Origin of the sequence: Ensifer sp. ENS06, assembly GCF_014852205.1 — a bacterium.
Taxonomy (GTDB): domain Bacteria; phylum Pseudomonadota; class Alphaproteobacteria; order Rhizobiales; family Rhizobiaceae; genus Ensifer; species Ensifer adhaerens.
Window position 1 is genome coordinate 112,271 of the sequence record NZ_JACVBC010000002.1, and the last position, 112,202, is coordinate 224,472.

Below are 112,202 nucleotides of genomic sequence, written 5' to 3' on the forward strand. Positions count from 1 at the left end.
GACTGCGGAAGAACTGGACAAGGCACTCTCGGCCAGCGGCCCGATGATGAAATCGACCGGCGCACGGCATCCGGGCGCGACCCGCATCAAGTTCGGCGGCTCGATCACCTACGTCAGCCGCAACGGACGCTGCGCCGTCGGCTCGGCCCGCGTCACTCTCAACACGCGCATCATTCTGCCCAAATGGAAGTACCGCCGCCAGGCCGGACGTGACCTCGCCCTCGTGTGGGACACTCTGTCGAGTGACATCAAACGCCACGAGGAGCGCCACGCGGAAATCGCCCGCAATCACGCGCGGCGGATGGAGAAGATGTTCCTGGCGTTGAAGCCGCAGGACACGTGCGAAGAGATGCAGGAAAGCGTTGCCCGCGTCAGCGCAACCGCGATAGAGGCGCATGACAAGGATCAGGCTCGCTTCGACCGCACCGAAGCCGCCAACTTCGACAAGCGCATGATCCGTCTTCTGCAATACAGGCTGGAGACGCTGAAGAAAGCGCAACAGTAGATAGCAAAGCCGGAACCCCGAAGAAGAGCCTGACTATAGTCACGGCTCGGGCCATTTCAGCGGCAATACCCACAGTATTTTATTGGTGAAATATAACGATGGCTGCCGGCCGGCGACTCATCTATATTCAAACCAATGAGAGAGGGGCCGGGACAAAGACTAGCCCCACAAATTGAATAGGTTATGCGCGACGCGATTGCGGCGCGAAAAGCTTAGATGTTGCCTTTACTTTGAATTGCGCAACGTTGTTCACTTGAAAAGAAAAAGAAGAAGCGAACAGCGGAGCCGGAACGGGTTCTCCTGGCGTGTCTTGGTGCAGCAGATGTTCCCTCCCTCATCTGTATGCGATGCGCCCTCCTCGCCTCGCTTGTCCAACGACCGGCGAGGCGCTTTTTTTGTGCGGAGGTCTGAAGGAAGGGGCGTGGGACGCAGGCGTTAGGCCTGGCGCTCCGGCACGTGCACGACGAGACCGTCGAGCGCATCGCTCATCTTGATCTGACAGGAAAGCCGCGACGTCGGGCGGACGTCGTAGGCAAAGTCCAGCATGTCTTCTTCCATGGCTTCCGGAGCGCCGACGGTCTGAGCCCAGGCATCGTCGACATAGACATGACAGGTTGCACAGGCGCAGGCTCCGCCGCATTCCGCTTCGATGCCGGGAACCGAATTGCGAACGGCGTTTTCCATGACCGTCGAGCCGTTCTCGACATCAAGTTCGTGGCGCGCGCCATCAAAGGCAACGATCGTAAGTTTTGTCATGTCTCTTTCCGGAATGAACTGGTGGATTGGCCGGGCGCAAGGCCTGTTGAGAAAAGAACCCCGCGGGCGCAAATTCAGGGAAAGTTCTTCCAACAAATCGGCCGGCCAGTCAACAACGGCCGTCATTCTGTGCGTCGCCGCAGATCGCGTCGGTAGCAATGGCTGCCGGCACGGCGCCCTCTATGCGAGGTGCGGGCATCGTGCGACAGACAGGGGTCGGTTAGGCCCCCTGTCTGCTCGGGAGCCGCTAGCGGCAGAGCTTCAGAATGAAGAGCTCGGCTTCGAGCACGGCCGATGCGAGTTGGTCGCAGAGCGAAGATTCGGCCGGATTGTGTTCGATCGCGCCGGCAACGCTTGCAACGTCGACGGCACCAACCGCAAGGGCTGCGCCCTTTAGCCGGTGGGCTGCCTGGGCACGGGGCGTGCCCTCGCCTTCGGCGATTTCCTTCAAGACCTGGCGCGCTTGGCGCGCAAAGAGTTGCAGCACTTCGATTTCGAGCGCCTTGTCACCCATCGTCTGGACGGCGAGGTGAGCAAAGTCGATCGGCTTTTTGCCTGACGCAGAAGAGTTTCCCGGACTATCCGGGGCTTCAAAGGCAATCCTGAGGGCCGCCATGAGCCAATTTCCCTATTGTTTGTTTGATGTTGGCCTGTTTCCGGCATCGCTTCATCGGGAGCGGTGCCGCCGCCCGCACTGTTCAGACTTCCATCTTTGGCGGGCTCCGGCACCTATTGGCTCAAATCCGGGCGCAATATAGGCAGTATTTTGGGAAAATGGTTAACGTCCGTTAAACTCTCTGATTTCCTTATCTTTTCCGGCTTTTAGACCTGCATCGCATTAAGATTTCATTAGGATTTTAATCAACCCCAAGCGCTCTTAATTGTAAGAACCCAGCTAATGTGTCACTACGATACGCTTAGGAACGGACCCGCGTACGAAAATGGCAACCGTTCCGGTGGATAAGCTCGACGCGTGGTCCCATTCGGCCACAAATGCGACTATCCGTCGAGGCAATGCAGTGGGTGATCAGTAGGGTATTGCGTAGATCCGATGCGCGTATCTTGCCGTCACCGCCCATGAGGAAGAGACCCTGCCCGCTAACGGGCCAGAGGCGCTTTCCGTTCTGGGCAAAAGGTAATGAGGCGTATCCCTATGGCGACGAAAAAGAGCAATGAGTCGATCGACGAAAAGGCGTTCCAGGCTCTGGAAGCTGCCCTGAAGATTGATTTCGACGAGCTTGCATCGAGCCCGAATGACAAGACTTCCTTGGATGATCCGGAGGAAAATGTGTCTCAGCCCACCAATCAGGCGGCGACGCCCGATCAGAATAAGAAAGCACGGCCCCAGCCGGAACAGTCCCGCGGGGCACGTGCTGCAGAAGCGGCCAAGACGCTCGCTCCGGAACCTGCGCCCAAGTCCCCGTCCCTTTCCGCTGCCAACGACGATGGTCGCCGTTCGCCGGCTGCGATGCTGCGTGCGCTCGACGTGCGCTCCAATCGCGCCGCGATCCGCGTTGCTGCGCTGGTGTCCGTCATCTGGGCGGTTGCCGGCCTCGGTGTCGCCAACCTTCTTTACGGGCCGCAGATCTGGCAGATCCGTTCGCTGAGCGACCTTGCCGCCACCCCTGGCGCCGTCGGCGTCGCCATCGGCATCGTGCTGCCGATCATGCTTTTCTTCTCCTTTGCCATCATGATCGCCCGCGCGCAGGAACTGCGCAACGCCGCGCGCTCGATGGCGGAAGTCGCCCTGCGCCTTGCTGAGCCGGAAACGGCTGCTGCCGATCGCGTCATGACGGTCGGCCAGGCCGTCCGTCGCGAAGTCTCGGCGATGAACGAAGGCATCGAACGCACGATCGCCCGCGCCACCGAACTCGAAACGCTGGTTCATTCCGAGGTCAACGCGCTCGAACGCAGCTACAGCGAAAACGAACTGCGCGTGCGCACGCTGGTGCAGGAACTCGGGCTTGAGCGCGAAGCCATCATCGGCCATTCGGAGCGTATCCGTTCGGCCATCTCCGGTGCGCATGGCAAGCTGAAGGACGACCTGGAACAGGCGAGCGAAGACATTGCTTCGCGCATTGCAATCTCGGGCGAAGCCTTTGCCTCGCTGATCGACACCCGCGCGGCTGCCCTTAGCGAGAAGTCGGACGGCGCCTTGCAGTCGATCGGCAGCATGCTGACGACCCGCACCGATGCGCTGCTTTCGGGCCTGACCGCTGCCGGCCTCGGTCTCAGCACCGAATTTGACACCCGGCTTGACCAGCTCAGCGACACGCTGACGAAGCGCGGCGAAGACCTGCTCAGCCAGTTCGTAACGCGCGCCTCCTCGCTTGACGCCAGCACCGAGAAGCTGAATGCGGCGCTCAACGAACGCGCCCGCCAGCTCAACGAAACACTGATCGCCCGCACCCGCGACCTCAACGAAAGCCTGAGCGTCGGCCAGCACGCCATCACCGGTGGCCTCGACCACGTGCTCGCCTCGCTCAACGCCACGCTCGACGAAAAGGGCGCGAGCTTCCGCCAGAGCCTGCGCTCCAGCGCCGACGACGCGATCATGGACCTCGACCTTCGCGGCGGCTTCTTTGAAGAAAAGCTGCAGACGACCGTCGGCCAGCTCGCAACCGCCTTCGACGAGCGGTTCCACGAGTTTGCCTCCGCCTTCGACAAGCGTGCGAGCCTGCTCGACACCAAGCTCATGGAAAGCCTGCACCGCATCAACGAGACCGTCTCCGGCGGTTCGGAAGCGATCGGCGGCGCGCTCGACAGCAGCATCGAGAAGATCGGCTCGGCGCTTTCCGACCAGTCGCTGACGCTTGCGACCACGCTCGGCGCGACCCAGGACTTCATCGAAGAGACGATTGCGAGCCGTACCACGGAACTCGGCAACATGATCGGCGATGCGCACACCCGCATCGACAGCGTGCTCTCCGAAAAGACCAGCGGCCTCATGGGTGCCCTCACCCAGGCACAGGACCGCATCGAAAACGGCTTCGGCCAGCGTGCGGACGCACTTTCGAGCGCACTGACGACGAGCGAACAGCGCCTGACCGAAGGTCTCGACAGCCGTACCGCTGCCTTCGTCGACGGCCTGCAGGCCGCGCACGCCCGCATCGAGCAGACCCTGCACGGCTCGACCGACGAGATCACCAGCGCGATCGCTGCCAGCCAGCACCGCCTCGACAACACCCTGTCGGAACGCACGCTCGCGCTTTCGACGATCCTCTCCATGGGCGCGGACTCGATCGACACCGCCGTCAGCGGCACGGCCGACCGGCTGGAGCGCGTTCTTTCCGAACGCGGCGAAGCGATCTCCGACGCGCTCACCAACCAGACGACGGCGCTTGACGGCGTACTCGCCGAGCGCGCCGCCGCCATCACCTCGACGATGTCGTCGCGCGCCAACGAGATGGCCAATACGCTGAGCCGTCACGCCGAAGACGTGGCCGACAGCCTGACCTTCCGGGCAACCGCCGTCGCCGAAACCATGACCGACCGCGTCGGTGATATCGAGCAGAAGCTCTCCGAGAGCGTCAACACGATCGCCGAAAACCTCGGCGGCCGCGTCAGCCTGATCTCCGATACGCTCACCCAGACGAGTGCCCGCATCGCCGAGGATCTGAGCGGCCGTGTCAGCAAGATCTCCGATACGCTGACCGAGACCAGCGCGCACATCGCCGATGCGCTGACGGCGCGCACCACCGAAGCGACCGCGTCGCTTGCCGGCAAGGCAGCGGAAATCGAGGAGACGCTGAGCGGCCGCGCCGAGCACCTGCGCGATACGCTCTCGTCCACGCACGAACAGATCCGCGTCACGCTCGACGACCGCATCAACGCCATCAACCTTGCCGTCGGCCAGGGCCGCGAGCAGCTCGAAGGCATGCTTGCCGATCAGTCGACCGCGATCGCCACGACGCTCGCCACCAGCGCCGGCATGCTGGAAATGTCGCTCGAAGAGCGCCAGTCGGCACTCGCCGGCGCAATCGACCGCAGCGGCGAAGTGCTCGACAGCCGTATGCGCTCGACCACGGGCCATATTGCCGAGCGCCTGGCCGAAACCGCCAACCAGATCAGCCTGGCGGCCGACAGCCTCACCAACCGCGTTGACCTGTCGATCAACGGCCTCAACGATCGCCTTGACGATACCGGCATGCGCGTTGAAACCAGCCTCGGCGCACTCGAAGAGCGCATGCGCGAGAGCGCCGGCAACATCAGCTCGATCGTCGACGAAACCGGCATGCATCTCGAGACCCGCGTTGGCGTCCTCGAAGACCGTATTCGTGGCACCGTCGGCAACGTCGGCGCCGTGGTCGACGACACCGGCGCACGGATCGAGAGCAATCTCGGTGCCCTCGAAAACCGCATTCGCGGCAGCGTCACCAATGTCGGCTCCGTCGTTGATGATGCGGCGGCCCGTGTCGAAGGTGGCCTCAGCGCGCTCGAAGACCGTATCCGTGGCAGCGTCAGCGGCGTCAACGCGATCGTCGGCGAGACCGGTGCACTGATCGAAAACAGCCTCGGCGTCCTTCAGGACCGCATCCGCGGCAGCGTCAACGACGTCAACACCCTGGTCGACGATACCGGCCTGCGCCTAGAAGTCAGCCTCAGCTCGCTGGAAGATCGGGTTCGCGACAGCGTCGGCAGCGTCAACCAGATCGTCGACGGCGCCGGACAGCGCATCGCCGACAGCCTTGGTGAGCGCGCTGGCGACATCGACCGCATGAGCGAAGTTGCGGCAACCCGGATCACCGGCGCCATCGAGTCCGGTGCGGAACGCATCGCCGAACGCCTCGGCACCATGGATCGTGCCCTCAACATCGGCCTTGATAACGTCAACCGCACGATCGAGGGCAAGGCGGCCGTTCTGGTCACCAGCCTGCGCGGCGCCGTTCACGAGGCAACGCAGGATATCGACGCTGAAGCCAATCGCCTGGAAGGCAAGACGTCCGACATCGTCGCCAATCTGCGCAGCGCAGTCGGCGGCGTGGCTGAGGACTTCGATGCCGAAGCCGTGCGCCTGGAAGACAAGGCAGCCGGTCTCGCAAACACGCTCCGCAGCGCCGTTGGCGATGTCGCGCAGGAACTCGACGCAGAAACGCTGCGCATGGAAGACAAGGCTGCCGGCCTCGTCAACACGCTTCGTAGCGCCGTTGGCGACGTCGCCCAGGAACTCGACGCAGAGGCACTGCGCATGGAAGACAAGGCCGCCGGCCTTGTGAACAGCCTGCGCGGCGCCATCAGCGGTGCAGCTCAGGAAATCGACGCGGAAGCTGTCCGCTCGGCCGGGCTGCTGTCGAAGGCAGGCGACGATTTCGCCTCCGCACTTGCTGCTCGCCAGGCAGACTTCGCCAACACGATCGACCAGACGGCAGCCGCCACCGCCGCGCGCCACGCCGAGCTTGCCAACTCGATCGAGCAGAAGGCGGCAGCGACCGCTGCACGTCATGCCGAGCTTGCCCGCTCGATCGCCGACGCGGCCGACACCGCAAGCGCACGGCTGGCCGCAACGCACAGCCAGATCGCCAACCACGCCGACAACATCCACCAGGGCCTCAGCAATACGGAGAAGGCGCTGGAAGCCCGTGGCGAAGCAATCCGCACCACGCTCGACGAGCGCACCCGCGAACTCAACTCGATGCTCGCCGGCCGCTCGATGGAGCTGTCGCGCCTGATCGACGAGCAGGCACGCCCTGTCATCGACCAGTATGCCGCCACCGGCCGCGAGGCAGCCGAGCGCATCGCTGCCGTGACACAGGAAAGCGCCGACCGCCTGCGTGCGGAAAACGCCGCCCTCGTCAACGCCATCGCCGAGCGCACGGGCGAGACGCTGAACGCGATCTCCTACCGCGCCGAAGAGACGGCAAAGGCGATGAAGATGGTCGAAAACCGTCTGCAGTCGACCGCCCTTGGCCTGATCGACCAGCTCGCCAACAACAATGCCGCCATTGCCACGGTCATCGACCAGGCGAGCAGCAACCTCGGCGAAATGGACCAGCGTCTGGAATCGACGATCGCCCGCGTGTCGGAATCGACCCGTCAGGCCTCCGACATGCTGTCGACCTCCACCCGCCTCATCGAAGGCAAGGTCGACAAGCTCTCCGATATCTCCGCCTCGACCCTGTCGCAGATCGGCGGCATTGTCGGCCGGTTCGAAGACCACTCGCGCGTTCTCGGCCAGGCCTCCGACCTGCTCGGCGCGGCCCAGTCGAACCTCGTCAGCACGCTCGAGGAACGCCAGGATGCGCTTCGCACCCTGTCGGTCGGCCTCGTCCAGCGCTCGGAAGAGATCGAACGCACGATGCGTGCGCTCGAAGGCTTCGTCGACGGCGCCTTCCAGCGGGCCGAAGAACGCTCGGGCCACGTTGCCGGAAACCTGCGCAGCGGCATCCAGCAGTCCTTCGCCGATGTCGGTCGCCTGCTGACGAGCGCCGAACAGCGCGCGGCGGAAGCTGCTGAATCGATGCGCAACACGCTCGCCCAGGCCGGTGACGAAGCCGGCGCCTCGGTCGAGCAGGTCTTCAGCCGTGCCGAAGAGCGTTCGCGCCAGATCGCCAACACGCTTCGCTCGGGCGTCGAGACCTCGTTTGCCGACGTCAACAAGACGCTCTCCTCCGTCGAAGGCCGTGCGCTCGGCGCATCGGAAGCCCTTCGCCAGGCGATCGCCAAGGTCGGTGAAGATGCCGGTGCCTCGATCGAGGGTGCCTTTGCCAATGCCGAGGAGCGCTCCAAGGAAGTCGCCTCGCGTCTGCGCGGCAGCGTTGCGGCCTCGGTGTCCGACATCGAGCGCATGCTTGCCGAAAGCGGCAAGAAGTCCGATGGCGTCGCAGACCAGCTGCGTGACGTCGTTCGCGTCGCAATCGACGAGGCGATCGGCCGCTTCAGCGGCGCGACTGACGAAATCCGTCGCTCGGCTGGCGAGATCCGCAAGGAACTCGACATGACCCGCGAAGAGCTGAAGCGCGGCGCCTTCGACCTGCCGGAAGAAGCCAAGGAAAATGCGGCCGTCATGCGTCGTGCCGTCGGCGAGCAGATCAAGGCGCTGCAGGAATTGTCCGACATCATCGGCAAGTCCTCGACGCAGCTCGAAGTGGCCCAGCCGCTGCGCCAGCAGCCGGCCGCCGCTCCGGTCGCCCGTCCGGTGCAGCAGCAGGCAGCCCCGCAGCCGCAACCGGTCGCACAGCCGCAGCCCCAGCAAGTGGCACAGCAGCCGGTGGCACAGCAGCCGGTAGCGCAGCAACCCGTCATCGAGCAGCCGCGCCGTCAGGAACCGGCGCCGGCGCTGCGCGGCAGCCTCGGTATCGAGCAGCCCGCCGTTCGCCAGCCGGCGCCGACGCAGGCTGTGAGCAACGAGGTCGCCGAAGGTGGTGGCTGGATGCGTGACCTGCTCCGTGCGGCGTCCCGTGAAGAGGCACCCTCGCCCGCGCCGCAGCGTCCGGCCGAGGCTCAGCCGACGGCACGGGCCGGCGACAGCCGCAACCCGCGCCACGTGGTTGAATCGCTGAACTCGCTTTCGGTCGATATCGCCCGCGCCATCGATCATGATGCGTCGGTCGATCTGTGGCGCCGCTACCAGCGTGGCGAGCGCGACGTCTTTACGCGTCGCCTCTACACGCTGAAGGGCCAGCAGACCTTCGACGAGATCAAGCGCAAGTACGACCGCGAGCCGGAATTCCGCACGGCTGTCGACCGCTACATCGCAGATTTCGAAAAGCTGCTCGCCGATGTCGCCCGCAACGACCCGGACAAGCGCATCACCCAGACCTACCTGACGTCGGATACCGGCAAGGTCTATACGATGCTCGCCCACGCCGCCGGTCGCTTCAGCTAAGCGAGCCCGGATAGAAACAATCAAAACGGCCCCGTCTTGCGACGGGGCCGTTTTCGTTTGCAGGGATATCAGAGAAGAAAAGCGACGGATCACTTCCGCTAAGATACTGGCGATCCCTTATGATGCAGAGCGCTCCTTAAGGCGCTCCCGGCACGCGTACGACCGGACTCTGCCCCTTGTCGCAAGTTCGAGCCACTACCCGCTAATCACGGCTGCGCGAACGGGATTTGGGTTCGTAGGCGGGTGTCGTGAACAACGGGCTGTCGACATGCTTTAGCCGCGCCTGGCGACGCGTGCTGACTGGACCGGCTCAACGCAGTGGCGAACAGCCGCCGACATCGGCGGGCTTGACCCGGCCCGCCTGCAGATCCTTCAGGTAAGGCTTGTTCGGGTCCGGTCCGCCGAGCGCGCCGTCGTAGGTCGCACGGTCGATCTTGAGCATGCGGCCGCTTGCGGTGAAGCTCACCATCTCCTTCTTGTTGACATAGGCAGAAGCGACGTTCAGCCGGCAAAAGAACGTCTTCTCTCCGTTGCCGACCACCCAGCCCCAGGCGCCGGACTTGCCCCTGGAGAGCTTGCCGGTGGCGTAGCCTTGCTTGGTGAGCGTCGCGTAACTCTCGGCCTGTGCAATACCGGGAACAAAGGCAAGGGCTACCGCCGCGACCGCCGCCAGGCGCTTGAAAGAAATAGACATCGAGATTCAACCCCCTTGAAGAAACAATAACGCAGCCTTCTAGGCGGGCGCCAACGGTCGATGCAACCATAACATGCGGTCGTCCTTAACGTGCATCCGGACGGCCAGACACTCAGCCAGCCAGACAGGTGGCAGTCGCAGGAATGGATGTTGACATCATCGCGCTCTGCATCTGAAGTTCGTCCGATGGATAGGGAACTGCCTTGCACGACACAGCCGATTGAAATCTGCGATTGGTCCTCCGATTGGGCGGAGCGGTTTGCCACCAAGGCGAAGACGATCCGCCAGGTTTTGGGCGATCATGCCTTGCGTATCGACCATATCGGCTCCACCGCAATCCGTGGTCTGGCTGCCAAGCCGATCATCGATGTTCAGATTTCCGTTGCCGATCTGGAGTCCCTCGACGTGCTGGCGGAAAAAATGGCGGTGATCGGCTACCTGTGGCGGCCGCAGAATACCGATCTGACGAAACGCTACTTTCGTGAGCGCCCTGGCGACGAACGCACACACATCCACGTGCGCCGAGCGGGAAGCTGGCAGGAACAATGGTCGCTGCTGTTTCGCGACTACATGCGTGCCCATGCCGAGGAACACGGCCCATACGTCGAGCTGAAGCGGGCATTGGCAAGCCGACATCGCCACGACCGGGCAGCCTATACCGAGGGCAAGTCGGAACACTTGTGGCAGGTCATTCGACGCGCGGATCGGTGGGCTGCGGCAAGCGGCTGGAGACCAGGTCCTTCCGATGCGTAGGAGCTGCGGATCGACAGGCCGGTCTTCCGCTGCCCCGGCACAGCCTTAATCCGAGATCGGTGCGGTGGCCAATGATCGGCCGAATACGGTAGCGGCTGTCTGCATCGCAAGCCTGTCCTGCGAGCGACTGGTCTTTAGCCGCCTGCCCTTCGCCAAAGGAATGCGTGAAGCATCGCGAACTTGCTGCAGGTCCGGCCAAATTCCTCGCCCAAGGTCAACGGTGTCGGGATGCACGGTGGCAAACGAAAAAGGCCCCGGACGAACCGGGGCCTTTTTCGTTGGGTCTTGGTCGTACCGGCCTGAGCCGGAGCTGATCAATGTTCCTTGTTGGCGTAGACCGACTTCTTGGTGAGGTACACCAGGCCGGTGAAGATCAGCAGGAACACCATGACCATGAAGCCGGTGCGCTTGCGCTCTTCGAGGTGCGGCTCGGCGGCCCACATCAGGAACGCCGAAACGTCCTTAGCGTACTGGTCGACCGTCTGCGGCGTGCCATCGTCATAGGTGACCTGGTCGGCGGAGATCGGCTGAGCCATCGCCAGCGCGGCAGCGTTGGCGAAGTACGGGTTGTAGTGCGTGCCTTCAGCCACTTCGACGCCCTGCGGCGGATCCTGGTAGCCGGTCAGCAGCGCGTGGATGTAGTCCGGGCCGCCTTCCTGGTAGGGCCAGAACATGTCGAAGATGAACTGCGGGAAGCCGCGCTCGATGCCGCGAGCCTTGGCGATCAGCGAGAAGTCCGGCGGAGCTGCACCGTTGTTCGATGCGGCAGCCGCTTCCTTGTTCGCGTAAGGCGACGGGAAGTGGTCGGAGGCGACAGCCTTGCGGGTGAACATCTCGCCGTCGGCGTTCGGGCCGTCCTGAACTTCGTAGTTCGCCGCAAAGGCCTTTACCTGGCCTTCCGAATAGCCCAGGCCTTCCAGCGTGCGGAAGGACACCAGGTTCATCGAGTGGCAGGCAGAACAGACTTCGGCGTAGACCTTCAGGCCGCGCTGAAGCTGACCCTTGTCGTAGTGACCGAAGGGACCGGCAAAGCTCCAGTCCTGCTGTTCCGGCTTGTGGATCGGATAGTGGGGCGTACCGCCGCCATGCTCCTCGCCGCCCTTCGCCTCTTCGGCAACAGCCGTACCGAGACCGAGACCAGCGACGACAGCGAGTGACAGAATGCCTGTAACAAGCTTTTTCATTGTTGTGGGTTCCTTATCAATCGCTGTTCTGATCAGGCGCGCGCGGCAGCCGGCTGCGCCTTGGCATTCTGCTTTTCCAGCACCGCTTCGGTGATGGAGTTCGGAATGCGCTTCGGCGTCTCGATCAGACCGAGGACCGGCAAGATGACGAGGAAGAAGCCGAAGTAGTACAGCGTGCCGATCTGCGACATCACGACGTACAGGCCTTCCGCCGGACGCGAGCCGAGCCAGCCGAGCAGGATGGCGTTGGCCACGAAGACCCAGAAGAACAGCTTGTACCACGGACGGTAGACGGCCGAGCGGACCTTGGACGTGTCGAGCCAGGGCAGGAAGAACAGGATGATGATCGAGCCGAACATCACCAGAACGCCGCCGAGCTTGGAGTCGATCGGGCCGACATTGAAGGTGATGGCGCGCAGCATCGCGTAGAACGGCAGGTAGTACCATTCCGGAACGATGTGAGCGGGCGTCTTCAGCGCGTCAGCCGGAATGTAGTTGTCCGGGTGGCCGAGGAAGTTCGGCTGGTAGAAGACGAACCAGGCATAGATGATCAGGAAGACGGAAACGCCGAGTGCATCCTTCAGCGTCGCATAGGGCGTGAAGGGCACGGTATCGGTCTTGGACTTGACTTCAACGCCGGTCGGGTTGGTCTGACCTGTTACGTGCAGGGCCCAGATGTGCAGGACGACGACGCCGGCGATCATGAAGGGCAGCAGGTAGTGCAGCGAGAAGAAGCGGTTCAGCGTCGGCTGATCAACGGCGAAGCCGCCGAGCAGGAACTGCTGGATCCACTCACCCACCAGCGGGAAGGCGGTGAAGAAGCCGGTGATAACGGTCGCGCCCCAGAAGGACATCTGACCCCAGGGCAGAACGTAGCCCATGAAGCCGGTCGCCATCATCAGGAGGTAGATGACCACGCCGAGGATCCAGAGGATTTCGCGCGGAGCCTTGTACGAGCCGTAGTAGAGACCACGGGCGATGTGCAGGTAGACGGCGATGAAGAAGAAGGATGCGCCGTTGGCGTGCATGTAGCGCAGCAGCCAGCCGTGATTGACGTCGCGCATGATCTTCTCGACCGAGTTGAAGGCGACGGTCGTTTCAGCGGCGTAGTGCATGGCCAGCACGATACCGGTCAGGATCTGGACGATCAGCATGACCGAGAGCATGGCACCGAAGGTGTAGGCGTAGTTCAGGTTCCGGGGAACCGGGTAGCTGATGAAGCTATCGTGAACGAGACGCGGCAACGGCAGACGGGAATCAACCCATTTCTCAATGCCAGTCGTCGGCGTGTAGGTTGAATGTTCAGCACTCATTATCAGTAGTCCCCTCAACCGATCTTGATAACTGTGTCGGATACGAACGAGAAGGTCGGCACGTGAAGGTTCTCCGGCGCCGGACCCTTACGGATGCGGCCGGCCGTATCGTAGTGCGAACCGTGGCAGGGACAGAACCAGCCACCGAAATCACCGGCCTGGCCAAGCGGCACGCAACCGAGATGGGTGCAGGAACCGATCATGACGATCCAGTTTTCCTTGCCTTCGCCGGCGGAACGATCGAGGTCGCTCGCGGAAGCGTCGGCCGGAAGGTTGGCGTTGCGCGCAACCTGGTCCTTAAGCTCGTCCAGCTTGACGGCCTTTGCCTCCTCGACTTCCTTCTCCGTACGGTTGCGGATGAAAATCGGCTTGCCGCGCCATTTCGCCGTCAGCGACATACCGGGCTGAAGGCTCGATACGTCAACCTCGATCGAGGCGAGCGCGAGCGTCGATGCGTCCGGACGCATCTGGTCGATGAACGGCCAGGCGACGGCACCGGCGCCGACGACGCCTGCCATACCGGTAGCCAGATAAAGGAAGTCGCGGCGAGTGGGCTCGCCCAAGGCCTCGCTTGAAGTGTCGTGTTCGCTCACGGCTAAACCATCCTCTCACGCAATATTGCGGAAACCGCATCCGCCCCCGGCGAAATTCCTGCCCCTTGCGGTTTGATCCAGGTCAAGGAACCACGCCCTATTCATAGTGCTGTCGCCCCGTCGCCTTGCGGTTGCAAATGCGACATCGGCACAGAATCCGAAAAGAATCGGCGCGCGCACAGCACGCAGAATCCCCGTCAATCCGGCGCGTTCTATGCTTGATCGCAAATTATGTCCAGCCTTGACAAGGGCATGTGGGCAGATTGTCGCGGGGAAAAGCGCGGCCAATTGGCACAAGGACTTGACGGCCATCAGTTGGGCGGAATTTGCGCCCGCCGGATGGGCTTGAAGGCGTCCTTAGAGCGCCCTACTCCGCCGCCTCTTCCCGGGCGAGAAATCCGCCGGACTGGCGTGTCCAGAGCCCGGCGTAAAGCCCGCCGCGGGCGACAAGTTCGGCGTGCGTTCCCTGTTCGACGATCCGCCCCTTGTCCATTACCACCAGCCGGTCGAGCGCGGCGATCGTCGACAGCCGGTGCGCGATCGCGAGCACCGTCTTGCCCTGCATCAGGCGGTCGAGATTGGACTGGATCGCCGCTTCGACTTCGGAATCGAGCGCCGAGGTCGCCTCGTCGAGCACGAGGATCGGCGCATCCTTCAGCATCACCCGGGCGATCGCGATGCGCTGCCGCTGTCCGCCCGAAAGCTTGACGCCGCGCTCGCCCACATGGGCGTCGAGCCCCTTGTGGCCGCGCTGGTCCTGAAGGTCGGCGATGAAGTCGTAGGCTTCGGCTTTCCGCGCCGCAGCGATCAGTTGCTCCTCGTTCGCGTCGGGACGGCCGAAGAGGATGTTGTCGCGGATCGAGCGGTGCAGAAGTGAAGTATCCTGGCTGACCATGCCGACCTGGGCGCGCAGCGACTCTTGCCTGACGGATGCGATATCCTGGCCGTCGATCAGGATGCGCCCGCTTTCAAGATCGTAGAAGCGCAGCAGGAGGTTGACGAGCGTCGACTTGCCGGCGCCCGAGCGACCGACGATGCCCACCTTCTCGCCCGGGCGCACCACAAGCGAGAAATCGTCGATGACGCGGTCGCCCTTGCCGTAGTGGAAGCGGACGTGCTCGAAGCGGATTTCCGGCTTGCTCACGGCCAGTTCCGTCGCGTCGGGCCGATCGACGAGACCGATCGGCTGAGAGACCAGTTCGGCCGAGTTCTGGATCGTGCCGATGTTGCGCATGATCGAGTTGAACTGCGTCATCATGCGGCCAAGCAGCATGTTGAGCCGGAGCACCAGTGCCAGCGTGAAGGCGACCGCGCCGGAACTGATCGAGCCTGCGAGCCAGAGATGGATGGCGTAGACCGCGATCGCCGTGATCATCAAGCCGGAAAGCAGTGCCAGCGAGGCGCGCACGGCCGTCAAGAGCCGCGTGAACGGGATGACCGCGCGCTGGAACCGGTCGAAGCCGCCGCGGATATAGCGGTCGTTCTCCTCGTCGCGCCCGAAGAGCTTCAATGTCTGGATGTTGGAATAGGCATCGACCATGCGACCGTTCAGCATCGACGCCATTTCGGCGGTATCGCGGGCGTGCTTGCGGATGCGTGGAACGAAAAAGCGCGCCAGCACCAGGAAGACGACGATCCAGAAGCCGACCATCGCGGCCAGACGCCAGTCGAGCTGCGCCACCAGCGCCATGGTGGACGCCGTGTAGATGACGATGAACCAGACGACCTGCAGCAGCGAGACGAGCAGGTCGCTCGTTGCCTGCGCGCCGGCCCAGACCTTGGTGACGATGCGGCCGGAAAAGTCGTTCTGGAAGAAGGTCAGCGACTGCCGGGCGACGTGCACGTAGGATTGCCAACGCACCAGGTTCAAAAAGCCTGTCGTGATCGCCTGTTCTTCGACGAGCGCCGCCAACGACACCGCGATGAAACGGAAGACCATGACCGTCAGGAGCATGAACAGAAGCTCCGGGCCATTGGCGGCGATCAACCCGCTCCAGCCAGCTTCCGGCTTCACGGTGTCGAGCAGATCGACGAGCCGCCCGACGAAGTAGAAAAGACCCGCCTCCAGCATGGCGACGAGGCCGCCCAAGACGGCCATAGCGATGAACGGTCCCTTGGCCTGTCTGGCGTAGAACCAGGCAAACCCCCAGAGCGATTTCGGCGGCTGCAGGCGCTCGCGCGGTGCGAAGGGCTTGATCCAGTTCTCGAAGAGGCTGACGATGGCGCTGAGCATGGTTCCGATATAGGCGGTTCGGCAGGAACAGCAATCGGTTTCGACACAATTGCAGATTACAAATGCGTAACATCTAACAAAGAGGCCCGCCGCTCTTTCGAACGGCGGGCCTCAGGTTGCTTACTCTGCGGCCTCTTCCTTCTCGACGTCGTCGGCGATGAAGCCACCCGACTGGCGAGACCAGAGGTCGGCGTAGAGACCGCCATGGGCAACGAGCTCGGCATGCGAGCCGGTCTCGACGATGCGGCCGGCCTCGAGGATCACCAGCCGGTCCATCTCCGTCAGCGTCGACAGGCGGTGGGCGATCGCGATCACCGTCTTGCCGGCCATCAGCGCGAACAGGTTCTCCTGGATCGCCTGTTCGACTTCGGAATCGAGCGCCGAGGTCGCCTCGTCGAGGATCAGGATCGGCGCGTCCTTCAAGAACACGCGCGCGATCGCGATACGCTGGCGCTGGCCGCCGGAGAGCTTGACGCCGCGTTCCCCGACCTGCGCGTCCAGGCCCTTGCGGCCCTGGTTATCCTCGAGCCCCTGGACGAAGTCCCAGGCGTTCGCCTTCTTGGCCGCCGCAATGATCGCCTCGTCGTCCGCTTCCGGATGGCCATAGGCGATGTTGTCGCGAATGGAGCGGTGCAAGAGCGAGGTGTCTTGCGTCACGACGCCGATCTGCGAGCGCAGGCTGTCCTGCGTGACGGTGGAGATATCCTTGCCGTCGATCCGGATCGCACCGTCCTCCAGGTCGTAGAAGCGCAACAGCAGGTTCATCAGCGTCGTCTTGCCCGCACCCGAGCGACCGACGAGGCCGATCTTCTCACCCGGCTTGATATCGAGCGACAGGTGATCGATGACACCCTTGGCCTTGCCGTAGTGGAAGCGGATGTTGTCGAAGGCAATCGCCCCCTTGTCCGCTGTCAGCGCCTTGGCGTCCGGCTCGTCGACGATGTCGTGCGCCTTGGTCATCATGCCGATGCCGTCATAGACCGTGCCGATATTCTCGAACAGCGCCGAGACTTCCCACATGATCCACTGCGACATGCCGTTGATGCGCATCGCAAGGCCGACGGCGATCGCGATCGCGCCGACGGAGATCGCACTCGTCAGCCACAGATGGATGCCAAGCGCTGCGATCGCAAAGAGCGCGATACTGTTGTTGGCATAGACCAGCACGTGGAACAGCGTCACCTTGCGCATCTGGCGATGCACGGTGTCGAGGAAGCCGTCCATGCCGTCGCGCGCATAGCCTTCCTCGCGGCCGGCATGCGAGAACAGCTTGACCGTACCGATATTGGTGTAGCTGTCGACGATCCGGCCGGTCATCATCGAGCGCGCGTCCGCCTGCTCCTTGGAGATCTTCTGCAGCCGCGGCACAAAATAGCTGACGATGCAGATGTAGATTGCCAGCCAGATGCCGAGCGGGATCACCAGCCGCCAGTCGGCGGTGGCGACGACGGCGAGCATCGTGACGAAGTAGCTGACGACATAGACGAAGACGTCGAGGATCTTCATCACGGTTTCGCGCACGGCTAGTGACGTCTGCATGACTTTCGTTGCCACGCGTCCGGCGAACTCGTTGGCAAAGAAGGTCATGCTCTGGCGCAGCAGGTAGCGGTGCATCTGCCAGCGGGCGATCATCGGATAGTTGCCGAGCAGCACCTGATGCATGATCAGCGAATCGATCGCCACGAGGCCCGGCAGGCCGATGAGGACGAGCGCACCCATCCAGAACAGCCGTCCGCTTTCGGCGGCGAGGAAGCTCTCGCGGTCGGCGCTCGACAGCCAGTCCACCATGTTGCCGAGGAACTGGAACAGCGCCACTTCGCCAATGGCGATCAGCGCCGTACAGACGGACATGATGATGAGCCACGGCGCAGCCGGCTTGGAGTAGTGCCAGCAGAAGCCGAACAGAGTCTTCGGCGGAACCGTCGGCTCCTCCGGCGGATAGGGATTGAGGCGGGATTCAAACCAGCCAAACATAACATTGCTCCTTCAGAGTATTTTGAAGGAAAGCGGGATTTCGCCCCGCATTCTTATGATGAAAAAGTCAGTCCGGAAATGCAGCCCGCAAAGGGCTTCGTCTTCCGGAGTCCCGGAAGCGCGTCGATCTCGGTTAAAAGATAGGTCGCGGAACCGGTCAGGCCAAACGGTGGCCCACTACTCCAGGAAGGCGTGTCAACATCAATACATTCATGTTTGCCTCCGTCGGTTCGCGTTGAAGAGGTCCGATCTCTACCCTTATTCGCGCTCGCATGCCAGATTGTCGCAGGCACTTTCTTGCCCAATTTTTCATCGCTCCGACCGCTGTTGCCGTTTCGGCACAGATTAGCGCAGGCAATATGAGCGACCTCAAAAGCAAGCAGCGCCGGATGTTTCGCAGCGGAGAACAAGGATGATCGCTTCATCGGACGCGCCTCCTGACCTTCAAGGTGTCGGCTTTCTCCTGCGGCGCCCCCGCGAGGGTGACGCAGACGCGCGCCTGAGGCTCGGCCGCCATCCGGATATCTACCGGATGTTCGGTTCGGGCAGGTCGTTTCCCGGCCTCTTCGGCCACGGTGAAGCGGCCGCCTGGGTAACGCGCATCGCCGAACATCCGGCCGCCTGGATCATCGATCAGGACGGCCTCGTCGGCGAAGTGCGGCTCGACAACATTAACCGCGCCGATCGCCGCGCGAACTTCGCCATCGGCATTTTCGATCCGGATCGCCTTGGCAAGGGTCTTGGCACGGCGGTCATCAAGCGGGTATTGGCCTATGCCTTCGACGAACTTGCCCTTCATCGGGTCTCGCTGAGGGTCCTCGCCTTCAACGAGCGGGCGATTGCGGCCTATCTCAAGTCCGGTTTCTCGATCGAGGGCCGCGAACGCGAATCGGCGCTGATCGACGGTGAGTGGCACGACGACATCATGATGGGCATCCTGGCTGCGGATTTCGATACGCGGCGCAACGCCCCCGGAAACGAGTAACCTGACGTGAGCAATCTGCGCATCGCCCTCTACCAGCCCGATATTCCCGGCAATACCGGCACGATCCTGCGCATGGCCGCCTGTCTCGGGCTTTCGGTCGATGTGATCGAGCCGGCCGGCTTCGACCTCTCCGACCGAAACCTGAAGCGCGCCGGCATGGACTACATCGCGTCGGTGGCGCTCACTCGTCACGTCAACTGGGAGCGCTTCGAAGAGTGGCGCTCGGCGAGCGGACGTCGGCTGGTGCTCGCCTCCACCAAGGCTGCCCTGCCCTATACGCGCTATGATTTCCGCCCAGACGACATCCTGCTTTTCGGGCGGGAAAGCGCCGGCGTGCCCGATCACGTGCACGAGCGCGCCGATGGCCGCATCCTCATTCCGATGGCCGACGGCCAGCGCTCGCTGAACATCGCGATCTCCGCCGCGATGATTGCGGGCGAAGCGATCCGGCAGGTTTCGCCGATTTGATACCGTCTCCATAGCCGTCTCCTTGGCGGCAGGCCGAGCCTTTGAGGGCCCGGCCGAGAGCCCTCGTCTTCAACGTTACGCCGCGACTTCGTTGTAAGGTTTGCTCTTGCGCGCCTGCTTCAGCACCCGCGCCCACCAGGTCAGGCGATCCATCATCAAAAACAGCGGCGCGCGGAGCTCCTCCGGTTTATAGAGGTTGCCGGCAGCATCGAACTTCGACCACGCCTTCGGGAAGGCCACGCCGTCGCGCAGTGTCACCGTGTGCAACTCTCCAAACACCTGGCGCAATTGCTCGACCGCGCGAATGCCGCCCGAGGCGCCGCCGTAAGAGACGAAGGCGACCGGCTTTGCGTGCCAGGGCTCGTAGACAGAGTCGATCAGTTCCTTCAGCGCCGCCGGGTAGCCGTGGTTGTATTCGGGCGTAACGACGATGAAGGCATCCGCCTCGGCGATCTTGCGCTCCAGCCATTCGCCGGGATTGACCGCCGCGCCAAGGCCGCGCGACATTCTGAGCCGCGCCGGGTCGATGATCGTCAGGGAGAAGGTGTCGGAAGCCGATAGTTCCCGGATCAGCCAATTGGCGACCGTGTCGCAGAAGCGACCCTGCCGCGCGCTGCCATAGATCACGGCGAGGGTCATTTTCTCAGTCATGGGGATCAAGCTCCTGTTGTCTCAGTCATGGAGCCAATGCTATAAAACCTCAAGATTAGTTGAGGTCAATAGCCGTTATGACGATTGTGAAACAAAGCGAATTGCGCCGCGAACTGACCGTGGGCGAAGTGGCGGAGCGCAGCGGCGTCGCCGTCTCCACCCTGCATTTCTACGAGGCCAAGGGGCTGATCCGCAGCAACCGCACCCGCGGCAACCAGCGCCGCTATCCGCGCGGCGTGCTCAGGCGCGTCGCCGTCATCAAGGTGGCGCAGCGCACCGGCATTCCATTGTCGGAGATCCAGGACGCTTTGTCGGTTTTGCCGGACGATCGTCCGCTGACGGTCGAGGATTGGGGCAGATTGTCCGAAAACTGGCGCGAACAGCTGAACGAACGCATCGCCAGCCTGATGGCGTTGCGCGACCATCTGACGAGCTGCATCGGCTGCGGCTGCCTGTCGCTGCGCGAATGTCCTCTGCGCAATCCGCACGACGTGCTGTCGATGGAAGGCGCCGGCCCAAGGCTCATGGATGAAGACAGCCACCCTTGAGCGGCCGCCACGACCAAAGGTGCCTACGCATGGTCATTGTGCGGAAAAGAAGATGAAGTCAGAACTAAGAGGCCGAGTTGCGATAGTCCTTCCTCTTCTCGCTCTCATCCTGTTCTCATGGTTCTATTATCTTGACGATCGCGCATGCGCCGCAGGGGATCAGCAATGCGCCGTCAATACATTCCTGGCGCTTGCCCTGGGGACCGTGATACTCGGGCTGGTAGCCATCATTAATCTATTGATTCTTCTCGGAAAAACTCTGATTTATGTTCAGGATCGAAATCGAGGTTGAGCGCTGTGCTACCTTGGCTCGCAGGGAATCTGGCGCGTTTGTTGACGTGACCGGTGATCTCAGAAAAAGCGGCAGGGGCGATGGATCAATCCGCGGTCGGCAGGCGGCGCATCGTAAACTCGATCTCGTCGCCCTCGAGCTGGCGCCAGCTTTCCACCTCGGTCCAGTAGGCGGCCTTCGGCCAGGTGTCGAACCATTCCCGCGCTTTTGCACGGGCAGCACTGCGGTCGAGCCGAAAGGTTTCCCGCACGAAAAGGCCGTCGCCTCGTGTCGGATTTTCCCGGCGATGCCGGGCGATCTGCCGCCGCAATCCATCGAGCGGCGGGCCTGCAGGTATTCTTGCCATGGGCTATACCTCTGGATTGTAAGATAGTGAGGCAAGCCTGCCTTTGCCAGAGCTTTGTGTAGGCGGGTTTCGCCGAGGCCAAGGACACGCCGCGACCGAGTGGCCGAAGCGCTGGACCGCCGTTGCCATCAGCGCCAAAGTGTGAACTGTGGCGACTTCAATCGAATCGGCGGCATCTCATCGGGAAATCCCGCCAACAGGACGTAATTTCATGGAACGACCGCAGCTACCCCAGGGGCTCCCCGCAGACATCGAAGACAAGAAGGCGGAGGCGCGTGCATGGTTCGAAGGGCTGCGCGACACCATCTGCGCCGCCTTCGAGGCGGTGGAGGATGAGCTGACCGGGCCGCTTTCCGACCGTCCCCCCGGGCGCTTCGTTGCCAAGGACTGGAGCCGTGAGGATGGCAAGGGCGGCGGTGGCCGCATGTCGATGATGGAAGGCCGCGTCTTCGAAAAGGTCGGCGTGCACACCTCGACCGTTTACGGCGAGTTCTCGCCCGAATTCCGCAGCCAGATCCCGGGTGCAGCCGAAGATCCCCGTTTCTGGGCTTCGGGCATTTCGCTGATCGCGCATCCGGTCAATCCCAACGTGCCGGCCGTTCACATGAACACCCGCATGGTGGTGACGACCAGCAACTGGTTCGGCGGCGGCGCCGACCTCACTCCGGTGCTCGATCGCCGTCGCGTCATGACGGATCCCGACACGCAGCTCTTCCACCGCGCGATGGAGATCACTTGCGGGCGCCATGCGGTCGCCGACCATGCCAAGTTCAAGAAGTGGTGTGACGACTACTTCTTCCTGCCCCATCGCAAAGAGGCGCGCGGAACCGGTGGCATCTTCTACGACTGGCTGCATTCCTCGGAAGAGCAAGGCGGCTGGGACGCCGATTTCGCCTTCACCCGTGATGTCGGCAAGGCGTTCGCCATCGTCTATCCGAAGATCGTGCGCACCAATTTCAATGCGCCCTGGACCGAAAACGACCGCGACGAACAGCTGGTGCGCCGCGGCCGCTATGTCGAGTTCAACCTGCTCTACGATCGCGGCACCATCTTCGGCCTGAAGACCGGCGGCAATGTCGAGTCGATCCTGTCGTCCCTGCCCCCGGTGGTCCGCTGGCCGTAATCTCGCCGGCAGTCCACAAAATGAGAGAAGCGCTCCACCGCGCAGACGCGCTTCTCTCCGGACCATTCACAGCGTGTCCGAACCTATGAGTGGCTCACTGACCACGGTCGTTCCGAACGAAGGTCTTTGGACCTTCCCTGACGTCATTTGCAGATCCGCACCTTCTTCCAGAAGACCTTACCGTCGGCGCCATAAGCCCGTTCGGTTTTGACGACGCAGCTCGGTTTGCAGCCGTAGCTATAGTTCGCGGCCTTCGCCGGCATGGCCAAGGCAAGTGCCATCGTCGTCGCCAGAGCCATGGCGAAGCAAGAACTGCGCATTTTGTATATCCCCGTGTAATCCGACCGCGACGGAGCCGCCCGTCGCCTGAAACGAGCCATCGCACGGATCAGTCCCACCCCGCTGTTTCGAATGAAACAGGCGAACAAAGCCCGCTATCAGGCGTTTCACCTTCGTCGAGCGAGGTGAAAACAATGATCTTCAAGAAACGGACATTTTACGGAGATGAACCGGAGCGGCAGGTGGCCGATCACCCGGCCGAACTGGAGCGCGGCGTCGCCCATCTCCTGGCGGTCACGCCCGGCCTCGATGCAGCCGATGTCACTGTTACCGCCAAAGGCAACACCATTGTGCTTGCCGGTTTCGTGGCGACCGAAGGCGAAGTTTTCCGCGCCGAAGAGGCGGCAAAACAGGTGCAAGGCGTCGCGGAAGTGATCAACCGGATCGAGACGGTCACCGCAAGATAGAAGCGTCCTCGGTTCCTCAGATGGAGCCGAGCGTCCAGCTGACGATTTCTGCCGAAACATTGGCGAAGGCCTGATCCATGGCCTTGATGAAGGCCGTGTTGCCCGTGCCCCTGACCGCGGCCGTGGCGTGAAACGCCTTTTGCGCCAGCACCGTGCCGTTGCGATCGTTGAGGATCTTGGCGAAGATTTCGACATTGGCCGTGTCGGCGCCCTCGGTCGAAATCTCGAAGGCGCGGATTTCGGTGATGACCTGGTAGTCGATCGCCAGGCCCTGGCCGGGCTTGCCGACGCCGCCGATCTTGCCCGTGTCCTCGAAGGCCTGCACGAGCTTCGCCTGTACCAGCTTCGGCAGGCGGTCGCTCCACTGAGCCTTGGCGAGATATTGCAGTTCCGCGCCTGAGAGACGGATGACGACCTGATCGCTGTCGAGCGCCTTCAGAGCCGTCGGCTCCGGCACGAGGATCTGCTTGCCGGTCGATGCGCGACCTTCGACGGCCGGCCTTGCCGAAAGACTGTAGGTGTCGTTGACCGCTTTGGTACCGCAGCCAGCAAGTCCTGCTGCCAGCATGATCATCAGGGCGGAGCGCCACGCTCCCGCTACTCGCACGCCCACCAGCCCTGGAAAACTCATACTGCCGTTACCTTTGTCCCACACAACTTCGGCGCATTCCGTATCGAAACACACCACCCGGCCCCACGCCGGCTGTGCCCACCGACTCAGCGTCGGGTGCGGCCATCATATTGCTTTACCGTCTCGCCGCCAAAGAGAAGGCGTTGCGGATCCTTGTCGAACGTCGAGATCGTGTTCTCGAGGCTCTGCACCGTGCGGCGCGTATCGGTGACGAGCGCCTCGACGTCGCGCAGCCCCGAATTCGAGAAGCGCTTGAGGTTCTCCGCAATCGGGCCGATCTGGGCGTTCAGATTGTCCGCCATCTTGCGGAACGAGGCGAGCGTCGCGCGGGCGTCAGCCGAAAGCGACGGCGCGTCCGCATCGCCGAGGAAACCGTCGACCTTGACGAGAATGCTGTCGACCCGGTTGGCCGAAGCGTTGAGCTTGCTTGCCAGCTGCGTGACGTCGGTGATCGTGCGGTCGATGTCCTGCTGGCGCGCCGTGATCTTGTCGGCGAACTGCGAGATGTTGGCCACCGTCTTGCGGGCGTCGGCCGTCGCCGCCGTGATGTCGTTGACAACGAGCTCCACCTTCTGCTTGTCGACCGAGGCCACCAGCGTATCGACCCGCTCCAGCGTCTTCTGGGCGTTCTTGCCGAATTGCTCGTAGGTTTCAACCGTGCGCCGGAAGGCAGCGATGGTTTCGGAAACGCCGCTCGAGGCAGCCTTCAGGTCGGTGCTGATCTGCTCGACGTTCGAGACAATCTGATCGATCTTCTTCGGATCCACCGATTTCACCAGAGTTTCGGCAGATTCCAGAGTCGAATCGAGCTTCTTGGACGCAGCACTCACCGAACCGGAGAGTTCCGTCACGCTCTTCAGGAAGTCATCGATCGCGCCGGAATTGTTCGCGAGCGCATTCGAAAACGTCTCGGCATTACCGATTGTCTTGGTCAGCGGACCGCGCACGTCGGTGACGAAGCCCTGGATGTCGGTGATGGCGCTGTTGGCGCGGTCCATAATCTGGTCGGCCGTCGCGAGTAGGCTGGTGACGCTCGACTGGTCCGCAAGGATACGCGCCTGCGTACCCTTCTCGATCGCGGTCTTCAGGATGTTTTCGTCGCCCTTGTGGCCACCGCTGAGTTCGATATAGGCCGCACCGGTCAGGCCTTGCACTTCCAGCGTCGCCTTGGTCGACTTGAGCACCGGCGCGTCGACCGAAACCTCGGTCAGCGCGATCGAATAACGCGGATCGTTGGCATCGATCGCGAGGTTGCGAACCGTGCCGACGGGAATGCCGTTGAAGCGCACTGGAGAGCCGACCGAAAGGCCGTTGGCCGACCCCGGAATGTTGACCACGAGCTCGACCATCTCGCCGCTACGGCCATACTGCGACATCCAGTAGACGAAGCCGAATGCGGCTGCGACCACGAACACCGTGAAGAAACCGACAATGGCGTAGTTCGCTTTCGTTTCCATTCGTACCGACTACCTTCGTGGCCGCTTCACCGGCTCTACCTCCGATCTCGACGCCTGGGCATCAAAATCGGCTTCTCAAGATTCATTGATCGTTCCGCACGATCGATCGTGCCCGCTTGCCACGGAAATAGGACTGCACCCACGGATCGTCGCAGGCCAGCATGTCTTCCACCGTGCCTTCGACCAGGACCTTCTTCTTCCCGAGAACCGCGATGCGGTCGCAGACCGAAAAGAGGCTGTCGAGGTCGTGAGTCACCATATACACGGTCAATCCCAGCGTGTCGCGCAGCTTGGCGATCAACTCGTCGAACTCCGCCGCCCCGATCGGATCGAGCCCCGAGGTCGGCTCGTCGAGGAAGACCAGGTCCGGATCGAGCGCCAGCGCGCGCGCAAGTGCGGCGCGCTTGATCATGCCGCCCGAAAGCTCCGACGGGTACTTTTCCGCCGCCTCCGGCGCAAGGCCGACCAGCTCGATCTTCACCCGCGCCAGCTCGTCCATGAGGCTCTGCGGCAGGTCGAGATATTCGCGCATGGGCACCTGGATGTTCTCGCGCACCGTCAGCGCCGAAAACAGCGCTCCGTGCTGGAAGAGAACGCCAAGACGCATGTCGAGCGCGATGCGTTCGCCCTCGGTGATGTTGTCGTAGTCCGCGCCGAGGATTTCGATCTTGCCGGACCGCTTCGCAAGCAACCTCAGAACCGTGCGCATCAGCACCGACTTGCCGGTGCCGGACGCTCCGACGAAGCCGAGGATTTCGCCGCGGTAGATCTCGAGGTTCAGCTTGTCGAGCACGATGTTGGAGCCGAAACCGACCGTCAGGTCGCGAACGGAAAGCACGGCCTCGCGCCCGTTCGCCTCGGTCGGCTGGTACCCCTCGTGACTCTTTTCGATTGGGTTCACGCTGTTCTCCGCATCAGAAATCAATGGCCGCGTAGAACATGGCGAAGAGCCCGTCGATCAGGATCACGACGAAGATCGACTTGACCACTGAAGACGTCACGTGGCGGCCGAGCGACTCCGCGCTGCCGCCAACCTTCAAGCCCTCGACGGCTGCCACGACCCCGATGATGAGCGCCATGAACGGCGCCTTGATCATGCCGGCGGCGATCGACGAAAAATCGATGGCTTCCTGCAATCGGGCAAGGAAGGTTGGAATCGTGATGCCGGAATAGCCCCAGGCAACGAGCGCCGCACCGACGAGCGCCGCGAAGTTTGCGATGATCGTCAAGAGCGGCAGCGCGACGGTCAGCGCCACGAGGCGCGGAAATACGAGTACGCCGACCGGGCTCAACCCCATCACCTTCAGCGCATCCACCTCTTCACGCATCTTCATCGAGCCGATTTCGGCGGTGATCGCGCTGCCGGAGCGGCCAGCGATCATGATCGCGGTCAGCAGCACCCCGATTTCACGGAGCTGCAGGATGCCGACGAGATCGACGACGAAGACCTCGGCGCCGAAATAGCGCAGCTGGAACGCGCCCTGCTGGGCGATGATGGCGCCGATCAGGAACGACATCAGCGTGATGATCGGCACGGCTTTCACGCCCATGCGGTCGATCTGGTGGACGATCGCCGCCGGCGAGACGCCGCTGTGCCGTCCAAGCTTAAGCTGGGCGCCGCGCACCGCGGACCCCAGGATGTACATCGCAGCGACGATATCTTCCCACGTCGCCGCCATGACCTCGCCGACCGGGGCGAAGATGCGCTGAAACAGCGGCAGCCGTTCGCCGTTCTTTTCCGGTGAGCGCAGCTCAGCCGGCAGGGCGTCGATCAGCTCGACATAGCGCTGTCCGCCTTCGGCGAAATGAACGTTGTCGCGCGACGGGCCGACGACACGGGTCATGAAGCGGCGGATGATCCAGGCGCCTGCGGTATCCATCGCCGTCACGCCGGACAGATCGAACCGCGCGGCCCCGTCGCCCTTGCGCGCAAGGCCGTCGAGCTTTGCCGCCATCGCTTCGGCCGTCTCGTGCCGCCAGGTGCCGGTGAAGACATAGCTTCGCCCGCCGCCACTCTCGGACAGCGCGACATCGGCGGTCATCTTGCGGGCGGCTTGCGACACGTGTCTTCTGTTATCCCGATTTGCCTCTGCAAAACTCGTCCAATCTCGATAGATTTGAGGACAAGATTGTGCAGCAGACCTAAAGTGTTACCACGACTGTTGCGCGTCCGACCGGAGGCAACGGCTGTGTAAAGATTCGTAAATCCTTCCACCGTCATAACGGCTCGCACCTTTGCTGTCACCCGAACGTTGCGGCGCTATGACGCCGGGCCAACAGATTACCTGCCGGAGACGCTTTCATGTCACTTTCCCTCGATGCCACCGTGGAACATTTCCCGATTGCGGGCACGTTTACGATCTCGCGCGGCTCCAAGACGACGGCAAGCGTCGTCACTTGCCGCATCGCAGACGATGTCCATACGGGCTCCGGCGAATGCGTTCCCTACGGCCGCTACGGCGAGACAATCGACACGGTGCTCGCCGAAATCGCCGCCATCCGCCACCACATCGAGGCCGGGCTCAGCCGCGCCGACCTGCAGCGCGAGATGAAGCCGGGTGCTGCCCGCAACGCCGTCGATTGCGCGCTGTGGGATCTGGAAGCAAAGCAGAAAAACAAGTCGGCCCATGTTCTTGCCGGCATTTCTTCACCGGAAGCATTGACCACGGCCTATACGCTTTCGCTTGCCGAGCCCGACGCGATGCGCGAGCAGGCCGCCAAATATGCCCACCGCGCGCTCCTCAAGGTCAAGGTCGGCACGTCGGATGATGCTGCCCGCATCCGTGCGGTGCGCGCCGGCGCACCGGAAAGCCGCATCATCCTCGACGCCAACGAGGGCTGGACGCCCGAAACGCTTGCCTATCACTTTGCGATCTGCGCCGAGGAACGGATCGACCTGATCGAGCAACCGCTTCCCGCTGGCCGCGACGAGGCGTTGGCAACGATCGCCCGTCCCGTTCCGATCTGCGCTGATGAAAGCGTGCACGCGACCGGCGACCTCGCTGCTCTCGTCGGGCGTTACGACGCCGTCAACATCAAGCTCGACAAGACCGGCGGCCTGACCGAGGCACTGCGCATGCGCGATGAGGCGGTCTCGCTCGGGCTCAAGGTCATGGTCGGCTGCATGGTCGGCAGTTCGCTCGCGATGGCGCCGGCGATCCTGGTGGCTCAAGGCGCGGATTTCGTCGATCTCGACGGGCCGCTGCTGCTGGCGCAGGATCGCGAGCCCGGCCTGCGCTACGAGGCGTCGCTTGTCTTCCCGCCGGAGCCGCGCCTCTGGGGTTGAAGATACCAGGCAGCGACGGCAAAGCAGCAGCCGGCAAAGGCGACGACCGACATTGAATAGAAGCCGTTCACCCCGTACCAGGCGTAGAAATAGCCGGACAGGAACGTGAAGATCGCGGTGAAGATACCGGTATAGAAGAAGTAGAGCCCCTGCGCCGACGCTTCCTGTGATTCCACCACCCGCTCGACCAGCTTGTGCTGCATGCCGGTGTGCATGATCGCATAGGTGAAGGCGTGGAAGCACTGCAGGATGAAATAGCCGCTGAAGCCGAGATCCATCGGGAAGATGATCCAGCGCACCACGGCGAGAAAGCAGCCGGACAGGATCATCACCCAGACGCTGAAACGGCGGCTGATCGCCTTGGCGAAGATGAACATCGTCACTTCCGCCGCGACGCCCGCGCTCCAGAGCAGGCCGATCTCGGTACCGCTGTAGCCGATGTGCTGCCAATAGATCGCCGAGAAGGCAAAGAGCATCGCGTGGCTGGCGTTGACCAGCGTCACCCCGATCAGCAGCAACTGCAGGTCGAGCTGCCGCAGCGACTTCGGCGGCGGCTCCGTCAATGCCGTGATCGGTGACGGCCGCCGCGGCTTGCCGACTCGTGGCGCGGCATAGGCCATGATGATCGTCAGGCCGAAGCCGATCGCCATCGCCGGCAGCACCATGTCGCTGCCGAAGATGCCCACCATCCAGCCGCCGAGCATCGTCGCGCCGATGAAGGCGACCGAGCCCCAGAGCCGCATATGGGCGTAGTCGAAGCCCCAGCGCCGCACGCCTGAAAGCGCGATCGCCTCGACGATCGGCACATAGGGAGAATAGACGGCCGACTGCAGCGTATAGATCAGCAGCACCGGCCAGAATTCGCGGAAATAGAACAGAACCACGGCCGTTGCGAGCGACAGGAAACCGGACCAGATCAGGACGATCGCCCGCTCGCCGAGCCTATCGGCAATGACGCCGGCGATCGGCGCCGTGATGACGCGCACGAACATCGGCAACGCCAGAACGACGCCGATCTCGAAGTCGCTCATCGACAGCGTGCTCAGCCACATCGGGAAATATGGCATCGCGAAGCCGTTGACGATCAGCGGCGCACAGAAGAGCAAAGCAATGCGAAGCGCAAAATGGCGCGGCGGAGGGCCCACATAGGCGGGCGCTTGGAAGGGAATCATCGTCTGACCTGATGGCTGTGCCCAATCTCTAGCACGAGCCGGGCGCCCCTCGCCATAACCTAGTTTTCGCGACAGTAATATCGCTGCGCCGCGAAGGTCAGGCCGCGCGCTGGGTCAGCAGTTGGGCGAGCAGTTTGTCCGCTTCACCAGAGGCTTCGCCTTCGCTGGCGCCACCGCGCATCTGGTGCCAGGTGATCAGTTCCATCGTGCCGTCGTGGTGCTCGGCAATCGCCGTGCAGCTTTCCACCCAGTCGCCGGTGTTGATGTAGCGGATGTCGCCGATCTCCTCGATGACAGCATGGTGGATATGACCACAGATCACGCCCTGCGCATCGTGACGGCGCGCCTCCTCGGCGACCACCTTCTGGAACTCGCCGATGAAGTTGACGGCGTGCTTGACCTGAAGCTTCGCCCAGGACGAGAACGACCAATAGGGCATGCCGAGACGTCGGCGGACCGCAGCAAGCCCGATATTGATGGCGATCGCCGTGTCGTAGGCCCAATCGCCGAGATAGGCGAGCACGCGGGCGTTGCGCACGACGACGTCGAATTCGTCGCCGTGCAGCACGAGATATTTACGGCCGTCGGCCCCCTCGTGCATGTAGCGTTGCGCCACCTCGATGCCGCCGAAATGCACGCCCGGAAAGTCGCGCAGGAATTCATCGTGATTACCGGGGATGTAAACGATGCGGGCGCCCTTGCGCGCCTTGCGCAGGAGCTTTTGCACCACGTCGTTGCAGTTCTGCGGCCAGTACCAGCTGCGCTTCAGCCGCCATCCGTCGACGATGTCGCCGACCAGAACGATCGTCTCCGCTTCATGATGCCGCAGGAAGTCGAGCAGGTAGTCGGTCTTGGCGGCCTTCGAGCCGAGATGGACGTCCGAGATGAACAACGTCCTGAGCTTTCGTACGGAGTTGTCTTGCTGCGCCGCCATCATGCGAGCCTCGTCTTCAGGTTATGCTTTCTGCCTTCGTGAAACCAGACTCGTGTTTCAGGAAGATGACATCAACATTGCGTCACCGGTTCCCCCGCGAAATCAACACTGCAAAACTGTACCTCGCTTCGAATTCATGCCAAAAGGCACGACCACGAATGAGGAATGTGAGAGCATGAATACGGGCGACAAGACGAAATCCCATACCGGTCCGGCCAGCGGCGACATCGACCAGCAGGCCCTTTTCTTCCACCGTTACCCACGCCCGGGAAAGCTCGAAATCCAGCCCACCAAGCCGCTTGGCAACCAGCGCGACCTGGCGCTTGCCTATTCGCCAGGGGTTGCAGCCCCCTGCATCGCCATTCGTGACAATCCGGAAACAGCCGCCGATTACACAGCGCGCGCCAACCTGGTCGCGGTCATCTCCAACGGCACGGCCGTCCTCGGTCTCGGCAATATCGGTCCGCTGGCTTCCAAGCCCGTCATGGAGGGCAAGGCCGTCCTCTTCAAGAAGTTTGCCGGCATCGACGTCTTCGACATCGAAATCGACGCGTCGAGCATCGAGCGCATGGTCGACGTAATCTCGGCGCTCGAGCCGACCTTCGGCGGCATCAACCTTGAAGACATCAAGGCGCCCGAATGTTTCGAGGTGGAGCGGCGCCTGCGTGAAAAGATGCAGATCCCGGTCTTCCACGACGACCAGCACGGAACCGCGATCATCGTCGCCGCCGCCATCCTCAACGGCCTCGAACTCGCCGGCAAGGACATCGCGACCGCCAAGATCGTCACCTCGGGCGCAGGTGCCGCCGCACTCGCCTGTCTCAACCTTCTCGTGACGCTCGGCGCCAAGCGCGAAAACATCTGGGTCCATGACCTCGAAGGCCTCGTCTACAAGGGCCGCGAGGTACTGATGGACGAATGGAAGTCCGTCTACGAGCAGGATAGCAGCAACCGCGTGCTTGCCGACAGCATCGGCGGCGCTGACGTCTTCCTCGGCCTTTCGGCCGCCGGCGTCCTGAAGCCGGAACTGCTGGCGCAGATGGCCGAAAAGCCGCTGATCATGGCGCTCGCCAATCCGACGCCGGAAATCATGCCGGAAGCCGCCCGCCAAGCCCGTCCGGACGCGATGATCTGCACCGGCCGCTCGGACTTCCCGAACCAGGTCAACAACGTTCTCTGCTTCCCGCATATCTTCCGCGGCGCGCTCGACTGCGGCGCAAGCACGATCAACGAAGAAATGAAGATGGCGGCCGTACGCGCCATCGCCGGTCTTGCCCGCGAAGAGCCTTCCGATGTTGCCGCCCGCGCCTATTCCGGCGAGACCCCGGTCTTCGGCCCGGACTACCTGATCCCCTCGCCGTTCGATCAGCGCCTTATCCTGCGTATCGCGCCGGCGGTTGCGAAGGCAGCCGAGGAAAGCGGCGTCGCCACCCGTCCGATCCAGGACTATGACGCCTATCTCGACAAGCTGAACCGCTTCGTCTTCCGCTCGGGCTTCATCATGAAGCCCGTCTTTGCCGCCGCCAAGAACGCCCAGAAGAACCGGGTTATCTTTGCCGAAGGCGAAGACGAACGCGTGCTGCGCGCCGCCCAGGTGTTGCTCGAAGAAGGCACGGCCCGCCCGATCCTGATCGGCCGTCCGCAGATCATCGAGACGCGCCTGCGTCGCTATGGCCTGCGCATCCGTCCGGATGTCGATTTCGAGGTGGTCAACCCCGAAGGCGATCCGCGCTACCGCGACTATGTCGAGGACTATTTTGCCCTCGTCGGCCGTCTCGGCGTCATCCCGGAAGCCGCCCGCACGATCGTGCGCACCAACACGACCGTCATCGGCGCGCTCTCGGTCAAGCGCGGCGAAGCCGATGCGTTGATCTGCGGCGTCGAAGGGCGCTACAGCAAGCACCTGCGCGACGTATCGCAGATCATCGGCAAGCGCGACGGCGTGCTCGATTTCTCGGCCTTGAGCCTGCTGATCTCGCAGCGCGGCGCAACTTTCTTCACCGACACCTATGTGAGCTACTGCCCGAGCGCCGAAGAGATCGCCCAGACGACGGTCATGGCGGCACAGGAAATCCGCCGCTTCGGCATCACCCCGCGCGCCGCCCTCGTCTCGCATTCGAACTTCGGTTCGCGCGATTCGGAGAGCGCCACCAAGATGCGCACGGCGCTGCAGCTCGTGCGGGAACTCGCGCCCGATCTCGAGGTCGACGGCGAAATGCACGGCGATGCGGCGATCTCGGAAGCGTTGCGCCAGCGCGTCATGCCGGACAGCAGCCTGTCGAGCGAAGCCAACCTGCTGGTCTTCCCCAATCTCGATGCCGCCAACATCACGCTCGGTGTCGTCAAGACCATGACCGACAGCCTGCATGTCGGCCCGATCCTGCTCGGCTCGGCGCTTCCCGCCCATATCCTGTCGCCGTCCGTCACCTCACGCGGCGTCGTCAACATGGCGGCTCTGGCGGTGGTCGAAGCCAGCCATCCGGGTTGAGATGGCAACGCGGAGATCGCCACCGGTCTTCGCTGCATTCGGGCGCCATGCCGGCGCCGGCAAAACCGTATCCGGATGTCGCGCCTGCTTCAGGCGCGGCATCGCTGGTTTTGCAGATCACCCGCGAATCAGCCCCTGTCACGCGGCCGATCGACGACTACAATCAAGGCGTGCACAATTGGTATTACACACCAATCGGGAAAGTTTGCGCTGGACAAAAGGTGAACCTCTAACCATGCTGGGGCCTCGGACGAGATTCGGTGTTGTGGCATGACTGAGCAGCAGGCTGTCCTCGACATGCTGGAAATCCTGGAATGTGGCGGCTGTGTCGAGCCCGCTCATTTCTTCACATTGATGCGTCGAACCTTCCGCATTGCCCATCTTCTCTATCTCGAAGCGGAGCCCTATGCGGACGAGCTCAAGGTTTGCCGGCTGCATCACACCTTCGGCGCCTACGCTGCCGAGATTTACCATGCCCGCAGCCTTCACCGGATCGATCCGATCCTGAAGCTGGCGCTTGGCGGCGTGCGGCCGGTGGAATGGACGATGGCGCGGCATCGCTTCCCGGAATGCGAACCGTTGTTCCAGGCAGCCCAGGAAATCGGCATATCCACTGAGGGCGTCGCCTTGCCATTGCCCTCGCCCGCCGGGCGCATGGCGTTGCTCGCAATCAACGTCAACATGACAGCCGGCGAATGGACGACCTATCGCCGCCATCACCTGCGCGATTTCCAGCTGGCCGCCAATCTCTTCCATGCCGCCATGCTGGAGCACGGCGCCATGGCCGGCAGCATTTCGACCCGAGAGATGCGGTTGACCGGCCGCGAGACCGAGGTCCTGACCTGGGCCGCCGCCGGCAAGAGCTATTGGGAAATCGCCACGATCCTCGGCATTTCCGAGCGCACCGTGCGCTTCTTCATGACCAATGCGCGACGCAAGCTGAATGTCGTTTCCAACACTCAGGCTGTGGCACAGGCCGTACGACACGCTCTGATACCCTCCGTTTGACACCCGACAATACGCCTCCACCGAAACCCCTCGAAATCTAGTGGCAAATATCGCGCATTTGAACTGTCGCTAGCGACAGTTACGCAACCGCCGCGAGCCTGACAGCATCGCCCCATCCCCAAACTCGGATGGAGAAAACGATGATCAGGATCCTGAACGGAAAGACCCGCGCACAACACCCGGCGGCCGTCGACGACATGTTCCGGTTGCGCAAGCGCGTCTTCCACGACTTCCTGAAATGGGACGTGCAGACCGAAGGCGACTGGGAAATCGACAACTACGACCAGGCAAACCCGCTCTACGTCCTGTCCTATGCGCCCGATACCGGCCGGCTGCGCGGCGCGCTTCGCCTCCTACCGACACTCGGCCCAAACATGCTGGACGATACCTTCCCGATCCTGCTTGGCGATAATCCGGAAATCCGCAGCGCTTCGGTCTGGGAATCCAGCCGCTTCTGCATCGAGCCCGAGATCTCGCAGGACCGCGCGTCGAACCAGGTGACGGTCGCGGCCGCCGAACTGATGTGCGGCGTCGGCGAGCTGGGCCTTGCTTCCGGCATCAGCCACATCGTCACGGTGACGGATGTGTTCCTGGAGCGCATGTTCCGGCGCATGGGATGCCCGGGCGAGCGTATCGCCGAACCGCATCGCATCGGCTCCGTTTTCGCGGTTGCCGTCGCCTGGGAAGTAACGCCGGATCTGCTCACGCGGATGAAGGCGGTCGCTGCCATCGAAGGTACCGTGCTCGAACGTCCGATGTCGCTGGAAACCGCCCGCGCCGCCTAAGCGCGTCAGTCGATCTGCGCTGTTAACGCAAACCGTCGCTTGTCGTTGCACGATCAACGACAAGCTCTATGATGGAGGCGAAACAGGAATGCCGCTGGCAGCCACCCGCAGAAGGTCGGCGCCGACCTGGCAACAGGAAGAGACTTTCGCCCGTGTTCACGCGCATGAAACACGTCGCTGCGGCCCTTGTGCCTCTGGTTATGATCGGTGCCGGTCCGTCACTGGCATCGACGGCCTGCGACCGACTGAACGCGCGGCTCGCGCAACTGCCTGACTACGTCGCCAGCAATGCCGATGCGCGCGACTACGCAAGCGCGATCTCGCGGCAGAATATCGAGCTGCGGCGGGCAAAGAACGACCGCCGCCGCGCGGGTTGCGGTGGCGGCAACGCCATTGGCTTCGACGGCGGCGACCCCGACACCTGCTACGGCCTCAACAGCCTGATCGCCGAGATGGAAGACAATCTGCGCATGCTGAAGTCCGAGCGCGAGCAGATCGTCGCCGGCGGCAGCGACGACAGCCGGCGCCGCATCCTCGCCGCGCTGGAGATCAACGGTTGCTATGGCGACCGCGAGGAGTTCGCAAGCGTGGAACCGGACGTGCCGGAAAGCCACCGCAACATCGTTGCCGACCTGCCGCCGGAAGACGCCTACGGCCCGATGCTCGGCCGCGGCGAAGACGGCTACGCGCCGCAGGAGCGCTACTATAGCGGCACGCTCAGAACCATGTGCGTGCGCACCTGCGACGGCGCCTTTTTCCCGGTTTCTTCAGATGCGACGCCGGCCGATTTCCCGCGCGACGAGCAGGCCTGTCGGGCGCGCTGCCCGGGGGCTGAGACCGAGCTCTATTTTCACGACCTCAACACGGAAGAGAGCGACAAGATGGTCTCGGCCGTGACCGGCCGTCCCTATACCGAAATGCCCAACGCCTTTGCCTATCGCACCCGCGCTGTCGGAAAACCCGGCCAGTGCGGCTGCCAGATACCCCAGACCGCCTCGACCACACCGAAGGCAAACGGAACGAAGATCGGTGACGACCAGTCGTCGATCATCGTCATCGAGACCAAGAAGCCGGAAGCGGCGAGCAATACCGCCAAGGCGCCGGCCGAAGAGCGGCCTTACGATCCGTCGAAGAACAAGGTTCGCGTCGTCGGCCCGACCTACCTGCCGCAGGAAGAAACCGCCATCGACCTCAAGCATCCGAAGGGACCGGCCTATCAGCCGGTCCAGAATTGATCGGACGAGGCCTTACGCCTTCTCCTTGCTGCGTCCCCATCCGTCTTCGAAAACCAGCTCGTCGAGCGGCAGGCGCTGGCGCCAGCCCTTCACGGCGAGTTCCGGCTGCTGATAGAGGCGATCGACATAGCCGAGGCAGAGCCAGGCAACGATCTCGATATGATCTGGGATGCCGAGAATCGCCTTGATCTCGGCCTCGTGGAAAATGCTCACCCAGCCGACGCCCACCCCTTCGGCCCGCGCCGCAAGCCAGAGGTTTTGCACGGCGCAGACGGTGGAATAGACGTCCATCTGCGGATTGTGGGTGCGCCCGAGTACGACGGCACCGCCGCGCGTGCGGTCGCAGGTGACACAGATGCTGAGCGGCGCCTTGCGGATGCCTTCCAGCTTCAGCGCACGGTACTTGGCCTGTTGTTCCGCCTCGAACATCAGCGCGGCCTCGTCATTGGCGCGGCGAAACGCATGCCAGACGCGCTCACGCGTTTCTTCCGCCCGCACCAGCACGAAGTTCCACGGCTGCATGAAGCCCACGGACGGGGCGCTGTGCGCAGCGGCCAGCAGGCGCAAGATCAGATCATCCGGCAATGGCGCGGGCAGGAATTCATCGCGCACGTCGCGACGTGTCTCGATGGCACGGTAGACGGCCTCCCGCTCTGGCAACGAAAAGGCGCCGGCAGCCGCAAGGCCGCCCTTCGGTTCAGTCAGCATCGTTCGATCCCCAACAATGCGAAAACCTCCCGCCGTCCACGCGGGGTTCGGTCTATCTCGCCAGGCCGGTCTTCTGACTTCGGTTCAACCGATCACCTCGCCTTCCCAGATCGCTTGAAGATCCAGTGGCAAAACCTTGAATCAATTCAAGGCTCTCTTAGACGCGATCGTCCCCGTCACAGCGTTGGGCACGTTCCGGAATGACACCGGATTCCCGATTCTCCCGCTTTCGCGGGCACCTGACGACGGCACTAAGTGCACAGCCGTTTGAGAAAGACAAGCGGCGCCAACCCGGCCGGGACATGGCACGCCACTTTCCGCCGGCTACTGTCGAGCTTAGTCGTTTACCTCCACCTCAAAGCGGAGCGACCGGATGTGGCGAACCGTCATAGGCGCCCCAGACCGACTGATCGAAGCAAATCACCGATCCGGTCATCAGCCCGGACTCGGCCGACGACAGATAGGCGCAGGCCCGCGCCACTTCGGCCGGATCGACGAGCCGACCGAAAGGCTGGCCGGCCGCCGCCTTTTCGAGCCAATCGGCCGCCGCGCCATGAAACTCGCGCTGGATGCGGTCTTCGCCTTCGGACGCCATCCAGCCGATATTCAGCCCGTTGACGCGAATGCGGTTGCGAAGAAGCGCATAAGCCGTGTTTTTGGTCAGCGTTTCGAGGGCGCCTTTCGACGAACAATAGGCGGCAATGAACGGCTGGCCGGCCATCGCCGACATAGAGCCGATGTTGACGATCGTGCCCTCGGTCTTCTCCCGCCGCATGATCTTCACCGCCTCCTGCATCAGGAAGAACGGCGCGCGCACATTGATCGCGAACATGCGGTCGAAGAGTTCGGGCGTGGTGTCGAGGATCGTGCCACGGTCGGTGATAGCTGCGGCGTTGACCAGCGCATCGACCCGGCCGAATTCCGCGTCGCAAGCGGCGACCACCTTGCGGGCGTCCTCTACTTTTTCAAGATCGGCCTCGACATAGACAACTTTCGCACCGCTTGACTTGCCGATCTGCTCGGCCTTCGCCCGCCCCTTGGCGGCGTTGCGGCCGCAGATGACGATGCCTTCAGCGCCGCGCTCGGCGAAAAGGCCAGCAATCGTCGCGCCCAGTCCCTGCGTACCACCGGTGACGATGGCGATCTTGCCTTGCAATTGTCCACTCATCGAATTCCTCCCTCGGAAATGATCGTTTGAAACGGCTGCGGCTCCCGGCTAAAACACACCGGGAGCCTGTCAAATTGTAACTCGCTCGTCAGCTCAGCTTGCGCTTCGCCTGCGCCTCCAGCACCGAGAGAAACTCTTGTTCGCCCGTCCCCGCAGTGAGCGCCTCGCGCATCAACTGCGCCTGCGTCTTCGGCGCCAACCCGCCGAGTGGCGGATCCCGGTCGAGATTGGTGGGGAACGAATAGCCTTCGGCACAGGAGGAGATCGCGTTGGCCGCTTCCGCCTGCGTCAGCGTCCCGCCCGCCAGCAAGGCCCGCAAGGCCGGATAGAGCGTCGCGCTCATGGTCAGTCGGTCAACGGTTTCCATTGCGCGACCGAAGGCCGAAGACACCTGCAGCAGGTTGGCCACGCGGCGGATATCCCGGGAGCGGTTGGTGCCGGCGGCATGGAAGAGCGCCGGGTTGAAGAAGACAACGTCGCCCTTTTCGAGCGGAAGCTGCACGTGGTGTGCGTCGAAATATGCGCGGAATTCCGGCCGGTTGAGCGCCAGATAGCCCGGCACATAGGTTTGGCTATAGGGCAAGAACAGCGTCGGTCCGCTTTCGAGCGGCATGTCGCAATGGGCAACCGCCCCCTGCAGCGTCAGCACCGGTGAAAGCCTGTGCACATGCGCCGGATACTGCTCGATCACGGCCGCGGTCTGGAAGCCGAGGTGATAATCCCGGTGCGCCGATTGCGCCGCACCGCCAGGATTGACGCGATTGACCTGCGCCGTCATCTGGTAGTTCGGCCCGAGCCAAGCCTCGCTGACGAGCGCTATGACGGCATTGCCGTAATAGGAGGCGAAATTCTCCGGCGCGTTCAGGCAGTGCTTTTCCAGCGAGTTCCAGATGCGGTCATTGGCGCCGGGTTTGGCGAAGTGATCGCCGCCGCCGCTGTTGCTTCGATGTTGCTCTTCGATGATGGCGTCAAAGACCCCGCTTGCGACGTCGATTGCTGTCGTATCGGCAAAGGCGCGCTTGAAGACCGCCACGCCAGGCCCGGTCGCCAGTACCTCGCAGATCTCCGCCAGAACAGAACGCCGCGCCTCGGCATCGCCGCACGCCGCAATCAGCGCGGCGCTGTCATAAATCAGGATATTCTTTTCGCAGCCGGAAGCATGGGGGTAGTCGGACAGGCTGGTTTGGCGTTCGACTTCCGCCCGGAACGATTCGAGATCGCAAGCCTCTTCGGTGAGCCAGACGCGGTCGATCCGCTGGCGCGCTTTGTTGTCGGTCTTCATCGCGTTTCCTCCTCTGGAACATCCTGATGAACACGACTATAGGCGGCGGCAAAACATGATATAGAGCAAGAATCCATCAAAAATCCATCAGGAGAGCAAGGCGATGGCCCATCCGTTTCTGGTCAAGGACATCGCCTTTCAGGCCGGGCTCAGCACCGCGACCGTCGATCGCGTGCTCAACGAGCGGCCGGGCGTGCGCCGCCAGACGGAGGCCCGGGTTCGCGCAGCCATCGAGGAATTGGAGAAGCAGCAGGCCGGCCTCGACATCCAGGGGCGCAAGTTTGCGATCGATATCGTCATGGAGTCGCCACAACGCTTCACCGATGCGGTGCGTCGCGCCTTCGAGAGCGAGGCGATGACCTTCGCGCCCACCGTCTTTCGCTGCCGGTTCCACTTCGCCGAGACGATGCGCCCGCAGGAGATCGTGCAACTGCTCGACCGAATCCGGCTGCGCGGGACCGACGGCCTGGTGTTGAAGGCGCCGGACGTGCCCGAGATCGTCGCCGCAGTCGCCCGTTTCGAGATGGGCGGTACGCCCGTCGTGACGCTGGTAACCGACCTGCCCCATTCTCAGCGGACGGCCTATGCCGGCGCCGACAACCGGGCGGCGGGCGAAACGGCCGCCTACCTCCTCGGGGAGCGCTTTTCCGGCGCGCCGGCAACTGTGCTGGTGACCCTTTCGAGCGGCCGCTTTCGTGGTGAGGAGGAACGCGAGATCGGCTTTCGCCGGGTGTTGCGCGAGCGCTATCCGGCAATCCGGATCGTCGAGATCAGCGAAGGCCACGGCCGCGACAGCGAAACCGGCCGCCTGGCTCACGCGGCGCTCTCGGCCAATCCCGATATCAACGCGGCCTATTCGATCGGTGGCGGCAACCGCTCCGTCCTTGCAGCCTTCGAGCGCCTCGAGCGTCACTGCGCGCTCTACATCGCCCATGATCTCGACGAGGACAATCTGGCGCTGTTGCGGGAACGGCGCATTCACTTCGTGCTGCATCACGACCTCAGGACCGATGCGCGCACCGCCTTTCGCACGATGATGCTGCGGCCCGGCGCCCAGGCGCCGGCAATCGGCCCGCAGCTTTCCGCCGTGGTGGTGATCACGCCCTACAATGTTCCGGAGTAACGCTGCTGCCGATCCGCGGGTAGCGTTCAGGCCGCCGACTGGCCGTCATTCTTCTCGGCCGGCAACACCATGTCGTCCGCCGTTTCGAAGCGGTTGCGGCCGCGCCGCTTGGCCAGATAGAGCGCTTCGTCCGCAGCCAGCAGCAACTGGCGTGCCGTCAGACCATGCCGCGGCGCAAAGGCGATGCCGGCGCTGCCGCCGACAACGAGCATTTGGCCCTCGAAAGCGACCGGCGTCTGCGCGTCGGCGATCAGGCCGGCCGTCAGGCTGCGGGCGTCGGCCTCGCTGCAATCGCCGAGAATGACCGCGAATTCGTCACCCCCAAGCCGCGCGACCGTGCCCTTCGGGCCAGCCCGGTTGCGAAAGCGCTCGGCCATGGCCACCAGCACGGCATCGCCGGCGGCGTGGCCGTGGCGATCGTTGACCTCCTTGAATTCATCGAGGTCGGCATAGACGAGCGTGAACGGATGCGTCGATGCCCGCAACAGGGCTGCCGCCAGCATGTCGTCGAAGCCGCTGCGGTTCATCAGCCCCGTCAGGCGATCGTGCTTGGCAAGATGCCGGTTCAGCGCCTCGCTCTGCTGCAGGGCGGCAAAGAGCGTCGAGAACCGCAGCGCCACGAAGGCCATCAGCAGTGCTGCGATGATCGCCATGATAATGACGCTCGGCAACAGCTCCGCGCGGACGAACCCACCGGGCGATTTCGGCACCCAGGCGGCCACGAGACAGGACGAATCGGAGCAGCGCCCGACAGACGCATAGGCACTGCCTGCAGGCCGCTCGTTGAGCGGAACAAAGGCCAGCCCGCGAATACCCAGCCGTGCCGCGATCTCGCGCGTCATTTTCGGCGTGACCGGCCGAACGGCGACCATGAGCACCGGATCGCGCCGTTCCGCCGGAACCACCAATGTCTCAGGGATGACCGCCTGCACCACGGCAACACTCATGCGCCCGCCGATCTCGCGCAGGTCCACCGCGTGGATGCCGGGCACGGCCGGCATCACGGACTGCGCATCCGGCGTCGTGACATCGAGATTGTAGGTGCCGTCGTTGTTCCTGAGCGCATTGTCGTAGCGGCGCTTGGCTTCGTCTACGAGATCGTCGACCTCGTCGAGCGGCACGCGGGCCACCTCTGCCGGAACCGATGCGCCGTCCTTGAGCGCCGTCGAAACGGTGCGGGCCGGATCCGTGAAGATGATCCAGGAGAAGCCGTAGTCTTCCCAAAGCCAGCCCGAAAGCTCGTCGGCGACGAAACTCTCGCTGACATGCCCCGTCGCCAGCTCCTCGTAGGTCTTGTCCCAGAAGGACACCTGCGCCTGGAACTGAACGACCGCATCCATCTGGTGGCGCAGCTCGTTTGCGACAAGCCGACGCTCGGCCGAAAGGCCGAAGCGATCGGCCTCGGTGACGGACCGGTCGAGGACATAGATGAGGCTTGCAATGATCAGGACCGCGACCAAGGTACAGGCGGCATGGATCGCCCAGACCGTCTTGTCCCGCTTTGCCTGCCGCAACGCCTTTTCCACCACGCCAGTCCCCCTCGTCCGTACCGGCCCTGCCGGGCATACTAGCACTTGTGGAGGTGCGATGCGCAACGATGGCAGCCGATACTGCCGGCACCCTAGCGACCAAAATCGAAGTTTGGCTTAAATAAGCTGGTGATAAAATACTTAACGATTTCAACCGGCTGAATCGCCCGACAATCAGCGGTCGCAGCGGGGATCAGGAGAACGCGGGCGACTGCCCGCGCCTCCCTCTGCGCATCCTATTGCGGCGCGGCCGCCGAAGCGCGCAGCAAGGCGACGATCTCGGCATTGCCTTGCTCCAGGGCAAGATCGCGTATCGACGGGCCGGCGGCGCCATCGCGCACGCGTGCATTCGCGCCCCTTTCGAGAAGCAGCCGCACCGTTCCTGCCTGCCCGTTGATCACGGCAAAGGCAAGCGGCGTCATCCAGTCGTGCTGTGGCTCCGGCCTGCCGCGCCCGCGGAACGTGCCGAACGGCGTTTCGATCAGATCCGGCTGCCGGTCGAGGATGTCGGCGAGGCGCGCGGCCACGCCAAAGGACGCAGCTGCGAAGATGTCGAGCGGCTGATCCTTCAGGAAAGTGACCATCGCGTCCTTGCCGTTGTATTTGGCCCAGCCGATCGGCGGTGCATGATGGTAGGGGTCGCGGGCCAAGGGATCGGCGCCGTGATCGAGCAGGCGCCTCGCCATCGCGACATGCCCATGCAGCGCCGCCTCGTGCAACGGCGTGCGCGAGGTCATGCGGTTGACGTCGAAGCCGAGCGAGAGCATCAGCGCCACGGCGTCATGCCGGTCCTCACCCGCCGCCTCGTGCAGAATGGCGGGGTGTGCAGCCTGGGTTCGAGCGACAAGTGTCGGATCCCTATCGACAAGTTCCCTCGCCTCGTCGGCCTTCACTTCCCCAACGGCACGGGCCAGCCGGTCGACATCCTCCAGCGGTGCTTCGGTCGCGCCGCGCGACACGAGGTATTGTGCCAGTGCCGGATCGCCGCCGAGCTCCGCCCATTGATAGGGCGTGCGCCCCTTGATCGGGCGATTGACGTCGGCGCCGTGCGCAACAAGCAGCCGGACGCGATCGGACATGCGTTTTTCCAGTGCCCAGGCAAGTTGATAGTCGAAGACGCGTTCGCCATTTTCGACCAGCCCGCCATCGTTGCGCACCAGCCAGTTGTTGCGGTCGTCGGCATTGAGGCCATGGTCGAGAAGCAGCTGGAGGCAGGAATTGTCCGGTTCGAACATCCGGTTGTAGAGCGCCTGGCTGTCATTGGCTCGGGCACCGGCATTAAGCAGCAGCCGCGCAAAGACAAGGCAATCCGGGTGCGGTGGCTGCCGCTCCGGTCCCGCCTCGCCCTCGCCGAAGACGCCGGTCAAAGCCGTGAAACGATACTGGCCGTCGTCGAGCCAGTAAACGTTCGGATCGGCCCCGCGCGCAATCAGGCGGGCGCCCGCCGGCAGCGACGAGCGGCCGGGAACGCGGGCATATGCGGCGTAGAGCAACGGCTCCCAGTCGAACGGACCGCCGCGCTTCTCTGCGAGTTTCGGGTCGCGATCGAGAAAGCGGTCGATCGCCGCGGCGTCGCCGAGCGCAGCGGCCACGTGAATGTTGTCCCCGGCAATCTCAGGATGGTCCTTGAGAAGGTCGAGTGCCTGAGCGAACCGCTCGGGATCGGCAGCGACGTCGCCGAAATAGGAGACTGTCGCCAGAGCGAGAAAGCGGTTTGCGACCTGTTCGGTCGACGGCGTGCCGGCCTCGGCTTTCTCCAGATGCCGCTTCAGCCGCGTCCAGCTGGCAAAGCCGAATTCGCGGGCAAGCACCAGCTGGGCATCCTGAAGGCCCATTGCGGTCGGTTCGGAGAAATAGGGAAGCGCCCGCTGCCTTGCACTGGCATCGCCAGCCTTGACGGCCTTCAAAAAGGCCTTGGCCTGCTTGCGGATCGCATCGAGGGTAATGTTCGCGGAAAGATCGCGCGTGATCATGAAAGACCTCCTTTCATTCACGTCCGGTATCCGCGCCCACAGACTGAAAAGAGGTGTGGCAACCAAGTTCAGTGAGACAGGTGGGCCTTGCCCTTCCCGCGGATCGGATGTGCCCTGCGAACGACCTCATCGCTAGCATGGCCTCGATATACTTGTCCAGCGCGGTCAGCTTTCCGGTCCGTAGCGGACGAAGGCGAAACGATCGCCTGCGGGCGCCCAGTTGGGAACGTTGATCGTTCCCTGCCCCCCGAAGAGCTCGAACAGGATGCGGGCATTGCCGCCGTCCAGGTCCATCAGCCTCAACCGGACATCGAGATCCCTCGGATGATCGAAGACGTCGCCGTCATAGGAAAGCACCAGCAGGTGCTTACCGTCAGGCGACGGATGCGGAAACCAGTCGCCATAGGGGCTGTCGGTGATGCGCGTGACGTCGCTGCCGTCCGGGCGGATCCGCCAGATCTGCATCTGGCCGGTACGGCTCGAGTTGAAATAGATCCATTCGCCGTCTGCCGACCAATCGGGCCCGTCGTTGCGGCCCTCCCCATGGGTGAGCCTTCGCTCCTCGCCGCCGTCGACGGAGATCGTATAGATGTCGAAGACCTGGTCGCGGATGCCGCAATAGGTCACCGTGTTCCCGTCGGGCGACCAGCCGTGCCAATAGGAAGGCAGGTTGCGGGTGACGAGCCGCGGCGTGCCGCCTTCGACCGGCAGCAGGTAGATCGCCGATTTCCCGAACTCGGTCTTGTCGCTGATCGCGATCGTGGTGCCATCCGGGGAGAGGCCGTGGTCGTTGTTGCAGAGCGTCGCAAAACCGGTATCGATCTCCACCGGTTCGGAACCATCAAGGCCAAGCCGATAGAGCCTGCCGTCACCGTTGATGATCAGATGTGAGCCGTCCCGCGACCAGTTCGGTGCCTCGACCAGCCGGTCCGTCTGCCAGACAACCCGCGTTTCACCTGTTGCGATGTCATGGATCTCGACGGAACTCCGCATGCTCTTCTCTCCCGGACGAGGCCGCTATTTCTTGTCTTCACCCGCCGGCAGGGTCGCCAGAACCTTGGAACAGACCGATTGCATCAGAACGGAATCGCGTCGGTCCCGCCAGGTGGTGACCAGACCCCAGGCCAGCAGGAGCAGGATGCAGATGAAGGCAACGCCGACGACGGTGAGGCTTCCGGTCGCAAGGCCATAGACCCCAAAGATCGCAGGCGTCGCGAAATAGCCGATCTGCGCCGAAAGCTGCCGGCCGGCGGAAACGTCGCTTGCCGACCACAGTCGCAGGAGCCGGATTTCCTCGTCCGTAAAATCTGGACGGCCCTGTCGGCCGTCCGTCTCTTCGGAGAGGATATCCATCGCCTAGCCCCGGTCGCGGAAGCGGTTGGTGATCGGGTAGCGGCGGTCGCGTCCGAAGTTCTTCTTGGTGATCTTGACGCCCGGCGCCGATTGCCGGCGCTTGTATTCGGCGATGTAGAGCAGATGCTCGACCCGGTGAACGGTCACCTCGTCATGGCCGCGGGCGACGATCTCGTCCGTCCCCATTTCCTTTTCCACCAGGCATTCGAGAATGTCGTCGAGCACCGGATAGGGCGGCAGCGAATCCTGGTCCGTCTGGTTGGGACGAAGCTCGGCCGAAGGCGCCTTGTCGATAATGTTCTGCGGAATGACGATGCCGGAAGGACCAAGCGCGCCCGGAGGAACCGTGGTATTGCGCCAGCTCGAGATGGCATAGACCTGCATCTTGTAGAGGTCCTTGATCGGGTTGAAGCCGCCGTTCATGTCGCCATAGAGCGTGGCATAGCCGACCGACATCTCCGACTTGTTGCCTGTCGTCACCACCATCGAGCCGAACTTGTTGGAGATCGCCATCAGGATCGTGCCGCGGGTGCGGCTCTGCAGGTTCTCCTCGGTGATGCCGGATTCCGTGCCTTCGAACGTATCGGAGAGTGCGCTGAGGAACCCTTCGACCGGCTCGGAGATCGGCACGATGTCGTAACGGCAGCCGAGGGCCTCGGCGCATTCCTTGGCGTCCTTCAGCGATTCCTGCGAGGTGTAGCGGTAGGGCAGCATGACCGTGCGCACCCGCTCCTCGCCGAGCGCATCGACGGCGAGCGCTGCGCAAATGGCGGAATCGATACCGCCGGAGAGGCCAAGCACGACATTCTTGAAGCCGTTCTTGTTCACATAGTCGCGGAAGCCGAGCATGCATGCGCGGTAATCCGCCTCCTCCCGCTCCGGCAGGCGCGACTTCAGGCCGTGCTCGCAATGCCAGCCGCTCTCGCCCTTCTTCCACTCCACGATCGAGATCGCCTCTTCGAACTGGCTCATCTGGAAGGCGAGCGACTTGTCGGTGTTGAAGGCGAAGCTGGCGCCGTCGAAGACCAGTTCGTCCTGGCCGCCGAGCTGGTTGGCATAGATCATCGGTAGGCCCGTCTCGATCACCTGCTTCAGCACGACCTGATGGCGCACGTCGACCTTGCCGCGATAATAGGGCGAACCATTCGGCGACAGCAGGATTTCAGCACCGCTTTCGGCCAGCGTCTCGCAGACGCCGAGATCGCCCCAGATGTCCTCGCAGATCGGAATGCCGATGCGCACACCGCGGAAATTGACCGGTCCCGGCATCTCGCCCGGATCGAAGACGCGCTTCTCGTCGAACTCGCCGTAGTTCGGCAGATCGACCTTGTCGCGAATCGCGATCACCTTGCCATCGTCGAGTACTGCCACGGCGTTATGTCGGCCGGTCTTCGACAGGCGCGGGAAGCCGATGATGACGCCCGGGCCGCCATCGGCCGTCTCGGCGGCCAGCTTTTCGACGGCCTGGAGGCAGGCCTTGAGAAAGGCCGGCTTCAGAACAAGGTCTTCCGGCGGATAGCCCGAAATGAACAGCTCCGTCAAAAGCAGGAGATCGGCGCCCTGTCGCGCCGCATCGGCGCGCGCCTCACGCGCCTTGGCCAGGTTTCCGGCGATGTCGCCCACGGTCGGATTGAGCTGGGCAACGGCGATACGAAGGAGCGAGGGGGCGTTTTTATGGGCGGTCATGAGCGGGCCTGTCGGTCTGTCCTGAACGATTGCATCTGACTTTCGCAATGTTCTTTAGCGCAATCTGCGGAAAAATACCCACAGCCAATCGCAGCCACGCGAAAAAAACCGAAAACTTCTGTTTTTCCCGGTCCTTATACTGGGCCGTTCGTGCGGCTTCACGCCACGAAAAGCCACCCTCCATTCCCGTTGAGAAACCATTCATCCCCTGTTCAAAATGACGGGCGTATGACAGTTACACGACGCATTTATGAAATTGGAGAATATGTTGGCCAGTATCGATTCCGCTGTCGCGCGAGGCTCACGTGTCTATGCCGACCGACCCGGCTTCGCCGCACGGCACGCCAAGACGCTCGCTTCCACGCGCAGCGCCCTGTTCTCCCTGTTCGTTGCAACTGCCCTTGTCTTCGCCGTTGAACTGATCGTCCGTCAGTCGCTGACCGACACCCTTTCCTATGTCCTCGACCCGACGCGCCCGGCGCTGACGACCATCGGCATATTCTTTCTCATTCTGCTCGCTGTCGACGGTATTTTCGGCCGCGAGCACAAGTCCGCCGTGGTGATCGCGCCGCTGGCACTTCTTCCGGCCGTCATCTGCCAGCAGAAGCAGGTGTTCCTGTCCGATCCGCTCTATCCGACCGACTTCCTGTTCGGCCGCCAGATCATGGAGCTGATGCCCGTGCTGGTGAAGGACCGTCCGTGGACGGCGGTCGGCATCGCCGTCGGCCTGGTTGCCACCGTCGTCGCCATCGCCCTCCTGTTGCGCTTTGCCTGGCGGACCTTCCCGAAGCTGACGACCCGCGAGCGTGTCGCCCGCCTGGCCTTCGCGCTGCCGCTGCTCGTCGCCTTCTGGAACATCATGGATTACAACCAGTTCTCCTGGATCCGTGATCGCCTGAAGGTCATCCCGATCATGTGGGACCAGACCGAGAACTATAAGCACAACGGCTTTGCGCTCGCCTTTGCGATCAACCTGCCGATGGCCAATGTCAGCGCGCCCGCCGGCTACATGGCCGACGCGATCGACCGCATTCCGGTGAAGCCGCTTCCCGCCGGCACCTCGCACCGCGGCAAGCCCGATGTCATCGTGCTGATGAGCGAATCCTTCTGGGATCCGACCCGCCTGCCGAACGTCAAGCTGTCGCCCGACCCGATGCCGACGATCCGCGAAATGCAGTCGGGCAACGTCTTCTCGCCGGAGTTCGGCGGCATGACCGCCAACGTCGAGTTCGAGGCGCTGACCGGCTTCTCCAACGCGTTCCTGCCTTACGGCAGCATCCCGTACCAGCAGTACATCCGCAATCCGATCCCGTCGCTTGCCACTTTCTTCCGTGGCGAAGGCTACGTCTCGCGCGCCATCCATCCGTTCCAGAGTTGGTTCTGGAACCGCACCGCCGTCTACAAGGCCTTCGGTTTCGACATGTTCAAGTCGGAAGAGAACATGCCACCGATGCAGAAGCGCGGCATCTTCGCCTCGGACGACTCGCTGACCAACGAGATCATCCGCCAGGCCGACGCGATGGACGACCCGTTCTTCTTCTTCGCCGTCACACTCCAGGGCCATGGCCCCTATGAGGCCAACCGCTACGCCAACAACACCATCAAGGTCGAAGGCGACCTGCCCGAGGCCGACCGCCAGGTGCTTGCCACCTACGCGCAGGGCATCAAGGAGGCTGACGACAGCCTGAAGAAGCTGATGGACTGGGCCAAAAACCGCGATCGCGAAACGGTTATCGTGCTTTTTGGCGACCATCTGCCGCCGCTTAACACCGTCTATACCAGCACCGGTTTCATGAAGGGTGTGACGGCGGAGCGCAAAGGTTCGAAGGAGCAGATGAAGGCGCAGCATGAAACGCCGCTCGTCGTCTGGTCGAACAAGACTGGCCCGAAGAAGAACGTCGGCACCATCAGCCCGGCCTTCCTCTCCTATCAGATCCTCAAGCAGTCCGGTTACGAGCACCCCTACTACACCGGCTTCCTCGGCAAGGTGTATGACCAGTACCGCGTTGTCGACCGCTACATGCTGATCCGCAAGAATGGCAAGGAAGTCGCCGAGTGGTCGCGCCAGCCGAAGGTGCCGGCACTCCTGCGTGACTACCGCTTCCTGCAGCACGACATGATGTTCGGCGACCGCTTCTCGACCGACCGGTTCTTCAAGTCACACGCTGATCTCTTCGCCAGCGTCGAAACCCACTGATCGAAGACCGGAGCGGCCAGCAACCGCTCCGGTCCTTGCGGCATTTTCGCGTACCGCCTGATTTCCTTGCGGCGCTGACGCGCTAGATTGTCTCCGGCCAACTCCGGAGATCGCCATGCCGCACTTCAATGACATATCGAAACAGCTTTTCGGCAAGCCGCTTAGCGAGCTCGGGGAGATCGAGCGCCGCATTCTTACCCATGCCCGGGACCGACGCACGCTCGCCACCGATTCACATGCCGCCTTCACGGCACGGCTCTCCTTCGGCGACAGGCTCGCAGACAACATCGCCCGCGTCGGCGGCTCCTGGAGCTTCATCATCGGCTTTTGCGGGTTTCTCGTCTTCTGGGTTTTGCTGAACACCATTCTGCTCGCCACCGGCGCCTTCGATCCCTACCCCTATATCTTCCTCAACCTGATGCTTTCGATGCTCGCCGCGCTGCAGGCGCCGGTCATCATGATGTCGCAGAACCGCCAGGCGGAGCGCGACCGCTTCGCTGCCTCGAAGGATTACGAAGTCAATCTCAAGTCGGAAGTCGAACTGATCGCGCTGCATCACAAGGTCGACGACGTGTTGCTGCGCGAGATCTCCGAATTGCGCGCGGACCTGGCGACGCTCAACCGGCAGCTCGAACGCTATCGCACGCCCCCAGGACAGGAGTGACCGGACCCGGGCCGAACCGGGACGATGCGCTGGCGATAGGCAAGCCTGCCCTCGCGCGGATCCGGCGCCCGGACGCGGGCGCGCAGCCGCCGCGACAGGCGAAAACTAGCTCATTTTCATAAATACTAATTCAACTGTGAATACACATTTTGCAACATTCGCGAAATTCATTGGGATTCAACAACTTATCGGAGTATGAAAAAATTAATATTTGAGGATCACGTTATGGGTGCAGGGACATTCGAGAAATACAGCAACGTGGGTACGCGGAGATGCTGCAATGTCCAACTTCAAGCGCCTGTTAGGCGGCCGGGACGGGGCCGCTGCGATCGAATTTGCAATAATAGCACCACTCTTCTTCATGTGCGTGCTGACCCTGATCGCCTATGGCGTCTATCTCAGTGCCGCCCATTCCATCCAGCAGATTGCTGCCGATGCCGCCCGCACAGCCATCGCCGGCCTCTCCCAAACCGAGCGTGAACGGCTCGCGACCGACTATATCCGTCGCACGACGATGGATCAGGCCTTCATCAAGTCGTCGCGCATGACCGTCACCGTCAGGGACGACGCCAACAACGCAAACCAGTTCACCGTCCGAATCAAATACGACGCCGGCGACCTGCCAATCTTCAACCTGTTCACATTCGCCATGCCGAGCGAACAGATCGAGCGCTTCGCAACCATCCGCATCGGAGGGGTCTGATATGCTGTGGAAACCCATGCGCTCCCTCGCCCGAGCCCGTAGCGGCAATATCGGTATCTCGGCCGCCCTGGCCATGCCGTTGGTGATCACGTCCATGGCCCTTGCGATCGACTACGGCTACCTAACCGTCCAGAAGCGTGAAATGCAGTCTTCGGTCGATCTCGCTGCGATCGCGGCAGCGGCCAACGTCTCCGCCGCCGAGAAGGCCGTGCTCAATCACTTCGCCAACAATGGCCTGAACTACGGCGTATCGACGCCGAACGGTTTGTTGACCATCGACGGCAAGACTCTGCCGCCCGGTGACATCAGCACCGCCAAGCTTGATGGCGTCGCGACCGTAACGCGCGGGCGCTACGTCCCCGATCCGTCGGTCGATGCCGGCCAGCGCTTTATCAAGGACGCCACGCCCACGGACGCCGTGCAGGTGATGCTCGAAAGGAAGGGTGACATCTTCCTCGCCTCGATCTTCAGCGCCCCGCCGGACCTCAGCGTCTACGGCACGGCGGCGAGCTCGAAGATCGCGGCCTTCTCCGTAGGCTCCCGTCTTGCAAGCCTCAATGATGGGCTGCTCAACTCCATCCTCGGGCAGATGCTCGGAACGACGATCTCGCTCAAGGTCATGGATTACCAGGCGCTCATCGACGCCGATATCGATATCCAGCCCTTCCTGAAGATCATTGCGACCAGGCTCAACCTGACGGCTGCCTCCTATGAAGACGTGCTCAAGGCAAACCTGACGATGCCGCAGCTGCTTGCCTCCATGCGGCTCGTCCAGGGCCTGTCCGGAACGGTCACGGCCGCACTCAAGAGCATCGAGCTTTCGACCTCGAACGACAAGCGCACCTTCACCTTGGCGCAAATCCTCAACCTCGATCCGAAGAAGAGCCTGCAGGTCGACGCCGGCTCCGATTGGGCGATGCGCGTAAGCGCGCTGCAGATCGTGTCGGCGGCTGCAGCCATCGCCAATGGCGAAAACCAGATCGCCCTCAATGCCGTGGCCGGCCTTCCGGGGATCGCATCTGCCAAGGTCAAGCTTGCGATCGGCGAGCCGCCCGTCGAAACACCAAGCCACCGCCTTGGCACGCCCGGCGCAGCAATACGCACCGCCCAGACCCGCCTTGCCGTCGAAGTCAACGTCGATGGCCTGGCCGCCCTTGCCGGCATTCGCATCCGCCTGCCGATCTATGTCGAACTCGCCTATGCGGAAGCCAAGCTCGCCGACATCAGGTGCTATGGCGGCACGCCCGAAAATGCTTCGGTCAGCGTCGATGCGGTGCCCGGCATTGCCGAAATCGCCATCGGCGACGTCGATCCGGCGGTCCTGTCCAACTTCTCGTCAGACGCGCGGGTTCAAAGAGCCAAACTCGTGGACGCCCTGGTGGTCAAGATCGATGCGCTGGCCCATGTCGAGGCGCAAAACCTCAAGCCGACGCGCCTGAGCTTCAGCCCGTCCGAGGTCGCGGCCCGGTCGATCAAGACGGTCTCGACCAAGGACATCCTGACCTCGACGACGCAAACGCTCCTCAACAATCTCGACCTGAACATACAGGTCCTGTTCCTGACGCTCGGCAGCCCGACCATCGTGCAGCAGGCATTGGCCCAAACGCTCGGAGCCGTCACCAAGCCGGTCGACGATCTGCTCTACAACCTTCTGCTGCTCGTCGGCGTACGGGTCGGCGAGGCCGATGTCCGCGTCACCGGCGTCAAGTGCCAGTCGCCGGTCCTCGTGCAGTAGACCCGTTCAAACGGGGCGTTCGACGGCCACCGTCAACGCCCCGTTGAACAAATTCGGTTGCTGACACGTTATGCACAAGGTAGCCCTAGTAAAAGGAATGCAGCTGAGCGCGGCTGGCCGGCGGGGCACCGAGTGTGCCCTTCACTTGGCGGGCCGCGCAAGCATTGGGGGTGTGCGCAGCAGATGCATGTGATGGCAGAGCAGGAAGGCGCTGCGCGGGATGGCTCGCTCGCCTTCACCGCGGAAGGTTTTCTTTGTCATCCGGAGTTACGCAACGTGCTCCAGGCGAGCGCGCGCGATCTGATGGCGGCCTACGACATGTTTCCCCGCATCGCTCGCCTAGTCGCCTCCCACCAGAAATGGACCCTCAGCCAGGCCGTCTACGCCCTGCATCTCGAGCGTGAGCCCGGCAATCCCGAAACGGGAGTTACGACCGCCCGCCTTCTCAAGTTCATCCATGAGACCGGCGGCGCCAGCCGCAATACCGCCGCTGCCTTCATCGCCGAACTGCTGACCTACAAGCTTTTGCGCGACGCGAAGGGCGGCCGGGGTCGCAAGAAGATCCGTCCGCTAGAGCCGACCGAAATCAGCGAAGGCGCCATGCTGCGCTGGTTCATGAGCCAGATGGGAACGCTCGATCGCTTCGACGGCCAAGGCCGTGTCGCCCGCGTCGAAGCCGACCGCACCGTTTTCGAACGGGCTCAGCCGATCGCCGCCCGCCTGCTGCTTTCGGATCGCCGGTGGACCCAGCCGCCGGAAGGTGTCGCGGCTTTCGTCTGGACCGAGTGCGGTGGCCTCCTGCTCGACGATCTCATGGCGCGGCCGAAGAGCCTTGAGTCTGTCGATGGTAAAGTCTGGCTGGAGGCGAACCTCTCGGATCTCGCCACGCATTACATGATCTCGAACACCCATATCCGGCGGATCTTCACGCGGGCCCAGGATCTGGGCTTGCTTGGAAGAGCCGATGAGGGGCAGCGCGGCCTGTTCTGGTTGAGTGTGCGGCTGATCGAGGAATATTGCCAATGGCAGGCAGTTAAGCTTGCCGGCCTTGCCAATGGCTTCGAGCAGGCCGAGCGACAGGCGGCAAACCCGCCGGCCTGAACCTCAGACGCGGCCGGCTGCGAATTTCGGCAGGTCGTCCTTGATCTCGTAGAAATCGCCCTGATCTTCGCAGAAGATATGGTAGCCCGGCTTCAGCACCGTCGGCTTGTCAAAGGCGCCCGCGAGGATCGAGGTGTAATCCGAACCGTCCGCCTTCCAGAACAGCGCTGACCCGCATTGACGGCAAAAGCCCCGGCTGGCGCTGTCACTGGCCCTGTACCAGGTTACGTTTTCCGCGCCCTTCAGCTCGAAGTCCTGGTCCTGCACGTTGGTGGCGGCGTAATAGAGCCCGGTCTGCTTCCGGCATTGGCTGCAGTGGCAGAAGATCAGCTCGCGCAGCTCGCCGCGCGCTTTGAAGCGAATGGTGCCACAAAGGCAGCCCCCGTGATGAATGTCCTGCATTGCCCCTCCCCAAGTTCATGACCCCTCGATCCTGCCATGGAGCGTGCCGACGCAAGCCACAGCCCGCGCCGCGCCCTGCTCCAGACACGAAAATGCCGGGCCAGCTTCCAGAGCCGGCCCGGCATTGTCAAATTCAAAGCATCCAAGCGACGTTCAGAAAAGCTGAACAATGCCAGAGATTTAGATCAGCCGTTGACGACCATCTTCTTCTCGTCGCGGCCGCCCTTCATGCGTTCGGCGAGCAGGAAGGCGAGTTCCAGCGCCTGGTCCGCGTTGAGGCGCGGATCGCAATGGGTGTGGTAACGGTCGGCGAGATCGTCGCCCGAAAGCGCACGCGCACCGCCGGTGCATTCCGTCACGTCGTTGCCGGTCATCTCGATATGGATGCCGCCCGGGTGCGAACCCTCGGCGCGGTGGATCTGGAAGAAGCTCTCCACTTCCGACAGGATCCGCTCGAACGGACGGGTCTTGTAGTTGTTGAGCGTGATCGTGTTGCCGTGCATCGGGTCGCAGGACCAGACCACCTTCTTGCCTTCGCGCTCGACCGCACGGATGAGGCGCGGCAGATGCTCGGCCACCTTGTCATGGCCGAAACGGCAGATGAGCGTCAGGCGGCCGGCTTCGTTGGCCGGGTTCAGAAGGTCGATCAGCTCCAGCAGGCCATCGGCCGTCAGCGACGGACCGCACTTGAGGCCGAGCGGGTTCTTGATGCCGCGGCAGTATTCGATATGCGCATGGTCAGGCTGGCGGGTACGGTCGCCGATCCAGATCATGTGGCCGGACGTGGCGTACCAGTCGCCCGAGGTCGAGTCGACGCGCGTCAACGCCTGCTCGTAGCCGAGCAGCAGCGCCTCGTGGCTGGTGAAGAAATCGGTCTCGCGCAGGCTCGGGTGGTTTTCCGAGGTGATGCCGATCGCCTTCATGAAGTCCATGGTCTCGGAGATGCGGTCCGCAAGCTTGCGGTAGCGTTCCGCCTGCGGGCTGTCCTTGACGAAGCCGAGCATCCACTGGTGCACGTTGTCGAGGTTGGCATAGCCGCCCATCGCAAACGCGCGCAGAAGGTTCAGCGTCGCAGCCGACTGGCGGTAAGCCATGATCTGGCGTTCCGGGTTCGGAATGCGCGCTTCCTCGGTGAACTCGATGCCGTTGATGATGTCGCCGCGGTAGGACGGAAGCGTCACGTCACCCTGCTTCTCGATACCCGAGGAGCGGGGCTTGGCGAACTGGCCGGCGATACGGCCGACCTTGACCACCGGCTGCTGTGCACCGAACGTCAGAACGACGGCCATCTGCAGGAAGGCGCGGAAAAAGTCGCGGATCGTGTCAGCGCCGTGCTCGGCAAAGCTCTCGGCGCAGTCGCCGCCCTGCAGCAGGAAGCCGCGGCCTTCGGCGACATTGGCGAGGGCACTCTTCAGACGACGGGCTTCGCCCGCAAACACCAGCGGCGGATACTTCGCGAGGCGCGCTTCGGTCGCCTCAAGCGCTGCCAGGTCCGGATATTCCGGCACCTGCTGGATGGGTTTCTGCCGCCAGCTGTTTGGAGTCCAAGTCTGTGCCATTTCGATCACCTGTTGTCTGCCGCGGATCCAACCGCGCGGGTCACGCCCTGACGGCCAATGGCGGCCGCCCGGTATTCTGAAATTTCACTCAACATCCGCTCGCCCTGCCCCGGTCACTTGGCCAAGCCTCGTGCCCGCCCAGCCGGAAACGCCGCGGAATGCGGGCTTATAGACGTTAAGGAAACGCTTGGAAAGCCATCCTACCAGAATTCATTGCTTTGCAGGGCGCCCGGGGCGCAACGATATTTCCGCGGAGCGCACGATCCCGAAAGTCCTGCTCCCTATATCGAAAGAACGATGCGCAGTTTCAATGGGATAGTGGCATCCCTGATGCTACAGCCGCCGCCAAGATAGGCGACAGATTGTTCAGCGATCGTGCCCGGCGGCTTGCGGCCGGCAATGGCTGGCCCTCACGTCCCAGCGCGCGCCTGTGCGTTCGGTGAGTGGCGCATCGGAACGCGTCAAGCGCGCGTCCGATCTGCGCCGGTTAAGCAGAAAAGAGAAGGCCGGCAGCACCCAGTGCAGGCCACGCCACTCCGGTCCGTCGAGCGGATCATCCAAGCCGTTGCGTGACCCGCGGCGACGTTCACGCTGCAGAACCGTCCACATGACCGCCCAATGTTCAAACATGGTCTCGCCTCCTTTGCCTTGAGACAATCGGAGACCTAATGTCTTCGCCGGCAGCGTTGTAGGCGCACCGTTGAAAGACGTCTTTCATCCGCGAACGGAAGTCAGGGCGGACGACCCGCGCTACTACGAGACGATGACCGCCATGGAGTGCTTATGGCCGAGGCAGCCTGGGACGATTTGAAACTGTTTTATCACGTTGCGACAGAGGGTGGCTTGAGCGGGGCTGCCACGCGAACGGGGTTGAGCGCGCCGACCATCGGCCGCCGCATGCTCGCGCTCGAGCGAGCGACCGGCAGGGCACTCTTCATCCGCAGTCAGCAAGGCTATCGCCTCGCCCACGATGGCCAGATCCTCCTCGAACATGTCCGTGCCATGCGGAATGCCGCCGCAAATATCTCCGACTGGCACCGCGACGCCTTCGCCCTGCCGATCGTGTCGGTCGCAAGCGACGCCTGGGTCGCAGGTTTCGTCGCCGATCATTCAACCGATATCCGCGCCGCTGGCGACAGTTTTCGCTTCTGCTGCAAGCATGCGCATCGCGGCCTCGACTTGACCTTCAGAGAGGCCGATGTGGCCGTCCTGTACGAACAGCCCCGCTCCGGCAACGTGGCAGTGCGCCGCTCGGTGAACATCGCCTATGCCGTCTATCGCGCCGGCAACATGCCGGAGCGCGAGGACTTTCCCTGGATATCGATTGGCACCGAAGTTGCCAGCTCGCCGGCTGAAAAATGGGTCTTTGAAAACCGCGAGCAGCAGATCCATACGTGGACCGACAGTGCCGCCCTTCTCGTGCGGCTGATCCGCAATGGCGCCGGCCGCGGCGTCCTGCCCGCCTTCGTCGGCGAAGGTGATCCATTCCTGAAGCGCGAAGGCGAATTGATCGAGGGCCTGACGCATCCGTTGTGGATCGCGGCAAACGACGACGACCGGCGCCGTCCGGAAGTCCGGACGGTCATCGATCGCCTCGCCGATCTTTTCAAACGCGAGGAGGCGCGGTTTGCAGGAGCTTCCGCCTGAGGCGGCTCAGACCCGCTCGCCCTTGCGGATGCGATAGGACGGCGAATACATCGTTACCAGCTCTTCCGCCGCCGTCGGGTGCACCGCCATCGTCCGATCGAAATCGTCCTTGGTGCAGCCGGCCTTCAGCGAAATACCGAGCAGCTGCGCCATTTCGCCAGCGTCATGGCCAAGGATGTGAGCGCCGAGCACCTTGCGGTCGGCGGCATTGACGATCAGCTTCATGATCATCTTTTCCTTGCGGCCCGAAAGGGTCGCCTTCATCGGCCTGAACTCGGCGCGGTAGACTTCGAGTTCGTCGAACCGGCGCGCCGCTTCCTCTTCGGTCAGACCGACAGTACCGATTTCCGGCTGCGAGAAGACGGCAGTCGCGATCAAGTCGTGGTCCGGCGACACCGGATTGTTCTTGTACTCGGTCTCGATGAAGCACATCGCCTCATGGATCGCGACCGGCGTCAGCTGAACGCGGTCCGTCACATCGCCAAGCGCATAGATGCCGGGCGCGCTGGTGCGCGAGAAGGCGTCGACGATGATGGCGCCGCGCTCGTCCGTCTTGACGCCGGCGGCCTCCAGGCCGAGACCTCTGGTGTTCGGCACACGCCCGAGCGCCAGCATGACCTGGTCGGCGACGATGTCGCCGTGCTTCATCGTGTGCGCGACGCGCTTGCCGTCGGCGTCGAGCGTGACGGACTGGATGATGTCCTCGCAAAGGATGCGGATGCCCTTCTCCTCCATCGCGACGTGCAGCCCGCGGCGCAGGTCATGGTCGAACCGCGAGAGAATTTCCTTGCCGCGATAGATCAGCGTCGTCTCGACGCCGAGGCCGTGGAAGACATTGGCGAACTCGACGGCGATGTAGCCGCCGCCGGCGATCAGGATCGACTTCGGCAGTTCCGCAAGGTCGAAGGCTTCGTTGGAGGAAATGCAGTGCTCGTGGCCCGGCAGCGCGTCATGCGGGGTCGGATGACCGCCAACGGCAATGACGATGCGTTCGGCCGTTACCGTCTTGCCGCTGTCGAGCAGGCGAACCGTGTTCGGGCCGACGAGCTCGGCGCGCGTATGCAGGATTTCGGCGCCCGCATTGTTGAGGCCCTTCTGGTAGAGCCCTTCGAGCCGGGTGATTTCCTGCTCCTTGGCGGCGACCAGCTTCTTCCAGTCGAACGTGCTTTCGCCGACCGTCCAGCCGAAGCCCGCTGCATCTTCGAAGTGCTCGGAAAACTGCGACGCGTAGACATAAAGCTTCTTCGGAACGCAGCCGCGGATAACGCAGGTGCCGCCATAGCGAAACTCTTCCGCGATCGCGACCTTCTTGCCGAGGCTTGCCGCCAGGCGCCCGCTGCGCACGCCGCCCGAACCGCCGCCGATTACGAAAAGGTCATAGTCGAAAGCGGGCATGGGCAGTCTCCTGAAAGCAAGCGGGCCGAAATGGCGATCTGAAAAGCGCGCCGAACGATCCTGGGCCGACACGCAACCGGGCGCAGCCGATGGCCGCGTCGCAGGCACATATAGTGGAGCCTCCGGGCAAAAGAAAAGCCCGGATCGCTCCGGGCTCCTCGAAACGTGATGAAGGCGCTCGGCGCCGCAGCTTATTGTGCCGGCGCCTGAACTGCACCTTCGGCTGCTGCCGGCTGGGTGGAGCCGACCTTCTCGTCGAGCGACTTGGTCGCTTCCTGGGTCAGGTCGCGCGATACGCCCGATGCCCAGATGTCTGCGGCCTTCAGGAGTTCGCGGGATGCGATCGGGCCGTCGTTCAGGAGCTTCTTGCCGGCGGCCGAGTTGTAGAACTCGGTGATCGCGTTCAGCTCTTCGAGCGAAAAGGTCTTGGCGTAGATCGTCGCGGCTTCGTTCTCGAGATCGGCGCGGCGGGCGGCAAGGCTCAGCGCCTTGTCGTCGACGGTCGCGGTGATCAGTTCCTGATGGTTCGGCGATGCCTGGATCAGCGTGTTCTTCAGACGCTCGGCAAGGTTCGGCAGAATGTTGTCGAAGCTGTTGGTTACGCCGAGAGCAGCGATCGTCGCGCGCGCCGCCTTGATCTGGTCTTCGGAGACGTCTTGGGCCTTAACCGCCGGAACGGACGCGGACAGCAGAACCGCGGTGGCAGCGAAAGTGCGGACAAGACCTGCGAGTTTGTTCATTTTTACCCTTGCTCCTGTGTTTGTCGCATGCTGCCCGGGCGATTGCCGCCGCCAGGCCCGCATGTATGGAAACCTGTTGTCTTCACCGCTCCTGCCCCTGACGGGGCAGCGAAGCCGGCTCAGGACGCAGTCAGCGTGCGTGCCCCTTGCGGCCCGGCAATGATTGCCAGCGAAGCGATGCCGATGAAAAGCCCGTGCTCGACGACGCCGGGAATGGCATTCAGCTCCCCGGCGAGCGCATCTGCATCAGGAATACGGCCAAAAGATGCATCGAGAATGAGGTGCCCGCCGTCCGTCAGGAAGGCGCCGTCATGGGACTGGCGGACAGTGATATCGCCGGAAAGTCCGAGGCGCGAGGCAACCTTTTCGATCGCGATCCGGGTTGCCACCTGACCGAAAGGATTGACCTCGATCGGAAGCTTGAAGGCGCCGAGAACGTCGACCACTTTCGTCTCGTCGGCAATCACGATCATGCGCTTGGACGCAGCCGCAACGATCTTTTCGCGCAGCAGCGCGCCGCCGCCGCCCTTAATCAGACGCAGCTGACCATCGACCTCGTCGGCGCCGTCGATCGTCAGGTCCAGTTCGGGCAGCTCGTCGAGCGACTTCAGCGAAACACCGAGTTCGAGGCAGAGCCGCGCCGTGCGCTCCGAGGTGGGAACGCCTTCGATGCGAAACCCCGCTGCAACCTTCTCGGCCAGGAGCCGCACAAACTCCTCGGCCGTGGAACCCGTGCCGATGCCGAGACGCATGCCGTCTTCGACATATTCGAGCGCCGCGGCCGCGGCTTTGATCTTCATTTCGCGGGCGTCCATGCGCCGGTCGCTCCCTTGTGATTCGCACGGGCAGCAGGCCGCAATCAGCGAACGGCCGCCCGTTTTCCGCTGTGACACTTACACGCCCGACGACGCAAACAAAAGTCAAAATGAAATCGGCACTCAGGATTCCGTGTGCTTGCCGGCGTCGCTTGCCATTGCAATCGCCGATGAGTTCGCCTACCCGATCAACAACGGTTTTCAGCGCCAAGAGGTTTTCTCCTTGTCTTCTCCCATTGTCGTCTTCGACCTCGACGGAACGCTCGTCGACACGGCGCCAGACCTGGTCGCCAGCCTCAACCATGCGGTTACCCAGGCCGGCGTCGAGCCGGTCACCTACGGCGACCTCACCCATCTCGTCGGCCACGGTGCCCGCGCCATGATCGAGCGCACCTTTGCGATGCGGCAAAAGCCGCTGGCCGAAGACATGCTGGAATGGCAGCTGAAGGAATTCGTCGATTTCTACCACGGTTCGATGCCGGGCGATTCGCTGCCCTATCCGGGCCTAGTCGACGCGCTCGACCGCCTATCCGGCGCCGGCTTCAAGCTCGCGGTCTGCACCAACAAGCCGGAAAAGCTCGCCACGCGTCTGCTCGAACGGCTCGGCCTGATCGAGCGCTTCGCCGCGATATCGGGTGGCGATACCTTCGAAGTGCGCAAACCGGATGCTGCCCACCTGCTGCGCACCGTCTCCAATGCCGGGGGCCTGGCGACCCGCGCCGTGATGGTCGGCGACAGCCTCAACGACTTCCTCGTCGCCCGCAATGCTCAGGTGCCCTCGATCGCCGTTCCCTTCGGCTATTCCGATGTTCCGGTCGAAAGCCTCGACCCCACCGTTGTCATCAGTCACTTCGACGAACTGACCCCGGATCTGGTCTCGGGCCTGTTTTCCAAATAGCAGAAAGGAAAAAGGCCGCTCGAAGCGGCCTTTTTCTTGTTTATCCTTCCGCCCGGCGTGCGCCGCGCGTCGCCTCGAAGGCCCGGTTCATATACATGTCGCGCTCATAGACGTCGTTGAAGTACTCGACCACGCCGTCCTTGTTCGGCCAAGCCGTGAAGTAGGCGACGTAGACGGGAACCTTCACCGGGACCTGCAGCGCCTTGTTGCGGCCGCCGGCGATCTCCTTGCCGACATCGTCGACGCTCGTGCCGAGCACGGCCGCCGCCATCAGGCGCGGATCGGCAAGCCGCACGCAGCCATGGCTGAGCGCGCGATTGTCACGCTTGAAGAAGCTCTTCGACGGCGTGTCGTGCATGTAGATCGCGTGACTGTTGGGGAACAGGATCTTCAACTCGCCAAGCGCATTGTCGCTGCTCGGCGGCTGACGCACGGCAACCGATGCGGTCGAGCCGTTCCAGTTGACCGATGCGGACGGGACCGGGCGACCGCCGACCTCGACCTGGTAGCCCATCCGGTCGAGATAGTTCGGGTCGCTCCTGAGCTTCGGCAGCATCTCGTTGACGATGATCGACTGCGGCACGCCCCAGTAGGGGTTGACCTCGACCGTCTGAATCTCGTCCTGGAAGAAGTAGGTCTGGTTCGCCTTGGAGCCGACGACGACGCGCATGGAGAACTGCTCGGCGCCCTTGTCGGCGTAGGTGGCGGTAAAGGCCGGCTGGTTGATGAAGACGTAGCGGTCGCCGAGACCATCCGGCAGCCAGCGCGCCTGCTCCATGGCGATTTCGAGCTTGTTGATCTTGGAGGCGACCGTGTCGCCGCCCGTCAGGATGCGAAGTGACGCCTGGCCGACGACACCGTCGGCCTTGAGCCCGTGCTCCTGCTGGAAGGCCTCCACCACAGTAACCAGCTCCGGCGTGTATTCCGGCGTGCCCTGGTAGGCGGCAAGAACCGTGGCATGATCGGCCTTCAGCTTCTCCGAGCCCTTGAGGCGGATACCTGCGATGATGTTGGCGAGCTCGGGATTGCTCTGACCCGGCTTCAGCAGCGTGCCGGGCGCGATTTCGACGCGCTGCTCAACGCTCTGCTCGGAGCGCAGCTTCACCAGTTCGGCAGAGAGAGCGGCAAATTGCGCGCTCTTCGGGTTCTGCTCATTGAGAAGCGCGGTCATGTCGCTGCTTGCCGACATCTTGTCGAGAAGCGGCAGCAGATCCACCGTCTTGCGCTTGAAGTCGTGGTAGCCGGAGATCTTGTTCGGGTCGATGCGACCGCGCACCGTGTCCTGCACGTAGCTGAGCGTCGCTGCCGAAAGCGCGATCTCGAACTGCACAAGCTCTTTCTCGCGGGCGATCATGTCGCCACGATCGAACGTATCGGAGGGCACGCTGACGGCATAATCCTGCGGATCGAGGCCGACCTTGGCGGCGTCGGCAAGAACGGCAACCGCCGCCTTCGCCTTGGCGTTGACGCCTTCGGCGCCAATCCAGATGTAATCCATGCGGGCGCCGTAATGGGCTTCGACCGCCTTTGCCACGTCACCCGAGGCGCGCACATTGATGCCGGGAAGGAATTGCCGCGCGTCAGCCAGCGGCATGCGCAGCACCGGCGGCAGCGCGTCGTTGCGCACGGAGCCGGTGACCAAGGGATCGAGCAGCTTGTCGGTTGCGATCCGACGCAGCGGCTCCGCCTTGTAGGTATAGTATTTCGGGCCGGTGATCTTCGGCAGCGGCTTGGCCGCCTGCTGCGGGTCAGCCATCGTGCCGACGCCGGGGAGCGGCTGGGTCGGTTGCACCTGCTGCGCCTCGGGCTTCTTTCTGCCTGCCCGAATGAAATCGCCGAACGTGAAGGCCGAAGCCGGCCGCGCGTCCATGGTCGCGATCGCACAGCCGCTCATGAGCGCCACGATCGCTGCCGTCTTAAGAACTCTCATATGAAACTACGTCCCCGTATCGCGTTGTCGCCGAATTCGGCTGAAGCCAGATTCTCGCCACGCCCTCGTGCGCTAAAAGTTATAGAAAAGGATGGTGAATGAAAAGGAAACGCGCCGATAACGATCGTCCTCGAACCTCCGTTTAGAATCTCCCCAACGCCTCATTTGCAGGACGTTCAGCGAGCGATAAAAATTTGATCCCACTGGATTTTATTTCGGTGCGCGCGTTGGCACGGGCGGCGGCCGGCGATCGGCGCTGGAAAAGAAGATGGCGTCTGTGACCGAAACATCACAACGCCGCCAAACGCCCGGCAAGGACCGAATCACGGTGACGCGGCATGCACCCGCCACGCCCAAGGGGTTTCAAACGATTGTAGCATGGCCAGCCATGGACCGCCCCTTTACAAGCTCCAGCCGTCGGGGCAGAGAGAGGCCCGGCACCCTGGAGAGATCGGCCACACGCCCCCTCGCCCAGGCTTGATGAACCGCATGATCAAGGCAGGTATCACGATGACATCGACGCGCACGGAAACAGATACGTTCGGCCCCATCGAAGTGGCAAATGACCGCTATTGGGGCGCCCAGGCCCAGCGTTCGCTCGGCAACTTCAAGATCGGCTGGGAAAAACAGCCGGCCTCGATCGTCCGGGCGCTCGGCATCGTCAAGCAGGCGGCCGCCCGCACCAACCAGGCGCTCGGCCGGCTGGATTCGACCGTCGCCGATGCCATCGTCAAGGCTTCCCAGGAAGTGATCGACGGCAAGCTCAACGACCATTTCCCGCTCGTCGTCTGGCAGACCGGCTCCGGCACGCAGTCGAACATGAACGCCAACGAGGTGATCTCGAACCGCGCCATCGAACTGCTCGGCGGCGTCATGGGCTCGAAGAAGCCGGTGCATCCGAACGACCACGTCAATATGAGCCAGTCGTCGAACGACACCTATCCGACGGCCATGCACATCGCCTGCGCCGAGCGCGTCATCCATGACCTGCTGCCGGCGCTGAAGCACCTGCACAAGGCGCTCGAAGCCAAGGTCAAGGCGTTCGACCACATCATCAAGATCGGCCGCACCCACACCCAGGACGCAACGCCGCTGACGCTCGGCCAGGAGTTCTCCGGCTACGCGGCGCAGGTCGCCTCCTCGATCAAGCGCATCGAAATGACGCTGCCGGGCCTTTGCGAACTCGCCCAGGGCGGCACGGCCGTCGGTACCGGCCTCAACGCGCCTGTCGGCTTTGCCGAAAAGGTCGCCGAAGAGATCGCCAAGATCACCGGCATCGCCTTCACCACCGCACCCAACAAGTTCGAGGCGCTCGCCGCGCACGATTCCATGGTCTTCAGCCATGGCGCGATCAATGCGACAGCCGCCGCCCTCTTCAAGATCGCCAATGACATCCGCTTCCTCGGCTCCGGCCCGCGCTCGGGTCTTGGCGAACTGTCGCTGCCCGAAAACGAGCCTGGCTCGTCGATCATGCCCGGCAAGGTCAACCCGACCCAGTGCGAAGCCCTGACCCAGGTCTGCGTCCAGGTGTTCGGCAACCACGCCGCACTCACCTTCGCCGGCAGCCAGGGCCATTTCGAGCTCAACGTCTTCAACCCGCTGATGGCATACAACTTCCTGCAGTCGGTGCAGCTGCTGGCCGATGCGGCCGTATCCTTCACCGACAATTGCGTCGTCGGCATCGAGGCACGCGAAGACAACATCAAGGCGGCACTCGACCGCTCGCTGATGTTGGTGACGGCGCTTGCTCCGAAGATCGGCTACGACAACGCCGCCAAGATCGCCAAGACCGCCCACAAGAACGGCACGACGCTGCGCGAAGAAGCAGTCGGCGGCGGCTATGTGACCAACGAAGAGTTCGACGCGGTCGTTCGTCCGGAAACAATGATCAGCCCGGCCTGATCCATTTTGATACACCACGGCGCCTCCAAGGCGCCGTGGCTTTGATGTCGCGAACGCACTGTCGATCGGCAAAATCTGCCGTGATCGGTCATGATGCGGCGGCGCGACGGCGGCAAATATTAAGACTTCGCAAATCATTTGCCCCTAAAAATAATGACCGATAAGCAGCGTTTCATATTAGGGGGTTTGCAGATGCAAACGGCAAGCTCGGGCAAGGCTCAGACGCCCGATATCGCAGCGCAGGTAACCCATGCGATGCGCATGATGGGCGTGGCGCCCATCCCCCGCAACTACGAGCTCTATTACGAAGCCTATCTCGGCTCCAACCCGCAATTGTCGAAGGAGCTGGCAGCGCTCGGCAGCCGCGCGACCCAGGAAGAACTGGATGCAATCGGCGCGCAGTACTTCAGCCACATCCATCGCTCCACCGGCATCGAACGCGCCCACACCACGCTTGCGGCCAAGCTTGCCGAACTCGTCACCCTGTTGCGCGACGAGCAATATGCGCTCGAGAACTACAACAAGGTTCTCGACGAGGCCTATGTCAACATCGTCAGCAAGAGCGCGTCGAGCGCCGATATCCTGCGCAACGCAATCGGCATCCTGACCGACGCCACGGCCGAGACGATGAGCCAGGGCAAGGAACGCGTCGAGACTGTCGTGCAGAAGTCCTTCGAGATGGAGGTCATTCGGCAGGAACTCGACGAGTACAAGCGTATCGCCAACACCGACTCGCTGACGCGGCTCGCCAACCGCCGTGCCTTCGACGACAATCTGGCGGCCGTCTACAACAACGAGCACCTGCGAAACTTCACCGGCCTGCTCGTTGCCGACATCGACCATTTCAAGAAGGTCAACGACACCTTCGGCCATCCGGTCGGCGACAAGATCCTTGCGACCGTCGGCGGCGTACTGCGTGCCAACCTGCGCCGCGAAGCCTTCGTCGCGCGCACCGGCGGCGAGGAGTTCGCCATCATCCTCGGCGACAGCAGCCAGGAAGAATGCCTCCAGATCGCCGACCGCATCCGCACCGTGCTGGCCGCAACGCCCTTCCGCAACTCCAAGACCGGCGTCAATTACGGCCCGATCACGCTGTCCGTCGGCGTCTGCATGGCGACGGCCGCCGAAGACCCGGTCGACCTCTACAACAAGGCCGACATCGCGCTCTACTCGGCCAAGAACGCCGGCCGCAACAAGACGGTTCTCTTCGAAGACGGCATGCGCAAGGAATCCGGCCGCAACTGGCTGATCTACCGCCGCTGAGACCGCAGTGCCTACCTGAAATGAAACCGACAACGGGCGCCTTCACGGGCGCCTTTTGCGTTTCATGGGCAACGAGCCCGCTTTCCGCTCAAATGCGTTACCGGCGACAGGCATCGGCGCCAGCGGCGCGAGCGATTGCGATGATCTCCGGCCGGTACTCGAAGTGCATCGTGTCGAAGTGATACCAGCGGCCGCCCCAGATGAAGCCGTGTTTCTCGAAGGCTTGGACGATGTCCAGCGGATAGCGGTTGCGATAGCCGCCCCTGGCCTTTCCGGCCCAACGCCAATAGTCGGCAAAGCGCGTGTTGATATCGATGGCCGCACCGAAGCTGTGGACCGACAGCGTCGCAGCGCCGGCAATCGGCCGCCAATTGAAGGTACCGGCACTCGGGCTGAGATAGCGCTTGAGTTCGGCTTGCCGCGAAAGGTCCGCAATAACAGCCTTCAGCGCCGCCGCCATCCCGTGCTTCCTCGTCACTTGCAGCCGCTCGCCGAACCAGTCCACGCTCACGAGATCCCGCCGGACGGCTGCAGCGCTGCCGCCATAGAGCCGTTTCAGCAGCGCATCGCTGCGGATGCGCCCCGGGTCGAAATCGACCGCCGGTGGCGTCGCACAGGCGCCGAGCGGATAGATCTGCGACAGGCTGTCCTCGACGTCTCCTGCCGCGAGTTTCTCGGCATGGCTTTTCGCTCGGCCGTCGTCGATGACGATCGGCGGTCCGCCATCCCTGAGGACCAGGGCATTATTCTCGATGCGCTCGATGGCATCAGGGTAGCGGGCTGCCAGCAGCCTGAGCTTCTCCGACAGCAACGGCTCGGTGGCAGACGCCTTGCCGATTAGGAGAGCGAGCAGGAGTGCACCTGTCATAGCTTGCCGCAGCACCCTCGCCTCCAGCCTCTGTGCTTGGCCAATCGTGCCGATCAGCCGGGACGCAGCCTACCACATGGTCTTGGCGGCGCGCTCCGCCCATTCGCGGTCATAGGTGTCACGGTCGAAATCCGCCTTGGCGGCCTTCAGAAGCGTGCCAGGCGTCGGCAGCGATTCCGGATCGAGGAAGCGGTCTGGGTTCCAGAGCTGGGCGCGCATGACGGCGCGGGCGCATTGGAAATAGACCTCACCGATCGTCACGACGATAACGCTGCGCGGATGTTTGCCGTCGACCTCGAAGCTTTCCGTCAAGCCAGGATCGACACTGAGGACCGCCGTGCCGTTGATTCGCATCGTCGTGTTCGAGCCGGGGATCAGGAACATCAGCGCCACGCGCGGATCGCGCACGATATTGGCGAGCGAATCGACGCGGTTGTTGCCGCGCCAGTCCGGAATCAGCACCGTCCTGTCGTCGGCGATCCGCACGACGCAATCATCGTCCCCGCGCGGCGAGCAATCCAGGCCCTCCGGACCGACGGTCGCGAGCGCGCAGAAAGGCGATGCCTCGATCATCAGCCGGTATTCAGCCGTCAGCGTCTTGGTGACCTTGGCCACCGATGCTTCGCTGACGCCGCCGTAGAGCGCGTTGAGTTCCTCGACCGAGGCGATGATCGACATACCGTCCTCCAATGCTGCCAGAGTTCCCCGGGGAACGATCAGGGCGCTGATCTGCGCGCCGAATCCCGGGCCAGTGACCCTTCGGCCGATAGCATGACAGACTGATGACGACGTCAACGAAAAATAGTCAGGCGGCGGCTTTTTGATCTTCCGCGTGTATGAAGGCGTTGATCCGCGCAATCACCGGTGCGGCCGAAACAATGCGCCTGTGGCCAAAACCGTTTGCCCAGTGCATCTCGACATTCGGCCCGGCCGCCGCATAACGGCGCGCATGGTCGGCGGAGACTTCCTTGTCGTCTTCCGCATGGATGATGAGCGTCGGCACGGCACGCGCCTGGATCACCCGCGCGGCATCGAAATCATCAAGGCGCCGTCCGGACAGACGCTCGACCACGCCTTCGAAAGCCGCCTGCGCCTTTGGCGACAGGCGAAGGATTTTTCCGAACCCTTTGAAAAGCCAGGTCATCTCGCTCGGCGCGCCGATCAGCACCAGCTTTCTCGGCATATGGCTGTGCACGTCGCAGACGATGCCGCCGGCCGCACAGGCCAGGCTGCCGCCGCCGAAGGAATGGCCGACACAGACGTCGAAATTGCCGAAATGCCGCCAGGCCGCGTCGATCGCTAGAACCGCCGCCGGCATCGTCAGCGTGCGCCCCGGCGAAGCGCCGTGCCCTGGCCAATCGAGCGTCACCACCTCGGCGCCGCCCTTGACCAGGCCGTCGATCATCGCCGCCAGATAGTCGCTGCGCGATCCCCAGCCGTGCACGAGGAGAATGCGCTTGGTGTTGGCAGCCTCGCGCGGTGCGGCGAACTTGCGCGCCAGCACCCAGCCGCCGGCATAGGAGAGCGTCACCGGCTGCCCCCTGGCGATCACCGGAGCTGCAGCCGCAAGCGCCGCCCTTTCCTTGGCATTCTTCGGCCTTCTGCCGGGCGTGAGGGTGAACAGCCTGAAAGCGAGCCGCCCGGCCGCCTCGGGTGAAAACGCGTCGACGCCTTTCAGCGCGTTGCGGATGACCTTGATCGCAAAGGATGCCATAGTGAGAATCTCTAAAAATGTTCAATGCTGAACATAATTGTACAACGATGAACAAAAATCAAGTGACCACAGAACATCATTTTCCCTGGGACCACCCTCGCTTCCGCAGCTGGATCGCGGTTGCCCGTGCCTGCCAATTGATGCAGCAGACGGTAACCCGCGAGATCGCCCATCTCGATATCAAGCCCCCGCATCTCGACATCCTGATCAATCTCTACCGGTTCGACGGCATCTCGCAGCAGGAACTGGCGCGCAAGCTCCTGGTCGGCCGCTCCAACATGAGCATGCTGCTGCCGCATCTGGAAAAACGCGGCCTGATCCTGCGTCGCGGTGACGAGAAGGACAAACGGGTGCTCAGGCTATCGCTGACGCCCGAGGGCCGCACGCTGACGGAGGCCGCGATGGAGATCCACACGGCGCTGATCGAAAGATTGCTCGACGATGAGTCGATCGATGACTGCCTGGTGGTCACCCGCTCAATGGAGCGGCTGATCGGCCTGCTCTTGCGGGAGGAAGGCGAATTGGCCTGAGGTGGGCGCCACGCGGCCGTAGCGCCCCTCAAACCACACGCGGGGGCACGGTCGTCGTCAGCGCGGCTTCTCGGCCTTGTCCCGTGACATGCCCTTCTCCACGAGCTCCTGCTCGTAGCCGGCAAACAGTTCCGCACCCTTTTCGCCGAGTTCGCGCAGGTAGTTCCAGGTGAAGATGCCGGTGTCGTGGAAGTCGTCAAAGCCGATGCGCACCGCATAGTTGCCGGTCGGCTGCACCGAAATGATCTGCACGTTGCGCTTGCCGGGCACGGTCACCCGCTGACCGGGACCATGGCCCTGCACTTCGGCCGACGGCGAAAGCACCCGCAGCATCTCGGCCGAGAGATCGAAGGAGGCTCCGTCGTTGAACGTCACCACAAGCCGGTGGCGATCCTTCGACACTCGCAATTCCGTCGGCCAGACTTCGCTCATTTCGCTGCTTCCTTTCGCGTACGACAAACCGGATGCCGGCCATTCGCCGTAATCTGCGTCCCCCGATGCGGCATTGCTCTGAAGGACAACAATGCACTAGCGCAGAAATCGGCGCGCGAGAATTACCCGTCTCTTCCGATCAACACTTTGCGACAGTATGCGCCTTGACGCGACGATCTTCGACGACGACATTGAAGGGGCTGGGAGAAAGACGCTTGAACACAGCAACGATAGACAGATCTGGCGCTCTGCCGCTGGAGCAGAAGACAGCCCCGATGATCGACCCCTTCGGCCGGGCGATCACCTATCTGCGCGTGTCCGTTACCGACCGCTGCGATTTCCGCTGCACCTATTGCATGGCCGAGCACATGACCTTCCTGCCGAAGAAGGATCTGCTGACGCTCGAAGAATTGCAGCGTCTCTGTTCCGCCTTCATCGAGAAGGGTGTCCGCAAGCTCAGGCTCACCGGCGGCGAGCCGCTGGTGCGCAAGAACATCATGTTTTTGGTGCGCGAACTCGGTCGCGAGATCGAGGCCGGCCGGCTCGACGAGCTGACGCTGACGACCAACGGCTCGCAGCTTGCGAAATATGCCGCCGAGCTTGCAGACTGCGGCGTCAAGCGCATCAACGTCTCGCTCGACACGCTCAACCCGGCAAAATTTCATCAGATCACCCGCTGGGGCGATCTCTCCAAGGTCCTGGAAGGCATCGACGCAGCCCAGGCCGCCGGCCTGAAGATCAAGATCAATGCCGTGGCGTTGAAAGGCTTCAACGACGCAGAGATTCCCGATCTCATGCGCTGGGCCCATGGCCGCGGCATGGACCTGACCTTGATCGAGACCATGCCGATGGGCGAGATCGAAGAAGACCGGACCGACCACTACATGCCGCTGTCGGAAATGCGCCGGCAACTGGAAGAGCAGTTCACCTTCTCGGAGATTTCCTATCGCACCGGCGGCCCTGCCCGTTACCTCGAGGTGGCGGAAACCGGCGGAAGGCTTGGCCTGATCACGCCGATGACGCATAATTTCTGCGAGAGCTGCAACCGCGTCCGTCTCACCTGCACCGGCACGCTCTATATGTGCCTCGGCCAGAACGACGCGGCCGACCTGCGTACAGCGCTGCGCGCTTCCGAAGACGATGCCTATCTCAGCCAGGTGATCGACGAGGCGATCGGCCGCAAGCCGAAGGGCCACGACTTCATCATCGACCGCGAGCACAACCGCCCGGCGGTTGCCCGCCACATGAGCGTCACCGGCGGCTGATCTTTCATCAGGATACCAATTTGGAAGAACAACCGGCAGGCGGCCCCTCAACCGCCTGCCGGCACCTTCTCCGCGCAGGTGGGGAGAAGGGAATGTGGGGCACACCTTCGTGTCCCCACGTATTCCGCGTGTAAGTGGATAGCGCCTGTATGGGCGCGCTTGCCCCTCCGGCACGTTCCCTCGCCCCGCCTGCGGGGAGAGGGTTGGTCAGCGGGTGCCCAAGCCGCCCGCCCCGACACTCAAGCCGCGTAGCTTCGATGCCCCTGTCCGCGGGCGCCGATACCGTCCGTCCCGGTACGGAAGCGTTCGATCTTGTCGTTGAGCGCTTCCACCTGCCGGCGCAGGCCATGGATCTCGGCGGTGTTTTCCTCGACCATCGCGGCGTTCTGCTGGGTGATCATCTCGACCTGATGCACCGCCGAGTTCACCTCGTTGAGACCGGTGTACTGGTCGGCGGCCGAAGCCTCGATGTTGCTGACGAGGTCGTGGATCGTGCCGATGTGGCTGTTGATCACTGTCAGCGCGTCGCCGGTTTCCTGGACGAGAGCGACGCCACTTCTCACCTGTGCCGAGCTTTCGGAAATCAACCCCTTGATCTCGCGGGCAGCCCCGGCACAGCGCTGGGCGAGTTCGCGCACCTCCTGCGCCACCACCGCAAAGCCGCGGCCCGCCTCGCCTGCCCGCGCCGCCTCGACGCCGGCGTTGAGCGCAAGCAGGTTCGTTTGGAAGGCGATCTCGTCGATGACGCCGATGATGGTGCTGATCTTCTCCGAGGAGCGGTTGATCTCGGCCATGGCATCGATCGCCTTGGCGACCACCTGGCCGGAATGCTTGGCGTAGGAGTTGGTCTCGCCGACCGAAACCGTCGTCTTGCGGGCGCTTTCGGCCGTCGCACGGACGATATCGGTCAATTGACGCAGCGCCCGCGAGCTTTCCTCGAGGGCTGCCGCCTGCTGCTCGGTCCGGCGCGCCAGATCGTCAGCCGACGCGGCGAGATTGCCGGTGCCGCCGGTGATCTCGCCGGTGACAACGCGCACGTCGGCAAGCGTCGCCCGCAGCGCCTCGACCGCATTGTTGTAGGTGCGGGCCATGATCACGTAATCGGCGGGCAGATCCTCGGACATGCCTTCTTCGAGATCGCCATCGGCAAGTGCTGCTAGTACGTCGGAGAGCGCGTTCAGCGCCTGCATCTGCTCGGCCTCGATGCGGGCGCGCTCAGCAGCCCGGCGCGTTTCCTCTTCTGCAGAAAGCGCGCGCGCGGCCTCGGCCTCACGACCAAGCCGGACATTCTCGACCGCATTGTCGCGGAAGACGGCAACCGAGCGCACCATGTCGCCGATCTCGTCGCCGCGGTTGCGGCCTTCGATGGCAACGTCGAGGTCACCATTGGCAAGCCGCGTCATCGTTTCGGTCACGCGCTTCAGCGGACCGCGCAGCGTCTCGACCAGCATCAGGCCACCGATGATGGCGAGCAGCGTGCCGGCGATCATCGCCACGATCGAAACGTCGGCCGAACGCTGGCTGTCGACCTTGCCGGCCTCCTGGGCGCTGCTGACGAAGCTTTCGAGCGTCGTGCTGGCGGCTGCGACCATCGTCGCCGCTTCGGTCTTTGCCGTTTGCCAGCGGCCGCCGACGTCGATCAATGCAGCGGTGTCCTTGTCGATGTTGTCGAGCGACGGGCCGAGCTTACCCGGAAGGTCGCGAAGGGCAGCGTTCTTGCCGCCGAGTTCGCCGAGCTTGGCTGAGGTTTCGCGAACCGCCAGGATGTCGGCCATGACAGGCTCGCGGCCGGCGGCATCGAGCTTGCGATGCAGTTCGCTGATGTGCAGCCGCGTGCTGTCGAGGCCCTTGAAGGTGTCGCCCATCAGCGCGATCAGGGTCTTCAGCTGCGAGATCTCGGCATCCATGCCGACGAAGCGCTTCGCGGCCGTGTCGGAATTCTTTGCGGCCTCCTTGGCAAAGTCCGCTTCGTATTTCGAGAACTTGCTGAGGATCGGCACCAGCGCGTTCTTCTTCGCCTCGTTGTCATCGCCGCCGGCAAGGGTCGCCTGCACCTTCGTTGCCTGATCCTTCAGTTCGGCAATCGGCGCCTGCACCTTTTCCGAGGCGATCTTTTCCGCCTCTTCGATCTGCTTCATGAGATGCGGCAGAAGCTTGTTCGCCTGGTCGATCTTGGCGTCGGGGTTGACGGCCATGGTTACCGGCAGGCGGAATTTCTTGATGCGCTCCGCAAGGCCCTGATAGGCGGCGGCATCGAACAGCAACGCCTTGGCAAAAGCTTCCTTCTCACCCGATTCCTTGCGGATGATGTCGATCTGCTTGTAGGCGCCATTGCCCTGTTCGGTCATGTCGGCAAGAGCCTTGTCGAGCGACGCCGTCACCTGGTCGCGCTCGAGCTTGGTCGCCCAGAGCTTGTCCGTCTGGCTGCGCATGGCTTGACCAAGCGTAAGCACCGAAGCGATTTCCGCCTTGTCCTCGGCACGGGTCAACAGGCCGTCGAGCGTCTTCACGCCGCTTTCCTGTTCGTCGATCTGGGCCGACAGTGCCGTGCGCGTCTCCTCGCTCGGCGCATCGGCAAAAGCCTGCAGCGCGCCGCGCAGCGCCTGGAAATCCGAGAGATTGTTGATGGTTTCCCGCGTCACGGTCATATGGCCGTTGAGCGTGCGGGCAGTGAAGAAGCCGATGAGACCAATGCCGGCGATAAGCGCCACGAGCGGAACCACGAAAAGCAGCACCTTGGTGACGATACGCAGCCGTTGCAGCAAGCGATCGATGAAAGACATTGCGCACCCCTGATTATTCTTATGGGAAGCAGGCCCGCGCGGCGGTTTTTCTTGGTGGAAACACCGATGGGCCATCGGCCGGAGGCTCTCCCAAGCCTCAAGCAAACGTCCCTGGAATGGCCACCCTGCAAGGTTTATTGCGGCGCCACCCCGCCGATCGCGTCATGCGAATGGATGCGGAATTGCGGCGACGATAGGCAGCGAAACTTAAGATTCCGCGAATAAGCTTATGTTCGAGCACACCGGCTTTACCGGCATGCGACAGTCTTTCCGGCAATGGTTCTCCCTCGAAGGCAATCCTTCTACTTGTCGGACAAGAAAAGTCGGAGCGGCATGCGATCCCGTTTGCACAACCCGGCAGCCAATGCTTAAACATTAGGCGATCCATTCACGGATTCGCCTCCCCATCCGCCGGCAGCGCAGGCCGCTTGCCCGGCGTCGCAGGACAGCCAGCATGCAAGCCTCCACCAATTTCCGCGGCATTCTTTTCATGTGCCTGGCGATGGTCACGTTCTCGTGCAACGACGCGCTCGTCAAATCCGTCACCGGCGCAATGAATGTGGGGCAGATCATCTTCGTGCGCGGTGTGCTGACGACGCTGATGGTCGTGCTCGCGGCCTGGCATTTTCGCGCCTTCCGACCGATCGGAACGCTGATGCGGCCGGTGATCCTGCTGCGAATCGCCATGGAGGCGCTGGCCTCGGTCACCTATATCTCGGCCCTCGGTCAGATCCCGCTCGCCAACGCCTCGGCAATCATGCAGGCGCTTCCGCTGGCCGTCACGCTCGGCGCCGCACTCTTCCTCGGCGAACCGGTCGGCTGGCGCCGCTGGACCGCGATCATCGCCGGCTTCATCGGCGTGCTCATCGTGCTCCGGCCGGGCCCCGAGGGCTTCACGCCGGCGGCGCTGACCGTGGTTGGGTGCGTCTTCGTCACCGCCACCCGCGACCTCTGTACCCGCCGCATCGGCCACGACGTGCCGGCGCTCTACATCACCGTATCGACTTCGCTCGTCACCACCCTCGTCGGCGCCTTGCTCATCCAGCCGATGGGCGGCTGGGAGCCGATGTCGACGACGACCTTCAGCCATATCGCTGCGGCAAGCGTTCTGCTGATGCTCGGATACCAGACGATCGTGCTGGCGATGCGGGCCGGCGACATTTCGGTGATCGCCCCCTTCCGCTACACCAGCCTGATCTGGTCGATTGCGATCGGCATCTTCTTCTTTGCCGAGGTGCCGGATCACTGGATGCTAGTCGGCGTCGCGATCATCATCGGTTCGGGTCTCTACACCTTCTATCGCGAGACGCTGCGCGGTCGCAAAGCCGTCGCCCAGCGCTCGCTGACCGGCCCACTGGAATAGGAGCCGACAATGCCCGGAAGCCGTCCCTCGCCCCTGATCAGCGCATCCCTGCCCGCCGTCGTCCTTGGCGGCGGATTGTCGCGCCGTATGGGCAGCCCGAAGTTCGGCCTTCAGCTGGGCGGCCAGACGATGTTGACGCGCATCGTCGCCCGGCTCCGGCCTCAGGTGACGAGCGTCGCCGTCAACCTCAACGTCGATCCGGCCGGCGCCATCGACAGAGGCGTGCTCGTCATCGCCGACACAGTCCCCGGTTTTCTCGGCCCGCTTGCCGGCGTGCTGACAGCCATGCGCCATGTCGCGGCGACCAATCCGACGGCAAGCCACGTCGTCGTTGTTCCGACCGATACGCCGTTCTTTCCGGATGATCTCGTCACCCGAATGGTTGCCGGCCTGACAGAGCACCAGCAGATTGCCGTTGCGGCATCCAACGGGCAGATGCATCCGTTGTTCGGGCTCTGGCCGGTCGCCCTTGCGGACGAGCTTGAGACCTTTCTGACCAGTGACCCGAAGCGCCGCGTCCGCGCCTTCATCGAACGCCACCCTTCGGTAACGGTCGATTTTCCGCTTATCGCGACGGCAGAAGGCGCATTCGATCCGTTCTTCAACGTCAACACGCCCGAGGATCTGACCGACGCGGCGCAATGGTTGCGTTTCTTCGAGGATGACAAAACATGAGCGCCATGAAGATCTTCGGCATCGCCGGCTGGAAGAATTCGGGCAAGACTGGCCTGATGGTACGGCTCGTCACCGAGCTAACGCGGCGCGGCTACATCGTCTCCACCGTCAAGCACGCCCACCACGACTTCGATATCGACAAGGTCGGGGCCGACAGCTACCGCCACCGCGAGGCCGGCGCCCATGAGGTGACGATCGTCTCCGGCACGCGATTTGCCATCATGCACGAATTGCGCGGCGCCCCGGAGCCAAGCTTCAAGGAGATCCTGGCGCGGCTCGCGCCTTGCGATCTCGTCCTCATCGAAGGCTACAAGCGCGAACCGATCCCGAAGGTCGAGGCTCGCCGTCTGGAGTCAGCGAACCGCGAGCCGCTGGCGCCCACCGACCCCCACATCTGCGCAATCGCTGCCGATCATCCGGTAGAAGGCTCCGATCTGCCAGTGTTCGAACTCGACGACACGGCGGCAATTGCCGATTTCGTCGAGAAGGTCACAGGGCTACAGCGTAAAGGCGTCTGAAATGCGCGAAGGCGCGGCAGGCTCAACGCTGTGAGGCACGGCGATACTCTTCAGGCAGCTTCGCCAGCAACTCCTGCGCCTTCTGCATCCCTTGCGCGGCCGCCTTGGCATACCACTCGGCCGCCGCTGAAAGATCCTGCTCCACCCCATCGCCTCTCGCATAGGCGATACCGAGAAAGAATTGGGCGTCGGCATTTCCTTGCTCCGCCGCCTTGCGGAACCACCTGACGGCAGCCGGAGCGTCAATCTCCACGCCTATGCCATTGAGATAGGCGATGGCGAGATTGAACTGCGCCAAGGCATAACCCTGGTCAGCCGAAAGCTTGTAGAGCCGCGCCGCCTCCTTCGCGTTCTTCTCGATACCTTGGCCATTCGCATACATGACCGCCAGGTTGAATTGCCCTTTGGGATCTCCGCGATCGGCAAGCATCAGGAACCAGCGGTGCGCCTCGGCGTAGTTTTCATCGACGCCGGCACCCGTCAGGTACATGGCGCCGACATTCATCTGCGCTTGCGGGTTTCCCTGTTCTGCCGCCTTCAGGAACAACTCGAATGCCTGAGCCTCGTCCTTCGCGACCCCGCGACCCAGCATGTAGAAGATTGCCAGATCCACCTGCGCCGAGACCATGCCCCGGTCCGCCGCCATGTGGCACCACTTCACCGCCTCCCGATCGTCACGCCCGACGCCGAAGGCGCGCGCGTAGATCGTGCAGAGGAGATTCTGTGCCTGCCCGTTTCCGGCATTCGCAGCAAGCCGCAGCCAGCGATCGCCCTCCTTGGTATCGACCCGCCCGGCCTCGCTGTTGAAATAGAGCCTGCCGGCATTCACCTGCCCTTCGATGTTTCCCTGCTCGGCTGCTCGCACATACCAGTTGAGCGCCTCAGGAACGCTGCGTTCGACACCGGTGCCTCTCTCATACATAACGCCGAGATTGTACTGGGCGCGGGGTTCCCCGCCGATCGCGGCGCGCGACTCCCAGCGGTAGGCCTCCGCGTCATTCCTCAGCGTGCCGTTGCCCTGCAAGTAGGCGACGGCAAGATTGTGCATGGCCGCAACCAGCCCCTGGTCCGCAGCCTTCCGATACCATTCGAAGGCCGTGGCCGGATCGCGCGTCGTTCCGCGCCCCTCCTGAAGCATGTAGCCGAAATTGTATTGGGCCGCGGCATAGCCCTGCTCCGCTGCCAGCCGGTAGTAGGCAACGGCCTGCGCGTCATCCTTGGCGACACCCAATCCCTGTTCGTAGTGAACGCCGATATTGTACTGGGCGGCCGGCGTCTTCTGATCGGCTGAAAGCCGAAACCAGCGAAGCGCCTCGACATAGTTCTGCTTCACACCTTCGGCACCGTTGAAGTAGATCGAGCCGAGCAGGAACTGGGCTTTCGCGTTGCCCTTCGCTGCAGCCCTCCCGTACCAGCCGATGGCTTTCATGACATCGTGGGCAACACCTTCGCCGGTCTGGTAGCGCATGCCGAGATCGACCTCGGCCTCAACGTCACCGGCCTCGGCGCGCTCCAGCACCTGCTCGAATGGTGGCAGAGCCGTGCCTGCGCCATAGGCACGCGTAGGCAAGGAAGCCTCCACGAGCAGTGCGATAACGAGCCCGAAGACGACACGTTTCATCCACCCCTCCAGAACCAATCGCATAGGGAGAGAAGCCTAGGGGGAGGAACCGGCAACGGAAAACGGATTTCGACGGGCCGCTACTTTGCGTCGAGCAGCGGCCTCGTGGCCGACGAGACATGAACTGCCGCGGAGGGCGCGCCGCATTCACGGCCCACACTTGCGGCTTACGCCAACGGCCTCGGCGTGCGGATATTTTCCAGAATCAGCCGTTGCTGGCGGTCAGTTCGTCGCGCCGACGGTCATTTCGTCCGGAATGTCGTTCAGTCGCACGAAGCTGTAGCCCTTCGCCTTGAGGTCGAGGATGCCGCGGGCAACGCCGGCGCCGGCGGAATGGGTCGGTTGGTTGATATGGGCGATGATGACGTCACCGTCCTTGGCGGCGCGAATGCGCTTCTCCGCCATCGCCGCACCCAGCAGCGAGCCACCGTCGCCGTTCACCGAGTAGCCGGCGATGCGGTAGCCCATGGCGCGGATCTGGCTCATCGACGAATGGGTGTATTTGGCCGTCGCGCCGCGAAACCACTTCGGCGCCGGCAGGCCATGCGCCTTGATTGCGACAGCACCGCCACCGACTTCGGCGGCGACTGCCGCCTCGGAGCCGGCTGCCGCGATGCCATAGACGGAAATCTTCACGTCGATCGGCGGCACGTGCATGGCGCCGTGATCCTCGATCTCGAATAGATCCGGATGCGCCTTCATCACCTCGACGACGAGGCCGTTGCGCTTCAGCCAGCGCGCGGTGACGAAGATCGTCGCGGGGATGCGGTTTTCGATCAGTGTGCCGAGGATGCGCATGTCGGTGGCGCCGCTGCAGGCGTCAAGCGTCAGCGCCACCCGCGGCGCTCCGCCCTTTCCCTCGGGATTGGCGGGCAGACGCAGATCCGGCTCGACGAGCCCGGGCGCGGCGATGGCCGAATGGGCGAGCGTGGTGGCGGCAACAAGCGCGAGGGAAAAGGCTTTCATGGCAATCCGAGGAAGAAAAATCTGGGAAGGAATGTCAAACGACGGAAACCCGCCTTTTGCGAGGCGGGTTTCCTGGTCTTATCCGGGCAGTCCTGCCCGAAGCTTGATCAGCCCAGCGCCAATCATTTTGGCGCTGGGCGCGCCTTGTTAGCGCTGCGCGAAGCCCTGTTAGCGCTGTGCGACCGGGCGAACCAGCGGGGTCACACGGCGAATGGTGACGCGACGGTTCTGCTGTTCGGCGTCCTGGGTGCGAACCTTCAGGAACCGCTCGCCATAGCCCTGGGTCGCCAGGTTTTCCGGCGGAATGCCGTAGACCTCGGTCAGCAGCGAGGCAACCGATTCGGCGCGCTTGTCGGAGAGCACCAGGTTTGAGCGGTCCGAGCCAACGGCATCGGTGTGGCCTTCGATGAAGAAGGTTTCACCCGGGTCCTTGGCGAGGATCTTCTCCATCGCGGCTGCGACCTTGCGCATGGTCTTGGCCTGCGACATCGACACTTCGGCGCTGCCCGTCGGGAAGGTGATCGTGTCGAGGTCGACGCGGCGCACCTTGTCGCGCAGGCGGGCGGAGTGGCGGACTTCGTCCATGGTGTAGACGCGCTCGACACGCTCGACCGGCGGCTCTGCCAGGAACTCGTAGTAGTCGCGATCCGGATCGTCGGAAACGTCGGCGATGTAGTCACGAACCGGAATGCGCAGGCGCATCGGCGGCAGTTCGTAGCCGACGTCGATGATCGCCGGACGCGGACCCTCGTCACGCTCGGGCGCATAGATCATCAGGTATTCGTTGCCGTCGCGGTCGACACGCGAGCGCTGCAGGATGTCGCCGTAACGGTTGTAGACGGTGACGATCCGGTAGCCGCCCGGACGCACGATGGTTTCGCGGGTGCGACCGCGCGGAAGCTGATCGTAGTAAGTCTCTTCCGCATCGTAACGCAGGCGCGGACGGTCGTCGCCACGCACGAAGATCTGGTCGCCGACACCGAGGATCACCCGGTTGTCGACCTGCTCGACGATCTTTACCTCAGTGATGTTGTTGGTGATGTTGTTGACCGTCGTGTTGTTGTTGATCACCGTGTTGTTGATAACAGTGTTGTTGACGATGTTGGTCGTCTCCGGAACCACGAAGACCGGAGCCTCATCGACGCGCGTACCCTTTTCGTTGAGGTTCGCTTCGATCTTCTGCGGTAGGTCGGCCGGCATCTCGGCAGCGATCGCAGCCTGCGCTGCGGCATCGTCGGCCGGCGGCGGGGCGTCCTCTTCCTTGGCGCGCAGTTCTTCACGCAGCTTCTGGCGCTCTTCGCGCGCCTGGTTGCCGCCGGCATTGTCGGCGTCCTTGTCGCTGTCGAGCACGGCAGCACCGTTTTCGACCGGCAGCACGACGGTTTCGTCGGTCGCGGCCGGATCATCGGCGATCTTCACCTTCTCTTCTTCCGTGCGGGTGTCGACCACTTCCGGAGCCGGCTGCTGCACCTGTGGCTGCTCGGCCGTTACCGGCTGCTCCGTGCCGGGCACGGGCTGACCTTCGCCGGTCTGCGGCTGCTCGGTACCCGGGACCGGCTGTCCCTCGCCCGTCTGCGGCTGTTCTGCACCAGGCACCGGCTGGCCTTCGCCGGTCTGCGATTGTTCCGCGCCAGGCACAGGCTGGCCCTCGCCAGTCTGCGGCTGCGGCTCGACGGCGGGAGCGGTTTCGCCACCAGCCTTCGGCTTTTCGGCAGCCTTCTGCTCTTCGGCAGCCTTCTGCTCTTCAGCAGCCTTCTGCTCTTCAGCAGCCTTCTGCTCTTCAGCAGCCTTCTGTTCGTCAGCGGTCTTCTGCTCGTCAGCGGCCTTCTGCTCTTCGGCGGCCTTCTGCTCGTCGGCAGCCTTCTGTTCCTCAGCGGCCTTCTGCTCTTCAGCAGCCTTCTGCTCTTCAGCAGCCTTGCGGGCAGCCTCTTCCTCAGCAGCCTTCTGCTGCTCGGCAGCCTGACGTGCCGCTTCTTCTTCGGCAGCCTTCTGCTGTTCGGCAGCCTGACGTGCGGCTTCTTCTTCAGCAGCCTTCTGCTGTTCGGCAGCCTGGCGCGCAGCTTCTTCCTCAGCGGCCTTCTGCTGCTCGGCGGCCTGGCGCGCTGCCTCTTCTTCAGCGGCACGCTGCTGCTCGGCGGCCTGACGGGCAGCCTCTTCCTCAGCAGCACGCTGCTGCTCGGCGGCTTGGCGTGCGGCTTCTTCTTCAGCGGCGCGCTGCTGTTCGGCAGCCTGGCGCGCGGCTTCTTCTTCCGCCTGGCGCTGCTTCTGCAGCAGCAGTTCCTCGTCGGATTGGCCACCGCCCTCCTGTGCAACCTCGAATGGCTTCATCAGGCTGTCGCCCACCGCGGGCGGAACCGCCACGGACACCGACAGCACCGGCAGCGCGACGGTCGCGAACAGCTTGGATCGAATCGACATTTTGTCTTCCTTCCTCTTCCTGGGAGGTCCTGGCCCGCATCCTCTCGTCAACCTGTGACACGCTGAAGAAGAGAATGCGAACACGAATACTTACGGGGCCTTGACCCAAGGTTTCGGCTTTTTTGTGTTGGCCGCGAGACGCGCGGTCCAATGCAACGCCCAAACGGCGAACCGGTTCCTTGACAAGGGCTAGCGGAGGCAAGATTAACCGCCGCTGAACGCCCCGTTCATGTTTCTCCCGCGCGGAAAACCACAATCATCGGTCGAAACTTGATTCCCGTTGAGCGCCTTCGCTTTCCTGTTGATTTTTAGTGGAAAAGAGTACGAATATCGCCACAACCGGCGGCAGACGCCCCGGCTGAAATTGGCATCCGCGAAAAACAACAATGCCGGATGTCGACCAACAGAGAGGACTATCATGCGTATTTCCAAGCGGCTGGCAGCCGCCGCATCGGCTGCCGTTTTCGTGCTCATGGCAGGCTCGGCCATGGCCGACGGCGAAAAGGTCGTGATCGGCACGGAAGGCGCCTACCCGCCCTTCAACAACCTGGAAGCGGACGGCACGCTGACGGGCTTCGACATCGACATCGCCAAGGCGCTGTGCGTGGAAATGAAGGCCGAGTGCACTTTCGTGACGCAGGACTGGGACGGCATCATTCCGGCGCTCATCGCCAAGAAGTTCGACGCCATCATCGCGTCCATGTCGATCACCGCCGAGCGCAAGGAAAAGGTCGACTTCACCAACAAGTACTACAACACCCCGCCGGCAATCGTCGTGCCGAAGGATTCGCCGATCACCGAGGCAACCGCAGCCGCCCTTCAGGGCAAGGCGCTCGGCGCGCAAGGCTCGACCACCCATTCCAACTATGCCGAAGCGCATATGAAGGGTGCCGAAATCAAGCTCTATCCGACGGCTGATGAGTACAAGCTCGACATCGCCAACGGCCGTATCGATGCGGTCATCGACGACGTCGTCGTGCTCTCGGAATGGCTGAAGACCGCTGACGGCGCCTGCTGCAAGCTGCTCGGCACCTTGCCGATCGACCCTGTCATCAACGGCGACGGCGCCGGTATCGCGGTCCGCAAGGGCGACGATGCGCTGCGCGAGAAGTTCAACAAGGCGATCGAGGCGATCCGCGCCAACGGCAAGTACAAGGAAATCAACGAAAAGTACTTCCCATTCGACGTTTATGGCAGCTGATTGACGGTTTCCGGTGCGATTTCCTAGTGAATCATGCCGGAAAAACGTCGGTTGATGCGAAAATTGCAACGGCGGATGGCTTGCCCTTCCGCCGTTTTTGTTTGACAAGTGCCTAAAACAAAGCGCGATCGATACGCATAAAAACAGCGCAAAAGGGGAAATCTCTGACATGAGCGGGTTGTTTGCCGGCTTCTATTCCATCCTCTCCTGGATCGGATCGATCGTCGATCCATTCTGCGGCCCGGTCGGGGTCTTTACCTGGCTCGCACCTGGCACGCTTCTCGCCTGCGGTGACACCGGATGGGGCGACGATATCGCCCACGGCTTCGTCATTACCGCGAGCCTTGCCATCGCAACGCTGCCCGTCGGCCTGTTGATCGGCTTCTTCATCGCGCTGGGCAAGCAGTCCGAAGAGCGCACGGTTCGGCTCGCGTCGAACATTTACACGACGATCTTCCGCGGCCTGCCCGAACTGCTGACGCTCTTCATCGTCTATTACGGCTTGCAGATCCTCGTTCAACAACTGCTGGCATCGCTCGGCTACGACGGTCCGGTCGAGATCAATGCCTTCTTCGCCGGCATGATCGCACTCGGCGTCGTCTTCTCCGCCTATTGCTCGGAGGTGCTGCTGTCGGCCTTCAAGGCCATCCCGCATGGACAATACGAAGCCGGTGACGCCCTTGGCTTGCATCGCGGCCGCACCATGCGCCTCATCATCCTGCCGCAGCTCGTGCGCATCGCCCTGCCCGGTCTCGGCAATCTCTGGATGGCGCTGCTCAAGGACACCGCCCTCGTCTCGGTCGTCGGCCTGACCGACATCCTGCGTCAGACCGGCATTGCCGCCCGCGTGACCAAGCAGGCCTTCGAATTCTACGGTGTCGCCTGTGTGCTCTTCCTGATCCTCGCGATGATTTCCTCGATCGTCTTCTCCTACATTGAACGGCGAACCAAACGTGCGGAGATGGGCCGATGAGTGTCGTTGCAACGATGATCCCGCCGCAGGCGCCGCCGCCGGTTCCGCCGAAGCCCTACACGCTCACCCGCTTCGTCGGCAGCGTTGCGCTCGGCATCTGGCTGGCACTCGGCGTCAGTATCTTCCTGACCGTGGTCGGCGGCTGGGATCCGGACAAGTTTGCCAAATACGGCCCGCGCTTCATCAACGGCCTCGGCGTCACGTTGATGCTGGTCGGCCTTTCGATCGTCATGGGCGCCATCCTGTCGCTGCCGATCGCCTTTGCCCGCATGTCGAAGAACAAGGTCCTCTCGTGGTTCGCCTACGGATACGTCTACTTCTTCCGCGGCACGCCGCTGCTGGCACAGCTCTTCCTCATCTACTACGGCCTCGGCAGCTTTCGCCCGCAACTGGAAGCGGTCGGCCTGTGGTGGTTCTTCCGCGACGCATGGAACTGCGCCATTTTCGCTTTCACGCTCAACACTGCGGCCTACCAGGCGGAAATCCTGCGCGGCGCGATCGAGAGCGTGCCGCGCGGCCAACGCGAAGGCGCTGACGCGCTTGGCCTTCCCCAGCGCGTCGCCTTCTGGAAGATCATCCTGCCGCAGGCAATGATCGTGGCGCTGCGCCCCTACGGCAACGAGATCATCCTGATGATCAAGGGCTCGGCGATCGTCGCGATCGTCACCGTCTTCGATCTCATGGGCGAAACCCGCTATGCCTTCTCGCGTACCTTCGACTTCCAGATGTATATCTGGGCAGCCATTCTCTACCTCATCATGGTCGAGATCCTGCGCAACATCTGGAGCCTGCTGGAAGCGCGGCTGACCCGCCATCTGAAGCGATAGGGTTTCTACGTCGGTTTCGAACAAGCTTGGCAGCACTCCCTAAGAGAGGCTGCCAAGCTTTTGTTATTTCACGAGAAAGTTTCACTTCGGGACAAATATTAGCCCTTGATTAACAAATCAGGCGTTTCATCATAGGGACCAACCTTTGCGAGAAGTGAGGTCCACATGACGAACGAGATGGAACTTCAGCTCAAGGGCTACGGACTGACGACGGCGCAGATCCTCTACCACCTGCCCGACCATCCGGCCTTCCTGCAAACCTATATCTGGCAGCACTACGACATTGCGCCGGACTTCCCCGAAATGCGCAGCTTCCTGAAATTCTGGGAAGAGAAACTGGACGGGCCGCTGCATTCGGTGCGCTACGTGCACCGCAAGCTGATCTCGGCCACCGAATGGCGCGCACTGAAGGGCGAGCTCATTCTGCACTGAGAGCCGCCGACGGCGACCGCTCTCTGTCACCAGGAACCCTGGATCGGCGAGGCGTGACGCCCGGCGCCCTCAGACATGCACCTCCCCATGCGCGAGTTCGCCTTCGCGCGGCTCCTTGTGCAGCGAGCCGTAGAGCACCAGCCCGTAAAACACGATGACACCAACAATCACCGGCCAGCCGGGCAAGGGACCGAGGGCCGCATTCTGGGCGACGTCCATCCAGGAGCGCACGTGGCCGAAGGGCTCGCCATTGGTGGAGATCTTCGGCGAGGAAATCTTCAGCGCCCAGGCAAGCAGCAGGATCAGGTACATCCAGCAGTAATTGCGCTGCAGCCGGCGGCAAAGCGCCTCGCGGTAGCTCATCAGGAAAGCGGGCTTGCGCAGGCTCTTGGCGATCGACGCCGCCCAATTGAGGTTCGGCGTGCCATCGGGCGCCAGGATCTGGGCGAAGTAGCCGCGCTCCAATTGCCGTACCCGGGCGCGATAGACGTCGAAGAAGCGATAGCGCCGGGCTTCGATCAGGAGCAAGAGCGTAATCAGCAGCATGGCGAAGAGCAGCACGCCATGATGCGACGACGGTGTCGACAGCGAGACCGAGAGCAGCGCCGCAACGACGGTGATTGCCCAGTTGGAGGTCCGGTCGATGCGGTCGCGCCAGCCGGCCATGCGCCCCATTTCGCCGCGATAATAGTGTACCACCGCGTTGATCTGCTCCTGCGACGTCTGCGGCAAGGGCGGGCCTTTCGGCTCCTTCGTTTCGGCGCTCAAGATCAGCGGCCCAAGCTCGGCGGACATCGGCATTCCTCCCGTCTTTTCTTATGCTTGCGATGATGACTCCTTTCCTGTCGCCGATAAATCCCGATGGCGCCGCATGGCGACGTTTTTCGTCCGGAAGGCCAAGGAAATCCTGCCACTGACCGCCAAAACGCCAGATCCACGCCCGCAAACCTTTCGCCGACGGCGATTGCCAAAAACCGGCTGCGGACGTAAGAAGCGCCCATGACCCAGAAAAGCACGAAAATCGACGAGGAAGCGCTGGCCGAGGCCTATAACCGCGCCCTCTCCCTGGAAAAGTCCGGCAAGTTCGATGCCGCGGCGCAAGCCTATGCCGAAGTGCTGGCGCTCGATCCGGAAGACCACGGCGGCGCTGCCGTGCGACTGGCCTCGATGGGACGCGGCGAAACGCCGGTGAAGGCGCCCGATGCCTATGTCGCCACGCTCTTCGACCAGCATGCCGAAGTCTTCGACAACGTGCTCGTCGACCAGCTCGGCTACTGCGTGCCGCTCCTCGTCCGCCAGCGCCTGCAGGCGCTTGAACTCGGCCCCTTCGACCGGGTGCTGGATCTTGGCTGTGGCACGGGCCTGACCGGCGGCGCGCTCCGCGACATGGCCGAAGACATCACCGGCGTCGACCTCTCCGAAAACATGGTCGAGATCGCCCACGAAAAAGACCTCTACGAGACGCTTTACGTTGCAGAGGCGGTCGACTTTCTCGACGACAATGACGACGAGCCCTTCAACCTGATCGTCGCCACCGACGTGCTTCCCTATATGGGCGCGCTCGAAGCGCTGTTTTTCGGCGCGGTCGACAACCTCGTCCCGGGCGGCCTGCTGATCTTCTCCAGCGAAACCCTGCCCGCAGAGACCTTCGCCGGCCGCAATTTCATGGTCGGCCCGCACCAGCGCTTTGCCCATGCCGAGAGCTACCTGCGCGACCGTCTCGCCGCCACCGGCTTCGAGATCGTCGAAGTCGGCGACATCACGGTGCGCCTGGAAGAAGGTGAGCCGATCGCCGGACATCTGGTGGTCGCGCGCTTCAAGCCCTGATCGGGCCATGACAGCATCATGAGAAGGGAGCATCGCACGATGCTCCCTTCTCTCTTTTCCGCACCCGCGCCATCGGCTACACCAAGGCGAAAGCAATGGGAGTATTCGGAAAATGGCAAAGGTTGCATTCATCGGTCTCGGCGTCATGGGCTACCCCATGGCCGGTCACCTCAAAGTCCGCGGCGGTCACGAGCTGACGGTCTATAACCGCACCTTCGCCAAGGCCGAAAAGTGGGCGGCCGAGTTCGGTGGTCGCGCGGCGCGCACCCCGGCAGAAGCCGCCGATGGCGCCGATTTCGTCTTCTGCTGCGTCGGCAACGACGACGACCTCCGCTCTGTAACGACGGCCAAGGACGGCGCCTTCGAAAAGCTGAAGGCCAACGCCATCTTCATCGACAACACCACAGCCTCCGCTGAGGTCGCCCGCGAACTCTACGAAGCGGCCAAGGCCCGCAATGCCCACTTCATCGATGCCCCGGTTTCCGGCGGCCAGGCAGGCGCCGAAAACGGCGTTCTGACGGTGATGTGCGGCGGCGACGAAGCCGCCTTCGATCGCGCCAAGCCGGTCATCGAAGCCTTTGCCCGCATGGTCGGCCTGATGGGTCCGGCCGGTGCCGGACAGATCACCAAGATGATCAACCAGATCTGCATTGCCGGCCTCGTCCAGGGGCTCGCCGAAGGCATCCACTTCGGCAAGAAGGCGGGTCTCGACATCGAGAAGGTCGTCGACGTCATCTCCAAGGGGGCAGCCGGCTCCTGGCAGATGGAAAACCGTCACAAGACGATGAATGCCGGCAAGTACGACTTCGGCTTCGCCGTCGACTGGATGCGCAAGGACCTCGACATCGTGCTCGCCGAAGCCCGCCGCAACGGCGCCAAGCTGCCGGTGACCGCGCTGGTCGACCAGTTCTACGGTGATGTGCAGGAAATGGGCGGCAACCGTTGGGATACGTCCTCGCTGCTCGCCCGCCTCGAAAAGTGAGCCTTAGCCCGTCCTCGACCGCGGGCGAGATCATCGCTCACCTGCGGTCTCTGGGCTCTGAAGACAATCTCGCCGGCATGGCGCGTTTCGGTATCGTCACCGACGCCGCCATCGGGCTTTCCAACGTCGAGCTTCACAAGATCACCCGGCTGGTGAAGACCGATCACCGCCGGGCGCTGGCGCTCTGGCAAACCGGCATTCGCGAGGCGCGCATCCTGGCCGCCTTCACCGCCGACCCGAAAGTACTGACGCTCGCCGAGGCGCGCCGTTGGGCGGAAGATTGCAATTCCTGGGAAGTGGTCGATACCGTCGCCGACCTTTTTATTGCCGCGCGCTTCGAGCGCGAACTGATCCCGGAATTTTCAGCCGACGAACGTGAGTTCGTCCGCCGCATCGCCTTTGCGATGATCGCGACGGCTGCGGTTCACCTGAAGAAAGAACCGGACGCAGCGCTTCTCGCCTGGCTGCCGTTGATCGAGCAGCATTCTGGCGACGAGCGCAACTTCGTGAAGAAAGCGGTCAACTGGGCGCTCCGGCAGATCGGCAAGCGCAACGCCGCCTGCCACGGCCCGGCCCTCGCGCTTGCGAAGCGACTGGCGGAAAGCTCGAACCGCGCCGCCCGCTGGACGGGCAAGGACGCGGTTCGCGAACTGTCGAACGACAAGATCCTGGCAAGGCTTGGCCTCGCCTGAGTCTGCTAGCTGAGGTCAGTCCTCGCTGGACTTCGCCTGGTCGATCATCATGTAGTCGAGCGGCAGCTCGGTCGTATACTTGATCTGCTCCATGGCGAAGACGGAGGAAACGTCGCGGATCTCGATCTTGGCGATCATGCGCTTGTAGAAGGCGTCATAGGCCGCGATGTCAGGCACGACGACACGCAGCAGATAGTCCACGTCGCCACTCATGCGGTAGAACTCGACGACTTCCGGAAATTCGGACACGACCTCGGAGAAGCGGCGCAACCACTCCATCGAATGGGAGTTCGTACGGATCGACACGAAGACCGTGACCTTGGTGTTGATCTTCACCGGATCGAGCAGCGCGACGCGGCGGCGGATGACGCCGTCCTCTTCCATCTTCTGGATACGCCGCCAGCACGGCGTAGTCGAAAGCCCGACCTTCTTGGCAAGGTCGGCAACGGCCAGCGTGGAATCCTCCTGCAGCAGGCGCAGGATTTTGCGGTCTAGGCGATCCATAAAAGTCCCTCTCGAATTATTTTTTCCTCTATAGCGCGAAATTGATGAAGATAAAGAAAATTGTTTCAGTTCGTGAGAACGAAAACACGTTCGCGCAAGAAGGGCAGCACGTCCGCTTCGAACCAGGGATTTCGCTTCAGCCAGCCGGTGTTGCGCCAGCTCGGATGCGGCAACGGCAGGATCGCCGGCACGGCGTTGCGCATCGCGTAGCGCCGCCAGTTCCTCACCGTCTCGGTCATCGATTTCGGACAGTCCGGGCCGATATGCCAGCGTTGCGCATAGTGGCCGATCGCCAGCACCAGCTCCACCTGCGGCATCTGCTCCATCACCCTGTGGCGCCAAAGCGGCGCGCATTCGCGCCGCGGAGGCAAGTCGCTGCCATGCGCGTCATAGCCCGGAAAGCAAAAACCCATCGGCACGATCGCGAATTTCCCCGGATCGTAGAAGCTCTCGCGATCGACAGCCAGCCATTGCCGCAGCCGATCGCCGGACGCATCGTTGAACGGCAGACCGCTGTCATGCACGCGCAGTCCGGGCGCCTGCCCGGCGATCAGGATGCGCGCCGCAGTGGAGATCACCGCCACCGGCCGCGGCTCGTGCGGCAGCCGGTCGGCCTCGCCGCGCAGCGGGCTGTCGCGACAGATGCGACAGGCCGAAATTTCCGCCCGCAACCGATCGAGTTGAGCAATGCGGTCGTCAGGCATCGGCGATACCGGAAAAAAGTGCGGTCAGGCGTTCGAGCAGCCAGCTGCGGATCGCCGCAAGCCAGCCATCGATGAGGTGCGGCCCCTCGTCGGGATGACCGTTCGTCCGGCGCCACTCCTGCGGTTTCACGAACTCGCCGGCCCAGAGCCCGCGCTGCTCCCGTTCTGCCCTTGCCTCCTCAGCCTCATAGCGCCCGTAGCTCACCGCATAGCCCGAAAGCACCATCTCGCGCCCGACATCGCGGTTGGCCGCATCGCAAACACCGAGCTCGCGGCCGTATTTGTCGCGGCCGTGAAACCGACAGCGCACATCACCCGCCGAGACGAGCGCCCGCAATCGGTCGCGCGCCTCGCGGCCGCAGTCCCAGGCGACGCCATCGCGCCTGCAGGTCTGGTCGAGCTCCGGCGCGTCGATGCCCTCGATGCGGACGCGTTTACCGTCGATCCGCAGGCTGTCGCCGTCGCTCGCGATCGCCGCGCCCCGTGCCGAACCGGTCGCAGATCGCTCTCCGACGGGCAGCCTGTCGGCGACAAAGGCGCCGATCGCCAAGAGGATGAGAATGATCCATCCGCCGGCCATGCCGCCACGTCCGCCGGACGGCGCATGACCGCGGGACCTGCCGCGGCCCTTGGGAAACCGATATGTCGTCCGTCCGAATTTCACGCCTGCCCTAACCTCGATTGCCGCGGGACTGCCTCGCAGACCAGCGCGTCATAAACATGGTCGATTCCAAAAGATTAGAGAAGGAACCTCACATGCAGCGCGATCCATCACGACCTGAACACGGCTGCGCCACAATGGTTGTCGAATCCTTCACGCACCGCAGCAACTTCTTAAGGATTGCTCACTAGACTGCAACGCAATCGCAACCGTCGCATATGAGCATGAGTATCGCTGCCAGCACATCGACCGATAAGATTATCGTCGACAAATCGCGTAGCCATCGAAACAAGGCCGTTTCGAGGACGGTCCGCGCGACGCGTGAGCGGCTGCAGACAGGCTCGTCGGTGCCCTCGGGCTTCGAGCGCGAGATGCTCAATCTCTACATCGACAGTGCTCTGCATGGCGCGATCGCCATTCCGGTGCTTGTTACGCTGATTGCGGCGGTCGGCATCTATCTCTCCGGCAATCTCGGTTTCGTCCTCTGGGCGGTCATGACGCTCTCGGCCCATGCCGTCACGCTCTTCTTTGCGCGCAAGGCACGCCGGGAAGACATCAGCGCCGAGAAGGTTCCGGTCTGGCGCCGCCGCTTCCTACTCGGCCAGGTGCTGATGGGCCTCTGCTGGGCGACCTTCGTCGCACAGGATTGCGCGAGCTGCGGCAACGTGCGCTTCGGCTTCTTCGAGGGCACGGTGCTGCTGGTCGCGCTTGCTGCGACCGCTATGGGCACGTTCCTGCTGCGCAATGCGCTCCTTTACACTTTCGCCCCGGTCGTGGCAGCCCTCGCCTTTGCATCGCTCACGACCGGCGACGTGATCTATATGGGGCTCACCGGCGTCATCTCGCTGTCGCTGCTCTTTCTGGTGCTGATGACGGACCGCATGAACCGCGCAAGCGTGCACATCCTCTCCGTTCAATCGGAAAAGGACGACCTGATCGCGGAACTCGAAGTTGCAAAGTCGATGTCCGACGAAGCCCGCCGGCGTGCCGAAGAAGCAAACCTCGCCAAGTCGCGCTTCCTCGCATCCATGTCGCACGAGCTGCGCACGCCGCTGAACGCCATTCTCGGCTTCTCCGAGGTGATGTCGACAGAGGTTCTGGGCCCGCTCAGCAACCCGACCTACAAGGAATACACCAACGACATCCACCGCTCTGGCGAGCACCTGCTGAACCTCATCAACGAGATCCTCGACCTGTCGCGCATCGAGGCCGGCCGCTACGACCTCAACGAGGATTCGGTCAGCCTGGTCGATATCGCCGAGGATTGCATCGGCATGGTGCAACTGAAGGCCCGCGCCAAGAACATCACCATCCACCAGCAGTTCGAACACGGCATGCCCTCGGTCTGGATCGACGAAAAGTCGATGCGCCAGGTCATTCTCAATCTGCTGTCGAATGCCGTGAAGTTCACCAATACCGGCGGCGAAGTCACCTTCAAGGTCGGTTGGACCGCGGGCGGCGGCCAGTATCTCTCGATCAAGGACAACGGCCCCGGCATTCCCGAGGAAGAAATCCCGATCGTGCTCTCGGCCTTCGGCCAGGGCTCGATCGCCATCAAGAGCGCCGAACAGGGCACGGGTCTCGGCCTGCCGATCGTCCAGGCCATCCTCGCCAAGCACAATGGCGAATTCATCCTGCGCTCGAAGCTGCGCGAAGGTACAGAGGCGATCGCCATCCTGCCGGCGCGCCGCGTGCTCGAAAGCCTGCCGGCGATCGAGGATGTCGCAGCCCCGGTTCGCCGCCGCAAGAGCTTCGCCTGATCCATGCACATCGAAACGCAGCGCCTCAGGCTTCGGCCCTGGGAAGAACGCGATATCGCGCCTTTCGCGCTTGCCAATGCCGATCCCGAAGTCCGGCGCTACTACTATCCGGCCATTCTGACGCGCGACGAAACGGCAACGATGATTGCCGACTGCGCCCGCCATCTCGCCGACCGCGGCTTCGGCTTCCTCGCCGTTGAACGCAAATCCGATGGTGCGCTGATCGGCGGTCTCGGCCTTTCTGAGGCTGGAGACGAAATCCCCGGCGGACCGCATGTCGAAATCGGCTGGATCCTTGCCCGCCCGTACTGGCGGCAAGGATACGCGCTGGAAGCGGCGAGCGCCTGCCTGGACCATGCATGGCGCACACTCGGCCTTGCCGAGGTTATCGGCTATACCTCGCGCATCAACCAGCCTTCGCGGGCGCTGATGGAAAGATTGGGCATGCGCTCGGATCCGGCCGATGATTTCGACGACGTCACGGTACCCGGGGGCAACCCGCTGCGTCCGCATGTGCTTTATCGGGTGAAGGCGCCGGCCCGTTAGCCGGTCAGTTCATGAAGCCGTCGAAGATCACGACATAGGCGGCATAGACACCGTTGGCGACAATCAGGCAGAGGCAGGCGAAGGAGCCGAGATCCTTGGCGTTCTTACCCATTTCCGAGATTTCGGGAGAAACGCGATCGACAATTTCCTCGATTGCCGTGTTGATCGCCTCGAAGGCCATCATCAGCAGGAACAGGATCGCCATCGCCACATATTGGAAGAAGGTTGCGCCGACGATGATGAAAGCGATCATCGCGGCGGCAAAGGCGATCAGCTCGTGGCGAAAGGCAGCCTCGCCGATCAGCCGCTTGGCGCCGCCGAGCGAATAGCTCGCAGCGGCAAAGAGATGCCGAATGCCGGTCTGCTTCTCGACAGGACCCGTCTGTCCAATGCGGTGCGTGGTGTTCTTGGCGTCCATTTCGTCTCGACAGGGCTTGAAACTGTGCTTGCTTCGACATCGTGATTAAGGCGAATGCAAGGCGGTCTCGGTTGCAGGCACCCAAGACTATAGCTAGGGCGCGCATTTGCGCTTTGGATAGGCGAGAAGGACGCATCCATCAAGGCCCGGCACGCGACAGCTTCGCGCCCGTGACAGGCCTTGGACAGAAACCGGCCGGCCTTCCTGCAAAGCCCGGCCGGAACTTCACTATTCCTTGTTGCTGACGCCGGCCTGGGCAAAGGTCGCCATGCCGCTGTGGCAAGCGGCCGCTGCCTTGACGATACCGGCGGCAAGGGCCGCGCCCGTGCCTTCGCCAAGCCGCATGCCGAGTGCCAGCAGCGGCGTCTTGCCGAGCTTCTCGATCGCGCGCAAATGCCCCGGTTCGCCCGAAACATGGCCGATCAGGCAATGGTCGAGGGCCGACGGGTTGGCCGCCTTCAGGATCGAAGCCGCAGCGGTCGCCACGTAGCCGTCAATGATGACAGGTACCTTCTGGACGCGGGCGGCCAGGATGGCGCCAGCCATGGCCGCGATCTCACGACCGCCGAGGCGACGCATCAGTTCGAGCGGATCGGACAGGTGATCGCGATGCAGCGCCACGGCCTTTTCGACCGCGGCGATCTTGCGCTTCAGCACCTCGCCTTCGGAGCCGGTACCCGGACCGACCCATTCTTCGGCCGTGCCACCATAAAGGCCGAGATTGATCGCGGCCGCGATCGTGGTGTTGCCGATGCCCATTTCGCCGATGCACAGAAGATCCGTGCCGCCGGCAATCGCCTCCATGCCAAAGGCCATGGTCGCGGCGCAATCGCGCTCGGACAGCGCGGCTTCCTCGGTGATATCACCGGTCGGGTATTCGAGTGCGAGGTCGAAGACCTTCAGCCCGAGGTCGTGGCTGACGCAGATCTGGTTGATCGCAGCGCCACCGGCGGCAAAATTCTCGACCATCTGTGCGGTGACGGATGACGGGAACGGGGTCACCCCCTGGCGGGTGACGCCGTGGTTGCCGGCAAAGATCGCCACCAGCGGCCGGTTGACCACCGGCGCCTTGCCCGTCCAGGCGGCGAGCCAGAAGGCGATTTCCTCGAGGCGGCCGAGCGCGCCCGGCGGCTTCGTCAGCTGGGCGTCCCGCTCCCGCGCGGCAACGAGGGCTGCCGCATCCGGGCCCGGCAGGTTGCGCAACAATTCGCGAAAATCATCAAACGGCAGGCCGCTGGCACTCATGGGAGGAATCCTTGCATCATCGTGAAGCTCTATCTACGCCCCTCATAGAGGGCGCCGAAAATTCGGGCAACGACATTTGCGCCAATCGGCGTCGCCGTCTCGATCCGCGAGCGGTCGCAGACGGCCTATGAAAGGTCTGGGAAAAGTGTGCGCGGCCCTCGCGGGTGCGCCCGCCCGGCTTGCGAGACTCGCCGCAGTCGGCGAGTTTGGCAGCGGCCGGGTCAATGGCCGCAACCTTGGAGGAGCCATGGGCTTCGTTGGCGATTTCTGTGACGATGTGGCGCGGTCGATCGGCTTTCTCAGCCGCATCCCGATGCCTGCGCGTCATTTCGAAGGTTATGACGGGCGCTTGAGCCGTGCCGTGCGCGCCTTCCCGTTCGCCGGCCTGGCGATCGCACTGCCATCGGCGGCCGTCGCCATGGCCCTCATGGCGCTGCAGGTGAGCTCGCTCTTTGCCGCCTTTGTCGTCGTCGCCATCCAGGCGCTTGTCACCGGCGCACTGCACGAAGACGGGCTTGGCGACACGGCCGATGGCTTTGGCGGCGGTCGCGACCGCGAAGCGGCGCTTGCGATCATGAAGGACAGCCGCATCGGCACCTATGCGGCCGTCGCCCTCATCCTCTCCTTCGGCCTGCGCGTCTCGGCGTTCGCCTCGATCCTGCCGCTCTTTTCGCCGCTGGGCGCCGCCATGGCGATCCTTGGCGCAGCTTGCCTCAGCCGCGCCGCCATGGTCTGGCACTGGTCGTCGCTTCCGCCGGCGCGCAGCAGCGGCGTCGCGGCCTCGGCTGGCGAGCCGGAACCGGCGGCCACGCGCTTCGCGCTTGCCTTCGGACTTCTTGTCGCAATGCTGCTCTTCTATCTCGCGCAGGTCCCGGCGCTCGGCGTCATCGCGGCGCTCGTCGCATTCCTTGCCACGGTCAAGGGCTTCGCTCGGCTGGCGATGCGCAAGATCGGCGGACAAACGGGCGACACGATCGGGGCGACGCAGCAACTGACCGAAATCGCCGTGCTCGGTGCCCTTGCGCTGACGGTTTGAAACATCGATATATCAAGGGAAAACTGAGCACGCCCATGGAATCTCCCTGCATTCTCGTCTGTTCGATCGATGACAAGACCGGCTACTGTTTCGGCTGCGGCCGTACCCGCGACGAAGTCGGACGCTGGACGCTCTATACCGATGCCGAACGCCGCGCGATCATGAGCGCGTTGCCTGCGCGGCTTGAGACCGTCGAACGCAAGCCGCGGCGCGAAACCCGACGCACGCGCATGGCGAGGGAACGCGGCGAAGCATGACCCGTCTTGCCATCCTGCTCTCGATCCTGGCCATCGGCCTCATCCTGCTGATCATCAACCACGACACCGGCCGCACCATGGGGCTTGCCAATGACCAGTTCGGGCAACTGGTCTCGCTCGGCGCCATCGCCACGCTGATCGGCGCCGGCATCCTGCAGAGCCGCCACCGCTTCGGCGAAGGCCTGCGTCAGATCGCCATCTGGCTCTTCGTCGTTCTGGCGCTGGTCTCGGCCTATGTCTACCGCTTCGAGTTGGAGGGCTTCGGCAACCGCCTGCTCGCCGGCCTCATCCCCGGCCGCGCCACCATCATCACTGACAGCGAGGGACAGCAGGAAGTGGTGCTGCAGAAGATGCTGAACGGTCATTTCGAGACCACTGCGACGGTCGACGGCAAGGACATCAGCATGCTGGTCGATACCGGCGCCAGCAACATCGCGCTCACCTATGAAGATGCGGAAAAGATCGGCCTCGACCCGGCCAACCTCAACTATATCGTTACGGTCATGACAGCCAATGGCCGGGCCCAGGCAGCCCCCGTGATGCTTCAGGAGATCTCGATCGGCCCGATCACCCGCCGCAACATCGGCGCAACGGTCGCAGCCAAGGGCAAGCTCGATCAGAGCCTGCTCGGCATGAGCTTCCTGTCGACGCTGGAGATGCTGCAGATGCGTACCGACGAGCTGCGTCTGCGCGACTGACCGGCATCGGCCCCGGCGCGCGGTCGTGCCACGCATAGAAGCAAGGGGAGCACGGCATGGATTTCATGCGACTGCTGAAGTCGATCGAGGAACTGCTCTATGAGCTCGTCTGCTGGCTGCTGTTTTATCCGCTCACCCTGTGGCGCACGCTGCGCCACCCGCAGGCGATGATGCGCTATGCCGACGTCGAGCTCGGCGACGACCTGCCGGAGCAGTACTCGGATGCGCTGAGCCCGCCGCTTTTTCTGCTGATCACGCTGCTCTTGGCGCATGGGCTGGAGCTCGGCCTCGTCAGCCGCGCAGTTCCCTGGGCGCCGACGTCGCTGCTTGCCTCCGACTCCAACCTGCTGATGTTTCGGGCTGTCGCCTTCAGTATTCTGCCTCTGCTGATGGCCGTGAAGCTCTTGCGCAACAAGGGTGCCAAGCTGACACGCGAGACGCTGCGTCCGCCCTTCTTCAGCCAGTGCTACGTCACGGCACCCTTCGCTTTTGCCATCAGCCTCGGTGGCCAATTGCTCTTGGCCGGGCACAACGCCTTCACCACTGTCGGCGCCGCCTTCGTGGTCGCTTCGATCGTCTGGTACATCGTTGCCGAAACGCGCTGGTTCATGGCCGACCTCGGGCTCTCCGCCGTGCGGTCGCTCCTCCACGTCGTGGTCACGATTCTTCAGGCGCTGCTCGCGATGGCCGTCGCCAGCACGATCATCGCCTATGCCAGTGGAGCCGTGCCGGCGCTAGCACCCTGACGACCGATGGAAGTCAGTTACGCAGGCGGTAGCCGGTGCGGAAGATCCAGGCGAGCACCGACATGCAGACAGTCAGGAAGGCAATGATGATCACCGCGCTGAAGATCGGGTTGACGTCCGACACCTCGAAGAAGCTCCAGCGGAAACCACTGATCAGGTACAGCACCGGGTTGAAATGGCTGACGGCCTGCCAGAAGGGCGGCAGCATCTTCACCGAATAGAAGCTGCCGCCGAGGAAGACGAGCGGCGGGATCACCAGCATGGGGATCAGGTTCAGTTGCTCGAAATCCTTGGCCCAGATGCCGATGATGAAGCCGAACAGGCTGAAGGAAATCGCCGTCAGCACGAAGAAGAAGACCATGACGAAGGGATGAGCGATCGTCAGGTCGACGAAGAGCGATGCCGTCAGGAGAATGATCGTGCCGATCATCATCCCCTTGGTCGCCGCGGCGCCGACATAGCCGAGCACGATCTCCACCATCGAGACCGGCGAGGAAAGCACCTCGTAGATCGTGCCGGTGAATTTCGGGAAATAGATGCCGAAGGACCCGTTGCCGATGCACTGGGTCAGAAGCGTCAGCATCATCAGGCCGGGCGTGATGAAGGCGCCATAGGAAACGCCGTCGATCTCCTGGATGCGGCCGCCGATCGCCGCGCCGAAGACGATGAAATAGAGCGACGTGGAGATAACGGGCGACACCACGCTCTGCAGAAGTGTGCGGCGTGTGCGGGCCATCTCGAAGAAATAGATCGATTTGATCGCTTCGATGTTCATCGCCCTGCCCCCACGATTTCGACGAAAATGTCTTCCAGCGAGCTCTGTCGCGTGGAAATGTCCTTGAGCCTGATGCCGGCTTCGGCCAAGGCGGCGAGCAAGGTGGTGATCCCGGTCCGCTCGGCGCTGGTGTCATAATCGTAGATCAGACAATGGCCGTCGCCTTCGAGCGTCAGGTTGTAACCCGAGAGCACGTCAGGCACGCCGTCCAGCGGATGGGCGAGATCGACGCGCAACTGCTTGCGCCCGAGCTTCGACATCAGCGCCGCCTTGTCTTCGACCAGCAGAATCTCGCCGCCGTTGATGACGCCGATGCGGTCGGCGATTTCTTCCGCCTCTTCGATGTAGTGCGTCGTCAGGATGATCGTCACGCCCGAGGCGCGCAGCCGCTCGACCACGTCCCACATGCTCTTGCGCAGGTTGACGTCGACGCCGGCCGTCGGCTCGTCGAGGAAGAGGACCCGCGGCTCATGCGACAGCGCCTTGGCGATCAGCACGCGCCGCTTCATGCCGCCCGAAAGCTCGCGCAGCATGTTGTCCTTCTTGTCCCAGAGCGACAGGTCCTTCAGCACCTTTTCGATATGGGCGGGGTTCGGCTTCTTGCCGTGCAGCCCGCGGGAGAAGGTGACCGTGTTCCAGACGGTTTCGAAAGCGTCGGTGGTCAGCTCCTGCGGCACGAGCCCGATCATCGCGCGGGTCTCGCGGAAATCGCGCACCACGTCGTGCCCCCCGACCATCACCGTTCCGCCGCTCGGATTGACGATGCCGCAGATGATCGAGATCAGCGTCGTCTTGCCGGCGCCGTTCGGCCCGAGCAACGCCAGGATCTCGCCTTCCTCGATATCGAGGCTGACGCCCTTCAGCGCCTTGAAGCCGGAGGCATAAGTCTTCGACAGATTGGAAACGGAAACGATTGGCGCCATGAAAACTGATCCGGAAGGAGGGGCAGAGTCTTGAGGTCCCGCCCTATATGGGACAATTCATTCCGATTTGCAGCCGGCTGGAATGAAAAAACAAGATCACTGTGCGTCAACGCGGCTGAGACAGTCCCGTATCGGCGCCCGCTCCGGCCGATGTCTGCCTCGGGAGCTTGCGGTCAACCAGCCGGTCATGGACCAGCATCCCGGCCAGCATTGCCGCCACGAAGAGGACCGTTGCCGGCAAGCCAAGCGACAGCGAGGCGAGCGCCGGGCCCGGGCAAAGCCCGACCAGCCCCCAGCCGACGCCGAAGATCGCCGAGCCGACGATCAGTCGCCGGTCGATGACCTGATTGTTGGGCAGATGAAAGGTCCCGTCGAACAGCGGATGTTCCAACCGGCGCGTCACCAGAACTCCGAGCGCCGAAACGAAGACAGCGCCGCCGAGCACGAAGGAAAGGCTTGGGTTCCAGTTGCCGGTTATGTCAAGAAAAGCCCGCACGCGGGCCGGATCGAGCATTCCCGACAGCGAAAGACCGAACCCGAATACGACGCCGGAGACGAGCGTCGCGGCAAGGCGGAGCAAGGCGCTGTTCATGCGAAGAAACCCGCAACGAAGACCGTGACGATCGCTGCTCCCATGAAGGTGGCGACCGCGGCGATCGAGCGGCGCGACAGCCTTGCAAGCCCGACAACGCCATGACCGCTGGTGCAGCCCGAGCCCATGCGCGAGCCGAAGCCCACCAGCAGGCCGCCAACCACGAGAAGCGGCCAGGAGGCCGTCACGGTCACCGGCGGCCAGGCATCGAAAATGAGGCGGTACAACACCGGTCCGGCAATCAGCCCCAGTACGAACAATGCGCCCGACGAAGCCTGTACGCCCTGCAGCAGGCGCCCTGCGATGCCACTGATGCCGGCCACCCGGCCATTGGCCACCATCAGGATCGCCGCCGACAGGCCAATCAACAGCCCGCCTACCAGCGCATTCCCGTATTCATTCATGCTTTTGAACCATCCCGACAGAAGATCTGATAGAGCGAGCCGACGAGGCGCGCCACCTTGTCGTGGCTGAGCCGATAGAAAACCTGCTTGGCCTGCCGACGGGTCGCGACAATGCCGGCATCCCGCAACACCGTCAATTGCTGTGAAAGCGTGGGCTGGCGAATGCCCAGCATTTCCTCGAGCGCTGCGACAGAATGCTCGCCTTCGAGCAGCGCGCTCACGATCAGCAACCTGTTGCGGTTGGCAAGTGTCCTGAGGATTTTAGAAACTTCGGCGGCATGCACAGCCATATCGCTGCGCATTCCCGGAAATTGCATGACCGTTCCCATTTCGTCCTCCTGTGGCGTCAAGGAGTGAGTAGGGCCCCCAATGCTTGTAGCGGCCAACCAGACACTATCCAAGATTGTTATACGAAATAATATAATATCGTATTACTTATTACAAAACCAGACGAAACGGAGAGATCGGCACGGCCTCGCCAACCCGAGGTTTTCTCATCTGCAGAAAAACATATAGAAAATTCAGTCTGTTACAATTGGATCCGAAAATGCCGGGAATCGCCATATTTGGGGCAACCGATCGGAACGCGACCCGGACGAGTAAAACCTAAAGTATAATACTACTTATTTAGGGAATCAGGTCGATTCGCAGATCTTCGCCGACAGCCGGCCAGGAACGCACTCGAACGAAAGCCGGCGCAAGATTTGCTCGGCCGACCACAGCAATCACGCCCAACTGTCACGAAACCGTGACGCTCTTCGATCAGTTTGCAACGCGCGGGCCGCAACATCGCCCTTTGATTTGCGCTCGTGATTTGCAGGCCGGAGCCTCCCCCTTTTGCTCCGGTCGTTGGGCCGGCCTCCCCGCCGGCCTCTTTTTTTGCCGGCTTCCAAGCTTCGATAGCCGGCAGCCGGGAACCACTGGTGCCAACCGGCTGAACACCTAATCGCAGTGCCGATAACCGGTCTTGCGCGTCCTCAGGTCGAAGTGGAAATGGTCCTTGTGGAAGGGGTCGCTGCCCGGGCCGAGCACGGTGTTGAAGTACTTGCAGCTGTCGGAACGCACGGCCTTCAGCAACGCCTTCTCGCGGAAGGCGAAGAAGCCCTTCTTGCGCACGTCGATTTCCTTGCCGTTCTTCAGCACGAACTTGCCGACATCGATGGCGTTGCCGCGCGCGTGTTCCGACATCGGATTGCCGCGACGCGAATTCATCGTGCGGCAGGAGTAGCCGCCAAGCGGCTTGATCGTCTTGATGCCGGACCAGTAGCGGTAGCGTGACGACGGGGCGAGTTCGTACTTCACCCACTTCGCGAAAGCCTCGGTCACCTCGCAATTGAGCTTGACCGCCGGCTTCACACCGATGCCGCCGGACAGCCCGCTGAGTTCGATCGGATAGTCGATGCCGCAGGACGGACCGTTGCTGATGCGCGGAATGTCGCGGAAGGTGACGCCGAGCTTTTTCAGGCGCTGGCGGCAAGCAATCTCGGAACCGGGCATCGCGCCGGTATATTCGGGCGTCGACATCGGATTGTTGGCGCGCGGCAGGAAGGCGACCTGCTGCGGCTCCTGCGTGCGCTGAAGGCGCTGCTGTTCCATGGCGCGGGCGCGCTGCGCCTGTTCGGCGGCCATCTTGTCCGGCGACAGCGGCGGCAGATCCGGGTCATAGCCAAGGTTCGCTTCGGCCGGCGCGGCGCTGTTTGCGCCGCCGAGCTGGCGCACATTCTCGTCACCAATGCCGCCGACCACCGGCTGGCTGGCATTGCCCTCGGCAATGTCGTTGCTCTGCTCCTCCGCAAGCCCCACCACCGGCTGCTCCACGCCGAGCATCGCATCCATGTTGACGCCCTCTTGGGGAATAGCGCTCGAGCCGGCGCTTGCCGGCTGCGCGCCCGTCGCCACCGCCTCGTCGCTATCGAGCATCGGAAGCGCGCGGCGCGTCTGCTGAGGCGCCGCGTGCTGCGGATTGGTCTGGAAGGTCGAAGGCTGCGTGGCGGCCGGATAGGCGGCCACCTCCTGTGCCGGCACGGCATCGACAGGAACCGGCCCGATCGACCCGACCCGCGCCCCGCCATCGATGCGGCCGGGCGGCGAAAGCGCGTCATCGGTCGAGCAGGTGACGAGCGAAAACGAAAGAACGAGCGCCGTCAGCGGGCGATGGAGACGAGTAACATAGGCCATACCGAACTGCGCCTTCCTCCAGGCGGCCCGAAAAAGACCACCGTCACCGCCCCGCTGCCCCTGCCGCCGCCACCGCGTTCAATTGGCACGCAATGGTTGCTACAGCACCTGCAATTGCTGCCTTTTGCCTGTGTCGCAAACCGGGCACAGCGGACAAAAAGCCTGATTTGCCTGGCATTTTATTCAAATACGGTAAACGAAGGCTTGCGCGCCAACCGCTGGAAATGGGGTGTCCGCGCTGCGAATGGTCCATCCATACCGACAAAAAAGAGCCCGCGTCCTCGTCGGACGCGGGCTCGCATGCTGAAGGCGTGATCGCTTAGGCCTTAGCGGCACTCGCCGCGATGGACGATCTGGAAACCGGCACCGCCCGCCTCGCAGGCGTTGGAGAAGGTTTCGATGCGGCTGCCACGCTGGCCGCAGACCGGGGCATATTCGCGGGTGCAGAACTGGCCCTCGGATGGACGGTCGTCCTCCCTGCGGCATTCGCCGCGGCCGATCACCTGGAAGCCCTCGGAACGCGCCTGGCAGGCGTTCGAGAAGGTCTGCGTGCGGCGGCCGCGCTGGCCACACACCGGATTGTATTCCATCGTGCAGGCCTGCGGCTCGCGATCCGGCGGGCGATAGTCCGGACGGCACTCGCCGCGGTGGATGACGTTGAAGCCGTCAGCGCGCGCCTGGCAGGAGTTTGGGAAGCTGCGCATACGATTGCCGCGCTCGCCACAAACCGGCGCATATTCCATCGTGCAGACCTGCGGGCGCGTGGGCCTCGGCCCCGGCCGCGGCTCGTCGACGACGACGGTACAAGCGGAAAGAAACCCGAGCGCCAGCATCATGAGCGCGATCGGCCGGGTCAGAAGTAGTTTGAGAAGTGCCATGGTGTCCCCTCTGGTGCAGCGGCCGGCAACCGGAGCGACGCCCCGTCGAACACCTCCCGCTTCTCGCGTATCTATCCCCGGCGGTGCTGAGGTCAAGACGGAGAATGTCTCCGTGCACGACAACCGGTGTGACGACGGCGGCACCTAAACGCGTATCCTTGCGACAGCATTGCGGCCGACCCCGAATGAAAAACCCGCGCGACGTAGCGCGCGGGTCGCAATCGACAAACCTGTGGCGTCAGGCGGCGCGGCCGTAACCCGCGTGCGAGCCTGAAGGCTGCAGCCGGAACTTCGTCAGCAGCGACTTCAGCTCGCGGCTTTCGGCCGCCAGCGTCTGGCTCGCCGCCGTGGTTTCCTCCACCATCGCCGCGTTCTGCTGGGTCATCTGGTCCATGCTGTTGACGGCAACATTGACCTCCTGCAGCCCGGTCGCCTGCTCGCGCGCGGCCGTGGCGATCGAGGCCACCTGCTCGTTGACCCGGTTGACCTGCGCCTCGATCTCCGAGAGCGCCTCGCCTGTGGAGCGAACCAGATCGACGCCGGCGCCGACCTCGCGCACCGAGGCGCCGATCAGTTCCTTGATCTCCTTGGCGGCTCCGGCCGAACGCTGCGCCAACTCGCGCACTTCCTGTGCGACGACGGCAAAGCCGCGGCCCGCCTCGCCGGCGCGCGCTGCCTCGACCCCGGCGTTGAGCGCCAGCAGATTCGTCTGGAAGGCGATCTCGTCGATGACGCCGATGATCTGGCCGATGCGGCCGGACGAGCTTTCGATCCGCCCCATGGCGTCGATGGCATTGCGCACGATGCCGCCGGACTTTGCGGCGCTGGTCCTGGTCCGGTCGACCATCTCACGCGCTTCGTTTGCCCGTTCGGAGGCATGGCGAACCGTCGAGGTGATTTCGTCCAGTGCCGCGGCCGTCTCTTCAAGGGCGGCTGCCTGCTGCTCCGTCCGGCGGGAGAGATTGTTTGCCGCTTCGGAAATATCGCCGGCGCTGGCGGTGACGATCTCGGTCGAATGCGAGATCGAGCCGATGACATCGCGAAGGGCTGCGACGGCGGTGTTGAAGTCGTCCCGCAGCTTGCCGTATTCCGGCGCGATATGGCTGATCTCGGCGGTGAGGTCGCCACTCGCCAGGAGTTCGAGCGCCGCACCAACGGTTTCCATCGTCTCGGCCTGCGCCTCAGCCGTCGCCCGCTGGCGCTGCTCGTTGCCGCGCCGCTCGGAACTCAGTCGCTCCTGCTGTTCTGCCTCACGCGAGCGCAACTCCAGCCGTTCGCGCACCGAGTCACGCAGGACAACGAGGACCTTGGCCATCTGGCCGATCTCGTCGCCACGGTCGGTTTCCGGCACCTCCGAAGACAGATCTTCGTCGGCGATCGCCCGCATCGAGGCCTTCAGCTTTTCGACCGGCTTGACGACGCTGCGCACGATCGCCAGTGCCGCCATCAGGATGGCAAGAGCGGCGGCGGCAAGAATGCCGGCAACCTGCCAGGCGCGGTCGCGGAACATCGCCGCCAGGTCGTCGGCATAGACGCCGGTCCCGACCACCCAGCCCCAGGGCTTGAAGCCGGCAACGTGCGAATACTTCAGCACCGGCGCGTCGGCACCGGGCTTCGGCCAGTAATAGTCGACGAAACCCTGGCCGCTCTTTTCGACGGTCTTTACGAACTCTACGAAGAGCTGCTTGCCGTTGGGATCCTTGTTTTCGGTGAGGTCCTTGCCGTCGAGCTCCGGCTTGATCGGATGCATGATCATGGTCGGATGCATGTCGTTGACCCAGAAATAGCCGCTGCCCTGGTAGCGCATCGCCTTGATCGCTTCGAGCGCGCGCTTCTGCGCCTCCTCGCGCGGCAGCGTGCCGGCCACTTCCAGCTTGTGATAGGCGTCGAACACGGCGATCGCGTTCTCGTCCATCGCCGCAAGCATCGCCTTCCGTTCGCCGACGAGCGTTTCCTGCGCCTGGAACAGACCGAACGTCAGCGCCGCCGCCATGGTCAAAAGCGCGAATGCCACCAGCGCGTAGAGACGCGCCGAAATCCTGAATTTCTTCATTCCCAATCCCCTGCCCCTCGGCGCTCCCCGCGCCGCCCCCAATCCTGGCTGCCGCGGCATAGCCGGCAGGCACTCCCAGAGCCTGCAGGTTAGGATGAGGTCTTTGCAAAGCTCCTAACGAGGAACCCCTAAATTTGGCATTCCTCATTCACCCCCTGCGAAAGTATAACGAGCCGGCACCTCAAGGACGTTGCCGGCATTTGTGCGGCAGCGGGGTCTTCCCTCCACAAGTGCGCTCGGGTTACATCTTGTCTCCAACAGGGAGACAGGCTGCATGACCGAACAGACGAGACCGACCGGCGAACTCACCTTGCGCACGCTCGCCATGCCGGGCGATGCCAATGCGGCGGGCGACATCTTCGGCGGCTGGGTGATGGCGCAGATGGACCTGTCCTGCGGCATCCGCGCGGCAGAACGCGCCCGCGGCCGCGTCGTGACGGCGGCGGTCAAGGAAATGGCCTTCGCGCTGCCCGTCAAGATCGGCGACACGCTCTGCATCTATACGGACGTGGTCAAGGTTGGCCGCACCTCGATGACGCTCAAGGTCGAAGCCTGGGCGCAGCGTTATCTCTCGCATCTGATGGAAAAGGTGACGGACGCGATCTTCGTGATGGTCGCGCTCGACGAGAACGGCAAACCGAAGCCGGTGCCGGCGGAAGAATAGGAGCGCGGCGCATGGAGCCTGCCCATACCGACCCGGAGATCTTCTCGCATATCCGCGTCGTCATGGGCATGATCGTCAGCCTGAGTCTCGCTCGGCTCTTGAGCGGCATTGCACTCTTCGTCCAGCATCCCGGCAAGACGCGCGTCTACTGGATCCACCTTGGCTGGGTCCTGTTCATGTTCGTCTTCCTCGTGCACTTCTGGTGGTGGGAGTTCCACCTGCACTCGCTGGCGGTGATCGATGTCAGCGTCTACCTCTTCGTCGTCCTCTATTGCTGCGTCTTCTTCTTTCTCTGCGTCATGCTGTTTCCAACGACGCTCGACGACTACAGCGACTACGAACACTATTTCATGTCGCGCCGGGCCTGGTTCTTTGGTGCCCTGGCGCTTGCCTTTGCGGTCGATCTCGTCGACACCGCGTTGAAGGGAAAGGCCTATTTCGCGTCCTACGGCTTTGAGTACCCGGCGCGCAACGCCGCCTACATCCTGCTCTGCATTGCCGCCGCCTGGACCCCGAGCCGCCGCTTTCACGCGGTCTTCGTCGTCGCAGCCGTCGCCTACCAGCTCGTCTGGATGTACCGGGCTTTCGATCTTCTCGATTGAGACGCGGCAGGGCCGTCGTTGAGGATTTCCGTCCAGTGGTCTTGATCCAGCGGCACGGCAGTGCTTTATCCGTTAGTCATATCTATATCTCGCATATGCAGGTCGGGGGACTGTTGCATCATGGAAATCTTTACCGCTGCCGGCCTGGCGGCGCTTCTTCAAGTCATCGTCATTGACCTCGTTCTCGCCGGCGACAACGCCGTCGTGATCGGTCTTGCCGCCGCTGGCCTGCCGACGGACCAACGCAAGAAGGTCATTCTCGTCGGCATCATCGCCGCCACGGTGCTGCGCATCGCGCTTGCCAGCGTCACGGTGCAACTGCTCGAAATCATCGGCCTGCTGCTCGCCGGCGGCATCCTGCTGCTTTGGGTCTGCTGGAAGATGTGGCGCGAAATTCGCGAACAGCAGGCAGCAAACGCTGCGGGCGAAAGCGGACAAGGCTCCGAGGCGCCCAGGAAAACCTTCATGCAGGCGGCCATCCAGATCGTCGTCGCCGACGTCTCGATGTCGCTCGACAACGTGCTCGCTGTTGCCGGCGCTGCCCGCGAACATCCGACGATCCTGGTAATCGGCCTTGCGCTTTCGATCGCCATGATGGGCATCGCCGCCGGCTTTATCGCCCGGCTGCTCAACCGCTATCACTGGATCGCCTATATCGGTCTCGTGATCATCCTCTATGTCGCGCTCGACATGATCTATCGCGGCGCAGTCGAGGTCTGGCCGCATCTGGCCCCGGCCGTGGCGGCGGTGATGTAGTTGCCGCAACGCCGACGACAACCGCTTTTCGCTGAAAAGGCAGGGTTTACGCCCTGCCTTTTTCTTTGTGTCCGTTGGGGGTGTGTCAGCCCTTGAAGATGAAGGAAGCACCGGCCGCGATCAGCGCGAAGCCGACCAGATGGTTCCAGCCGATCGACTCCTTCAGCCAGAAGACGGAGAAGGCTGCAAAGACGATCAGCGTGATCACCTCCTGCATCGTCTTCAACTGGGCCGCCGAATAGACCTGGTGGCCGATGCGGTTTGCCGGCACCGCCAGGCAATATTCGAAGAAGGCAATGCCCCAGCTGGCGACGATCGCCATGTAAAGCGGCGACGACGTGTACTTCAGGTGCCCGTACCAGGCAAAGGTCATGAAGACGTTGGAGATCAGGAGCAGAAGAACGGGCCAGAGATAGGCCGGAGAAAGGGTGAACGACATGAAGAACCTCGGCGTGCGAATCACGCTGTGACGATGCGCCGCCGCCCCGTAGGCGCGCAAGTGCCGCCGCTTCTCCGGCGTAAAGACCTGCCTTGGAAGGCACCGACCCACTATTTTTTTGATGTCTGATGCGGCGAATCGCCGTTTCGCATCAGCTATTTCGGCGATTAGCAATCCCTTCCCTAATATTTTACGGGTTTTGCCACAATTTTGCACCGGCGCATGGTGAATGAAGCTTTGCTGCCCGACGGGGCAGACAGGGGAATACCACACTTCGAAACGGCAGTTGCCGTGAAGCTGGCTCCGCGTTTTGCCGCGGTTCGCCGGCGTGCCCGATGCGGCGTTTTTCAACGCCTGCACGCGCGCGTCCGCTGATATCTCCCCGCCCAACATTGGAAACCGTTGAGCAACCGGGTGCCATGCCGGCGATTGCCAGGCCGCCCCGACCGTTCGCACCAAGCAACTTGTCAAGGAGACCTGACCATGAAGGTCCTGGCGTTTCTTGCGGCTGCCTATGTCGCGCTACTGACACCTGATTTCGCCAATGCGGGCATGCTTGCCCAGGCGCAGCAATACAAGGGCCTGCACGAGGTCAAGAACAACAAGACCCTTCGTGCAGCGCTCGGCATCAACCCGGCCCGCACCCCCTGGTGCGGCCATTTCATGGGCATGGTCGCCCGCAAGGCCGGGCGCAGTCCGCCGCAGAGTTTCGGCATCGCCCGTTCCTGGCTGCGTTTTGGCGCGCCCGTGAAGCTCTCCTATGCCCGTCCCGGCGACGTCGTCGTCGTGCGCACCGGCCGCGGCTATCACGTCGGCATCCTGTCCATGCTGTCGAAATCGACGGCCCAGCTGATCGGCGGCAACCAGTCCGGCGGCGTCAGGGTCTCGCAGTTCGCACGCGGCCAGGTGGTCGCCATCAGACGGTAGCGCGGCCACAACCGCGCCCGAGCGAGCTTCTTTCAGCGCCGGCTTTCCGGAATGCTGGCTTGCGCCCTCAAGCGAGCTTCAGCCGCATGGCACAGCGCCGCTCTGCCGGCAGCCCGTGCGCCGCCTCGTTGGCAAGGATTTCAGCAAGACGCGGATCGAGTTCGCCTGCATCGAGCGTCACAAAGCCGAGCTTGCGATAGAAGTGCTCGTTCCAGGCAAGATCGCGGAACGTCGTCAGCGTGACGGCGGCGCGTGACGTCACGCGCGCATGCGCGATTGCCGCCAGCATCAGCGTGCGCCCAAGCCCCTGCCCCTGACGTTCCGCCTCGACGGCAAGCTGCCAGATGTGCATGGCATCGTCGGCAACCGTAGCGCAAAGAAAAGCGATCGGCCGATCGGAGGCGTCGACCATTACCACCGATAGTCCGGTGCGCAGGAATTCGCGATGAGCTTCTGCCGATTGCACGTCGTCGTCGGCAATCCAGGCAAGCTCGGGGACGGTGCGGAACACCTCGCCGGAGGAGCGCTCGATGGCGGGCAGAAGAGAAAGGTCGCTTTCGCGTGTGGGTCGAATCAGCGGCATGGTGGCGCCATCCTACCGCTGCACAGCGCCGCGTCGACCCCGCTGCGTGTTCCCTAGCTGACCGCCACGCCGCTTAAAGCGACAACGCCATCAACATCTCGTCGAAATAGGCATCGTCGACCCGCAGCGCGCGCTGTTCCAGGCCGTATTCGACAAATCCCGCCTTCCGGTAGAGGCTGAGGGCAGCAGCGTTCGACGAGACGACTGTCAGCAACAGCCGCTCCACCTTGCCCCGCGCTTCGGCGATAATCCCGTCGACGAGCAAACGCGATAGCCCGGTTCCTCGTGCCTCTGGCAAGACATACATGCCCCAGAGGGTCCCCTTGTGCTTTGCCTTTGTCGCCGTCTGGATCGCGAGGCCAGCAACACCCATGAGCTTTTCATCGCTATCGAAGGCGCCGAGGACGAAGCCGCTATCAAGACGTTCCGCTGTGACCTCGATCGGCCGGCTGGCCTCATCCTCGTAAGATGAACCGAAGGCTTCGGGATGCTTCAGCAGGCCGTCTAGCCGAACTGCCCGATAGGCCTCGGCATCACTGGAGGTGAGCCGGCGAATGGAAAAAGGCGCCATCACTGTTGATCCCGTGCGCGATAGAGGTTGCCGGCCTGAACCAAGCGCGGCGGCATGAAGGCCGCAAACCTTGCACAATCGGCCGCTCCGTGGAAGCACCGGCGAGTACAATCTCGCGTAGAAGCCGCGTGGAGCATTTTTACGCATTGAGCAGCGTCTTCAGGCCCGATCAGGGCGATTTACGCTTCTCGGACTTTCTAATTTAAGTTACGCTTAATTTCCTTCTGACCAGATGCCGCAGGAGGGGCCCGCCGCCTTGGAACGGAAGCTCGCCGTGATCCTTGCTGCCGATGTCGCTGGTTACAGTCGCCTTGTCGCGACCGACGAGGAAGGCACGCTTGCGACCCTGGCCACCTACTGCGAGACGATTTCCGGCCTTGCTGCGGAGCACGGGGGCCGCGTCTTCGGCGCGGCCGGCGACAGCCTGGTCGCGGAATTCCAGAGCGCCGTGCAGGCCGTGCGGGCGGCGGTCGCCATCCAGCGAACCCTTCAGCGCCGCAATGCCGACCTACCGCCAGAAAGGCGCATGGAGTTCCGCATCGGCCTCAATCTCGGCGACGTGGTTGTCGACGGCGGCAATCTGCTCGGCGACGGGGTCAATGTCGCCGCCCGGCTCCAGCAGGTGGCGCAGCCGAACGACATCTGCATTTCCGGCGCGCTGCACGACCAGATCGAAGGCAAGCTCGAGTTTCCGATGCAGCGCCTCGGCGAGCGCGCGCTGAAGAACATACCGCGTCCGGTCCTGGTCCACCGCGTCGAGTGGCGCGAGAACCCGGCGGGCGGCGACTTGCCCGGCATGCCGCTTTCCCTGCCCGACAAGCCATCGATTGCAGTGCTGCCCTTCGTCAACATGTCCGGCGATCCCGAGCAGGATTTCTTCGCCGACGGACTGACTGAGGACATCATCACCGCACTGTCGCTTTACCGCTGGTTCTTCGTCATCGCGCGCAACTCCTCCTTCGCCTACAAGGGCCGCTCCGTCGACGTCAAACAGATCGGCCGGGATCTCGGCGTGCGCTACATCGTCGAAGGCAGCGTGCGCCGGTCCGGCTCCCGCGTGCGCGTTACCGGCCAGCTGATCGAGGCCGAGACCGGCAACCACCTCTGGGCACAGCGCTACGAGCGTGAATTCGCCGACCTCTTCGCCATTCAGGACGAAATCACCCAGCATGTGGTCGCGGCAATCGAGCCGGAGATCCTGATCGGCGAAAACCGGCGCGCGCAATTGCGGGGCACCGACAATCTCGGCGCCTATGAATGCCACATGCGCGGCACCCTGCTGCACAATGCGCAGGATTCCGCCGCGCATTTCGACGAGGCGATCGAATGGCAGCGCCGCGCCATCGCCCTCGATCCGGAATTCGGCCGCGCGCACATGATGCTCGCCCGCTCGCTGTTTGCCCGCTGCTTCTTCGGCTTCAGCAAGGACATCGACCGCGACAGCGCCGAGCTGCAGGCGGAGGCCGCGCGCGCGGTGGTGATCGACGATCACGACCCCTATTGTCACTATGTCATGTGTCTCGCCAACTTCGCGGCCCAGCGGCCGCACGCCGCGGTCGAGGAAGCGCAACAGGCGATCGACATCAACTCCAACTTCGCGCTCGCCCACATGGCGCTCGGCTGGGCGCGCATCTATATCGGCCGCTTCGCCGAGGCGCTGGACCCGCTGCACAAGGCGCTGCGGTTGAGCCCGCACGATCCGCTCACCTATCTCTTCCTCAACCGCATGGCGCTCGCCCACTACCATCTCGGCAACTACGACGAAGCCCTGCGCTGCGCCGAACGGGCGCTGCTCTTGCGCCGCACCTATTTCAACCTGGTGATGCTGATCACCTGTCTCGGCCAGCTCGACCGCATCGACGAGGCGCGCAAGCTTCTTCCGGAAGCGATCGCCAACGCACCGAGCGACGTGCCGCGCTACTGGCGCTTCTTTACCGCCTATGTCGATCCTGCCGACCACGCGCATTTCAACGACGGGCTCGTCAAGGCGGGCCTGTCCATGGTTCCGTAGGCCGCCATGACACGATCGCAACTGTTCGGGGTTCTGATCGGCATGACGGTGGTGGCGTTCTTCACCATTCTGCGCGCCCAGGATCCGCAGTTGCTGCGCCAGGCGCGCGACGTCACCTTCGACGAATACCAGCGCATTGCGCCGCGCCGCTTCGAGCCCATGCCGGTCAAGATTATCGACATCGACGAGGCGTCGCTGCGCGAGCTCGGCCAATGGCCCTGGCCGCGCGATCGGCTGGCGAAGCTGACCGACCGCTTGAGCGAGATGGGTGCGGCCGCGATCGCCTTCGACGTGCTCTTTGCCGAGCCGGACAGATTGTCGCCGCGCACGGTGGTGCGCGATGTCGGCGGCGTCGATCCGTCCTTCCTTGCCGCCCTGCCGGACAATGACGAGATCTTCGCCGAGGCGATCCGCGACAAGCCCGTGGTTCTTGGCTTCGGCCTGACCAACGAGGGCAGCTACCTGCCGCCGGTCAAGGCCGGCTTTGCCCTGACCGGCGAAAGCGCCAACGAAGCGCCGCCACGCCTGCGGGCCGCGACGCCGCTCAGGCCGCAGCTCGAGGCCAATGCCGCCGGCCTCGGCCACATCAGCCTCAATCCCGGCTCGTCCTCGGCGGTGGTGCGCACCGCCCCGCTATTCCTGAGCGACGGCCAGCAGTTCTATCCGAGCCTGGCCATGGAGGCCCTGCGGGTGGCCCAGGGCGCTTCGACTTATGTGCTGGCGGCTGCACCCGACGTCGCCAACACGCTGACCGCCGTCAAGATCGGCGACTTCGTCGTACCGCTGATGTCGACCGGCGAGGTCTGGCTCTATGTCACACCGGACACGACGGAACGCTATATCTCGGCGCGCCGCATACTCGCTGACGGCGAGCCTTCGCCGGATATCCGCGCCGGCATCGAAGGCAGCATCGTCTTTATCGGCACTTCGGCGGCCGGACTGCAGGATGTGCGCACCACCGCGCTCGGCCAGAACGTGCCCGGTGTTTCGATCCACGCGCAGATCGTCGAGCAGATCCTGTCGGGTCGCTATCTTTCGCGCCCGGATTGGGCGAACGGGCTCGAAATCCTCTCGATCGCGCTCGCCGGAACGCTGCTGGTGCTGCTCACCACCTTCGTCAGCCCCGTGGTCGCACTCGTCTGCGGCATGGCGGTGACGGCGCTGGCGCTCGTCGCCTCCTGGATCGCCTTCTACTATGGCGGACGGCTTTTCGATCCGCTGGCGCCGATCCTCGCCGCCTCGATCACCCATTTCGCGGCCACTGCCTACCGCTTCCTGGTGACCGATCGCGAACGCCGCGAGGTGCGGCAGGCCTTCGGCCGCTATCTCTCGCCGTCGCTGCTCTACCGCATCGAGCATACGCGCAATGCCCTCAGCCTCGGCGGCGACGATCGCGAGCTCACCGTGATGTTCGTCGACGTGCGCA

General features: G+C 63.1%; 105 protein-coding genes and 1 riboswitch (2 of these 106 running past the window's edge). Of the genes, 48 read left to right on the top strand and 57 right to left on the bottom strand.

All coding sequences use genetic code 11. The annotated features are described in order from the left end of the window. Positions 1–505, top strand: partial view of a DUF922 domain-containing Zn-dependent protease gene (locus IB279_RS09655; protein WP_034794616.1) — the 3' portion only. Its footprint begins 125 nt before the window's first position; the window shows 505 of its 630 coding nt (coding positions 126–630); the start codon falls outside the window, past its left edge; it ends in the stop codon at positions 503–505. A 435-nt stretch (positions 506–940) separates the two neighbouring features. Here IB279_RS09655 and IB279_RS09660 read toward each other — a convergent pair whose 3' ends face one another. Further along, positions 941–1,261: a 2Fe-2S iron-sulfur cluster-binding protein gene (locus IB279_RS09660; RefSeq protein WP_034794619.1), complete on the bottom strand. Its 321-nt coding sequence runs from the start codon at positions 1,259–1,261 to the stop codon at positions 941–943. Positions 1,262–1,508: 247 nt separating this feature from the next. Continuing rightward, positions 1,509–1,877, bottom strand: a complete 369-nt coding sequence (locus tag IB279_RS09665; RefSeq protein WP_192339179.1) for an Hpt domain-containing protein — start codon at positions 1,875–1,877, stop codon at positions 1,509–1,511. Positions 1,878–2,414: 537 nt separating this feature from the next. Between IB279_RS09665 and IB279_RS09670 the strand changes: the two genes are divergently transcribed. Further along, positions 2,415–9,086, top strand: a complete 6,672-nt coding sequence (locus IB279_RS09670; RefSeq protein WP_192339180.1) for a kinesin — start codon at positions 2,415–2,417, stop codon at positions 9,084–9,086. Between the two features lie 310 nt (positions 9,087–9,396). Here the strand turns inward: IB279_RS09670 and IB279_RS09675 are convergent, their stop codons facing one another. Beyond that, positions 9,397–9,780: a hypothetical protein gene (locus IB279_RS09675; RefSeq protein ID WP_060520716.1), complete on the bottom strand. Its 384-nt coding sequence runs from the start codon at positions 9,778–9,780 to the stop codon at positions 9,397–9,399. Between the two features lie 186 nt (positions 9,781–9,966). Here IB279_RS09675 and IB279_RS09680 point away from each other — a divergent pair, with 186 nt between their 5' ends. After that, positions 9,967–10,533 (top strand): GrpB family protein, encoded by a 567-nt coding sequence (locus tag IB279_RS09680; protein ID WP_112770866.1) that lies wholly within the window; start codon positions 9,967–9,969, stop codon positions 10,531–10,533. 314 nt (positions 10,534–10,847) lie between these two features. On the opposite strand, the gene IB279_RS09685 is transcribed toward IB279_RS09680, so the two are convergent. From IB279_RS09685 to IB279_RS09705, 5 genes are all read right to left on the bottom strand, one after another. After that, positions 10,848–11,717 carry a cytochrome c1 gene (locus tag IB279_RS09685; protein WP_034794986.1) on the bottom strand — a complete coding sequence of 290 codons (870 nt, stop codon included), beginning with the start codon at positions 11,715–11,717 and terminating at the stop codon, positions 10,848–10,850. 32 nt (positions 11,718–11,749) lie between these two features. Next, positions 11,750–13,030 carry a cytochrome b N-terminal domain-containing protein gene (locus tag IB279_RS09690; protein ID WP_034794990.1) on the bottom strand — a complete coding sequence of 427 codons (1,281 nt, stop codon included), beginning with the start codon at positions 13,028–13,030 and terminating at the stop codon, positions 11,750–11,752. A gap of 14 nt (positions 13,031–13,044) precedes the next feature. Continuing rightward, positions 13,045–13,623: a ubiquinol-cytochrome c reductase iron-sulfur subunit gene (gene petA, locus IB279_RS09695; RefSeq protein ID WP_034794992.1), complete on the bottom strand. Its 579-nt coding sequence runs from the start codon at positions 13,621–13,623 to the stop codon at positions 13,045–13,047. 367 nt (positions 13,624–13,990) lie between these two features. Beyond that, positions 13,991–15,856 carry an ABC transporter ATP-binding protein gene (locus tag IB279_RS09700; RefSeq protein ID WP_060520713.1) on the bottom strand — a complete coding sequence of 622 codons (1,866 nt, stop codon included), beginning with the start codon at positions 15,854–15,856 and terminating at the stop codon, positions 13,991–13,993. A 120-nt stretch (positions 15,857–15,976) separates the two neighbouring features. Then, the gene (locus IB279_RS09705) at positions 15,977–17,830 is read right to left on the bottom strand and encodes an ABC transporter ATP-binding protein (RefSeq protein WP_060600799.1); all 1,854 of its coding nucleotides are present in this window, start codon (positions 17,828–17,830) and stop codon (positions 15,977–15,979) included. 412 nt (positions 17,831–18,242) lie between these two features. On the opposite strand from IB279_RS09705, the gene IB279_RS09710 reads away from it, so the two are divergent. Together IB279_RS09710 and IB279_RS09715 are read left to right on the top strand one after the other, a co-directional pair. Continuing rightward, on the top strand, positions 18,243–18,815 hold the full coding sequence (locus IB279_RS09710; protein WP_089044123.1) for a GNAT family N-acetyltransferase: 573 nt from the start codon (positions 18,243–18,245) through the stop codon (positions 18,813–18,815). A gap of 6 nt (positions 18,816–18,821) precedes the next feature. After that, positions 18,822–19,283 (top strand): tRNA (cytidine(34)-2'-O)-methyltransferase, encoded by a 462-nt coding sequence (locus tag IB279_RS09715; protein WP_034795003.1) that lies wholly within the window; start codon positions 18,822–18,824, stop codon positions 19,281–19,283. A 75-nt stretch (positions 19,284–19,358) separates the two neighbouring features. On the opposite strand, the gene IB279_RS09720 is transcribed toward IB279_RS09715, so the two are convergent. Then, positions 19,359–19,934: an NADPH-dependent FMN reductase gene (locus IB279_RS09720; protein ID WP_112770867.1), complete on the bottom strand. Its 576-nt coding sequence runs from the start codon at positions 19,932–19,934 to the stop codon at positions 19,359–19,361. Positions 19,935–20,011: 77 nt separating this feature from the next. Here IB279_RS09720 and soxR point away from each other — a divergent pair, with 77 nt between their 5' ends. Together soxR and IB279_RS09730 are read left to right on the top strand one after the other, a co-directional pair. After that, entirely contained in the window at positions 20,012–20,482 is a 471-nt protein-coding gene (gene soxR, locus IB279_RS09725; RefSeq protein WP_034795010.1) for a redox-sensitive transcriptional activator SoxR, read from the top strand. A 52-nt stretch (positions 20,483–20,534) separates the two neighbouring features. After that, positions 20,535–20,774 (top strand): hypothetical protein, encoded by a 240-nt coding sequence (locus tag IB279_RS09730; RefSeq protein ID WP_192339181.1) that lies wholly within the window; start codon positions 20,535–20,537, stop codon positions 20,772–20,774. A gap of 85 nt (positions 20,775–20,859) precedes the next feature. On the opposite strand, the gene IB279_RS09735 is transcribed toward IB279_RS09730, so the two are convergent. Beyond that, positions 20,860–21,120 carry a hypothetical protein gene (locus IB279_RS09735; RefSeq protein ID WP_034795016.1) on the bottom strand — a complete coding sequence of 87 codons (261 nt, stop codon included), beginning with the start codon at positions 21,118–21,120 and terminating at the stop codon, positions 20,860–20,862. A 211-nt stretch (positions 21,121–21,331) separates the two neighbouring features. Here IB279_RS09735 and hemF point away from each other — a divergent pair, with 211 nt between their 5' ends. After that, the gene (hemF, locus tag IB279_RS09740) at positions 21,332–22,243 is read left to right on the top strand and encodes an oxygen-dependent coproporphyrinogen oxidase (RefSeq protein ID WP_192339182.1); all 912 of its coding nucleotides are present in this window, start codon (positions 21,332–21,334) and stop codon (positions 22,241–22,243) included. 143 nt (positions 22,244–22,386) lie between these two features. Here hemF and IB279_RS09745 read toward each other — a convergent pair whose 3' ends face one another. Further along, positions 22,387–22,563, bottom strand: a complete 177-nt coding sequence (locus IB279_RS09745; protein ID WP_156400740.1) for a hypothetical protein — start codon at positions 22,561–22,563, stop codon at positions 22,387–22,389. A 153-nt stretch (positions 22,564–22,716) separates the two neighbouring features. On the opposite strand from IB279_RS09745, the gene IB279_RS09750 reads away from it, so the two are divergent. Further along, positions 22,717–22,989, top strand: a complete 273-nt coding sequence (locus IB279_RS09750; RefSeq protein ID WP_113188726.1) for a BON domain-containing protein — start codon at positions 22,717–22,719, stop codon at positions 22,987–22,989. A 16-nt stretch (positions 22,990–23,005) separates the two neighbouring features. On the opposite strand, the gene IB279_RS09755 is transcribed toward IB279_RS09750, so the two are convergent. The 4 genes from IB279_RS09755 to IB279_RS09770 form a co-directional block, all read right to left on the bottom strand. After that, positions 23,006–23,620, bottom strand: coding sequence for an ABC-type transport auxiliary lipoprotein family protein (locus IB279_RS09755; RefSeq protein WP_113188727.1), 615 nt, complete (start codon positions 23,618–23,620; stop codon positions 23,006–23,008). A gap of 86 nt (positions 23,621–23,706) precedes the next feature. Beyond that, complete coding sequence (locus tag IB279_RS09760; protein ID WP_113188728.1) at positions 23,707–25,077, bottom strand: MlaD family protein; 1,371 nt, start codon at positions 25,075–25,077, stop codon at positions 23,707–23,709. An 82-nt stretch (positions 25,078–25,159) separates the two neighbouring features. Next, positions 25,160–25,969 (bottom strand): ABC transporter ATP-binding protein, encoded by an 810-nt coding sequence (locus IB279_RS09765; protein WP_060520788.1) that lies wholly within the window; start codon positions 25,967–25,969, stop codon positions 25,160–25,162. A 22-nt stretch (positions 25,970–25,991) separates the two neighbouring features. Continuing rightward, a complete protein-coding gene (locus IB279_RS09770) occupies positions 25,992–27,119 on the bottom strand; it encodes an ABC transporter permease (protein ID WP_162741274.1) in 1,128 nt (375 codons plus the stop codon). A 260-nt stretch (positions 27,120–27,379) separates the two neighbouring features. Here IB279_RS09770 and dgcA point away from each other — a divergent pair, with 260 nt between their 5' ends. Further along, the gene (gene dgcA, locus IB279_RS09775) at positions 27,380–28,363 is read left to right on the top strand and encodes an N-acetyl-D-Glu racemase DgcA (protein ID WP_112976765.1); all 984 of its coding nucleotides are present in this window, start codon (positions 27,380–27,382) and stop codon (positions 28,361–28,363) included. Here dgcA and IB279_RS09780 read toward each other — a convergent pair. Both IB279_RS09780 and IB279_RS09785 read right to left on the bottom strand, forming a co-directional pair. Beyond that, a complete protein-coding gene (locus IB279_RS09780) occupies positions 28,315–29,535 on the bottom strand; it encodes an MFS transporter (RefSeq protein WP_113188730.1) in 1,221 nt (406 codons plus the stop codon). The two genes, dgcA and IB279_RS09780, sit on opposite strands and share 49 nt — an antisense overlap. Positions 29,536–29,632: 97 nt before the next feature. Beyond that, on the bottom strand, positions 29,633–30,472 hold the full coding sequence (locus IB279_RS09785) for a UDP-2,3-diacylglucosamine diphosphatase (RefSeq protein ID WP_034795046.1): 840 nt from the start codon (positions 30,470–30,472) through the stop codon (positions 29,633–29,635). 172 nt (positions 30,473–30,644) lie between these two features. Between IB279_RS09785 and IB279_RS09790 the strand changes: the two genes are divergently transcribed. From IB279_RS09790 to IB279_RS09805, 4 genes are all read left to right on the top strand, one after another. Then, positions 30,645–32,957, top strand: a complete 2,313-nt coding sequence (locus tag IB279_RS09790; protein WP_034795048.1) for an NADP-dependent malic enzyme — start codon at positions 30,645–30,647, stop codon at positions 32,955–32,957. 270 nt (positions 32,958–33,227) lie between these two features. Then, complete coding sequence (locus IB279_RS09795) at positions 33,228–33,965, top strand: LuxR family transcriptional regulator (protein WP_034795050.1); 738 nt, start codon at positions 33,228–33,230, stop codon at positions 33,963–33,965. Positions 33,966–34,105: 140 nt separating this feature from the next. Next, positions 34,106–34,750, top strand: a complete 645-nt coding sequence (locus IB279_RS09800) for an acyl-homoserine-lactone synthase (protein ID WP_034795052.1) — start codon at positions 34,106–34,108, stop codon at positions 34,748–34,750. 164 nt (positions 34,751–34,914) lie between these two features. Continuing rightward, on the top strand, positions 34,915–35,985 hold the full coding sequence (locus IB279_RS09805) for a DUF2865 domain-containing protein (protein ID WP_162741277.1): 1,071 nt from the start codon (positions 34,915–34,917) through the stop codon (positions 35,983–35,985). A 12-nt stretch (positions 35,986–35,997) separates the two neighbouring features. Here IB279_RS09805 and bluB read toward each other — a convergent pair whose 3' ends face one another. From bluB to IB279_RS09820, 3 genes are all read right to left on the bottom strand, one after another. Beyond that, positions 35,998–36,693 (bottom strand): 5,6-dimethylbenzimidazole synthase, encoded by a 696-nt coding sequence (bluB, locus tag IB279_RS09810; protein WP_060520702.1) that lies wholly within the window; start codon positions 36,691–36,693, stop codon positions 35,998–36,000. A 45-nt stretch (positions 36,694–36,738) separates the two neighbouring features. Continuing rightward, positions 36,739–36,951: riboswitch (cobalamin riboswitch) on the bottom strand. Between the two features lie 97 nt (positions 36,952–37,048). Beyond that, on the bottom strand, positions 37,049–37,861 hold the full coding sequence (locus IB279_RS09815; RefSeq protein ID WP_112770871.1) for an SDR family oxidoreductase: 813 nt from the start codon (positions 37,859–37,861) through the stop codon (positions 37,049–37,051). An 88-nt stretch (positions 37,862–37,949) separates the two neighbouring features. Further along, entirely contained in the window at positions 37,950–39,143 is a 1,194-nt protein-coding gene (locus tag IB279_RS09820; protein ID WP_112770872.1) for a phytanoyl-CoA dioxygenase family protein, read from the bottom strand. A 103-nt stretch (positions 39,144–39,246) separates the two neighbouring features. Between IB279_RS09820 and IB279_RS09825 the strand changes: the two genes are divergently transcribed. Further along, complete coding sequence (locus tag IB279_RS09825) at positions 39,247–40,266, top strand: LacI family DNA-binding transcriptional regulator (RefSeq protein ID WP_034795061.1); 1,020 nt, start codon at positions 39,247–39,249, stop codon at positions 40,264–40,266. Positions 40,267–40,292: 26 nt separating this feature from the next. Here the strand turns inward: IB279_RS09825 and IB279_RS09830 are convergent, their stop codons facing one another. From IB279_RS09830 to IB279_RS09850, 5 genes are all read right to left on the bottom strand, one after another. Beyond that, entirely contained in the window at positions 40,293–41,795 is a 1,503-nt protein-coding gene (locus IB279_RS09830) for a diguanylate cyclase domain-containing protein (RefSeq protein ID WP_146749509.1), read from the bottom strand. Between the two features lie 236 nt (positions 41,796–42,031). Next, the gene (locus IB279_RS09835) at positions 42,032–43,768 is read right to left on the bottom strand and encodes an ankyrin repeat domain-containing protein (protein ID WP_112770874.1); all 1,737 of its coding nucleotides are present in this window, start codon (positions 43,766–43,768) and stop codon (positions 42,032–42,034) included. A gap of 165 nt (positions 43,769–43,933) precedes the next feature. After that, positions 43,934–44,761, bottom strand: a complete 828-nt coding sequence (locus tag IB279_RS09840) for a TolB family protein (RefSeq protein ID WP_112770875.1) — start codon at positions 44,759–44,761, stop codon at positions 43,934–43,936. Between the two features lie 24 nt (positions 44,762–44,785). Continuing rightward, positions 44,786–45,121 carry a hypothetical protein gene (locus IB279_RS09845; RefSeq protein WP_060520695.1) on the bottom strand — a complete coding sequence of 112 codons (336 nt, stop codon included), beginning with the start codon at positions 45,119–45,121 and terminating at the stop codon, positions 44,786–44,788. Between the two features lie 3 nt (positions 45,122–45,124). Continuing rightward, the gene (locus IB279_RS09850; protein WP_034795073.1) at positions 45,125–46,807 is read right to left on the bottom strand and encodes an NAD+ synthase; all 1,683 of its coding nucleotides are present in this window, start codon (positions 46,805–46,807) and stop codon (positions 45,125–45,127) included. A gap of 268 nt (positions 46,808–47,075) precedes the next feature. On the opposite strand from IB279_RS09850, the gene IB279_RS09855 reads away from it, so the two are divergent. The 5 genes from IB279_RS09855 to IB279_RS09875 all read left to right on the top strand — a co-directional run bounded on the left by IB279_RS09855 (position 47,076) and on the right by IB279_RS09875 (position 53,207). Next, the gene (locus tag IB279_RS09855) at positions 47,076–49,004 is read left to right on the top strand and encodes an LTA synthase family protein (protein ID WP_082572785.1); all 1,929 of its coding nucleotides are present in this window, start codon (positions 47,076–47,078) and stop codon (positions 49,002–49,004) included. A 115-nt stretch (positions 49,005–49,119) separates the two neighbouring features. After that, the gene (locus IB279_RS09860) at positions 49,120–49,668 is read left to right on the top strand and encodes a DUF1003 domain-containing protein (RefSeq protein WP_034795080.1); all 549 of its coding nucleotides are present in this window, start codon (positions 49,120–49,122) and stop codon (positions 49,666–49,668) included. A 280-nt stretch (positions 49,669–49,948) separates the two neighbouring features. Next, positions 49,949–50,371 carry a TadE/TadG family type IV pilus assembly protein gene (locus IB279_RS09865; RefSeq protein WP_034795083.1) on the top strand — a complete coding sequence of 141 codons (423 nt, stop codon included), beginning with the start codon at positions 49,949–49,951 and terminating at the stop codon, positions 50,369–50,371. Between the two features lies 1 nt (position 50,372). Next, the gene (locus IB279_RS09870) at positions 50,373–52,106 is read left to right on the top strand and encodes a TadG family pilus assembly protein (RefSeq protein WP_234824408.1); all 1,734 of its coding nucleotides are present in this window, start codon (positions 50,373–50,375) and stop codon (positions 52,104–52,106) included. A gap of 183 nt (positions 52,107–52,289) precedes the next feature. Continuing rightward, a complete protein-coding gene (locus IB279_RS09875; protein ID WP_181529492.1) occupies positions 52,290–53,207 on the top strand; it encodes a hypothetical protein in 918 nt (305 codons plus the stop codon). A 3-nt stretch (positions 53,208–53,210) separates the two neighbouring features. On the opposite strand, the gene IB279_RS09880 is transcribed toward IB279_RS09875, so the two are convergent. The 3 genes from IB279_RS09880 to IB279_RS09890 form a co-directional block, all read right to left on the bottom strand. Next, positions 53,211–53,609, bottom strand: a complete 399-nt coding sequence (locus IB279_RS09880; protein WP_060520690.1) for a GFA family protein — start codon at positions 53,607–53,609, stop codon at positions 53,211–53,213. A gap of 185 nt (positions 53,610–53,794) precedes the next feature. Then, positions 53,795–55,168, bottom strand: coding sequence for a class II 3-deoxy-7-phosphoheptulonate synthase (locus IB279_RS09885; protein WP_034795289.1), 1,374 nt, complete (start codon positions 55,166–55,168; stop codon positions 53,795–53,797). Positions 55,169–55,534: 366 nt separating this feature from the next. After that, positions 55,535–55,798 (bottom strand): hypothetical protein, encoded by a 264-nt coding sequence (locus tag IB279_RS09890; protein WP_060585013.1) that lies wholly within the window; start codon positions 55,796–55,798, stop codon positions 55,535–55,537. A 153-nt stretch (positions 55,799–55,951) separates the two neighbouring features. On the opposite strand from IB279_RS09890, the gene IB279_RS09895 reads away from it, so the two are divergent. Beyond that, positions 55,952–56,815, top strand: coding sequence for a LysR family transcriptional regulator (locus IB279_RS09895; RefSeq protein WP_060600832.1), 864 nt, complete (start codon positions 55,952–55,954; stop codon positions 56,813–56,815). Positions 56,816–56,821: 6 nt separating this feature from the next. On the opposite strand, the gene gor is transcribed toward IB279_RS09895, so the two are convergent. From gor to rpiA, 3 genes are all read right to left on the bottom strand, one after another. After that, complete coding sequence (gor, locus tag IB279_RS09900) at positions 56,822–58,210, bottom strand: glutathione-disulfide reductase (RefSeq protein WP_090293905.1); 1,389 nt, start codon at positions 58,208–58,210, stop codon at positions 56,822–56,824. Positions 58,211–58,401: 191 nt separating this feature from the next. Then, positions 58,402–58,950 carry a DUF2059 domain-containing protein gene (locus tag IB279_RS09905; RefSeq protein ID WP_034795099.1) on the bottom strand — a complete coding sequence of 183 codons (549 nt, stop codon included), beginning with the start codon at positions 58,948–58,950 and terminating at the stop codon, positions 58,402–58,404. A 119-nt stretch (positions 58,951–59,069) separates the two neighbouring features. Then, positions 59,070–59,765: a ribose-5-phosphate isomerase RpiA gene (gene rpiA / locus IB279_RS09910; protein ID WP_034795102.1), complete on the bottom strand. Its 696-nt coding sequence runs from the start codon at positions 59,763–59,765 to the stop codon at positions 59,070–59,072. Between the two features lie 223 nt (positions 59,766–59,988). On the opposite strand from rpiA, the gene IB279_RS09915 reads away from it, so the two are divergent. Continuing rightward, positions 59,989–60,663: an HAD family hydrolase gene (locus IB279_RS09915; protein ID WP_034795292.1), complete on the top strand. Its 675-nt coding sequence runs from the start codon at positions 59,989–59,991 to the stop codon at positions 60,661–60,663. A 40-nt stretch (positions 60,664–60,703) separates the two neighbouring features. Here IB279_RS09915 and IB279_RS09920 read toward each other — a convergent pair whose 3' ends face one another. Beyond that, positions 60,704–62,593: a murein L,D-transpeptidase gene (locus IB279_RS09920; protein WP_112770878.1), complete on the bottom strand. Its 1,890-nt coding sequence runs from the start codon at positions 62,591–62,593 to the stop codon at positions 60,704–60,706. A gap of 480 nt (positions 62,594–63,073) precedes the next feature. On the opposite strand from IB279_RS09920, the gene fumC reads away from it, so the two are divergent. Together fumC and IB279_RS09930 are read left to right on the top strand one after the other, a co-directional pair. After that, positions 63,074–64,495, top strand: coding sequence for a class II fumarate hydratase (gene fumC / locus IB279_RS09925; protein ID WP_112770879.1), 1,422 nt, complete (start codon positions 63,074–63,076; stop codon positions 64,493–64,495). A gap of 192 nt (positions 64,496–64,687) precedes the next feature. Beyond that, positions 64,688–65,758 (top strand): GGDEF domain-containing protein, encoded by a 1,071-nt coding sequence (locus IB279_RS09930; protein ID WP_060585010.1) that lies wholly within the window; start codon positions 64,688–64,690, stop codon positions 65,756–65,758. A 97-nt stretch (positions 65,759–65,855) separates the two neighbouring features. On the opposite strand, the gene IB279_RS09935 is transcribed toward IB279_RS09930, so the two are convergent. The 3 genes from IB279_RS09935 to IB279_RS09945 all read right to left on the bottom strand — a co-directional run bounded on the left by IB279_RS09935 (position 65,856) and on the right by IB279_RS09945 (position 68,340). Next, on the bottom strand, positions 65,856–66,641 hold the full coding sequence (locus IB279_RS09935) for a M15 family metallopeptidase (RefSeq protein ID WP_234824410.1): 786 nt from the start codon (positions 66,639–66,641) through the stop codon (positions 65,856–65,858). A gap of 54 nt (positions 66,642–66,695) precedes the next feature. Then, a complete protein-coding gene (locus IB279_RS09940; protein WP_112770881.1) occupies positions 66,696–67,304 on the bottom strand; it encodes a pyridoxamine 5'-phosphate oxidase family protein in 609 nt (202 codons plus the stop codon). Between the two features lie 127 nt (positions 67,305–67,431). Continuing rightward, the gene (locus tag IB279_RS09945; RefSeq protein ID WP_112770882.1) at positions 67,432–68,340 is read right to left on the bottom strand and encodes an alpha/beta fold hydrolase; all 909 of its coding nucleotides are present in this window, start codon (positions 68,338–68,340) and stop codon (positions 67,432–67,434) included. A 47-nt stretch (positions 68,341–68,387) separates the two neighbouring features. On the opposite strand from IB279_RS09945, the gene IB279_RS09950 reads away from it, so the two are divergent. Further along, positions 68,388–68,870: a MarR family winged helix-turn-helix transcriptional regulator gene (locus tag IB279_RS09950; RefSeq protein WP_034795119.1), complete on the top strand. Its 483-nt coding sequence runs from the start codon at positions 68,388–68,390 to the stop codon at positions 68,868–68,870. 57 nt (positions 68,871–68,927) lie between these two features. Here the strand turns inward: IB279_RS09950 and IB279_RS09955 are convergent, their stop codons facing one another. After that, on the bottom strand, positions 68,928–69,302 hold the full coding sequence (locus tag IB279_RS09955) for a gamma-butyrobetaine hydroxylase-like domain-containing protein (RefSeq protein ID WP_034795121.1): 375 nt from the start codon (positions 69,300–69,302) through the stop codon (positions 68,928–68,930). 215 nt (positions 69,303–69,517) lie between these two features. On the opposite strand from IB279_RS09955, the gene moaA reads away from it, so the two are divergent. After that, positions 69,518–70,567: a GTP 3',8-cyclase MoaA gene (gene moaA / locus IB279_RS09960; RefSeq protein WP_112770883.1), complete on the top strand. Its 1,050-nt coding sequence runs from the start codon at positions 69,518–69,520 to the stop codon at positions 70,565–70,567. Positions 70,568–70,806: 239 nt separating this feature from the next. On the opposite strand, the gene IB279_RS09965 is transcribed toward moaA, so the two are convergent. Further along, positions 70,807–73,350 (bottom strand): methyl-accepting chemotaxis protein, encoded by a 2,544-nt coding sequence (locus tag IB279_RS09965; protein WP_060520679.1) that lies wholly within the window; start codon positions 73,348–73,350, stop codon positions 70,807–70,809. 454 nt (positions 73,351–73,804) lie between these two features. Here IB279_RS09965 and IB279_RS09970 point away from each other — a divergent pair, with 454 nt between their 5' ends. From IB279_RS09970 to mobB, 3 genes are read left to right on the top strand one after another with little or no spacing between them, the layout of a single operon-like run. Next, positions 73,805–74,713 (top strand): DMT family transporter, encoded by a 909-nt coding sequence (locus IB279_RS09970; protein ID WP_112770884.1) that lies wholly within the window; start codon positions 73,805–73,807, stop codon positions 74,711–74,713. A 9-nt stretch (positions 74,714–74,722) separates the two neighbouring features. Further along, a complete protein-coding gene (gene mobA / locus IB279_RS09975) occupies positions 74,723–75,388 on the top strand; it encodes a molybdenum cofactor guanylyltransferase MobA (protein WP_060585002.1) in 666 nt (221 codons plus the stop codon). Beyond that, positions 75,385–75,906, top strand: a complete 522-nt coding sequence (gene mobB / locus IB279_RS09980; RefSeq protein WP_034795131.1) for a molybdopterin-guanine dinucleotide biosynthesis protein B — start codon at positions 75,385–75,387, stop codon at positions 75,904–75,906. Before mobA ends, mobB begins: the two co-directional genes overlap by 4 nt. A 22-nt stretch (positions 75,907–75,928) precedes the next feature. Here the strand turns inward: mobB and IB279_RS09985 are convergent, their stop codons facing one another. From IB279_RS09985 to IB279_RS09995, 3 genes are all read right to left on the bottom strand, one after another. After that, positions 75,929–77,527, bottom strand: coding sequence for a tetratricopeptide repeat protein (locus IB279_RS09985; protein WP_181529493.1), 1,599 nt, complete (start codon positions 77,525–77,527; stop codon positions 75,929–75,931). Between the two features lie 222 nt (positions 77,528–77,749). Further along, positions 77,750–78,493, bottom strand: coding sequence for a polysaccharide deacetylase family protein (locus tag IB279_RS09990; protein WP_060520675.1), 744 nt, complete (start codon positions 78,491–78,493; stop codon positions 77,750–77,752). Between the two features lie 168 nt (positions 78,494–78,661). Then, positions 78,662–80,911, bottom strand: coding sequence for an OmpA family protein (locus IB279_RS09995; RefSeq protein WP_192339183.1), 2,250 nt, complete (start codon positions 80,909–80,911; stop codon positions 78,662–78,664). 418 nt (positions 80,912–81,329) lie between these two features. Between IB279_RS09995 and IB279_RS10000 the strand changes: the two genes are divergently transcribed. From IB279_RS10000 to IB279_RS10015, 4 genes are all read left to right on the top strand, one after another. Further along, positions 81,330–82,112 carry an ABC transporter substrate-binding protein gene (locus tag IB279_RS10000; RefSeq protein WP_034795139.1) on the top strand — a complete coding sequence of 261 codons (783 nt, stop codon included), beginning with the start codon at positions 81,330–81,332 and terminating at the stop codon, positions 82,110–82,112. Positions 82,113–82,281: 169 nt separating this feature from the next. Continuing rightward, on the top strand, positions 82,282–83,085 hold the full coding sequence (locus IB279_RS10005; protein WP_034795142.1) for an ABC transporter permease: 804 nt from the start codon (positions 82,282–82,284) through the stop codon (positions 83,083–83,085). After that, a complete protein-coding gene (locus IB279_RS10010; RefSeq protein WP_112770887.1) occupies positions 83,082–83,912 on the top strand; it encodes an ABC transporter permease in 831 nt (276 codons plus the stop codon). The genes IB279_RS10005 and IB279_RS10010 overlap by 4 nt, the downstream gene beginning before the upstream one ends. 165 nt (positions 83,913–84,077) lie before the next feature. Continuing rightward, positions 84,078–84,344, top strand: coding sequence for an usg protein (locus tag IB279_RS10015; RefSeq protein WP_034795148.1), 267 nt, complete (start codon positions 84,078–84,080; stop codon positions 84,342–84,344). Positions 84,345–84,413: 69 nt separating this feature from the next. On the opposite strand, the gene IB279_RS10020 is transcribed toward IB279_RS10015, so the two are convergent. Next, entirely contained in the window at positions 84,414–85,139 is a 726-nt protein-coding gene (locus IB279_RS10020; RefSeq protein ID WP_034795151.1) for a DUF2270 domain-containing protein, read from the bottom strand. A 204-nt stretch (positions 85,140–85,343) separates the two neighbouring features. Here IB279_RS10020 and IB279_RS10025 point away from each other — a divergent pair, with 204 nt between their 5' ends. The 3 genes from IB279_RS10025 to IB279_RS10035 all read left to right on the top strand — a co-directional run bounded on the left by IB279_RS10025 (position 85,344) and on the right by IB279_RS10035 (position 87,845). Further along, a complete protein-coding gene (locus IB279_RS10025; protein ID WP_112770888.1) occupies positions 85,344–86,171 on the top strand; it encodes a class I SAM-dependent methyltransferase in 828 nt (275 codons plus the stop codon). Positions 86,172–86,283: 112 nt separating this feature from the next. Continuing rightward, positions 86,284–87,153 (top strand): NAD(P)-dependent oxidoreductase, encoded by an 870-nt coding sequence (locus tag IB279_RS10030; protein ID WP_112770889.1) that lies wholly within the window; start codon positions 86,284–86,286, stop codon positions 87,151–87,153. After that, positions 87,150–87,845 (top strand): DNA alkylation repair protein, encoded by a 696-nt coding sequence (locus IB279_RS10035; RefSeq protein WP_162731912.1) that lies wholly within the window; start codon positions 87,150–87,152, stop codon positions 87,843–87,845. The genes IB279_RS10030 and IB279_RS10035 overlap by 4 nt, the downstream gene beginning before the upstream one ends. 15 nt (positions 87,846–87,860) lie before the next feature. On the opposite strand, the gene IB279_RS10040 is transcribed toward IB279_RS10035, so the two are convergent. The 3 genes from IB279_RS10040 to IB279_RS10050 all read right to left on the bottom strand — a co-directional run bounded on the left by IB279_RS10040 (position 87,861) and on the right by IB279_RS10050 (position 89,633). Beyond that, positions 87,861–88,349 carry an Lrp/AsnC family transcriptional regulator gene (locus IB279_RS10040; RefSeq protein WP_034795162.1) on the bottom strand — a complete coding sequence of 163 codons (489 nt, stop codon included), beginning with the start codon at positions 88,347–88,349 and terminating at the stop codon, positions 87,861–87,863. Positions 88,350–88,414: 65 nt separating this feature from the next. Then, positions 88,415–89,053 carry a uracil-DNA glycosylase family protein gene (locus IB279_RS10045; protein ID WP_112770890.1) on the bottom strand — a complete coding sequence of 213 codons (639 nt, stop codon included), beginning with the start codon at positions 89,051–89,053 and terminating at the stop codon, positions 88,415–88,417. After that, complete coding sequence (locus IB279_RS10050; RefSeq protein ID WP_060600883.1) at positions 89,046–89,633, bottom strand: thermonuclease family protein; 588 nt, start codon at positions 89,631–89,633, stop codon at positions 89,046–89,048. The genes IB279_RS10045 and IB279_RS10050 overlap by 8 nt, the downstream gene beginning before the upstream one ends. 305 nt (positions 89,634–89,938) lie before the next feature. On the opposite strand from IB279_RS10050, the gene IB279_RS10055 reads away from it, so the two are divergent. Then, on the top strand, positions 89,939–91,474 hold the full coding sequence (locus IB279_RS10055; RefSeq protein ID WP_090294420.1) for a HAMP domain-containing sensor histidine kinase: 1,536 nt from the start codon (positions 89,939–89,941) through the stop codon (positions 91,472–91,474). A gap of 3 nt (positions 91,475–91,477) precedes the next feature. After that, the gene (locus IB279_RS10060; RefSeq protein ID WP_112770891.1) at positions 91,478–92,020 is read left to right on the top strand and encodes a GNAT family N-acetyltransferase; all 543 of its coding nucleotides are present in this window, start codon (positions 91,478–91,480) and stop codon (positions 92,018–92,020) included. 4 nt (positions 92,021–92,024) lie between these two features. Here IB279_RS10060 and IB279_RS10065 read toward each other — a convergent pair whose 3' ends face one another. Together IB279_RS10065 and cobT are read right to left on the bottom strand one after the other, a co-directional pair. Then, the gene (locus tag IB279_RS10065; protein ID WP_034795175.1) at positions 92,025–92,438 is read right to left on the bottom strand and encodes a diacylglycerol kinase; all 414 of its coding nucleotides are present in this window, start codon (positions 92,436–92,438) and stop codon (positions 92,025–92,027) included. Between the two features lie 228 nt (positions 92,439–92,666). Further along, entirely contained in the window at positions 92,667–93,683 is a 1,017-nt protein-coding gene (cobT, locus tag IB279_RS10070; RefSeq protein WP_034795180.1) for a nicotinate-nucleotide--dimethylbenzimidazole phosphoribosyltransferase, read from the bottom strand. Between the two features lie 247 nt (positions 93,684–93,930). On the opposite strand from cobT, the gene IB279_RS10075 reads away from it, so the two are divergent. The 4 genes from IB279_RS10075 to IB279_RS10090 are packed head-to-tail and all read left to right on the top strand — an operon-like array spanning position 93,931 to position 96,420. After that, positions 93,931–94,719: an adenosylcobinamide-GDP ribazoletransferase gene (locus IB279_RS10075; RefSeq protein ID WP_034795183.1), complete on the top strand. Its 789-nt coding sequence runs from the start codon at positions 93,931–93,933 to the stop codon at positions 94,717–94,719. Positions 94,720–94,754: 35 nt separating this feature from the next. Further along, a complete protein-coding gene (locus IB279_RS10080; protein ID WP_034795186.1) occupies positions 94,755–94,976 on the top strand; it encodes a DUF1289 domain-containing protein in 222 nt (73 codons plus the stop codon). Then, a complete protein-coding gene (locus IB279_RS10085; protein WP_060520665.1) occupies positions 94,973–95,674 on the top strand; it encodes a TIGR02281 family clan AA aspartic protease in 702 nt (233 codons plus the stop codon). The genes IB279_RS10080 and IB279_RS10085 overlap by 4 nt, the downstream gene beginning before the upstream one ends. A gap of 56 nt (positions 95,675–95,730) precedes the next feature. Further along, the gene (locus IB279_RS10090; RefSeq protein WP_060584982.1) at positions 95,731–96,420 is read left to right on the top strand and encodes a hypothetical protein; all 690 of its coding nucleotides are present in this window, start codon (positions 95,731–95,733) and stop codon (positions 96,418–96,420) included. Between the two features lie 13 nt (positions 96,421–96,433). On the opposite strand, the gene IB279_RS10095 is transcribed toward IB279_RS10090, so the two are convergent. From IB279_RS10095 to IB279_RS10130, 8 genes are all read right to left on the bottom strand, one after another. Beyond that, positions 96,434–97,195 carry an ABC transporter permease gene (locus IB279_RS10095; protein ID WP_034795209.1) on the bottom strand — a complete coding sequence of 254 codons (762 nt, stop codon included), beginning with the start codon at positions 97,193–97,195 and terminating at the stop codon, positions 96,434–96,436. Beyond that, positions 97,192–98,118, bottom strand: coding sequence for an ABC transporter ATP-binding protein (locus IB279_RS10100; RefSeq protein WP_034795212.1), 927 nt, complete (start codon positions 98,116–98,118; stop codon positions 97,192–97,194). The genes IB279_RS10095 and IB279_RS10100 overlap by 4 nt, the downstream gene beginning before the upstream one ends. A 106-nt stretch (positions 98,119–98,224) precedes the next feature. Beyond that, complete coding sequence (locus tag IB279_RS10105; RefSeq protein ID WP_112770892.1) at positions 98,225–98,710, bottom strand: YeeE/YedE family protein; 486 nt, start codon at positions 98,708–98,710, stop codon at positions 98,225–98,227. Beyond that, positions 98,707–99,114 carry a YeeE/YedE family protein gene (locus tag IB279_RS10110; RefSeq protein WP_112770893.1) on the bottom strand — a complete coding sequence of 136 codons (408 nt, stop codon included), beginning with the start codon at positions 99,112–99,114 and terminating at the stop codon, positions 98,707–98,709. Before IB279_RS10110 ends, IB279_RS10105 begins: the two co-directional genes overlap by 4 nt. Next, on the bottom strand, positions 99,111–99,443 hold the full coding sequence (locus IB279_RS10115; RefSeq protein ID WP_034795232.1) for a metalloregulator ArsR/SmtB family transcription factor: 333 nt from the start codon (positions 99,441–99,443) through the stop codon (positions 99,111–99,113). Before IB279_RS10115 ends, IB279_RS10110 begins: the two co-directional genes overlap by 4 nt. 613 nt (positions 99,444–100,056) lie before the next feature. Further along, positions 100,057–101,292 carry an extensin family protein gene (locus tag IB279_RS10120; protein ID WP_112770894.1) on the bottom strand — a complete coding sequence of 412 codons (1,236 nt, stop codon included), beginning with the start codon at positions 101,290–101,292 and terminating at the stop codon, positions 100,057–100,059. 326 nt (positions 101,293–101,618) lie between these two features. Further along, positions 101,619–102,170: a Kazal-type serine protease inhibitor domain-containing protein gene (locus tag IB279_RS10125; protein WP_112770895.1), complete on the bottom strand. Its 552-nt coding sequence runs from the start codon at positions 102,168–102,170 to the stop codon at positions 101,619–101,621. Between the two features lie 238 nt (positions 102,171–102,408). After that, a complete protein-coding gene (locus IB279_RS10130; RefSeq protein ID WP_112770896.1) occupies positions 102,409–104,223 on the bottom strand; it encodes a methyl-accepting chemotaxis protein in 1,815 nt (604 codons plus the stop codon). Positions 104,224–104,497: 274 nt separating this feature from the next. On the opposite strand from IB279_RS10130, the gene IB279_RS10135 reads away from it, so the two are divergent. The 3 genes from IB279_RS10135 (at position 104,498) to IB279_RS10145 (ending at position 106,245) form a co-directional block, all read left to right on the top strand. Then, positions 104,498–104,887, top strand: coding sequence for an acyl-CoA thioesterase (locus IB279_RS10135; protein WP_043626011.1), 390 nt, complete (start codon positions 104,498–104,500; stop codon positions 104,885–104,887). Positions 104,888–104,898: 11 nt separating this feature from the next. Beyond that, positions 104,899–105,489, top strand: coding sequence for a hypothetical protein (locus IB279_RS10140; protein ID WP_060600902.1), 591 nt, complete (start codon positions 104,899–104,901; stop codon positions 105,487–105,489). Between the two features lie 120 nt (positions 105,490–105,609). After that, positions 105,610–106,245, top strand: coding sequence for a TerC family protein (locus IB279_RS10145; RefSeq protein WP_034795244.1), 636 nt, complete (start codon positions 105,610–105,612; stop codon positions 106,243–106,245). A gap of 85 nt (positions 106,246–106,330) precedes the next feature. Here IB279_RS10145 and IB279_RS10150 read toward each other — a convergent pair whose 3' ends face one another. After that, the gene (locus IB279_RS10150; protein WP_034795307.1) at positions 106,331–106,684 is read right to left on the bottom strand and encodes a DMT family protein; all 354 of its coding nucleotides are present in this window, start codon (positions 106,682–106,684) and stop codon (positions 106,331–106,333) included. 483 nt (positions 106,685–107,167) lie between these two features. On the opposite strand from IB279_RS10150, the gene IB279_RS10155 reads away from it, so the two are divergent. Then, positions 107,168–107,611 (top strand): TIGR02594 family protein, encoded by a 444-nt coding sequence (locus tag IB279_RS10155; protein ID WP_034795245.1) that lies wholly within the window; start codon positions 107,168–107,170, stop codon positions 107,609–107,611. A 67-nt stretch (positions 107,612–107,678) separates the two neighbouring features. Here the strand turns inward: IB279_RS10155 and IB279_RS10160 are convergent, their stop codons facing one another. Further along, positions 107,679–108,194, bottom strand: a complete 516-nt coding sequence (locus IB279_RS10160) for a GNAT family N-acetyltransferase (protein WP_060520658.1) — start codon at positions 108,192–108,194, stop codon at positions 107,679–107,681. Between the two features lie 73 nt (positions 108,195–108,267). Next, positions 108,268–108,765, bottom strand: coding sequence for a GNAT family N-acetyltransferase (locus IB279_RS10165; RefSeq protein ID WP_112770897.1), 498 nt, complete (start codon positions 108,763–108,765; stop codon positions 108,268–108,270). Positions 108,766–109,021: 256 nt separating this feature from the next. On the opposite strand from IB279_RS10165, the gene IB279_RS10170 reads away from it, so the two are divergent. Then, a complete protein-coding gene (locus IB279_RS10170) occupies positions 109,022–110,776 on the top strand; it encodes an adenylate/guanylate cyclase domain-containing protein (protein ID WP_112770898.1) in 1,755 nt (584 codons plus the stop codon). A gap of 6 nt (positions 110,777–110,782) precedes the next feature. Further along, positions 110,783–112,202, top strand: the 5' portion of a protein-coding gene (locus IB279_RS10175; protein WP_112770899.1) for a CHASE2 domain-containing protein. Its footprint extends 752 nt past the window's final position; 1,420 of the gene's 2,172 nt are visible here — the first part of the coding sequence; its start codon is at positions 110,783–110,785; the stop codon falls past the right edge of the window.

What these genes read in the sequence shown, in the direction of transcription:
- IB279_RS09660 (WP_034794619.1), bottom strand. Translation starts at nt 1,261, where the DNA reads ATGACAAAACTTACGATCGTTGCCTTTGATGGCGCGCGCCACGAACTT.
- IB279_RS09665 (WP_192339179.1), bottom strand. Translation starts at nt 1,877, where the DNA reads ATGGCGGCCCTCAGGATTGCCTTTGAAGCCCCGGATAGTCCGGGAAAC.
- IB279_RS09670 (WP_192339180.1), top strand. Translation starts at nt 2,415, where the DNA reads ATGGCGACGAAAAAGAGCAATGAGTCGATCGACGAAAAGGCGTTCCAG.
- IB279_RS09675 (WP_060520716.1), bottom strand. Translation starts at nt 9,780, where the DNA reads ATGTCTATTTCTTTCAAGCGCCTGGCGGCGGTCGCGGCGGTAGCCCTT.
- IB279_RS09680 (WP_112770866.1), top strand. Translation starts at nt 9,967, where the DNA reads ATGGATAGGGAACTGCCTTGCACGACACAGCCGATTGAAATCTGCGAT.
- IB279_RS09685 (WP_034794986.1), bottom strand. Translation starts at nt 11,717, where the DNA reads ATGAAAAAGCTTGTTACAGGCATTCTGTCACTCGCTGTCGTCGCTGGT.
- IB279_RS09690 (WP_034794990.1), bottom strand. Translation starts at nt 13,030, where the DNA reads ATGAGTGCTGAACATTCAACCTACACGCCGACGACTGGCATTGAGAAA.
- IB279_RS09700 (WP_060520713.1), bottom strand. Translation starts at nt 15,856, where the DNA reads ATGCTCAGCGCCATCGTCAGCCTCTTCGAGAACTGGATCAAGCCCTTC.
- IB279_RS09705 (WP_060600799.1), bottom strand. Translation starts at nt 17,830, where the DNA reads ATGTTTGGCTGGTTTGAATCCCGCCTCAATCCCTATCCGCCGGAGGAG.
- IB279_RS09710 (WP_089044123.1), top strand. Translation starts at nt 18,243, where the DNA reads ATGATCGCTTCATCGGACGCGCCTCCTGACCTTCAAGGTGTCGGCTTT.
- IB279_RS09720 (WP_112770867.1), bottom strand. Translation starts at nt 19,934, where the DNA reads ATGACTGAGAAAATGACCCTCGCCGTGATCTATGGCAGCGCGCGGCAG.
- soxR (WP_034795010.1), top strand. Translation starts at nt 20,012, where the DNA reads ATGACGATTGTGAAACAAAGCGAATTGCGCCGCGAACTGACCGTGGGC.
- IB279_RS09730 (WP_192339181.1), top strand. Translation starts at nt 20,535, where the DNA reads ATGAAGTCAGAACTAAGAGGCCGAGTTGCGATAGTCCTTCCTCTTCTC.
- IB279_RS09735 (WP_034795016.1), bottom strand. Translation starts at nt 21,120, where the DNA reads ATGGCAAGAATACCTGCAGGCCCGCCGCTCGATGGATTGCGGCGGCAG.
- hemF (WP_192339182.1), top strand. Translation starts at nt 21,332, where the DNA reads ATGGAACGACCGCAGCTACCCCAGGGGCTCCCCGCAGACATCGAAGAC.
- IB279_RS09745 (WP_156400740.1), bottom strand. Translation starts at nt 22,563, where the DNA reads ATGCGCAGTTCTTGCTTCGCCATGGCTCTGGCGACGACGATGGCACTT.
- IB279_RS09750 (WP_113188726.1), top strand. Translation starts at nt 22,717, where the DNA reads ATGATCTTCAAGAAACGGACATTTTACGGAGATGAACCGGAGCGGCAG.
- IB279_RS09755 (WP_113188727.1), bottom strand. Translation starts at nt 23,620, where the DNA reads ATGAGTTTTCCAGGGCTGGTGGGCGTGCGAGTAGCGGGAGCGTGGCGC.
- IB279_RS09760 (WP_113188728.1), bottom strand. Translation starts at nt 25,077, where the DNA reads ATGGAAACGAAAGCGAACTACGCCATTGTCGGTTTCTTCACGGTGTTC.
- IB279_RS09770 (WP_162741274.1), bottom strand. Translation starts at nt 27,119, where the DNA reads ATGACCGCCGATGTCGCGCTGTCCGAGAGTGGCGGCGGGCGAAGCTAT.
- dgcA (WP_112976765.1), top strand. Translation starts at nt 27,380, where the DNA reads ATGTCACTTTCCCTCGATGCCACCGTGGAACATTTCCCGATTGCGGGC.
- IB279_RS09780 (WP_113188730.1), bottom strand. Translation starts at nt 29,535, where the DNA reads ATGATTCCCTTCCAAGCGCCCGCCTATGTGGGCCCTCCGCCGCGCCAT.
- IB279_RS09785 (WP_034795046.1), bottom strand. Translation starts at nt 30,472, where the DNA reads ATGATGGCGGCGCAGCAAGACAACTCCGTACGAAAGCTCAGGACGTTG.
- IB279_RS09790 (WP_034795048.1), top strand. Translation starts at nt 30,645, where the DNA reads ATGAATACGGGCGACAAGACGAAATCCCATACCGGTCCGGCCAGCGGC.
- IB279_RS09795 (WP_034795050.1), top strand. Translation starts at nt 33,228, where the DNA reads ATGACTGAGCAGCAGGCTGTCCTCGACATGCTGGAAATCCTGGAATGT.
- IB279_RS09800 (WP_034795052.1), top strand. Translation starts at nt 34,106, where the DNA reads ATGATCAGGATCCTGAACGGAAAGACCCGCGCACAACACCCGGCGGCC.
- IB279_RS09805 (WP_162741277.1), top strand. Translation starts at nt 34,915, where the DNA reads ATGAAACACGTCGCTGCGGCCCTTGTGCCTCTGGTTATGATCGGTGCC.
- bluB (WP_060520702.1), bottom strand. Translation starts at nt 36,693, where the DNA reads ATGCTGACTGAACCGAAGGGCGGCCTTGCGGCTGCCGGCGCCTTTTCG.
- IB279_RS09815 (WP_112770871.1), bottom strand. Translation starts at nt 37,861, where the DNA reads ATGAGTGGACAATTGCAAGGCAAGATCGCCATCGTCACCGGTGGTACG.
- IB279_RS09820 (WP_112770872.1), bottom strand. Translation starts at nt 39,143, where the DNA reads ATGAAGACCGACAACAAAGCGCGCCAGCGGATCGACCGCGTCTGGCTC.
- IB279_RS09825 (WP_034795061.1), top strand. Translation starts at nt 39,247, where the DNA reads ATGGCCCATCCGTTTCTGGTCAAGGACATCGCCTTTCAGGCCGGGCTC.
- IB279_RS09835 (WP_112770874.1), bottom strand. Translation starts at nt 43,768, where the DNA reads ATGATCACGCGCGATCTTTCCGCGAACATTACCCTCGATGCGATCCGC.
- IB279_RS09840 (WP_112770875.1), bottom strand. Translation starts at nt 44,761, where the DNA reads ATGCGGAGTTCCGTCGAGATCCATGACATCGCAACAGGTGAAACGCGG.
- IB279_RS09845 (WP_060520695.1), bottom strand. Translation starts at nt 45,121, where the DNA reads ATGGATATCCTCTCCGAAGAGACGGACGGCCGACAGGGCCGTCCAGAT.
- IB279_RS09850 (WP_034795073.1), bottom strand. Translation starts at nt 46,807, where the DNA reads ATGACCGCCCATAAAAACGCCCCCTCGCTCCTTCGTATCGCCGTTGCC.
- IB279_RS09860 (WP_034795080.1), top strand. Translation starts at nt 49,120, where the DNA reads ATGCCGCACTTCAATGACATATCGAAACAGCTTTTCGGCAAGCCGCTT.
- IB279_RS09865 (WP_034795083.1), top strand. Translation starts at nt 49,949, where the DNA reads ATGTCCAACTTCAAGCGCCTGTTAGGCGGCCGGGACGGGGCCGCTGCG.
- IB279_RS09870 (WP_234824408.1), top strand. Translation starts at nt 50,373, where the DNA reads ATGCTGTGGAAACCCATGCGCTCCCTCGCCCGAGCCCGTAGCGGCAAT.
- IB279_RS09875 (WP_181529492.1), top strand. Translation starts at nt 52,290, where the DNA reads ATGCATGTGATGGCAGAGCAGGAAGGCGCTGCGCGGGATGGCTCGCTC.
- IB279_RS09880 (WP_060520690.1), bottom strand. Translation starts at nt 53,609, where the DNA reads ATGCAGGACATTCATCACGGGGGCTGCCTTTGTGGCACCATTCGCTTC.
- IB279_RS09885 (WP_034795289.1), bottom strand. Translation starts at nt 55,168, where the DNA reads ATGGCACAGACTTGGACTCCAAACAGCTGGCGGCAGAAACCCATCCAG.
- IB279_RS09890 (WP_060585013.1), bottom strand. Translation starts at nt 55,798, where the DNA reads ATGTTTGAACATTGGGCGGTCATGTGGACGGTTCTGCAGCGTGAACGT.
- IB279_RS09895 (WP_060600832.1), top strand. Translation starts at nt 55,952, where the DNA reads ATGGCCGAGGCAGCCTGGGACGATTTGAAACTGTTTTATCACGTTGCG.
- gor (WP_090293905.1), bottom strand. Translation starts at nt 58,210, where the DNA reads ATGCCCGCTTTCGACTATGACCTTTTCGTAATCGGCGGCGGTTCGGGC.
- IB279_RS09905 (WP_034795099.1), bottom strand. Translation starts at nt 58,950, where the DNA reads ATGAACAAACTCGCAGGTCTTGTCCGCACTTTCGCTGCCACCGCGGTT.
- rpiA (WP_034795102.1), bottom strand. Translation starts at nt 59,765, where the DNA reads ATGGACGCCCGCGAAATGAAGATCAAAGCCGCGGCCGCGGCGCTCGAA.
- IB279_RS09920 (WP_112770878.1), bottom strand. Translation starts at nt 62,593, where the DNA reads ATGAGAGTTCTTAAGACGGCAGCGATCGTGGCGCTCATGAGCGGCTGT.
- fumC (WP_112770879.1), top strand. Translation starts at nt 63,074, where the DNA reads ATGAACCGCATGATCAAGGCAGGTATCACGATGACATCGACGCGCACG.
- IB279_RS09930 (WP_060585010.1), top strand. Translation starts at nt 64,688, where the DNA reads ATGCAAACGGCAAGCTCGGGCAAGGCTCAGACGCCCGATATCGCAGCG.
- IB279_RS09940 (WP_112770881.1), bottom strand. Translation starts at nt 67,304, where the DNA reads ATGTCGATCATCGCCTCGGTCGAGGAACTCAACGCGCTCTACGGCGGC.
- IB279_RS09945 (WP_112770882.1), bottom strand. Translation starts at nt 68,340, where the DNA reads ATGGCATCCTTTGCGATCAAGGTCATCCGCAACGCGCTGAAAGGCGTC.
- IB279_RS09950 (WP_034795119.1), top strand. Translation starts at nt 68,388, where the DNA reads ATGAACAAAAATCAAGTGACCACAGAACATCATTTTCCCTGGGACCAC.
- IB279_RS09955 (WP_034795121.1), bottom strand. Translation starts at nt 69,302, where the DNA reads ATGAGCGAAGTCTGGCCGACGGAATTGCGAGTGTCGAAGGATCGCCAC.
- IB279_RS09965 (WP_060520679.1), bottom strand. Translation starts at nt 73,350, where the DNA reads ATGTCTTTCATCGATCGCTTGCTGCAACGGCTGCGTATCGTCACCAAG.
- IB279_RS09970 (WP_112770884.1), top strand. Translation starts at nt 73,805, where the DNA reads ATGCAAGCCTCCACCAATTTCCGCGGCATTCTTTTCATGTGCCTGGCG.
- mobA (WP_060585002.1), top strand. Translation starts at nt 74,723, where the DNA reads ATGCCCGGAAGCCGTCCCTCGCCCCTGATCAGCGCATCCCTGCCCGCC.
- mobB (WP_034795131.1), top strand. Translation starts at nt 75,385, where the DNA reads ATGAGCGCCATGAAGATCTTCGGCATCGCCGGCTGGAAGAATTCGGGC.
- IB279_RS09985 (WP_181529493.1), bottom strand. Translation starts at nt 77,527, where the DNA reads ATGAAACGTGTCGTCTTCGGGCTCGTTATCGCACTGCTCGTGGAGGCT.
- IB279_RS09990 (WP_060520675.1), bottom strand. Translation starts at nt 78,493, where the DNA reads ATGAAAGCCTTTTCCCTCGCGCTTGTTGCCGCCACCACGCTCGCCCAT.
- IB279_RS09995 (WP_192339183.1), bottom strand. Translation starts at nt 80,911, where the DNA reads ATGTCGATTCGATCCAAGCTGTTCGCGACCGTCGCGCTGCCGGTGCTG.
- IB279_RS10000 (WP_034795139.1), top strand. Translation starts at nt 81,330, where the DNA reads ATGCGTATTTCCAAGCGGCTGGCAGCCGCCGCATCGGCTGCCGTTTTC.
- IB279_RS10005 (WP_034795142.1), top strand. Translation starts at nt 82,282, where the DNA reads ATGAGCGGGTTGTTTGCCGGCTTCTATTCCATCCTCTCCTGGATCGGA.
- IB279_RS10010 (WP_112770887.1), top strand. Translation starts at nt 83,082, where the DNA reads ATGAGTGTCGTTGCAACGATGATCCCGCCGCAGGCGCCGCCGCCGGTT.
- IB279_RS10015 (WP_034795148.1), top strand. Translation starts at nt 84,078, where the DNA reads ATGACGAACGAGATGGAACTTCAGCTCAAGGGCTACGGACTGACGACG.
- IB279_RS10020 (WP_034795151.1), bottom strand. Translation starts at nt 85,139, where the DNA reads ATGTCCGCCGAGCTTGGGCCGCTGATCTTGAGCGCCGAAACGAAGGAG.
- IB279_RS10025 (WP_112770888.1), top strand. Translation starts at nt 85,344, where the DNA reads ATGACCCAGAAAAGCACGAAAATCGACGAGGAAGCGCTGGCCGAGGCC.
- IB279_RS10030 (WP_112770889.1), top strand. Translation starts at nt 86,284, where the DNA reads ATGGCAAAGGTTGCATTCATCGGTCTCGGCGTCATGGGCTACCCCATG.
- IB279_RS10040 (WP_034795162.1), bottom strand. Translation starts at nt 88,349, where the DNA reads ATGGATCGCCTAGACCGCAAAATCCTGCGCCTGCTGCAGGAGGATTCC.
- IB279_RS10045 (WP_112770890.1), bottom strand. Translation starts at nt 89,053, where the DNA reads ATGCCTGACGACCGCATTGCTCAACTCGATCGGTTGCGGGCGGAAATT.
- IB279_RS10050 (WP_060600883.1), bottom strand. Translation starts at nt 89,633, where the DNA reads ATGGCCGGCGGATGGATCATTCTCATCCTCTTGGCGATCGGCGCCTTT.
- IB279_RS10055 (WP_090294420.1), top strand. Translation starts at nt 89,939, where the DNA reads ATGAGTATCGCTGCCAGCACATCGACCGATAAGATTATCGTCGACAAA.
- IB279_RS10060 (WP_112770891.1), top strand. Translation starts at nt 91,478, where the DNA reads ATGCACATCGAAACGCAGCGCCTCAGGCTTCGGCCCTGGGAAGAACGC.
- IB279_RS10065 (WP_034795175.1), bottom strand. Translation starts at nt 92,438, where the DNA reads ATGGACGCCAAGAACACCACGCACCGCATTGGACAGACGGGTCCTGTC.
- cobT (WP_034795180.1), bottom strand. Translation starts at nt 93,683, where the DNA reads ATGAGTGCCAGCGGCCTGCCGTTTGATGATTTTCGCGAATTGTTGCGC.
- IB279_RS10075 (WP_034795183.1), top strand. Translation starts at nt 93,931, where the DNA reads ATGGGCTTCGTTGGCGATTTCTGTGACGATGTGGCGCGGTCGATCGGC.
- IB279_RS10080 (WP_034795186.1), top strand. Translation starts at nt 94,755, where the DNA reads ATGGAATCTCCCTGCATTCTCGTCTGTTCGATCGATGACAAGACCGGC.
- IB279_RS10085 (WP_060520665.1), top strand. Translation starts at nt 94,973, where the DNA reads ATGACCCGTCTTGCCATCCTGCTCTCGATCCTGGCCATCGGCCTCATC.
- IB279_RS10090 (WP_060584982.1), top strand. Translation starts at nt 95,731, where the DNA reads ATGGATTTCATGCGACTGCTGAAGTCGATCGAGGAACTGCTCTATGAG.
- IB279_RS10095 (WP_034795209.1), bottom strand. Translation starts at nt 97,195, where the DNA reads ATGAACATCGAAGCGATCAAATCGATCTATTTCTTCGAGATGGCCCGC.
- IB279_RS10100 (WP_034795212.1), bottom strand. Translation starts at nt 98,118, where the DNA reads ATGGCGCCAATCGTTTCCGTTTCCAATCTGTCGAAGACTTATGCCTCC.
- IB279_RS10105 (WP_112770892.1), bottom strand. Translation starts at nt 98,710, where the DNA reads ATGAACAGCGCCTTGCTCCGCCTTGCCGCGACGCTCGTCTCCGGCGTC.
- IB279_RS10110 (WP_112770893.1), bottom strand. Translation starts at nt 99,114, where the DNA reads ATGAATGAATACGGGAATGCGCTGGTAGGCGGGCTGTTGATTGGCCTG.
- IB279_RS10115 (WP_034795232.1), bottom strand. Translation starts at nt 99,443, where the DNA reads ATGGGAACGGTCATGCAATTTCCGGGAATGCGCAGCGATATGGCTGTG.
- IB279_RS10120 (WP_112770894.1), bottom strand. Translation starts at nt 101,292, where the DNA reads ATGGCCTATGTTACTCGTCTCCATCGCCCGCTGACGGCGCTCGTTCTT.
- IB279_RS10125 (WP_112770895.1), bottom strand. Translation starts at nt 102,170, where the DNA reads ATGGCACTTCTCAAACTACTTCTGACCCGGCCGATCGCGCTCATGATG.
- IB279_RS10130 (WP_112770896.1), bottom strand. Translation starts at nt 104,223, where the DNA reads ATGAAGAAATTCAGGATTTCGGCGCGTCTCTACGCGCTGGTGGCATTC.
- IB279_RS10135 (WP_043626011.1), top strand. Translation starts at nt 104,498, where the DNA reads ATGACCGAACAGACGAGACCGACCGGCGAACTCACCTTGCGCACGCTC.
- IB279_RS10140 (WP_060600902.1), top strand. Translation starts at nt 104,899, where the DNA reads ATGGAGCCTGCCCATACCGACCCGGAGATCTTCTCGCATATCCGCGTC.
- IB279_RS10145 (WP_034795244.1), top strand. Translation starts at nt 105,610, where the DNA reads ATGGAAATCTTTACCGCTGCCGGCCTGGCGGCGCTTCTTCAAGTCATC.
- IB279_RS10150 (WP_034795307.1), bottom strand. Translation starts at nt 106,684, where the DNA reads ATGTCGTTCACCCTTTCTCCGGCCTATCTCTGGCCCGTTCTTCTGCTC.
- IB279_RS10155 (WP_034795245.1), top strand. Translation starts at nt 107,168, where the DNA reads ATGAAGGTCCTGGCGTTTCTTGCGGCTGCCTATGTCGCGCTACTGACA.
- IB279_RS10160 (WP_060520658.1), bottom strand. Translation starts at nt 108,194, where the DNA reads ATGCCGCTGATTCGACCCACACGCGAAAGCGACCTTTCTCTTCTGCCC.
- IB279_RS10165 (WP_112770897.1), bottom strand. Translation starts at nt 108,765, where the DNA reads ATGGCGCCTTTTTCCATTCGCCGGCTCACCTCCAGTGATGCCGAGGCC.